Raw genomic sequence first — 113,583 nt, 5'->3', positions numbered from 1 at the left:
TGGTTCCCGCCCCCGACGGCAGCGCGGTCGTGCTGCCCGTGGTCGCGTTGCGGCACGTCCACGCCTGCGAGTAACTCGCCAGCGAACTGCCCGGGCTCGCGGCCTCGCTCAGGGTGTACCGACTGCCGTTCGCGCGTGGCAGCACGGTGAGTGTGCCGGTCGTCGCCGTCGCGGCGGTACCGATTCTGGCCGAGCCCGACAAGGTCATCACCGCGAACGCCACCGCTTCGCCGCCCCCGGTGCTTTGCAGCGTCTGGGAGAACGAGGTGGCCCCGACCGACTTGACCAGCACCGTGCCCCACGAGCCGTTGGTGCTGTTGGCGCCCGCGCAACTGACGGTCGTGGTGCCGAGACCGGTCACGCTGTTCTGACAGCCGCCCGCGCCCGCGCCGGGGGTGAGCCTGGTGGGCCCCCCGGGTTCGCCAGATGTCACTGCTCAGACCGGGTAGTGCGGGAAAACCTCACGGCGCTCATCCGAGCGGGGAAAGCGGCCTGTCCACCGTGGACAAACCGGATGACAGCGCAGGCAGGCCGGGCCTAAGCTCCGGGCATGGCCGAGATCACTCCCGCGCTCCAGGTGGCCCACACAGCCGATCTCGGCGCACCGGCCCTCGCCGCGGCCCGTGAGCTCTTGTACGACGTGTTCGAAGGCGACCTGACCGAGCACGACTGGGAGCACGCCCTCGGCGGTGTGCACGCCCTGCTGTGGGAGGGCCCGGAACTGGTGGCCCACGCGTCCGTGGTGCAGCGCAGGATGGTCCACAACGGGCGGGCCTGGCGCACCGGGTACGTGGAGGCCGTGGGAGTGCGCGCGGACCGCCGGCGGCGCGGCTACGGCGGCGTGGTGATGGAGCCCCTGGAGCGTGTGATTCGCGAGGCCTACGAGGCGGGTGCGCTCAGCGCGTCGGACGAGGCGATCCCGTTCTACCGCTCCCGCGGCTGGACGTGCTGGCGCGGGCCGCTGTCCGCGCTCACGCCGTCCGGGATCACGACGACGCCCGAAGAAGCGGGCGGGGTCTTCGTGCTCGGCACGTCGCTCGACCCGGACGGGGAGCTGACGTGCGACTGGCGCGACGGGGACGTCTGGTGAGCCGGTGGCGCCGCGGGTGCGGCGCCACCGGGGTCACGCCAGGTTCGCGTAGACGACGATGTTGTCGGTGTAGCTGTGCTCGGCGTGGTCGAACACACCGCCGCACGTGATGAGCCGCAGCTGCGGCCCGTCGGTGTTGCCGTAGACCGCGTCCTGCGGGAACTGGTCCTTGGGCACCTGCGTGGTGTGGTCGACCACGAACCGCAGCTGCTGCCCGTCGCTGCGGTCGACGAAGATCTCGTCGCCCGGCCGGACGTCCTTCAGCTTGTAGAAGACGCCCGGCTGGTGGTTGCCGTCCACGTGACCCAGGATGATCGCCGGGCCGACGTCGCCGGGCACGGGGGACAGGCGGTACCAGGCGGCCTGCATCGGCTTGTCGACCGACGGCACCGCGATCTCGCCGTCCTTGTTCACCGCGACCGAGATGAGCGAGGACTCCGCGCCGATCTTCGGAATCCGCACCTGGGTCGGGCGCAGCTTGTCGTAGGGCTTGGTCACCGGGACCGACGTGGTGGGCGCCGCGGCCTGCGTGGGCTGCGGATCGGAGCCGCAGCCGGTCAGGACGAGAGCGAGCAGAACCGCCGGGGCGGCCGCGAGAACGCGACCGCCCCGGCCGGTGAACGGGTTGCGCATGGCGGTCAGAACCGGGCGGTGCCGCCGGCCCCGGTCTCCACGCCCGCCTTGGGCGCGAACGAGACCTGGGCGTCGCCGCCGTTGCTCTGCTGCCACTCGCCGGACTCGCCCGAGCCCGGGACCGGAGCCACGCCGCCGCCGGACGCGCCGCCGCCCTGCGGGGCGCCCGCGCAGGTCCAGTCGGCCGTGACGGTGCCGGAGTCGAAGGACTTGCCCTCGTGCAGCTGCACCAGGTAGTCCCAGTACCGGCCGTCCTGTTCCTCCTGGTACGGGCCGTCGAGGATGTCGAAGTCCGGCGACCACACGCCGGTCGGCTGGCCCGCGGCGCAGGCGATGATCAGCACGCCGGTGCCGTCGCCCAGGTCGATGCCGTAGGCGGTGTCGTCCTCGTACGGCGGCTCCTCCGGGGCGCTGCTGGAGGTCGACGTCGGCTCGCTCGACCCGGTGGTCGTCGTGACGGGCGTCGTCGTGGTGCCCGGGCTGCTGGTGAGGCTCGGCCGGCTGGTGGTCGTGGTGGCCGAGGACGTCTCGCTCGTCGTCTCGGCGGACGAGCTCGGCGCGGACGTCTCCGTGCTCTCCGGCGCGGCCGACGTCGTGGTGGTGACCTCCGGGGTCGTGCTCTCCTCGGCGAGCGCTGCCGGGGCGGTGGTGAGGGTGATCAGCGCACCGCTGATCACGGCTGCCGCGAGGCGGCCCAAGGGCTTACGCAAAGTGACTCCACTGGTGTTGCTCGGAACGCGCGGTGACCCCGACCGCCCTCGGCGCGCGCGTCATCACTCTTCTGGCCGAGGGTCTCGCGTGATCCTCCCCGATTCCGGTCACGGGGAGAAACGAAAAGGCATGTGACAGAAATTGTCCGGGAAATGTGTAACGCGGACGCCCTAATCGGCGATCGCGAATCGACGCGTTACATCAAGGGACGATAACAGCAGTCCGCGACCGTGACCAGGCCGGTTCGGCGCGAAAATTTCCCACGGCTTGGCCGGTGGTCGCGGATCGCCAGGTGGAGGCGGTCACGGAGCGTGGCGCCCGGCCGGGCGGGAAAGCCCTTTCGGTCGATGTTGTGAACCGTTCACCGGTGCCAGCATGGAGAGATCCCGATCTTGAGCCGTTGTGAGGGGCGGCTCACAGCGGTCTTGGTCTCGTTTCAGTGCCAATTCGGGTACGGGCGAGGCACAGTGGGTATTGCGATTGTGCTTGCCGAGGTGGAGAGGAAGGGGGATTAGACCGTGACCGGACCAATCGGGCGTTTCTGGCGGCGCCTGCACATCGGTCGCAACCCGTTGGCCAGAACGTCCGACCGGGTCGAGGCTGCGCTTCTGTTGGTGGTGGTGCTGGGGCTGCTCGTCGCGGTTCCGCTGGCGTTGTTCACCGGGTCTCGGACGTACGGGGGTCAGCTGGCGGTTTCCGAAGATCAGCGCGCTTCGCGGCACCTCGTGACCGCGACGCTGCTCGAGGACGCGCCGGCGCCGGTGCCGGCGACCGAGGGCGCGTTCTCGACCAGCAGCACGGCCGGGGTGCACGCGACGTGGACCTACAACGGCGGGGAGCCGAAGACGGGCATCGTGGCGGCCGACCCCGGCGCGACGGCCGGGTCGACCGTGCCGGTGTGGATCAACGAAGCCGGTGACCCGGCGCCCGCGCCGATCAGCTCGACCGACGCGGCCACGACCGGCGTGCTGGCGGGGATCTTCGCCTGGCTCGTGGCGGCGCTCGTGCTGACCGCGACGTACTGGATCACGCGCTTCGTGCTGGACCGCAGGCGCGCCGCGCGCTGGGAAGCGGAATGGGCCACGCTCGGCGACCGCTGGGCGCGTTCCTGACTGTTCTTACTGGGGTCTGACACGCCGCTCGCGGGCATCCGACGAGGATGCCCCCTGCGGCGCTCCTCCGCTCCGGCGGACACCACTGGGGTGACGGCTGCTTTCTTCAGCGGACACCACCGGGGTTCAGCGCTGCCGCCGTTGCCTGTTCCTTAGGGCGAACCGTGCCGCCGCTCGGGTTGGCGGCTGCTGTTTTCAGCGCACGCCGCGGGGGCGGAACTGGATGCTGATCCTCGGCCCGACGGGGCGGTTCGTCTTCGGGATGGCGTGCTCCCACGTCCGCTGGCACGAACCGCCCATGACGATGAGGTCGCCGGGGCCCAGGAGTTGCCGCACGGTCGCCCCGCCGCCGCGTGGGCGCAACAGCATGCTCCGCGGCGCGCCGACCGACACGATCGCCACCATGGTGTCCTCGTGCGAACCCCGGCCGATCGTGTCGCCGTGCCACGCCACGCTGTCCCGGCCGTCGCGGTAGAAGCACAGCCCCGCCGTGCGGAACGGCTCGCCGAGCTCGTCCCCGTAGTGCCGGCTCAACGCGGCCCGCGCGTCGTCCAGCACCGGGTCCGGCAGGCGCTCGTCCTCGCCGTAGAAGCACAACAGCCGCGGCACGTCGACCACCCGGTCGTACATCCGGCGGCGCTCCGCGTGCCACGGCACGTCCGCCGCCAGGCGCTCGAACAACACGTCCGCGCCCGACAGCCACCCCGGCCGCAGATCGATCCACGCGCCGTCGCCCAGTTCCGTGCGCCGCGTCTCGGTCAGGGACCCGAGCGAACATTCCTCGGCCTGATCGAACAGCGAACCCTGCAGCCCTGCGGTCATGACCCGAGGCTACCCCAAATCGAACGTGTGTTCTACCCGCTGCCGTGTTGTACCCGGCGCCGTGTTCTACCCGGCGCCGGATCGCCGAACTCGTTGCCACCGGCCGGACCGGTCGGGAACTACAGCCGTTCCTGCAACGCCTCCGCCGCCGCGAGCAGATCCGCCGCCCAGCGCGCGCCCGGCTTGCGCCCTATCCGTTCCACCGGACCGGAAACCGACACGGCCGCGATCACGTTGCCCGCGGAATCCCGCACCGGCGCGGAAACACTCGCCACGCCCGGCTCCCGCTCGGCCACGCTCTGCGCCCACCCGCGACGGCGCACCTCGAGCAGCGTCCGTTCCCCGAACACCGCGTCCGCCAAGATGGTGCGTTGCGTGTGCGGATCGGACCACGCGGCAAGCACCTTCGCGCCCGAGCCCGCCGTCATCGACAGCCGCGTCCCGATCGGCACCGTGTCACGCAGCCCGCTCATCGGCTCCGCGGTCGCCACGCACACGCGCTGCACCCCGTCGCGCCGGTACAACTGGACGCTCTCCCCGGTGATGTCCCGCAGCTTCGGCAGCACCGAACTCGCCGCGTCCAGCAACGGATCCGCGGTGCCGCCCGCGAGTTCGGCGAGCGCGGATCCCGGGCGCCAGCGGCCGTCCGGCCCGCGCCGCAGCAGCCGGTGCACCTCGAGACCGACGGCGAGGCGGTGCGCGGTCGCGCGCGGCAACCCGGTCCGGGTGCACAGTTCCGCGAGCCCGCACGGATCTTCGGCGACGGCCTGCAGCACGGCGACGGCCTTGTCCAGAACGCCGATACCGCTCTGCTGGTCAGAAGAGCTATGCTGTCCCACGACGCGATACTAGCTTCCCGGGATTTGGGAAGTCCAGAATCTGGGAAAATCGAACCCGAGGTCGCTGACGTTCCCGCGACGGTCCTCAGGTTCCTTTGCTCCCAATCAACCTCGTGGGAGGAGCACAGATGACCACCACGCGGCCGCGGACACTGGCCGAGAAGGTGTGGGAGGCGCACACCGTGCGCCGCGGTGAAGGAGCGGAGCCCGACCTGCTCTACATCGACCTGCACCTGGTGCACGAAGTCACCAGCCCGCAGGCGTTCGACGGTCTCCGGCTGGCCGGCCGCAAGGTGCGGCGCCCGGACCTGACCATCGCGACCGAGGACCACAACGTCCCGACCGTCGACATCGAACTCCCGATCGCCGACCCGGTGTCCCGCACCCAGGTCGAGACGCTTCGGAAGAACTGCAAGGAGTTCGGCGTCCGGCTGCACCCGATGGGCGACGCCGAGCAGGGCATCGTGCACGTCATCGGCCCGCAGCTGGGCCTGACCCAGCCCGGGATGACGGTCGTGTGCGGTGACAGTCACACCTCCACCCACGGCGCGTTCGGCGCGATGGCCTTCGGTATCGGCACCTCCGAGGTCGAGCACGTGCTGGCCACCCAGACCCTGCCGCTGCGGCCGTTCAAGACGATGGCGATCAACGTCGACGGCAGGCTCCGGCCGGGTGTCACGGCGAAGGACGTCATCCTCGCCGTCATCGCCAAGATCGGCACCGGCGGCGGCCAGGGCTACGTCCTGGAGTACCGGGGCAGCGCGATCGAGGCACTGTCGATGGAAGCCCGCATGACGATCTGCAACATGTCGATCGAGGCGGGCGCGCGCGCCGGGATGATCGCCCCGGACGAGACCACCTTCGCCTACCTGAAGGGCCGCCCGCACGCCCCGCAGGGCGCCGACTGGGACGCCGCGGTGGAGAACTGGAAGTCGCTGCGCACCGACGAGGGCGCCGTGTTCGACGCCGAGGTCCACCTCGACGCCGACTCCCTGACCCCGTTCGTGACGTGGGGCACCAACCCCGGCCAGGGCCTGCCGCTGAGCGAGTCGGTGCCGGACCCGGAGCAGATCGCGGACGAGACCGAGCGGTTCGCCGCCGAGAAGGCCTTGTCCTATATGGACCTCAAGCCGGGCACCCCGCTGCGGGACATCAAGGTCGACACCGTCTTCCTCGGCTCGTGCACCAACGGCCGGATCGAGGACCTGCGGGCCGCCGCGGACGTGCTCCAGGGCCGCAAGGTGGCCGAGGGTGTCCGGATGCTCGTCGTCCCCGGCTCGATGCGGGTGCGCCAGGCCGCCGAGGCCGAGGGGCTGGACAAGGTCTTCCTCGACGCCGGCGCGGAGTGGCGCCAGGCGGGCTGCTCGATGTGCCTCGGCATGAACCCGGACCAGCTGGCCCCCGGCGAGCGCAGCGCGTCCACCTCCAACCGCAACTTCGAGGGCAGGCAGGGCAAGGGTGGCCGCACCCACCTCGTCTCGCCGCTCGTCGCGGCCGCCACGGCCGTCCGCGGCACGCTGTCCAGCCCCGAAGACCTGAACTGAAGGAGCCCCCACCACCATGGAGCCGTTCAAGACGCACACCGGCATCGGAGTGCCCCTGCGCAGGTCCAACGTGGACACTGACCAGATCATCCCGGCCGTCTACCTCAAGCGGGTCAGCCGCACCGGTTTCGAGGACGGCCTGTTCGCCGCCTGGCGGACCGACGAGTCGTTCATCCTGAACCAGGAGCCGTTCAAGGCCGGCAGCGTGCTCGTCGCCGGTCCGGACTTCGGCACCGGGTCCTCGCGCGAACACGCTGTCTGGGCATTGATGAACTACGGCTTCCGGGTCGTCATCTCCTCCCGCTTCGCCGACATCTTCCGGGGCAACTCCGGGAAGCAGGGTCTGGTGGCCGCCCAGTGCGAGCAGTCGGACGTCGAGCAGCTGTGGAAGATCCTCGAGAACGACCCCGGCACGGAGGTCACGGTCGACCTCGAGGCGAAGACCGTGCGGGCCAAGGACTTCCAGACGACCTTCGCGATCGACGACTACACCCGCTGGCGGCTGCTGGAGGGGCTGGATGACATCGCTCTCACCCTGCGACACGCCGACGAGATCGACCGGTTCGAGTCGCAGCGTCCCAGCTGGAAGCCGGTGACCACCCCGGTGGCGGCCGGATAACACGAATTCCCTGCTCAGCAAGGGATTCGCACCCGGTCCGAGGCCGGGAACACCACGCCGAACGGCGCGCGGAAGGGCCCGAGAGGGTCGCTCAGGAGGCGGAAACCACGCCCCGCCTGCAGAAAAATTCCGCGCGCCGTTTGGAATTTTGGGCGAGTTGGTAATACCGTGTGCGTGAAGTCGGCCGATGTGGCCGTGTGACACGTAGTTCTTCATGGAGGACTGGAATGGCCAACAAGGCCCAGCTGATCGAGGCGCTCTCCGAGCGTCTGGGCGACAAGAAGGTTGCTTCCCAGGCGGTCGACAACCTGGTGGACATCATCATTCGCACCGTGCAGAAGGGCGAGAAGGTCAACATCACCGGTTTCGGTGTGTTCGAGAAGCGTGCCCGCGCGGCCCGCACCGCTCGCAACCCGCGCACCGGTGAGACGGTCAAGGTGAAGAAGACCAACGTCCCGGCCTTCCGCGCCGGCACGACCTTCAAGGACGTCATCAGCGGTGCCAAGAAGCTGCCGAAGGCCACGGCGGCGAAGCGCACGACGACTTCGACCCGCAGCGCTGCCGCTTCGACCCGCAGCACCGGCACCACCGCGTCGCGCTCGACGACCTCGCGGGCCACCACCGCGAAGGCGACGACCACGCGTCCCACCGCGACCCGCAGCACCAGCACGCGCAGCCGCGCCGCGGCCGCCACCAAGACGGCGGCCCCGAAGGCCACGGCTTCGAAGACCACGGCGGCGAAGTCCACCGCGGCCAAGAAGACGACCGCCACCAAGGCGGCCCCGAAGGCCACCGCGGCGAAGACCACTGCCGCGAAGAAGACCACCACGACCCGGAAGAAGAAGTAAGCGCCGTAGCGATTGCTTCTCGGCAGGGCCCCCGCGTAACCCGCGGGGGCCCTGCCGCGTTTTGGGCCCAAAACGCGAGCTGGGTGGTCATCCCGTCGCCTGACACCGGCGCCATCACCTTGAGCCAGGGCCGCAACCTCTGTGCTCACCGCAGGCCGGGCATGCCAACCTTGCGGCCCTGGCTCAAGGTGATATGCACAAACCGGAAGGCGACGGGATGACCACCCAGCCACCCACCCAAGGTGACACGAGAGGCTCTTCTGTCATCCCGGAGCCTGCCCGTCCGGCGAGGACTATCTCTTGATCTTTAGAGCCGCGCCTTGGGTAGGCGGGGAGTCCGCCCTTCGGACGGTGCGCCTCACGGCGCGAGAAAGGTCGCCTTGGGTGCCGACCTCCCCCGCCCCCTCACCTCGATTGTGTATCGGTCGCCGAGCAGCGGCGTCAAGGCGGGAAAGAGTACCTTGACCCCGCTGATCGGCGACCAAAAGCAGGCTGTGGATCGGGGGCGGGGGAGGTCTGGTTGGGGTGGTCGGTCTGCTTGCGTTGTCGGCTTGCGTTCGCGGCGTGGGGGAGGGCCGGGGTGTGGTCGGTCCGCTGGCGTTGCCGGGCGGCGGTTGCGGAATGGGGGCGAGGCCTGGTGCGTTGGTCGGTCCGCTGCCGTTATCGGCTTGCGTTGGCGAGGTGGGCGGGGGGCGTCGGTGCGCTGCGACCACCGTCGCAGGCGGACTGAACTACACCTGGCTCGTGGCGGGGGTTGGCAGCGCTGTGGGCAGGTAGTCCGCCGCCACGAGCTGGGGTCCGCCGTTGCCGGGCGCGGCCCGGAACGAGAGCACCCACACCGAGCCCTTCTTGCTCGGCACCTTCTCACCTTCATCCACAGGCAGGCGCACGCCGTCTCGCGTGGCCAACCGTGTCACCAGGTCCGGGATCACCCCGCCCTGGCTGCACACCACGGGCGTCCCGCCGACGGACACCAGCGCCAGCAGCCTGGCGAGCCCGGCGTCCCGGTCGTCCCAGTAGTGTTCTTCCGCCATCAGGTCCTCGTGCTCCACCGGCACACCGAGGTCGTCCGCCACGCCGCGCACCGTCTGCTCGCACCGCAACCGGGGAGCGGCCACCACCCTGTCCGGTCCGAACAGCGGCAACAACGCCCGCAGCGCGGCTGCCTGCCGGATGCCGCTCGGGGACAGCGGGCGCAGGTCGTCGTCACCGCGCCACTCGTCCCGCTTTCCGGCCTTCGCGTGCCGCACGAGCAACAGCGTGGTCAACCCCGCAGGCAATGCTTCGAAATCCTCGAGCACCGACCGGTCACTGTCGTACGACAGCAACCCGGCCGCCTCCGCGGGCGCGAGCCACCTCAGCTCGTCGACCTCCTCGTTGGGCTCGAAAGCCCCCGAAACAGCCGCCGCGCTGTAGTAGTCCACCGACTTCGGCCCGGCCGCCACCGAGTACCGCACCGTCCGCAGGTGCCGCCCCAGATGAGCCCGGAAACCGGTCTCCTCCGCGATCTCCCGCACCGCCGCGGCGGGCAGGGTCTCCCCGCTGTCGAGCTTCCCCTTCGGCAGCGACCAGTCGTCGTAGCGGGGTCGGTGCGCGACGGCCACCTCGACCCCGCCGGAACCGGTCCGCCACAGCACCGCACCCGCGGCGCGGACACGAACAGAACTCACCCGTTGGCCCCGTGCTTCTTCAACAACTCGTTCTGGTGGTCGCGGACCTGGGTGGTGTCCGCGGGAGACGGCTGCCACTCCCCGCTGTCGGTCAGTACCCAGCACCGCGTCGCCGGGTCCAGCGCCGAATCGAGGATCTCGTCCAGCTGCCTGGTCAGCCGCACGTCCTTGACCTGCACCATCGCCTCGATCCGGCGGTCCAGGTTGCGGTGCATCATGTCCGCGCTGCCGATCCAGTAGGTGCGCCCGGCGAGGAAATGGAAGATGCGGGAATGCTCCAGGAACCGCCCGAGAATGGACCGGACGGAAATGTTCTCGGACAGTCCGGGCACGCCCGGTTTCAGGGCGCAAATACCCCGCACCACGATCTCCACCGGAACCCCTTCGGCGGAGGCCCGGTAGAGCGCGTCGATGATTTGCTCGTCGACGAGCGAGTTGCACTTGATGCGGATACCGGCTTCCGCGCCGGCGTGCTTGTGCTCGATCTCCTCGTCGATCAGCCGCAGGATGCCGCGCCGGATCCCGGCCGGTGAGGTGAGGATGTTGCGGTAGGTGTCCTGCCGCGAATACCCGGTCAGCACGTTGAACAGGTCCGTGATGTCCGCGCCGATGTCCGGGTCCGCAGTCAGCAGGCCGACGTCCTCGTAGAGCCGCGCCGTCTTCGGGTTGTAGTTGCCGGTGCCGATGTGGCAGTAGCGGCGGATGGTCGAGCCCTCCTGGCGCACCACCATCGCCACCTTGCAGTGCGTCTTCAGCCCGACGAGCCCGTACACCACGTGCACCCCGGCCCGCTCCAGCGTGCGGGCCCAGGTGATGTTGGCCTCCTCGTCGAACCGGGCTTTGATCTCCACCAGCGCCACGACCTGCTTGCCCGCCTCGGCGGCGTCGATGAGCGCGTTCACGATGGGGGAGTCACCGGACGTGCGGTACAGGGTCTGCTTGATGGCCAGCACCTTGCTGTCTCCGGCGGCCTGCTCGATGAACCGCTGCACGCTCGTGGAGAACGAGTCGTACGGGTGGTGCACGAGCACGTCGCCCTCGCGCAGGGTGGCGAAGACGCTCTTCGGCGTCTCGTGCTCACCGAACGCCGGGTGCGTGGCCGGGACGAAAGGGCGGTCCTTCAGTTCCTTGCGGTCCAAACTGGAAAGCTGCATCAGGCACGTCAGGTCCAGCAGCCCGGGCACCTCGACCACGTCGTGCGGATCGACCTCCAGCTCCCGCAGCAGCAGGTCGAGCACGTGCTCGCTCATGTCGTTGGCGACCTCGAGCCGCACCGGCGGGCCGAACCGGCGCTGCGCCAGCTCCCGCTCCAGTGCCTGCAACAGGTCCTCGTCGCGGTCCTCGTCCACATCCACGTCGGCGTTGCGGGTCACCCGGAAAACGTGGTGCTCGGTGACCTCCATGCCGGTGAACAGCTCACCGAGGTGCGCCGCGATCAGCTCCTCCAACGGCAGGAACGTCGCGACGCGGCTCTCCCGCTGCTGCTCGACGCGGATCAGGCGCGGCACGTTGTTCGGCACCTTGACCCTGGCGAACCGCTCGGTGCCCAGGTCCGGGTCCCGCACCGTGACGGCCAGGTTCAGCGACAGCCCGGAGATGTAGGGGAACGGGTGCGCCGGGTCGACCGCCAGCGGCGTCAGCACCGGGAAGATCTGCTCGGTGAAGTAGTCCGACAGCCGCGCCTGGTCGTCCGCCTCCAGATCGGCCCAGCACACGATCTGGATGTCGTGCTTGGCCAGCTCCGGGCGGACGTGCTCCTCGAACGCGGCGGTGTGCCGCTCAACCAGGTCCTGGTTGCGCTTGGCGATGTAGGCCAGCTGCTCGCGCGGGGTGAGCCCGTCGGCGCTGCGCACCGGCAGGCCGGTCTCGTCGCGGCGCTTCAGCCCGGCCACCCGCACCATGTAGAACTCGTCCAGATTGGACGCGAAGATGGCGAGGAACTTGGCCCGCTCCAGCAGCGGCTGGGACGCGTCCTCGGCCAGCGCCAGCACCCGGGCGTTGAAGTCCTGCCACGACAGCTCGCGGTTGAAGTACCGGTCGTCGGGCAGGGACGCGGGCGGCAGGTCCGACGACGGGGTCACCGCCGGGGGCGCGGACGGGATGGCGCGGAATCTCGTGGGCGCGGCGGTCTCGCCGGACGCCGGTTGGGTCGTTGCCGGGGGGTTGGTCTCGTCGCTGCTCACCCTCGCATTGTTCCCTACTTCGGGCCTGCCTGCCGATACTCCGAGTGAGAGATTGAGCAGTTCACCCGTGCTCCGCAGGACCACCCGGAGCAGTTCGCCGAGCGGCCGGGTGATGTTCACGCGACCTCCCGTGAGCAGAGCACCGCCCGTGTCCGGTCGCCGACACCCAGGCGGCAGGCCTCCGCGAGGTCCGCCGGGGTGTCCACGTCCCGGCGCAGGGTCGGCAGGTCCAGTTCCAGCGGCACCGCGCCGGACCCGGCGTGCGCCGCGGCCGAACCGGCGCCGAACCGCGGGTCGAGGGGCCCGCCCGGTTCGGACAGCAACAGCGTCGTGCCGGTGCCGTCGGCGTCCGCGACGAACACCCGCCTGCCCTCCGCCGCGGCGAGCGCTGCGGCCAGTTCCGCGGGACGCAAAGCGGGCAGATCGGCTTGAATCGCCCCGACCACGGCGTCCGGGTCCCGCTGCCGGAGCAGCGCCTCGCCCTGCCGCAGCGCGGAGTTCAGGTCGCCGTCGCCGCGCTCGCCGACGACCTCCACCCCAGGGCGTCGCAGGCCGGACACGGCTGCCGGATCCGCGGCGACCACCAGCAGGCGGACGCCGGCGTCGGTCGCCGCGGCCAGGGTGTCCCAGGCCAGGGCCAGTACGAGCGCGGCGTGGTCGCGCTCGTCCACCGCGCCACGCAGGCGGGACTTGCCTGCCCGCGGCGGCTTCAGCGGGACGATCAGGCCGGAGATTTCGACGGGTACGGGCACACCCCCATCTTTCCGCAATCGTGCACCTAGGATCAGCTACCGGCAGCACACACACAGCAGGAGGAGTCTTGGCCGGTCGTGAGAAGGGCGGGTTCTGGGTCGGAGCCGCCGCCGTGCTGTTCTACCCGGTGAGCTGGATCGGCAGGCGGGTCTACACCGGCGCCGAGCGCATCCCGCGGGAAGGTCCGGCGCTCGTGGTCATGAACCACGTCTCGCACATGGACCCCGCCGTCGACGCGGTGTTCATCCACCGCCAGAAGCGTGTGCCGCGGTTCCTGGCCAAGGACAGCCTCGCCCGCACGCCGATCTTCGGGAAGATCCTCGTCGGCGCGGGCAGCATCCCGGTCTACCGCGGGTCCGCGCAGGCCGGTGACAGCCTCCGCGCCGCGCACCAGGCGCTGCAGGAGGGCAAGGTCGTCGTCATCTACCCCGAGGGCACCATCACCAAGGACCCGAACGGCTGGCCGAAGCGGTCGCACACCGGGGTCGCGCGGCTGGCGCTCGACAACGACGTCCCGGTGATCCCCGTGGCGCGCTGGGGCACCCAGCAGATCCTGGACTTCTACCACAAGAAGGTGCGGCTGGTGCCGCGCACGACCGTGACGCACGCGGTCGGCGAACCGGTCGACCTGTCCGCCTACCGCGGCAAGCCGCAGACCGGTCCGCTGCTGCGGGAGGTGACGGAACTGCTCATGGAGCGGGTCACCGAGCTGCTGGCCGACGTCCGCGGTGAGCAGCCGCCCGCCCGCAAGCCCGAGGCGGCGGACTGACGATGGTGCAGCGCATCACCGTGCTCGGCGCGGGTTCGTGGGGCACCGCGTTCGCGAAGGTGCTCGCCGACGCGGGCCGGGACGTGACGATGTGGGCCCGGCGGGAGGAAGTCGCCGGCGAGATCCGCGAGCGGCACGCCAACAGCGGTTACCTCCCGGGCATCGAACTGCCCGCCAACCTGACCGCGACGCACGACCCGGCCGAGGCGCTGGCGGGCGCGGAGGCGGTCGTGCTGGCCGTGCCCAGCCAGAGCCTGCGCGCGAACCTCTCCGGCTGGCGGGAACTCCTGCCGCGCGGCGCGATCCTGGTCAGCCTCGCCAAGGGCGTCGAACTCGGCACGCTCAAGCGGATGAGCGAGGTGATCGCCGAGATCAGCGGCGTGTCCGGCGACGAGATCGTGGTGGTGTCCGGCCCGAACCTGGCGCGGGAGATCGCGCAGGGGCAGCCGGCGGGCGCGGTGCTCGCGTGCGCCGACCACGACCGCGCGGTCGCGATCCAGCAGGCCAGTTTCAACTCATACTTCCGGCCCTACACCAACACCGACGTGGTGGGCTGCGAGGTCGGTGGCGCGGCGAAGAACGTCATCGCGCTGAGCTGCGGCATGGCGGTCGGCATGGGGCTGGGGGCCAACACCACGGCCACGCTCATCACCCGCGGGCTGGCGGAGATGGCGCGGCTGGGCACGAAGCTGGGCGCCGACCCGCTGACGTTCGCCGGGCTCGCCGGGGTCGGCGACCTCGTGGCGACCTGTTCGTCCCCGCTGTCCCGCAACCGCACCTTCGGCGAGCGGCTCGGCCGCGGCGAGACGCTGGAGCAGGCGCAGGCCGCGGCGGGCGGGCAGGTCGCCGAGGGCGTGATGTCCTGCACGTCCATCCGCGAACTGGCCCACAAGCACGGTGTGGACATGCCGATCACGGACGCGATGCACCGCGTGTGCCACGAGGGGGCGGACCCCCGCCAGGTGGGCGCCGAGCTGCTCGGCCGCCGCCAGAAGCACGAGTGGTCCTAGCAAGTGGAACGGATTTGACGCCCGCCCGGCCTGCTGGTTGGGTGGGCGCCATGACGACGCGTGGCCTGATGACCCGGCGGGATCTCCGCTGCGGCGCCGCGCTGTGTCCTTGTTGTTGTCGCTGACCCAGCCCAGCCTGCCCGACAACCCCCTTTTTCCGAGGACACCTCTTTTCATGTTTGCCGTTCCGGACAACACCGTTGCCCTGACCGAGAAGCCCGTCCTGCGCCACCCGGTGCGGGTCGCGCTCGAGTTCGCCGCCGACCGCGACCGCTGGCGGCACCTGCTGCGCTACGACCCGGACGAGCGGTTCTCCGCGCTCGTCGAGGCGCGCGACGACGAGGAGATCTGGCTGATGGGCTGGCTGCCCGGCCAGCACACCGACCTGCACGACCACGGGCACTCGACGGGCGCGTTCACCGTCGTCAGCGGACGTCTCACCGAGACCGTCGCGCGGCGCGGGGTGACCGAGGTGCACGCGTTGTCGGCGGGGCAGTCGCGAGTCTTCGGGCCGGGGTACGTGCACCAGGTGCGCAACGACGGCCCGGACCCGGCGATCAGCATCCACGTCTACCGCAGCGGCGGGCGGGTCATGCGGTCCTACCACCTCGACCCGGTCACCGGACCGGTCCGCGACTGACCCTTTCGCCCGTTAGGGAAAGGTTCCCGGGGAGTTCGCCGCATCCGGGCGAAACCTCACGATCGCTGCGGTAGCCTGCGCCTTGATCATCGGACACGCGCGCAGGGGAGCAGGATGCAGCCGAATCTGAGGCCGGGGGAGGACTTCCAGCACCTGCTCGAACAGCAGGTGCGGGAGATGCAGCAGAAGGCCGCGGCGCTGCAGGACGCGCTCGGCGAGGCGTCGGCGACGGTGCGGTCGAAGGACGGTTCGGTGACCGTCACGATCGCGCCGAACGGTGCGCTGCAACGCCTCGAACTCGGCCACCGCGCCTGCGACCTCGGCCCGGCGCGCCTCACCGCCGCGATCATGGAGGCGGTGCGGGAAGGTCAGCGGCAGGCCGCGCGCGCCGTCTCGGACTCGTTCACCGCGATCGCGGGCGACGGCGAGTCCGCTGAGGTGATCAGGAGTTTCCTGCCGCCGGTCGAGGACGAGCCGGAGGACTTCGCCGAGCCCGAGGCGGAAGCGACACCGCCGCCTCCGCCGCCGGTTCCGCCGGTGTCTCCGGTGCAGCAGCAGCGTCCCGCGCCGCGGCGGCCGCGCCCGGCGTCCCCGGCGGATGACGACGACGAGATGAGGCCGTGGTGAGCGGTTCCGGTTTCGAGGTCGATTCGGCTCCGCTGGTCGCGTTCGGCCAGCACCTCGACCAGTTGACGGAGAACCTGAAGGGCACCGCCGGGGTGGTCGGCGGGTGCGTCGGCGACATCGGCATCTTCGGGATGGTCGGGCAGATCTTCGGCGCCGGCGTCACGTTGTGGTGCGGCAAGGCCGAAGACCAGCTCAACAAGTACTCGGGCACGATCACCGAGTTCGCCGACAACGTGCGCGAGGCCGCGAAGGCCTACGACGCGCACGACGCCGAAACCGCTGCCGGACTGCTGGGGTTCAAGGCATGAGCGAGTACAAGCCCGGGGACGTCGGCCTGCACATGGCCGAGAAGTGGCAGACCGGCGCCGGGTTCTTCGACGCCGCGGTCAGCTTGAACGAGGCCGTCAAGGAGAACGACAAGGTCGCGATCGGCATCGGCTCGGCCGGTCTCGCGCTGGAGACGCTGGGTCTCGCACTCGACCCGATCGGCAGCCTGCTGACCGCCGGGATCGGCTGGCTGATCGAGCACATCTCGGTGCTGCGGTGGCCGCTGGACATCATGTGGGGCGACCCCGAGGGCATCGCGGCGGCCGAGGAAGCGGTCAAGGCCGAGAAGGCGAAGCTCGAGCAGTGGGCGCAGGACCACCAGACCAAGCTCGCGACGCTGATGGAGAGCTGGACCGGTGAGGGCGCCGACCAGTTCCGCAAGAGCATGGAGGCGGTGACCGACCAGCTCAACGCGATCGGCGGTTACCTGGAGAACGCCGGGAAGTCGATGAAGGTCGCCGGCGGTCTGGTCGGCGCCTTCCGCGGCATCGCGCGCGACCTGATCGCCATGCTGCTCGCGACGATCATCAAGGGCGCGCTGATCGCGGCGGCGCTGGCGCCGGTGACGTTCGGCGCGTCGATCGCGATCTTCATCGGCACGACGATCGGCATGGTGGCCACCGCATTGGGCAAGATCGGCGCGAAGATCGCCGAGCTGACCAGGAAGCTGGTGGACCTGGGGGCGTCGCTGAGCAAGCTCGGCAAGGCCGGTGACGACCTCGCCGGAGCCAAGCCGCCGTCGGTGAAGCCCGGTTCGAGCGGCCCGCCGCCGGCGAACTCCGGTGCGCCGGTGTCGAGTGGCCCCAAGCTGAACGACCCGCCGCCGGCTCCGGTTGTGGGGCCGAAGCCTGCGGATGCGGCGCCGGTGTCGGGTGGGCCGAAGTTGAATGATCCGCCGCCGGCTCCGGTTGTGGGGCCGAAGCCTGCGGATGCGGCGCCCGTGTCGAGTGGGCCCAAGCTGGACGATGCGGTGACGACTTCGTCCGCCGCACCGAAGCCTGCCGACCCACCGCCGTCGCCGGTGTCCGGTGGGCCGAAGCTCAACGATCCCGCTCCGGCGCCCAAGCCGGCGGATGTGCAGCCGGTGCCCGTGCCGCCGAAGCTGGACACCTCCGCCACGGCTTCGCCGAAGCCAACTGACAACGCGCCCGGCTCGCCGAAGCCGACGGACAACGCGCCCGGCTCGCCGAAGCCCACGGATCAGTCCCAGACCGGCGGCAACAACCAGCCTGGCGGCTCGAATCAGGCGGGCAACAACCAGCCTGGCGGCTCGAACCAGCCCGGCAACAACCAGCCCGGCAACAACCAGGCGGGCAACAACCAGGCGGGCAACAACCAGGCGGGCAACAGCGCACCGGGCGGCAACCAGGCGACCCCGGATCCCACGCACCACCGGTTGTCCGAGCAGATGTCGCAGGCCATCAAGAACGAACTGGCCAAGATCGAGGGCGTCACGCCCGAGACGCTGGCCAAGTTCGACAAGATCAGCAACTTCTCGGTCGCCCAGCTGGGCAAGCTGTTCGGCGAGGAGGGCGCCGCGAAGTTCGAGCAGGCCATCAAGTACATGACGGACCCGTGGTTCGGCTACCGCGGCCTGGCAGGCAAGACGATCATCGACATGATCAAGGGCGTCCCGACGAGCGTCGGCAACGTCACCGGCGGCGACGACGAATGACCAGCGGCCCCGCGCTCCGCACCCGGCGGAGCGCGGGGCTCACCGCTTCGGCCAGTGCCAGGCGGGCCGGTCCAGCCTGCCCTGCCCGGCGAGGACCGTCGCGCCGAACTCCTTCTCCAGTTCCAGCACCGCGGCCTCCGGCGCGATCGCCGACAACGCGTGCACCAGCGGCCGCGCGTGCGACACCACGATGAGCTGCGCGCGGGCCTTGGCGATCAGCGCGGCCAGCGCAGGCAACAGGTCCGGGTGCAGGCTCGTCTCGGGTTCGTTCAGCACCAGCAGTTCCGGCGGCCGCGGGCTCAGCAACGCCGCCACCCACAACAGGTAACGCAACGTCCCGTCCGACAACTCCGCCGCCCCCAGCGGGCGCAGCAACCCGTGCTGGTGGAACCGCAACCGCAGCAACCCGTCGACCGCTTCGACCTCCACTCGAGACCGCGGGAACGCGTCGGACACCGCCTCGGCCAGTGCTTCGTCGTCACCGAACTCCTGGATCGTCCGCAATGCGGCGGCCAGGTCGCCGCCGTCGTGGTCCAGCACCGGGGTGCGGGTGCCGATCCGATCCTGCCGCGCGGGCGCGTCCGCGTCGGTGCGGAACTGGTCGTAGAACCGCCACGACCGCAACCGTTCCCGCACCACCAGCAGTTCGGGACAGGCCCGCGGGTCGGCCAGTTCGCTCAGCATGCTGTCGGTGAGCCCGATGCGCGAACTCCCCGCCCACGCGCCCGAATCGTCGCGCACGCGCACCGCCGGGCCCGCCCGGTCGGCGAGCAACGCCGCCGGCCGCAGCACGGGCCCGCGCCACAGACACTCCCGTTTGAACTCCGGGTCGAGGTTGAACAGGGTGGGCCGCAGCGGATCCGACGACGGCACGGGCAACCCGAAGTCGAGCGCGTAACCGAATTCGTCGCCGGAGAACCCGAGCCGCAGCCCCACCGCCTTCGTGCGCACCGTCCCCTGCACCGGCGCGCGGCCCTCGCGGACCGCGCGCCCGACCGACTCCGGCCCCGCCCACAGCGTCGACGGCAGCCCGCCTTCCCGGGCCAGTGCGGCGACCGCGCCGTTCCGCCCGGCGTCGGCGAGCAATCGCAGCGCCCGGTACAGGTTGGACTTCCCGGTGCCGTTGACGCCGGTGACGACCGTCAGCCGGGACAACGGCAGCACCAGGTCCCGCAACGAGCGGTAGTTCTCGACGGCGAGGGTGGTCAGCACACCCCGACGCTACCCACGCGCACGCACGTGCGGCGGGATCGGCGCACCCGCGGGCATGTACGCGGCCGGGATGGGCTCGCCGAAGGTGGTCTGGACCGGCACCACCCCGGCCCAGATCTCGTGGCTGTCCATGTCCTCCGGCTCGTCGATCGGCTCGCCGGCGCGGATCTTCACCGACGCCTCCGCGAGATCCAGCGCCAGCACCGAAACCGACGCCAGCTCCTTCGCGTTCACCGCCCGCGCGTGGTCCCACGAGCCCGGCGTGAGGTGCTCGGTCACGACGTGCAGCCCGTGCATCTTCTCCTCGCCAGTCACCAGGCGCGCGCTTCCGTGCACGACCGCGCTGCGGTAGTTCATGGAGTGGTTGTTTAGCGAGCGCGCGTAGACCAGACCGTCGAGCAGAGTGACCGTGACGCACACGTCGATGCCCGTGGCCGCCGCGCGCAGGTTCCCGGCGCCCGTCGAACCGTGGAAGTACAGGGTGTCGCTGTCGCGGCCGTAGCCGGTGGGCAGCACGACGGGGGAGCCATTCAGCACGAGCCCGAGGTGGCAGATCAGGCCGTCGTCGAGCACCTCGTACAGGCGCTCGCGATCGGTGGCCGCGCGGTCCTTCTTGCGGGTCAGGGTGCTGCGCGGGGTGGGCGAGAGCGTGGTCATGCCTTCAGTGTCGAAGGTATAGTGGACTCCTGGTAGATCCACTTTCGAGACAAAACGAAAGGCCACTTCTGGTGTCCCAGCCCGCGACCGCGCTGCCCGTCACCCTCGACCGCGAGGCCGCGACGCCGCTGGCCGTGCAGCTCGCCGACGCCCTGCGCGACGCGGCGGCGACCGGGCACCTGCGCGGCGGCGACCGCCTGCCGTCCACCCGGGCCCTCGCCGCCCGGCTCGGCGTCAGCCGCACCGTCACCTCCGCCGCCTACGAGCAACTGCACGCCGAAGGGTGGATCACCGGGCGGCACGGTTCCGGCACCTACGTCACCACTTCACCACCCAGTGACCGGCCCGTCCAACGGGTCGTCCCCGGAGAGGTCGCCGAGCCGGAAGAGCTGCTCGACCTCACCCCGGGCACGCCGTGGGCGGCGGGCATCGACCGGGCCGCCTGGCGCCGGGCCTGGCGCGCCGCCGCCGACACACCTCCGCTGACCAGCGCGCACCGGGCCGGGCTGCCGGAGTACCGGGCGGCGATCGCCGAGCACCTGCTGCGCCACCGCGGGCTGGCGGTCGGCACCGACTCGGTGCTGGCGACCGGCGGCACCACCGCCGCGGTGTTCGAGCTGGCCGGGGCCGTCTTCCACGCCGGGGACACGGTCGCCGTCGAGGAGCCCGGCTACCAGCGGGCGGTGGAGGCGTTCCTGAGCGCCGGGCTGAAGGTGGTCGGCGTGCCGGTCGACGGCGAGGGCCTGCGTACGGATGCGATCCCGGCCGGCGTGCGCGGGGTCTACTGCTCGCCCGCGCACCAGTACCCGATGGGGTCGCGGCTGAACGCGGCCCGCCGGGTGGAACTCGTCGAGCGGGCCCGCGCCGAGAACATGCTGATCATCGAGGACGACTACGACGGCGAGCTGCGGTTCGACGTCGCGCCGCTGCCGCTGCTCGCCGCGCTCGCGCCGGACGTCGTGGTGCATCTCGGCACCACCAGCAAGATCCTCACGCCCACCCTCGGCGCGGGGTGGATGGTCGCGCCGGGCGCGGTCACGTCGTCCGTGCTCGGGCACCGCGACCGCACGGGAACGCGCCCGTCACCGGCGGGCCAGCGGGTGCTGGTCGAACTCGCCCGGCACGGCGACCTGGGCCGTCACCTGCGGAAACTGCGGCGGGAGCTGTCCGAGCGGCGGGTGCTGCTGGTGTCGGCGCTGCGCGAGGCCGGGATCACGGTGCTGGGCGACGACGCGGGCGCGCACCTGGTGGTGCCGTTCCCGTCGCCGGAGGTGGAGCGGGAGCGGCTGGCGGCGGGCCGGGTGCGGGGGATCCGGCTGGACGGGCTGGCGCGGCACTTCGCCGGCACGCCGACGGCCTTCGGCGTGGCGATCGGCTACGCGGGCTGTTCGCGGGAGGCGCTCAGTGGCGCGCTGGACACGCTGGTGGGCTTACTGCGCTGATCGGATCGGGGCAAGAGCCCGGTAGGGTGACGGCCCATGAGGAAGACGCGGGTGGCCGTGGTGTTCGGCGGCCGGAGCACCGAGCACACCATCTCGTGCCTGTCGGCGGGCAGCGTGCTGGCGCACCTGGACCGCGACCGATTCGAGGTCGTGCCCATCGGGATCACCCGCGAGGGCGGCTGGGTGCTGGGCACAGCCGACCCGAAGACCCTCACCATCCAGGACCGGCAGCTGCCCTCGGTCGACGGCGGCCAGTCGCTGGTGCTGGCCGGTGACCCGACGCGGCGCGAGCTGGTCGTCACGGAGCCGGGCGCCGAGGCGCTCGGCGGGGTCGACGTCGTCTTCCCCGTGCTGCACGGCGCCTTCGGCGAGGACGGAACGCTGCAGGGGCTGCTGGAGATGGCCGGGATCCCGTACGTCGGGCCGGGCGTGCTCGCCAGCGCCGCGGCGATGGACAAGGGCTACGCGAAGAAGTTGCTCGCCGCGGAGGGGCTGCCGGTCGGGCGCTACGTCGAGCTGCGCCGTGGTCAGTCCACTCTGGACGCCGCCGACCGGGAGCGGCTGGGGTTGCCGGTGTTCGTGAAGCCGTCGCGGGCCGGGTCCTCGATCGGCATCAGCAAGGTGACCGACTGGGCCGACCTGGACGCGGCGATCGCCCTTGCGCGCGAAACCGACCCGAAGGTGCTGGTCGAGGCGGCCGTGCCCGGGCGCGAGGTCGAGTGCGGCGTGCTGGAGTTCCCGGACGGCCGGGTGGAGGCGTCGCTGCCCGCCGAGGTGCGCGTGCTCTCCGACGACGAGTCCGCCTGGTACGACTTCGAAACGAAGTACATCGGCGAGGACGCGGAGCTGGACATCCCCGCGAAGCTGGACGATTCGGTCACCGAGAAGCTGCGCGCCCAGGCGGTGAAGGCGTTCGAGGCGCTCGACTGCCAGGGCCTGGCGCGGGTGGACTTCTTCGTGGGCCCGAACGGCGAGCTGACGGTCAACGAGGTCAACACCATGCCCGGCTTCACGTCGACCTCGGCGTACCCGAAGATGTGGCAGGTCACCGGCGTCGACTACCGCACGCTGCTGACGACGCTGATCGACACCGCGCTGGCAAGGGGCACCGGGCTGCGCTGACCCGCGCTGCTGGTGGACCGGCTTACTCGGGTGCGGCCGGGTCTGGCGGGCCGGCCCCGCACTTGGGCGGCTGCGCCGGAAGCACAGGCCACTTTCCCGGCGCAGTCCAAGGCTCCGGCAGTCAGAACCGCAGCGGTACGGCGGGCAGCTGGCACGCGCGGCGGCGCCCTGGTCGTGGAGGACCGGTCGCCGGTCCGGAATGGTGGGGTCACCTTCGTATGGGAGCGCCGGCGCGGCAACCCGCCGCTCCCTAGGGTGCGCAGTCAGAAGCGCAGCGGTACGGCGGGCAGTGTGGTCGCCACGGTGTGCGAGTGTTGCTGCGGCGGCCGACCTCGGTCGAGTTCGGCAGGTCGGCGCGATGGGTGAGTGGCGCGTGAGGCCGGGTCACCTTCGGATGGGAGCGCCGGATGCGCGGCAACCGCGGCTCTCCAGGGCCGCGCGCAGTCAGAAGCACAGCGGTACGGCGGGCAGTGTGGTCGCCACGGTGTGCGAGTGTTGCTGCGGCGGCCGACCTCGGTCGAGTTCGGCAGGTCGGCGCGATGGGCGAGTGGCGCGTGAGGCCGGGTCACCTTCGGATGGGAGCGCTGGGCTGCGCGGCAACCGCCGCTCCCTAGGGCGCGCAGTCAGAAGCGCAGCGGTACGGCGGGCAGCGTGGCCGCCACGGTGTCCGAGATCTGCTGCAACGGGCCGGTCCCCGCGGAGTCCGGCACCGTCAGCGCGACGTACACCGGCCGGTCCACCACGTACCACGTCGACGAACCCGGCCCCTCGACCGGCAGCCACTGCACGCCGCTGACCACGCGCAACTGGCTGGTCGGCGTCAGCTCCGGCGGTTTGCCCAGCCCGCAGCGCAACACGATCGACTCCGGCGAACCCCACGCGACCGTCGCCTCCGGGGCGGGCTCCGCGATCGTCCGGCGCTGCAGCGCGGTGCCCTTCGAGTCCAGCTGCGCGGGCAGCGCCGGGATGAGCTGCGCGCACTCGGCCGATCCGGCCTGCGGCGCGTCCACCGGCACGAGCGCCAGCGGCCCGTCGCCGTCACCGGAATCACGCATCATCAGCCCGATGACCGCGACCCCGGCAGCCAGCACGACCACCAGCACGGCCGCGACCACGAGCCGTGCCCGCGGCGGCGCCCCGGTCTCGGTGTCCGGCATCGCTTACAGGTGCACCACGGGGCAGGTAAGCGTGCGGGTGATGCCCTCGACGCCCTGCACCTTCGCGACGACGAGCTGCCCGAGCTGGTCGACGTTGTCCGCCTCGGCGCGGACGATGACGTCGTAGGGACCGGTCACATCCTCGGAGCTGGTGACGCCGGGGATCCCGGCGATCTCCGCGGCGACCGCGGCGGCCTTGCCGACTTCGGTCTGGATGAGGATGTATGCGTGGACCACGGCGCGCCCCTTCGTCTCCGGCGTCTAACTCAAGGTAGGAACGTGGTCAGAACCTACCGCACGGACCACGAATCTAGGTCATCCGACTATCGAGCGACCGAGGTGACGCATGTCAACCCACCAGGCATCCGACTCCGGCACGGTCGCCGGAATGGGTGAGTTCGGCCTCATCCGCGCCGTCACCGAGAACCGGAGACAGCCCGCGGCAACCCTCCTCGGCCCCGGTGACGACGCCGCCGTCGTCGCCGCGCCGGACGGGCGGGTCGTCGCCACCACCGACGTCCTGGTGCAGGGCGTGCACTTCCGGCTGGACTGGTCCACTCCGGACCAGGTCGGGCGCAAGGCGGTGGCGGAGAACTTCGCCGACGTGGCCGCGATGGGCGCGGTGCCCACGGCCGTCCTCGTCGGGCTCGCCTGCCCGCCGGACACCCCGGCGAAGGTGGTCCGGGAACTCAGTGACGGCCTGTGGGCGGAAGCGCAACGCGCCGGGGCGGGGGTCGTCGGCGGCGACATGGTGCGGGCGGACCAGCTGGTGGTGAGCATCACGGCGCTGGGCGACCTGCAGGGACGTGAACCGGTGACGCGCTCCGGCGCGCGGCCGGGCGACATCGTCGCGGTGTCCGGGCGGCTGGGCTGGGCCGCGGCCGGCCTGGCCACACTCGGCCGCGGGTTCCGCTCGCCGGTCGCGGTCGTCAACGCCCAGCGCGCGCCGGAACCGGACTACGCCGCCGGGCCCGCGGCCGCGACCGCCGGCGCCACGTCGATGATCGACGTCTCGGACGGCCTGCTCGCCGACCTCGGGCACATCGCCGAGGCGTCGGGCGTGGGCATCGACGTCCGGACCGAGCACCTGGAGGTCGACCGGAAACTCGTCGACATCGGCACCGCGCTGGGCGCGGACCCGATGACCTGGGTGCTGACCGGCGGCGAGGACCACGCGCTGGTCGCGACGTTCCCGTCGTTCGCCGACCTGCCCGAGGGCTGGCGGCGGATCGGCGCGGTCACGATGGCGGACTCGGGCGTGACGGTCGACGGTGAGGAGTACCACGGCGAAACTGGCTGGGAGCACTGGCGCTGAGCCCGTTACGGTGACCCGTTGTGGACCTTCGCGTGGTTGCCTACGACGATCCGGACGCGGTCAAGCTGATCGACGCCGTGCAACAGGAGTACGTCGTGCGCTACGGCGAAACCGACGCCACCCCGGTCGATCCGGCCGAGTTCGCGCCGCCGCTGGGGTTGTTCGTCGTCGGCTACCTGGACGGGGAGCCGGTCGCGTGCGGCGGCTGGCGCGTTCGCGGTGACGCCGAGGCCGAGCTGAAGCGGATGTACGTCGTGGATGCCGCGCGGGGCAAGGGTTTCGCGCGTGCCGTGCTGGCGGAGCTGGAGCGGACGGCGCTCGCCGCCGGGCGCAGGCGGCTCGTGCTGGAGACCGGTCTGAAGCAACCGGAGGCGATCGCGTTGTACCGGTCGTCGGGCTACACGGACGTGCCCGCGTTCGGCCACTACCGGGACGATCCGCTCTCGGTGTACCTGGGCAAGGACTTGGAGGCTTCGCGTGGCGATCTACGCGCTCGGTGAACTGACCCCGTCGATCCACCCCACGGCGTTCGTGCACCCGGACGCCACGGTGATCGGCGACGTGCGGATCGGGCCGAACGCGTCGGTGTGGCCGCAGACCGTGCTGCGCGGCGACAACGGCTACATCGAGATCGGCGAGCGGTCCAACGTGCAGGACGGGTGCGTGCTGCACTGCACCGCCCAGGACCCGACGGTCCTCGGCCCGTCGTCGGCGATCGGGCACGCGGTGCACGTCGAGGGCGCCCGGATCGGCAGCGGGTGCCTCATCGCGTCGGGTTCGGTGGTGCTCAACGGAAGCGTCATCGAGGACGGCGCGATGGTCGGCGCCGGGGCGGTGCTGTCGTACTCGTCGCACGTGCCGTCCGGGCACATCGCGCTCGGCGTCCCCGCCAAGGTGCGGGAGAACAAGTCCTTCGGGCCGGAGAAGATCCGGCGAGTGGTGGACGGGTACGTCGAGCGGGCGCAGTGGTTCCGCGGCGCGCTGCGCAGGATCGACTAGGAAGTTCCGCAGGGCAGCGCGGGGGCGGCGGCTGCCAGGCATAGGCCGTCTGCGGTTAGGGCAGCTTCCAGTCGACCGGCTCGGCGCCCTGCCGCTGGAGCAGTTCGTTCGCACGGCTGAACGGCTTCGAGCCGAAGAAGCCGTTGCGCGCGGACAGCGGGCTCGGGTGCACCGACTCGATGCACGGCACGCCGCCGAGCAGCGGCTTCAGGCTGCGCGCGTTGCTGCCCCACAGGATCGCCACCATCGGCTTGCCGCGGGCGGCCAGCGCCTTGATCGCCTGCTCGGTGACCTCTTCCCAGCCCTTGCCCTTGTGCGAGTTGGGCGAACCGGGCCGCACGGTCAGCGACCTGTTGAGCAGCAGCACGCCCTGCTCGGTCCACGGCGTCAGGTCACCGTTGGACGGCGTGGGGTAGCCCAGGTCGTCGCAGTACTCCTGGTAGATGTTGATCAGGCTCTTCGGCAGCGGCCGCACGTCCGGCGCCACCGCGAAGCACAGGCCGATCGGGTGGCCGGGCGTCGGGTACGGGTCCTGGCCGACGATCAGCACCTTGACGTCGTCGAAGGGCTGCTGGAAGGCCCGCAGCACGTGCTCGCCTGCCGGCAGGTACCGGCGGCCGGCGGCGATCTCCGCACGCAGGAACTCGCCCATCGCGGCGATGCGGTCCGCCACCGGGTCCAGCGCCTTGGCCCATCCCGCTTCGACGATCTCGTGCAAGGGTTTCGCTGCCACGGCGGCGTACTTTAGCGGCACCCCGGGGGTCCAGGGTGCTTGCCCCCGGCGGGGGTGCGGGGGTTCGACCCCCGAAAGACATCGAGGCGCGAAAAAACGGCGAGCGCTCTCCGCGAGCACTCGCCGTCCCGGGCTTCGCGCCTCAGCCGCGAACGACCTTGCCGGCCTTCAGGCACGAGGTGCAGACGTTCAGCCGCTTGCGCTGGGACACGCCGATCTTGGCGTGCACAGTCTGGATGTTCGGGTTCCAGCGGCGGTTGGTACGCCGGTGGGAGTGCGAGACGGACTTGCCGAAGCCCGGTCCCTTGCCACAGACGTCGCACACGGCAGCCACGTCGAACTCCTTTGACGATCAGGGAAGACAAAACACGCCCGGCGCGGGCCGGACACTCGGACCATAGTAAACGACGGCTGTTCGCCGTCCCGCGACCGGGTCGCTACCCTGGCCTGACCAGGGAGGAGGTCGGCGGTGCGGGCTCTGGACGAGCATGCCATCACAGCGTGGGCGGCGGCCTGCGTGCACAGCCTGGAAGTGCTGTGCCCGGCCATCAACGGCATCAACGTCTACCCGGTCGCCGACTCCGACACCGGCTCCAACCTGCTGCACACGATGTCCGGCGCGCACGCCCGCCTGGCCGCCGAACCGGATACGGACAGTGCGGCGAAGGCACTGTCCGTGCTCGCCCGTGGCGCCGTCCTCGCCGCGCGCGGCAACTCCGGCGTCATCCTCTCCCAGGTCCTCCGCGGGCTCGCCGAAACCGCGGGCACCGTCCCCGAGCTGGACGGGCCGTCACTGGCGAAGGCCCTCGCGAACGCGCATCGCACGGCCACCGACGCGGTCGCGCGCCCGGTGCAGGGCACGATGCTCAGCGTCCTGCAGGCGGTCGCCGCCGCGGTCGCCACCCAGCCCGGGGAGCTGCCGGACGTCGTCGCCGTCGCCGCGAAGGCCGCCTCCGAGGCCCTCGAGCAGACCCCGCACCAGCTGCCGGTCCTGGCCGCGGCCGGGGTCGTGGACGCCGGCGCGCGCGGGCTGGTCGCGGTCTTCGACGCCCTGGCCGGCGTGGTCACCGGCACCGAGACCCAGATCTCGCACTCCTGCGAGGCGCACCCGCACACCGAACCGGACGCGGAGCAGGCCCCGTACGCGTGGGAGGTCATGTACCTGCTGGAAGGCGTCGCCGACGCGGACGTCCCGGTCCTGCGCCGCACGCTCTCCGACCTCGGTGACAGCGTCACCGTGGCCGGGGACGGCAGCGGGGGACACGCCGTCCACGTGCACTGCGCGGACATCGGCGCCGCCATCGAGGCCGGTCTCCGCGCCGGCCGCCCCAGCGGCATCCGCGTCGAACCGCTCATCACGCCGACCCCGATCGAACCGCCGTCCGGGCCGGACCGCGCGGTGGTCGCGGTCGTGCACGGCGAGGAGCTGGCGGAGCTGCTGCGTGAGGAGGGCTTCGCGGTGCTCGCGGTGCCGGACCACGCCACGCCGAGCGTCGAGGAGATGCTCGGCCTGATCACCGAGCGCGCGGCCGGTCACATCACCGTCCTCGCCGGTGGGGAGAGCCTGACCAGGGCCGCCGACGACGCCGCGGGCCACCCGATGATCGGCGACCGCGACGTGGTGGTCATCCCGTGCGCGTCCCCGGTCCAGGTGCTGTCCGCGCTGGCCGTGCACGACGCCGGGCGGCGCGCGAACGACGACGTGGTGGCCATGGCGGAGGCCGCCGCCGCGACCCGGCGTGGCGAGCTCGTGGTCGCCGCCGAGGAGTCGATAACCTGGGTGGGACGGGCCCACGCCGGTGACCTGATCGGCTTCGTCGACGGCGAGGTCGTGCTCGTCGAACCGGCAGGCGCCGAGCCTGCCGAGGCCGCGATGGGTGTGCTGAACCGGATGCTGGCCGTCGGCGGCGAGCTGGTCACCGTGCTGACCGGCACCGCGGCGCCGTCGGGCCTGACGGACGAGCTGCGGGAGCGGTTGCGGGCCGAGCGACCGGAGGTGGAGTTCGTGGATTACCCCGGCGGCCAGGCCGACGCCGTGCTGCTGATCGGTGTGGAGTGAACGCGTGACCGGACTGCGTGACAAGCTGCCCCCGCTGCTGGGCGCCAAGACCGCGAAGGCGCTCGCCGAGTCGCTGGACATCCACACCGTCGCCGACCTGCTGCGGCACTACCCGCGCCGCTACGCCGAACGCGGCGAGCTGACGAACATCGCGGGACTGGAGATCGGCGAGCACGCGACCGTGATGGCGCGCGTCGAGAAGGTCAACCTGCGCCGCATGCGCAACAAGCCGGGGCACATCCTGGAGCTGGTCATCACGGACGGCCAGCGGCGGCTCTCGTGCGCCTTCTTCGGCCGCCCGCACCAGCACGAGCGGCAGCTGCGGCTGGGCCGCACCGGGTTGTTCGCGGGCAAGGTCACCGCGTTCCGCAACACGCTGCAGCTGGCCAACCCCGAGTACCAGATGCTCGACGGCGACGACGACAGCGCGATGGACGACTTCGTCGGCGCGATCATCCCGGTCTACCCGGCGGCGGCCGGGATGCCGTCGTGGTCGATCGCGCGGTGCGTCCGCCAGGTGCTCGACACGCTGGAGCGCGAAGAGGACCCGATGCCACGCGAGTTGCTCGACGACTACCAGCTCATGGACCTGTTCGACGCGCTGCACAACATCCACCGCCCCAAGGACCACGACGCGCTGGAGGCCGCGCGGGATCGGCTGAAGTGGGACGAGGCCATGGCGGTGCAGCTGATCTTCGCGCAGCGCCGGTTCTCCGCGGTGTCGCGGCCGGCGCCCGCCTGCGCGCGCACGAAGGACGGCCTGCTCGACGCGTTCGACCAGCGGTTGCCGTTCGAGCTGACCGAGGGCCAGCGCGCGGTGGGCGAGGACATCGCCGCCGACCTGTCCGGCGAGCACCCGATGAACCGGTTGCTGCAGGGCGAGGTCGGCAGCGGCAAGACGGTGGTGGCGCTGCGGGCGATGCTGCAGGTGGTCGACTCCGGCCGCCAGGCCGCGATGCTCGCGCCCACCGAGGTGCTCGCCGCGCAGCACGCCCGGTCGCTGCGCGAGATGCTCGGCGACCTCGGCCAGGCGGGGGAGCTGGGCGCCGCGGAGAACGCGACGAAGGTGACGTTGCTGACCGGGTCGATGTCGACGAAGGAACGCAAGCAGGCGCTGCTGGACACCGCGAGCGGCGCGGCGGGGATCGTCGTCGGCACGCACGCGCTGATCCAGGACACCGTGTCGTTCGCCGACCTCGGGCTCGTCGTGGTGGACGAGCAGCACCGGTTCGGCGTCGAGCAGCGGGACGCGCTGCGGTCCCGCGCGGCCAACGGCGGCAGCCCGCACGTGCTGGTCATGACCGCGACGCCGATCCCGCGCACGGTCGCGATGACGGTGTACGGCGACCTGGAGACCTCCGCGCTGCGGCACATGCCGGTCGGGCGGTCGCCGATCAAGACGAGCGTCGTGCCGGTGGCGGAGAAGCCGGCGTGGCTGGACCGCGCGTGGCAGCGGCTGGTCGAGGAGGTCCGCAAGGGGCACCAGGCCTACGTGGTGTGCCCGCGGATCGGCGACGAGCCCGCGTCGAACAACAGCGACCGCCGCCCGCCGCTGGCGGTGCTCGACGTCGCCGCCGAACTGGAGAACGGGCCACTGTCCGAGCTGCGGCTCGGGATCCTGCACGGCCGGATGCCGCCCGACGAGAAGGACGCCGTGATGCGCGCGTTCGCCGCGGGCAAGCTGGACGTGCTGGTCGCGACCACCGTGATCGAGGTCGGCGTGAACGTCCCGAACGCGACGATGATGGTGATCATGGACGCCGACCGGTTCGGGGTGAGCCAGCTGCACCAGCTGCGCGGCCGGGTGGGCCGGGGCAGCGTGCCCGGGTTGTGCCTGCTGGTCACCGAGACGCTGGACGGCACGGCGACGCGGGAGCGGCTGGCCGCGGTCGAGTCCACAACGGACGGCTTCGAACTGTCCCGGTTGGACCTGGAGCTGCGGCGCGAGGGCGACATCCTGGGCGCGGCCCAGTCCGGCAAGCGGTCCGGGCTGAAGCTGCTGTCGCTGCTGCGGGACGAGGACGTGATCGCGGCCGCGCGGGAGCGGGCGCAGGAGATCGTGAGCGGCGACCCGGCGCTGGAGCGGCATCCCGGCCTGGCGCACATGGTGTCCGACCTGGTCGACGAGGATCGCGCGGAGTACCTGGAGAAGTCCTGACGCACGATCGGGCGACGGCCCGAGTTGTGCCTGATCCACAGCGGAGCAACGCTGAGGCGTGCTCAAGACTGGATTACGCGCGGTCATCGGTTCGGCACTGCTCGTCCTCGGCGCCGTGGCGCCGGCTTCGGCCGCGCCTGGCGCGCAGCAGAACCCGCCGAGCTGGGCCCTGGACCGGATCGACCAGCGCGACAAGGCCGTTGACCAGACGTACCACTACGAAAGCACCGGCGAGGGCGTCACGGTGTACGTGATCGACACCGGTGTCGACGCGGCGCTGCCCGATCTCGCCGGGCGGGTCGACCCGGGCAAGGACTTCGTGGGCGGCACCGACAACCCGGCCGACGGCAACGGTGACGGGACGCGGATGGCCGGCATCGTGGCTGGCAAGGAGTTCGGCGTCGCGAAGGCCGCGCGGATCGTGCCGGTCAAGGTGCTCGACGACAAGGGCAACGGGCGGCTCAACAACATCATCTCGGGCATCGACTGGGTTACCCAGAACGCGAAGCAGCCGGCGGTCGCGGTGATCGGTTTCGGCGGCCCGGCGTCCGACGGCCTGGACAACGCGGTGCGGCGGTTGATCGGCGTGATGCCGGTGGTCGCGGCGGCGGGCTGGTCGGGAGTGGACTCGTCGTTCTCGTCGCCGGCGCGGATCCCGGAGCTGCTGACCGTCGGCGCGGTCGACCGGACGGACGCCTTCGCGCCGAAGTCCAACTTCGGGCTGGGTGTCGACCTGCTCGCGCCCGGTGTGGACGTGCCCTCGACGGCGCCCGGCAGCACTGCCGCGACGCCGTTCTCGGGCACCTCGATGGCCGCGGCGTTCGTCGCCGGCGCGGCCGCGCTCTACCGGGAACAACACCCCGACGACACGCCTGAGCAGGTCGTGAACGCGCTGATCAACAACTCCACGCCGGACGTGCTGACGGGCCTGCCACAGGGCACCCCGAACCGGCTGCTGTACACGCTGTTCGAGGAGTCCGCCCCGGAAAGCTGAGTCACAGGAGCCCGTGGCGTCGGCTGAAGGCGCCGAAGTCACGCCCGGTGCAGGGCAACCTCATCCCGGTTTCGCGGAGGCGTTCGATGAGGTTGCCCGCACTGACTTCGGTGACCTTCCCGGCACCGCAAGCCCGGGCGAGGAGCTAGAGCGACCCGTGTACGGACAGGTCGTAGGCACGGCCGACCCGCACCGCGTCGCGATCGTCGGTGATCGCCACACCGCCATGTCGTTCCACTTCGGCGAACACACTGGACTCGCCGCGGTTACGGGGCTCACCGCCGATGCGCCGACACCATTTCGCGAAGCACTGCAACTCCTCGATCGTGTCCAGTCGCGCAGGCACGAGCCAGTCCGTTCCGCGAGTGCGAAGTGGCTCAGACACGTGGCGTCGAAGACGAGCATTGTTCAGGGTGCCAACTCGGCGTCATCGCGCGGAGGCAGATCGTCGATGGTGATCCGGCCGTGCAGCAGCTCGACGGCACGATCCGACGTGATCTGGTCGGACCTCCAGGCTTCCATGACCGCGTGCGCGAACGAGGGCGGGACTGTCACGGAGGTGAGATCCGGTTGCGGGGCCCATCCGAGAGCTTCCACCTGCGGCCAGCTCTCACTGACGACCGAGACCGGCAGCAGCAGTTCGGCGGCGAACGCGTCGATCGCGCGTTCCCGGTCCTCCCGGGAGGCTGCAACACCAAGGTCCGTCGAGTACTCGTCACCGAGAACGAGGTGGCCGAGTTCGTGGGCGGCAGTGGCCCGGCGGCGGCCGGGATCCGCGGCGCTGTTCACGACCGCCACTGCCAGCCCGTCATCCGTCAGCGACGCGCCATCACCGGTGAGCTCGGCGACGAGTAGGAATTGCCCGGCGCGCTCGCACACGGACATCATCGTGTCGATCGGGCCGACGCCCAGGCCCAGGTGCTCGCGCACCCACCGTGCGGCTTCCCGCGCTGCGGAAGGCCCGTCCACCTTGCCCGGGAAGGTCAGCGGTTCGAGAGCCGGTAGCCATCCGAGGTCGATCAGTTGGCGAACTTCCCCTAGCCACTCGAACAACGCCGCTTGAGACCTGCACGTTCGATTACCCCGCACTTCTGTGCGGCATGCGCACGTCCCGGATGATGTCCATCACCCGGGACAGAACTCCCGACGAGCGGGATCGGCAAGGTAACGTCACAGCACTACCGATCCGTGAACAGGGAAGGACCGGGCATGTTTCGCAAGGTGCTGGTCGCCAACCGCGGGGAGATCGCCATCCGGGCGTTCCGCGCGGGCTACGAGCTGGGCGCGGGCACAGTGGCGGTGTTCCCCCACGAGGACCGCAACTCGCTGCACCGTCTGAAGGCCGACGAAGCCTACGAGATCGGCGAGCCGGGACACCCGGTCCGCGCCTACCTCGACGTCGAGGAGATCGTCGGGGCCGCGCGGAAAGCCGGCGCGGACGCGGTCTACCCCGGTTACGGATTCCTGTCCGAGAACCCCGATCTCGCGCGCGCGTGCGAGGACGCCGGCATCACCTTCGTCGGCCCGAGCGCGGAAATCCTGGAACTGACGGGTAACAAGGCGCGTGCGGTCGCGGCCGCCCGCGACGCCGGCGTGCCGGTGCTCGGCTCGTCCCAGCCGTCGACGGACATCGACGAGCTGACCGCGGCCGCCGAGGAGATCGGGTTCCCCGTGTTCGTGAAGGCCGTCGCCGGTGGTGGCGGCCGCGGGATGCGCCGGGTCAACGACCCCGCCCACCTGCGCGAGTCGGTCGAGGCCGCGATGCGCGAGGCCGAATCGGCCTTCGGCGACCCCACCGTGTTCCTCGAAAAGGCCGTCGTCGACCCGCGGCACATCGAGGTCCAGATCCTCGCCGACGGCGCGGGCAACGTCATCCACCTCTTCGAGCGCGACTGCTCGGTGCAGCGGCGGCACCAGAAGGTCATCGAGCTGGCGCCGGCGCCGAACCTCGACCCCGAGCTGCGCGACCGCATCTGCAACGACGCCGTCGCGTTCGCCCGCAAGATCGGCTACCGCAACGCGGGCACCGTCGAGTTCCTGCTCGACCGGGACGGCAACCACGTCTTCATCGAGATGAACCCGCGCATCCAGGTCGAGCACACGGTGACCGAGGAGGTCACCGACGTAGACCTGGTGCAGTCGCAGCTGCGCATCGCCGCCGGCGAGACGCTGGCGGACCTCGGCCTGTCGCAGGAGAAGGTCTACCTGCGCGGCGCGGCGATGCAGTGCCGCATCACCACCGAGGACCCGGCCAACGGGTTCCGCCCGGACACCGGCATGATCAGCGCCTACCGCTCGCCCGGCGGCTCCGGCATCCGCCTCGACGGCGGCACCGCGTTCGCGGGCACCGAGATCAGCGCGCACTTCGACTCGATGCTGGTGAAGCTCACCTGCCGCGGCCGCGACTTCAAGACCGCGGTGGGCCGTGCCCGCCGTGCCCTCGCCGAGTTCCGCATCCGCGGGGTCTCCACGAACATCCCGTTCCTGCAGGCCGTGCTCGACGACCCGGACTTCGCGGCCGGGCGCGTCACCACCTCGTTCATCGAGGAGCGCCCGCACCTGCTCACCGCGCGGCACTCGGCCGACCGCGGCACGCGCCTGCTGACCTACCTCGCCGACGTCACGGTCAACAAGCCGCACGGCGAGCGTCCGCGGCTGATCGACCCGACCACGAAACTGCCGTCGCTGCCCTCGGGCGAGCCTGCCGCCGGGTCGAAGCAGAAGCTCACCGAGCTGGGCCCGGAGGGTTTCGCCCGCTGGCTACGTGAGTCGCCGACGCTGGGTGTCACGGACACGACGTTCCGCGACGCGCACCAGTCGCTGCTCGCGACCCGCGTGCGCACCAAGGACCTGCTGGCCGTCGCGCCGGTCGTGGCGCACACCCTGCCGCAGCTGCTGTCGCTGGAGTGCTGGGGCGGCGCGACCTACGACGTCGCGCTGCGGTTCCTCGCCGAGGACCCGTGGGAGCGGCTGGCGCAGCTGCGTGAAGCGGTGCCGAACATCTGCCTGCAGATGCTGCTGCGCGGCCGCAACACCGTCGGCTACACGCCGTACCCGACCGAGGTGACCAACGCCTTCGTCGAGGAGGCCACCAACACCGGCATCGACATCTTCCGCATCTTCGACGCCCTCAACGACGTCGAGCAGATGCGCCCGGCCATCGAGGCCGTGCGGGAGACCGGGAAGGCCGTCGCCGAGGTCGCGCTCTGCTACACCTCGGACCTGTCCGACCCCGGCGAGAAGCTGTACACGCTGGACTACTACCTCAAGCTGGCCGAGCAGATCGTCGGCGCCGGGGCGCACGTGCTGGCGATCAAGGACATGGCCGGCCTGCTGCGCGCGCCTGCCGCGGAGAAGCTGGTTTCCGCGCTGCGCAAGGAGTTCGACCTCCCGGTGCACATCCACACCCACGACACCGCGGGCGGTCAGCTGGGCACCTACCTGGCGGCGATCGCCGCGGGTGCCGACGCGGTCGACGGCGCGGTCGCGTCGATGGCCGGAACGACCTCGCAGCCGTCGCTGTCGGCGATCGTCGCGGCCACCGACCACTCGGCACGGCCGTCCGGGCTGAGCCTGCGCGCGGTCGGCGATCTGGAGCCGTACTGGGAGATCGTGCGCAAGATCTACGCGCCGTTCGAGGCGGGCCTGGCCTCGCCGACCGGTCGCGTGTACGACCACGAGATTCCCGGCGGCCAGCTGTCCAACCTGCGCACGCAGGCCAAGGCGCTGGGCCTGGGCGACCGCTTCGAGGAGATCGAGGCGATGTACGCGGCGGCCGACAAGATCCTGGGCCACCTGGTCAAGGTCACGCCGTCGTCCAAGGTGGTCGGCGACCTCGCGCTGCACCTGGTCGGCGCGGGTGTGGAGCCGGAGAAGTTCGAGGCCGAGCCGAACCGCTACGACATCCCGGACTCGGTGATCGGGTTCCTGCGCGGCGAGCTGGGCGACCCGCCCGGCGGCTGGCCGGAGCCGTTCCGCACCAAGGCGCTGGAGGGCCGCGCCGAGCCGAAGCCGGTCGCGGAGCTGTCCGCCGAGGACCGCGAGGGGCTGGCGAAGGACCGCCGCGCGACGCTGAACCGCCTGCTGTTCCCCGGGCCCACCAAGGAGTTCGAGGAGCACCGCCGCGCCTACGGCGACACCAGCGTGCTGCCCAGCAAGGACTTCTTCTACGGTCTGCGCCCGGGCGAGGAGTACGCCGTCGACCTGGAGCCGGGCGTGCGGCTGCTGTTCGAGCTGGAGGCGGTCGGCGAGGCCGACGAGCGTGGCATGCGGACCGTGATGGCCACGCTGAACGGCCAGCTGCGCCCGATCCAGGTGCGCGACCGATCGGTGGCCGCGGACCTGCCCGCCGCGGAGAAGGCCGACAAGTCCGACCCGAAGCAGGTCGCCGCGCCGTTCGCGGGCGTGGTCACGCTGTCGGTGGCCGAGGGCGACGAGGTCGCCGCGGGCGCCACGGTGGCGACCATCGAGGCGATGAAGATGGAGGCCGCGATCACCGCGTCCGAGTCCGGGAAGGTCGCCCGGCTGGCGATCAACTCGGTCCAGCAGGTCGAGGGCGGCGACCTGCTGATCGTGCTGGAGTAAAACCGCGTGCGGCGGCATCCGTGCCGTCGTTAGGGTCGGCGCCGTGCTGATCCAAGCGGTGCCGCAGTGGCAAGGGGCCCGGACACCCCGGGCGGGCGATCTGCCCGCGGGGTGCCGGGCCCTTTCCGCGTTCGCGGCGGAGGTGCTCGACGTGCCGGTGCGCGAGGTCCCGCTGGCGGCGGGCGGAGCGCCCGTCGCGGACGGGATCGCGAACCGGGAAGCGTTGCTGGACAACAAGAAGCGGCACGCCGAGGCGCTGGCGGACGGCCCGGTGCTCACCGTCGGCGGGGACTGCGCGGCCGACCTGGTGCCGGTCGCCGCCGCCCGCGCCCGGCACGGTGAGCGGTTCGGCGTGCTGTGGTTCGACGCGCACGCCGACCTCAACACCCCGGCGAGTTCACCGTCGGGCGCCTTCCATGGCATGGTTCTGCGGTCTCTGCTGGGCGACGGCGACCCGGCGTTCGCGGCCGCGCCCGCGGTGGAGCCGGGCCGTGCGGTGCTCGTCGGCGCCCGGGCTTTCGATCCGGCGGAACGGGACGAAATCGAGGCGGGCCGGGTCCGGCTGGTTCCGGGAGAACCGTCGCGGATTGTCGCCGAAGTCCGCGATGCCGGTATCGAACGGCTGTACGTGCATGTTGATCTCGACGTGCTGGACCCGTCCGAGTTCGCCGGAATGGACTACCCGGAGCCCGATGGGATGAGCGTGATGCAGCTCGTCGACGGGCTGCGTGCGCTCGCGGAGTTCGAGGTCGTGGGCGCGGGCGTCACCGAATGCGTTTCCGGCAAACGGGAGGAACTGGCGATTCTGGCACCCGTGCTGCACACCATTGGTGAATTACTTCGCTAATACAAGCGATTTCGCGCGGCGCGTGCTTGAATGAGGTTCGTGGGTAGCGCAGGCGGAGTCGCCGGCGCCGTTGGTGAACTCCTGCACACGGCGCTCGGCCAGGTTGTCCCCATCCGGATTCGTTGCTGGGACGGCAGTGAAACCGGCCCGCCGGACGCGCCGGTCCTGCACATCAGGCACCGCCGGGCGCTGCGCCGGCTGCTGTGGGCGCCCAACGAGCTGGGCGTCGCACGGGCGCACGTCGCGGGTGAGCTCGACGTCGAGGGGCCGTTCGTGGCAGCCCTGGAACGGCTGCACGACCTGGTCTACGACGTCGACTTCGACGTGGACCTGACGTGGTCGCTGCGGCGCGATCTGGCGAAGGCGGCGCTGAAGCTGGGCATCGTCGGGTTCCCGCCGAAGCCGCCGCCCGAGGAGATCAAGCTCGCCGGGCGCATGCACTCCCGCCGTCGCGACGCGGCCGCCATCTCGCACCACTACGACGTGGGCAACGACTTCTACGCACTGGTGCTCGGGCCGTCGATGACGTACTCGTGCGCGGTGTGGGCGAAGCCGGAGACCACACTGGAGGAGGCGCAGACAGCGAAGGTCGACCTGGTCGCGCGCAAGCTCGGGCTGCGCGAAGGCATGCGGGTGCTCGACGTCGGCTGCGGCTGGGGCACGTTCGTGATCCACGCGGCCAAGGAGTACGGCGCGCACGCGGTCGGCGTCACGCTGTCGCAGGCGCAGGCCGATTTCGCGCGCAAGCGGGTCGCCGAGGAGGGCCTGTCGGACCTGGTGGAGATCCGGGTGCAGGACTACCGCGAGGTGTCCGACGGGCCGTTCGACGCGATCTCCAGCATCGGAATGGCCGAGCACGTGGGCGCGTCGATGCTGCCGGTGTACGCGAGGTCGCTGTTCGAGTTGCTGCGTCCGGAGGGGCGGCTGCTCAACCATGCCATCTCGCGGCACCCGGCGGTGCCGCCGCGCAACCAGAAGACGTCGTTCATCGACCGGTACGTCTTCCCGGACGGCGAGCTGGAGCCGGTCAGCGTGATGGCGGGCGCGCTCGAAGAGGCCGGGTTCGAGGTGCGTGACGTCGAGGCGCTGCGCGAGCACTACGGGCGCACGTTGCGCGCGTGGGTCGCCAACCTGGAGGCGAACTGGGACGAAGCCGTTCGCCTGAGCGGCGCCGGACGGGCCCGCGTGTGGCGGCTGTACATGGCCGCGTGCGCGCTGAGCTTCGAAAGCGGCGCGATCGGGGTGAACCAGGTCCTCGCCGTGAAGCCGACGGCACGCGGCGGCAGCGGGATGCCGCCGGTGCGCACCGCCTGGCTGTCCTAGTCGCGGGCGAGGCCGGCCACCAGCTCGTAGGAGCGCAGGCGGTCGGCCTCGCCGTGGACCATCGTCGTGATCATGATCTCGTCGGCTCCGGTGTCGGCGACCAGCGTCTCCAGGCCCTTCCGGACGGTCGACGGCGAGCCGTGGATCGTCGTGCCGAGGCGCTCGTCCACGAAGTGCCGGTCGATGTCCGAGTACGGGTACTCGGCGGCCTCCTCGGGTGAGGGCAGCGGGATCGGGTTGCCGCGGCGCAGCTGCAGGAACTGCAGGCCGCTCGGCCCGGCCAGCCACCGCGCCTGCTCGTCGGTGTCGGCGCAGATCACCGCCGCGCCGAGCATCACGTACGGCTCGGACAGCGCCTCCGACGGCCGGAACGACTCGCGGTACAGCTCGACCGCCGGGATCGTGTTGCGGGCGCTGAAGTGGTGGGCGAACGCGAACGGCAAGCCGAGCGAGCCGGCCAGCCGCGCGCTGAACCCGCTCGACCCGAGCAGCCACACCGGCGGCTTGTACCTCGGCACCGCGCGCACCGCGCCCTCGCCGTCGAAGTAGCCCATCAGCTCGGTCAGCTGTTGCGGGAAGTCGTCCGCGCCCAGCGCCTGCGGGGACCGGCGCAGCGCGAGCGCCGTGCGCTGGTCGGTGCCGGGCGCGCGGCCGATGCCGAGGTCGATGCGGCCGGGGTGGAAGGCCTCCAGCATCCCGAACTGCTCGGCCACCACGAGCGGCGCGTGGTTGGGCAGCATGATGCCGCCGGAACCGACGCGGATGGTCTCGGTGGCCGCCGCGACGTGGCTCATCAGGACGGTCGTGGCCGAGCTCGCCACGCCCGGCATGTTGTGGTGCTCGGCCACCCAGAACCGGCGGTAGCCGAGCCGCTCGGCGTGCCGGGCCAGCTCGACGGATCCGCGGAGCGCGGTGCGCGCGTCCGCGCCGCTCGGGATGGGGGACAGGTCCAGCACGGACAACGCGACATCGGACAGAGGCTTCACGGCAACGTCCAACGCGGCCCCGGCCGCGGCTCTTCCCGGTTTTGTCGTACCCCTCGGCGATGGTCAGCAGACACCACCCGGCGCGGCAGGGAGCCGCTGCATCGTCCTCGCCGTTGAGGCGGCGAGGACGGCGATGGGAACAAAGACCCCAGGGGCACGCGATTACAACGGCGGGCTTCGCCTCCGCACGCTACATCGGATCGCACGTTTCGGCTCGCACGCGCTGTTCTCTGCACCCCAGGGTCTCGGCCCCGCCGGCTGGTCGCGGGTCCGGTGGCGGGTCCCACCCTGCGTCGCGGGAGGACGCGTTGCCGATCTTCACCGGTGTGCGCATGTGGACCGAAGGTGACGTGCTGACCCTGCTGGCCACCGACCGCTACCGGATGGCGCTGGCCACCCTGGACTGGACCGGCGGGCGGCTGGACGCCCTGGCGCCCGCGGCCGCGTTGTCCGCTCTGGCGCGCGGGCTCGGGGCGGCGCCGTCGGTCGGGCTCGGCGCCGATTCCGACCGGCTGGGCCTCACCTGGGGGCCGGACTCGTTCGCCACCGCGCTCCTGGCGGTGCCGTTCCCGGACGAGCGGGCGCGCGAGCTCGTCCGGGCCCAGCCGTCCGGCGCGGTCGAGCTGGACGCCGAGGCGCTCGTCGCGGCCCTGCGCCGCGCCTCGCCCTACGCCGGGCCGCGCGGCACCGTGACCCTCGCCGGCTGGGACGGCGAGCTGCGGGTGATCAGCAGCGATCCGCACAGCGGGGAATCGGAGCAGGTGGTCAAGGCGAGCGTCTCCGGCGGCCGGCTGGGCGCCACCTACCAGGCACGCTACCTGCTCGACGCGCTGCGGCCGTTCGCCGGGCGGACGGTGCGGATCGAGCACCAGGATGGGCTGCGCCCGACGGTGTTCACCGCCCCGCCGGACGGGGGCGCGGCGGTGACCTGCGTGGTGGTTCCGATGCGGGTGTGACGGCTACGAGCCGGGGACCGAGCCGATCGCGGGCGGGGACGGCACGCCCCCGGTCACGACCGTGCCCAGCGTCTCCTGCCAGGCCCGCTGCCACAGCCCGGCCGCCTCGATCTTGCGCAGCCACTCGTTGACGAACCGCTTGAACGAGTCGTCGTCGAGCTTCAGGCCGATGCCGTACGGCTCGCTGGTGAACGGCTGCCCGCTGATCTGCAGCTTCGAGTCCAGTTGCGCCTCGCCGGCCAGCACGGTCAGGTCGTGCACGTACGCATCGCCCTTGCCCTGCTCCAGCGCCTGCACGCACTCCTCGGCGGTGCCGAACGTGGTGATCTTCGCGCCGGGCGCGCGCTGCTGGATCGCGGCGACGCTGGTCGTCCCGGCGACCGCGAGGACGGTCTTGCCGTTGAGGTCACCGGGGTCGTCGATGCCGGTGGTGCCCTTGAGGGTGGCGATCGCCTGCCCGGACAGCAGGTACGGCCCGGCGAACGCGACCCGCTGCGCCCGCTCCGCGGTGATCGTGTAGATCCGGATCACCGCGTCCACCGTGCCCGTTTTCAACATCGCTTCCCGGGTTTCCGGTGTGGTCGTCACGATGTTGACGTTCGGCCGACCGATGATGTATTTCGCGAGCATTTTTCCAAGTGTCGCGTCGAATCCGTCGGTGCTCCCGGTGATCGGATTCCGCTGCGACAGCAGGGGCAGGTTCTCGTCGCCGCCGATGACCAGCGTGCCGCGGGCCTTGATGGCCTGCGCCGTCGGGCTGGCTGCCAGATCGGCGTCGCCGGCCACCGGTGCTTCACCGATGACGCCCTGACCAGCCGAAACCTCGCCGCCGGTGCTCGCGTTGTCGTCGCCCGTACAGGCGACGGCCGTTGTGAGCAACGCCGCGGCGAGGCCGATCGAGGCCGCCGTACGGCGCGCAGCGCGCACCCAACCCGCCATTTGGTGCTCCATCCACAGTCCCGTGACACCACGAAGAGACGATCGGTCTCGCCGTGCATGGTAATTGCCCGGGAAATGGCGGTGGCCAACCGCGGCGCCGCTTTTTTCGTGATTTATTCCGCAGGCAGCCAGTCGTCGTCGGACGCCACGACCGTCAGCTGCTGCGTCGCCCGGGTCAGTGCGACGTAGAGCACGCGCCGCCCGGTGAGCGACTCGGTGATCAGCTCGGTCGGCTCGACCAGCACGACGGCGTCGTACTCCAGGCCCTTGGCGTCCAGGCTGCCGACGACCTTGAGCCGCTCGTCCGCCTGCCCCCGCACCCACGCGCCGACCTCGGCGACCCGGTCCATGGCGCACACCACGCCGACCGTGCCCTCGACCGCGTCCAGCAGCTCCTTCGCCGCCGCCTGCACCGCGCTCTCCACGTTGCCGCGCTCGACCAGCCGCACGTCCGGCTCGATCCCGGTGGTCCGGACCGCGCGCGGCAGCTCGCCCTCGGCGGCGTGCCCGGCGACCACGCGGGCGGCCAGGTCGAAGATCTCCGCCGAGTTCCGGTAGTTGGTGCGCAGCGTGTAGCGGCGGACCGGGGTGCGCGCGCCGAACACCTGCGTCCGGGCCTGCGCCGCCTCCTCCGGATCCGGCCACGAGCTCTGCACCGGGTCGCCGACCACCGTCCAGCTGGCGTACTTGCCGCGCCTGCCGACCATCCGCCACTGCATCGGCGAGAGGTCCTGCGACTCGTCGACCACGATGTGCGAGTACTCGTCGTAGTGCTCCGGCCGGTGCGGCTTGCCCTGCGACCCGCGCTCCGGCGGCGCCGCGTCCAGCTCGATCTGCTGCGCCCGGCGGCGGCGCTTCGGCGGCGGGCCGACCAGCACGCGCAGCTCGTCCAGCAACGCCACGTCGGCGACCGTCCACTCGCGCTCGCCGTCGGCGAACGAGGCGGCCAGCAGGTCGACCTCGGCCGGGGTCAGCACGCCCCGCGCGGCCTTCGTCAGGCGCCGCGGATCGCCCAGCCACCGCAGGATCTCGGCCGGGTACAGCACCGGCCACCACACCACCAGGAAGCGGTGGAAGTCGATCCGCTCGCCGAGGTCGTGGATCAGCTCGGCGCGCTCGATCGTGCGGCCGTCGGCGCGCGCGTTCTCCTCGGCGCGGTCGGCCAGCGCCTCCAGCAGCGCCTCGGCCGCCCGCACGCGCGAGCGGTTCGGCGGCCCGCCGTGGCCGTGCACCTTGCGGCGGACCTTCTCCAGCTCCTTGCGGTTGAGCTTGAGGACCTCGCCCTTGTAGACGATCCGCATCTCGTCCGGCACGTCCGGCGGGGTGTCGCGCATCGCCTTCGTGAGAACCTTACGCATCCGCAGCGAGCCCTTGATCGCGGCGAGCGGCGCCGGGTCCTGCCGGTCGGTGCTGATGCCGTCGAGCACGGCGCCCAGCGCGCGCAGCTCGACGTTCGTCTCGCCCATCGACGGCAGCACGCGCGAGATGTAGTTCGTGAAGACCCCGGACGGGCCGACCACCAGCACCCCGGCTCCGCCGAGCTGGCGGCGGTACCGGTACAGCAGGTAGGCGGCGCGGTGCAGCGCCACGGCGGTCTTGCCGGTGCCGGGGCCGCCGGTGATCTCCGTGACACCGCGCCACGGCGCCCGGATGACCTCGTCCTGTTCCTTCTGGATGGTCGCGACGATGTCGCGCATCTTGTCGCCGCGCGACCGGCCGAGCGCGGCCATCAGCGCGCCCTCGCCGACCACCTGCATGTCGTCGCCGACCGCGTCCGGGATCAGCACGTCGTCGTCCACGTCGAGCACGGTCTGCCCGGAGCAGCGGATGACGCGGCGGCGCACCACGTCCATCGGCTCCTCGGCGGTGGCCTGGTAGAACGCGGCGGCCGCCGGGGCGCGCCAGTCGGTCACGAGGTTGTCGAACTCGGCGTCGCGGATGCCGAGCCGGCCGACGTAGATCTTCTCCCCGGTGGTGTGGTCGAGCCGTCCGAAGACCAGGCCCTCGTACTCGGCGTCCAGAGTCTGCAGCGTCTGGGTCGCGTGGTGGACCATCATGTCCCGCTCGAACAGCATCGAGGCCTGCTCGAAAACGGCTTCGCGCTGGGCGCCGTGGCCGATCTCGTAGCCCTTGGCACGCATCGCCTCCGCCTGCGCCCGGAGTTCGGCGAGCCGGGTGTAGACGCGGTCCACGTGATGTTGTTCGATGGCGATCTCGGCCCGTCTGACCCGAGGTTCCGACACGCAGCGCTCCTACAGCTCACTCGCCGGCAACAGGAAGATTGACTCTACGCGTGCCCCGCGGGCCGTTCACCGGGTCCTGGGCAAAACACCGCGCAGAACACAGCGCGATGATGGGGCTGTGACGAGGATCGTGGCCGGGGCGGCGAGCGGGCGGCGGCTCAAGGTGCCGGCGCAGGGCACGCGGCCGACGTCCGAGCGCGTGCGGGAGGCGTTGTTCAACGCGCTGGAGGCGGCGGGTGAGCTGACCGACGCGCGGGTGCTGGACCTCTACGCCGGTTCCGGCGCGCTGGGGCTCGAGGCGCTCTCGCGGGGCGCGGCGGACGCGGTGTTCGTCGAATCCGACCGTCGCGCAGTGCAGGTCCTCAAGGCCAACGTGAGCGCGCTCGGGCTGGGCGGTTCGGTGCGCTCGGGTCCGGTCGAGACGGTGCTGGCGCAGCCCGCCGACGAGCCGTTCCACCTCGTGCTGGCCGATCCGCCCTATTCGGTGGGCGCCGAGAAGATCGGCACGGTGCTGGCCGCGCTGGCCGCCGGCGGGTGGATCGCCGAGGACGGGCTGGTGATCGTCGAGCGGGCGCTGCGTGACGGCGAACCGGACTGGCCCGCCGGGTTCGCGCCGGTGCGCACCTCGCGCTACGGCGACACGGCCTTGTACTGGGCGGAGTACGTCACTTCACCGCGCCACGGCGGGTAGAGCTTGATAGCGTCCGCGACATGCGGCGTGCGGTGTGTCCAGGCTCCTACGACCCGGTGACCAACGGCCACCTCGACATCATCGAGCGGGCGGCGAAGCTGTTCGACGAGGTCGTGGTCGCGGTCATGATCAACAAGTCCAAGAAGGGCATGTTCACCATCGACGAGCGGCTGGACATGCTGCGGGAGATCACCGCGCACCTGCCCAACGTCCGCGTCGATTCGTGGCACGGGCTGCTCGTGGACTACTGCAGGCAGCACGACATCGCGGCGATCGCCAAGGGGCTGCGCTCGGTCAGCGACTTCGACTACGAGCTGCAGATGGCGCAGATGAACCGCGAGCTCTCCGGCGTCGAGACCCTGCTGATGTCGAACAACCCGGCCTACGGCTTCGTGTCCAGCTCGCTGGTCAAGGAGGTCGCCACCTACGGCGGCGACGTGAAGAACCTGGTGCCGGACGTAGTCTTCGAACGGCTCACCGCGAAACTCGCCGAACGCGCCTGATCGGGCGACGACTTTCGTCGGGACTTCGGGCGCGTTCACCTGACGGCCCCCTTCAGGTAACGCGTCCGGGCTACGGTCCGAAAATGACCAACATCACGAAATCCCGGGTGGCTGGTGCGCTGCTCGCGGTCGTCCTCACGTTGTTCACCGGGTTCGGGCCGGCCGCTCCCGCCTCGGCCGCGCCGCTGTCCGCCGCGCAGGCCGAGTGCGGCGACACCTCCGGCTTCACGGTGGTCGCGCTGTCGTCGCTGCCCGCCGAGGCCGCCGACACCTACGAGCTGATCCAGCAGGGCGGCCCGTACCCGTACGAGCAGGACGGGACGGTCTTCCAGAACCGCGAAGGGCTGCTGCCCGCCTGCGCGAGCGGCTACTACCACGAGTACACCGTGGAGACGCCCGGCAGCGACGACCGCGGCGCCCGCCGCATCGTCACCGGCTCGGCGGGGGAGTACTTCTACACCGGCGACCACTACGCGAGCTTCGACCTGGTGGATGTGCGGTAGGCGCGTCCTCGACGTGCCGCGGCGCTGCTCAGGGGAGTCGCATGGTCCGGAGCTGACGGCGGGAGGTGATGCCGAGCTTGCGGAAGATGTTGCGGAGATGGGCGTCGATCGTGCGCGGGCTGAGGAACAGCTGGGCGCCGATCTCCTTGGAGGTGGCTCCCGCGGCGACGAGGCGGGCGATGTGCAGCTCGCGGGCGGTGAGCGCGTCGGCGGGCCGGGCGGCCCGCTTGCGTGGCCGTTCGCCGGTGGCGGTCAGCTCGCGGGCGGCCCGCGCGGCGAAGGCCTCCGCGCCCATGCCCGACAGCAGCTCGTGCGCGGTGCGTAGCTGGGCACGCGCGTCCTGGCGACGGCCTTCGCGGCGCAGCCACTCGCCGTAGACCAGATGTGCGCGGGCGAGGTCGGTGACGATCCGGCAGGCCCCGAGCTGCTGGATCGCCTCGCGGTAGAGCTCCTCGGCGGTCGGACCTGTGCTCATCAGCGCGCGCGAGCGGGCCTCGACCCCCAGCGCCCACCGGGTGCCGCTGGCCCGAGCGCGCGAGCTGAGCCGATCCAGCGCGTCGGCCGCACGGGCTGGTTCACGGGCGCGGACGGACGCCTCGACCAGCTCGGGCAGGGTCAGACTGCTGTGCACCAGCTCGTCGGACTCGCACGGACCCGCGGCGGCGGCGATCGCGGCGCGGTAGTCACCCAGGCCGTTGTTCAGCACCGACAGCGCGTACTGGGCCAGGGTCACCACCATGCCGTCGCCCCGCCCGGTCGCCTCCTGGACCGCGGCCGCGCACAGCTCGACGGCCTCGGCCCGCCGGCCGCGCCAGGCGGCGAGCATGAGCTCGGCATGGGGCAGCGGTGCGGCCCCGGTCGCCTCCGTGATCGCGGCGGACTCCGCGACCAGCTCGGCGGCCCCGGTGAGCTCGCCGGCGAGCACGAGCACGGAGGCCTGGAAGTTGATCGCCGTGGAGAGCATGGCAAGTGCGCCGGCTTCGCGAGCAAGGCGGACGCGGCGGCTGGTCAACACGTGGACCACCTCGTCGTCCCACAGCATCGTCCCGATGCGGCAGGCCAACCACAGCCAGCGGCGGCTGGCGCTCACCGCGTGGTGATCGTCGCGGAGCGCCTCCAGCGCATGACGCAGGCCGGGCACGCTCGCCTCGTACCCGTGCGTGTACCTGGTCACCAGCCCGTCGAGCAGGAGATCCACCAGCCCTGGCGGTGTCGGTGGTGCGGGCGCGGCCAGCGCGGAGTCGGCCGCCTCCAGCAGCCCGCGGCCCTGACCGAGTGAGCCGGCGATGAGCGCCGCCTCGAGTGCCTGGAGATGGGTCTCGCGGGCCAGCCCGGCGTCCAGCGGGGCGAGCGTCTTGGCGGCGTCCACCAGCATCCCGGGCACCTCGTTGCCGCGGGTCAGGACGAACGCGATCTGCACGCGCAACAGCTCGGCCCGGGCGCGTTGCAGCGCGTCCAACGGGCCGGCGGCCGCGACCGCCAGCAGCTCCGAGGCGGCCTCGGGCGCCCCGGCCTCGTGCCTGGCGTGCGCGGCGGCCAGCGCCCGGCGAGCACGGTCGGGGGGCTCGGGGGTCAGCGCGGTGGCTCGTTCCAGGAACGCGGCCGCGGCGGCGAACCCGCCGCGGGCCCGTGCCCGGTCCGCCGAGCGCTCCAGCTCCACCGCGACCGTCTCGTCCGTGCCCGGCACGGCCTGCGCACTGTGCCAGGCACGGCGGTCGGGGTCGGTCCGCGCGTCGGTCGCCGCGGCCAACGCGTAGTGCGCGCGACGGCGCTGAGGTGCCGTGGCAGCCCGGTACACGGCAGAGCGGACCAGCGGATGGGCGAACCGCACCCGGGTGCCGATCTCCAGCAGTTCCGCCGCCTCCGCCGGTGCGGCCGCCTCGACGCTGATTCCCAGCGACTCGGCCGCGCGCCACAGCAGCGCCGGATCGCCGAGTGGCTCGGCCGCCGCGACCAGCAGCAGCACCTGCGTGTCGGCGGGCAGACTGCCCGAGCGGCGCCGGAAGCTCTCCTCGACCCGGCGCGGCACGCTCAGCGCATCCGGCAGCGCGAACCCGCCCGCCAGCTCCGCCGGCTCCGCGCCGCGCAGCAGCTCGAGCAGGGCCAGCGGGTTGCCGCGCGCTTCGGCGATGATCCGGTCGCGGACCCCCTCGTCCAGCGGCGCGTGGACGGCACGGGCCAGCAGCGTCCGCGCGTCCGTCTCGTCGAGTCCGCTCAAGCGCAGCTCGGGTAGCCCGGTGAAGGGCTCGGAACCGTTCGGGCCGCGCACCGCGAACAACAGTGCCACCCGTTCGGCGTCGAGTCGTCGTGCGACGAAAGCGAGGGTTTGGGCGGAGACCTTGTCGAGCCACTGCGCGTCGTCGACCAGGCACAGCAGCGGTCGTTCTTCGGCGGTCTCGGCGAGGAGGCTGAGGGTGGCCAATCCGACCAGGAAGCGGTCCGGGGGGTCGCCGGTGTGGAGGCCGAATGCGACGCCGAGCGCGGTCCGTTGCGGATCGGGTAGTGCGGGGAGCCAGTCGAGCAGCGGTGCGCACACCTGGTGCAGGCCCGCGTAGGCGAACTCGATCTCGGACTCCACGCCCAGAGCGCGTTCGACCCGGAACCCGGTCGCGGCGTCGCGTGCGTGCTCCAGCAGTGCGGTCTTGCCGATGCCGGCTTCGCCGCGGATCACCAGTGCGCCGCTGCGCCCGTTCCGGGCCTGGGCTAGCAACCGCTCGACCGCCTCGCGCTCGGCGCCCCGGCCGAGGAGTGTCGCGTGATTCTCCGGTGAGCGCCAACCACTGTCCGCCAGATTCGCTCCTGTCCGAGTCCACCGAGCCCCCGATCACCATAGGCGATCACGGACACACGGCATAGGCGACTTCCACCGACGCGAACGTGCTGCCATGACCTTGAGGATGGGTCGGTGAGACGCCGTCGGGCGGTCCGCACTGATCAACGAGGAGTTCAAACATGACCGGACAGATGAAGGCCGTCGTCGTCTCAGAGGTGAAGGGCAAGTGGGAACTGCAGGACCGGGATATGCCGCAGGTGGGACCCGACGACGTTCTGGTGCGGATCCGGGCGTGCGGGATCTGCGGAACCGACCAATGGATCACCCAGGGGGTGTTGGCGTTTCGGGACTTTCCCCTCGTGCTGGGACACGAGGCTGCCGGTGAGGTCGTCGCCGTGGGTGAGGGTGTCACGAAGCGCAAGGTCGGTGACCGGGTCGGCGTCTTCATGTCGCAGAAGATGTGCGGGGTGTGCGACTTCTGCCACGAGGAGCACCCGAACAGCTTCGTCACCTCGGCGAACTGCGCCAACCCGAGACTGACCGGCGTCACCGTGGATGGTGCCCACGCCGAGTACGTCGCGGTCGACGCAGGCGGGACGGTGCTCATTCCCGACGGGGTGTCCTACGAGCAGGCCGCGCCGATCATCTGCGCCGGCTACACGGTGTGGGCCGGCCTGCGCCGGGCCGAGCCCAAGCCCGGTGCGCGGGTGGCAGTGTCGGGCATCGGCGGGCTGGGGCACCTGGCGATCCAGTACGCGAAGGCCGCGGGCTTCCACGTCACCGCGCTGACCCACAGCGCGGACAAGGAGGACCTCGCGCGGCAGCTCGGCGCGGACGAGGTCGTGGCCGACGGTGCCGCGCTCAAGTCGGCCGGTGGAGCGGACGTGCTGCTGCACACCAACAGCTCGCACGGGGCCGTCGCCAAGGCGATGGAGGGCCTGCGGCCGTGGGGGAAGGTGGTCCTCATGGGCATCGCGACGGACGAGCTGCACCTGCCCGCGCTCGCGCTGACCTCGAACAGCTACCAGGTGATCGGCTCGGCCCACAACACCATCGAGCACCTGGTCGAGGCCCTCGACTTCGTCGCCCGCGGCAAGGTCTCGACCATGATCGAGACGTTCCCCAAGGAGCGCGCGGAGGAGGCCCGCGCGAAGGCAGCCGCCGGCGAGGTCCGCTTCAAGGCCGTCATCACCTACTGACCAGGTGGTGGGGAGCGGCGTGCCCTGGTAGCCCCGCACATCCACGTCTGGTCGCGGGGGGGGGGGGGGGGGGGGGGGGGGCCGGTGGTCTGCCCGAGTGCCACGCCGAGCCGCGCGGACGCTCAACGGAGACGCTTCGCGTCGCTGACACGCCCGCCCGTCGCCCACCGCCACCCTCAACGGAGACGCTTCGCGTCGCTGACACGCCCGTAACGCAGCGTTCCCGCCGTTTCACGCGAGAAGCGGGCAGACTTGTGGTCAAGCCGGATGGGGAAAGGCCACCTAGGGAGTCGCTGTGTACCGGGTGTTCGAGGCGCTGGACGAGCTCGTCACGATCGTGGAAGAGGCACGCGGGGTGCCGATGACGTCCAGCTGCGTGGTTCCCCGCGGGGACGTCCTCGAACTGCTCGACGACGTGCGCGACGCGCTGCCCCGCGAGGTCGACGACGCGCAGGACGTGCTCGACCAGCGCGACGAGCTGATCAACAAGGCGCGCCACCAGGCCGAGACGACGGTCGGCGACGCCAACGCCGAGGCCGAGCGGGTCACCTCCGAGGCCGCCGCCGAGGCCGAGCGCATGATCGCCGACGCGCAGGCGCGCGCCGAGCAGGTCATGGCCGACGCGCGTGCCGAGGCCGAGCGGATGATCGCCGCGGGCCAGGCCGAGTACCACAACCTCACCGAGCGGGCCCGCGCCGAGGCCGAGCGCATGATGCAGGCCGGCCGCGACGCCTACGAGCGCGCCGTCGAAGACGGCCGCCACGAGCAGTCCCGGCTGGTGTCCCAGACCGAGGTCGTGCAGGCCGCGCACGCCGAATCCGCGCGCATCGTGGACGAGGCCCACGCCGAGGCCGACCGTCAGCGCGCCGACTGCGACGCCTACGTCGACGGCAAGCTCGCCGAGTTCTCCGAGCTGCTGTCCACCACGCTGCGCACGGTCGACTCCGGCCGCAACCACCTGCGCGCCCCGTCCAGCCTCGGCCAGCGCCCCACACCCCTGTACGACTTCCAGGCCTGATCGGGTGGAGGCGTAGAGTGGTGGGGTTGCCTTCCGCCCCTCTACTCAACGGACCGATGTCTCAGCAGAATGACACCCCCGACGTCCGCAACCCGTGGATCGTCGACACCCGTGAGCTGGGTCGGCGTGCCGGCCTGAGCCGGACCATCCAGCGCACGGCGCCCACCGCCGTCGAGTGGGGCGTGCCCGATGTGATCGTGGTGCCGAAGGGCGCCGAGGTCGAGCTGGACCTGCTGCTCGAGTCGGTGGTCGAGGGCGTGCTGGTCACCGGCTCCGCCGCGGTGCGGACCACCGGCGCCTGCTCCCGCTGCCTCGACCCGATCGACGACGAGGTCGAGGTCGAGCTCACCGAGCTGTTCGCCTACCCCGACTCGACCACGGACGAGACGACCGACGAGGACGAGGTCATGCGCCTCGTCGACGACCGGATCGACCTCGAACCGCTGGTCCGCGACGCCGTCGTGCTGGCGCTGCCGCAGGTCCCGCTGTGCCGCGAGGACTGCCAGGGCCTGTGCCCCGATTGCGGCGGGAAGTGGGCCGATCTCGAGCCCGGACACGGGCATGAGACGATAGACCCTCGGTGGGCCGCGCTGGTCGAGCGTTTCGACGACTCGTCCTCCGGCGGGCCCGGCCGGCAAGCCTGACGGGCATCAGCTCGTAAGCACCTGAGTAAGCACGCTCGCGCCCGCGTGAGCGAACCGTGGATGAGGAGATTCAGTCGTGGCCGTCCCGAAGCGGAAGATGTCGCGCTCCAACACGCGCCACCGTCGTGCGCAGTGGAAGGCGACGCCCGTGCAGCTGGTGCCCTGCCAGAACCGGGCCTGCCGTCAGCCGAAGCCGCAGCACGTGGCCTGCCCGACCTGCGGCCAGTACGACGGTCGTCAGGTCGTCGAGCCCGCCTGAGGTCGCTGACCAGTATGGGGGGCAGGTCGAGATCGGGAGGGCCGGCCGCCGACCCGAAACCGTTGCTCGAAGCGCTCGGCGTCGAACTCGACGCCGAGCTGCTCACGCTGGCGCTCACCCACCGCTCGTACGCGTACGAGAACGGTGGGTTGCCGCCGAACGAGCGGCTCGAGTTCCTCGGTGACGCCGTGCTCGGTCTGGTCGTCACCGACCACCTGTACCGCACGCACCCCGAGCTGCCGGAGGGGCAGCTCGCGAAGCTGCGGGCCAGTGTGGTCAACATGCACGCCCTGGCCGGGGTCGCGCGGGGGCTGGGCCCCGGCGGGCTCGGCGCGCACCTGCTCCTCGGCAAGGGCGAGGAGCTCACCGGTGGCCGTGACAAGGCGAGCATCCTCGCCGACGGTCTGGAGGCCGTGATCGGTGCGGCGTACCTCGCGCACGGCATCGATGCGGCCCGCGCGCTGGTGCACCGGCTGTTCGACGCGCTGCTGGCGGAGGCGCCGCTGCGCGGGGCCGGGCTGGACTGGAAGACGAGCCTGCAGGAGCTGACGGCGTCGGCCGGGCTGGGTGTGCCGGAGTACAAGGTGGAGGACACCGGGCCGGACCACCGCAAGGAGTTCAGCGCCACGGTGCTGGTCGCCGGCCGTGACTTCGGCAACGGCAACGGCACCACGAAGAAGGAAGCCGAGCAGAAGGCCGCCGAGACCGCTTGGCGTGCCCTCTCGGAGGAGCTGAAGCCCGAGGGCTCCGAGTAGTTCTCGCAACGGGAGCCGGGTCGCCGCCATGGTGCGGTGGCCCGGCTTTCGTCATTTCCGGGCACCTGCCGCCTGGCGCGCCACGCCCTGGGGCAGCCGCTTCGGCAGGCTAGCCGCGCGGGCGGCTGATTTGCTGCCCGGAGCTGAAAACTGGCCGCCGGGGTGGCGAAGTCGCCGCCGGGAGTGGCCATCTCGCTGCCGGAAGTAGCCACCCGCGACCGGGAGCGGGCGACTGGCCGCGCGGGGATGGGCATAGAAGTGCCGGCCGGTGTGTTTGCCCTTCCGGGCGTCGAGTGGCTGACGCGCCGGAAGTCACTGTCCGTCGCCGGAGTGCGACCCGGACGGACGTCGGGAATTGTCGGGGGTCGTGGATAGGGTGGTGTGGTGCCGGAGCTTCCCGAAGTAGAAGTGGTGCGCCGCGGGCTGCAGGCCCACGTGGCGGGCCGCGGGATCGCCCGCGTCGAGGTGCTGCACCCCCGCGCGATCCGCCGTCACGAGCTGGGCCCCGAGGACTTCACCGGCCGGCTCGCCGGGGCGCGCGTCGAAGCCGCGCGGCGTCGCGGCAAGTACCTGTGGCTGGAGCTGTCGGACAAGGAAGCGATCCTCGCCCACCTGGGCATGAGCGGCCAGATGCTCGTGCAGCCCGAGGGCGCCCCCGACGAGAAGCACCTGCGCGTCCGCATCCGGTTCGACGACGGTGGCCCCGAGCTGCGGTTCGTCGACCAGCGCACCTTCGGCGGCCTCGCTCTGGCCGACCTCGTCACCTCCGACGGCACGCTCCTGCCCGCCCCGATCGCGCACATCGCCCGCGACCCGATGGACCCGGCGTTCGACCCGGCCGAGGCGGTCAAGGCCCTGCGCTCCCGCCGCACTGAGATCAAGCGCGCGCTGCTCGACCAGACGCTCGTGTCCGGGGTCGGCAACATCTACGCCGACGAGTCCCTCTGGCGCGCCCGGCTGCACTGGGCCCGCCCCACCGAGAAGCTCACCCGCGCCCAGGGCGCGGCCGTCCTCGAAGCGGCCACCGAGGTGATGAACGAGGCCCTCCAGGCCGGTGGCACGTCGTTCGACGCGCTGTACGTCAACGTCAACGGCCAGTCCGGCTACTTCGACCGCTCACTGAACGTCTACGGCCAGGGCGACCGCCCCTGCCGCCGCTGCGGCACGCCCATCCGCCGCGAGCCGTTCATGAACCGGTCGTCCTACTTCTGCCCGCGCTGCCAGCCCCGGCCGCGCCGCTCCTCCTGACACCGGAAGGCAGGTCACGTGGCCCAGGAAGAACTCGTGGTGCTGCTCGACGAGCGCTTCGACCCCGTCGGCACAGCGCCGAAGCGCACGGTGCACGACGCGCACACCCCGCTGCACCTGGCGTTCTCCTGTTACGTCTTCGACCGCGCCGGCCGTGTGCTGCTGACCCGGCGCGCCATCGGCAAGAAGACGTGGCCGGGTGTCTGGACCAACTCGTTCTGCGGCCACCCGGGCCCTGGCGAGGACATGGCGGAGGCCATCGCGCGGCGCGCGAAGCAGGAGCTGGGCCTGGAGGTCACCGGCCTGCGGAAGGTGCTGCCGGACTTCCGCTACACGGCGACAGACGCGGGCGGCGTGGTGGAGAACGAGTTCTGTCCGGTGTGGGTGGCTGAAGCCGACGCCGACCCGCTGCCCGAGCCGGACGAGGTGTGCGAGTGGCGCTGGTCGGCCTGGACCGACCTGGTGGAGAGCATGACTCGCACGCCGTTCGTGTTCAGCCCGTGGTCGCAGTTGCAGGTCCCGCGGCTCGCGGAAACTCTTTCGGTGGGGGCAACACAGCGGTAACAGCCGACTGGTGGGCTTGCCGGGTGCGTTCCCCGGACACCGCGCTCACCGGGATCGGCCCGGACACGTTCGACCTGCGCCACCGCACCATCCACGGCTACCGGCGCGCCTACCGCATGGCGGGCAGCGGCCCCGCGTTGCTGTTCGTCCACGGCATCGGTGACGACTCGTCCACCTGGCTGGACGTGCTCGCGTCGCTGACCAGGGACTACACCGTGATCGCGCCGGACCTGCTCGGCCACGGCGGTTCGGACAAGCCGCGCGCCGACTACTCGGTGGCCGCCTACGCGTGCGGGATGCGGGACCTGCTGGCGACGCTCGACGTCGACCGGGTGACCGTGATCGGCCACTCGCTCGGCGGTGGCGTGGCGATGCAGTTCGCCTACCAGTTCCCGGAACGCTGCGAGCGTCTGGTGCTGGTCAGCTCCGGCGGCATCGGCGTGGGTGTGCACCCGCTGCTGCGGCTCGCGGCCGCGCCGGGCGCCGAGCTGGTGCTGCCCCTCGTCGGCACCCTGCCGGTGGGGGAAGCGTTGCGGCGCTTCCAGAGCGTGCTCAAGGCCGGCGGCGGGTTCGGGCTGGGGGAGGACCTCGACTACGTCGTCGGCAAGTACGTGCGGCTCGCGGAATCGACCAGCAGGCAGGCGTTCCTGCGCACACTGCGCGCGGTCGTGGACTGGCGCGGGCAGGTGGTGAACATGCTCGACCGCTGCTACCTGACCGAGGGCATCCCGACGATGCTCGTGTGGGGGACGCGGGACCACGTCGTGCCGAGCGCGCACGCGCTGGTCGCCCACGCCGCGATGCCGGGCAGCAGGCTGGAGATCTTCGAGGGCGCCGGGCACTTCCCGCACCACACGGAGCCGCAGCGTTTCCTGGCCGTCCTGCGCGACTTCCTCACCACGACCGCGCCGGCCCGGCACGACGTGCACCGGTGGCGGCACCTGCTGCGCACGGGCCGGAGGACACACCCCGGCCCGGAACTGGGCGTGTCGAGCGGCACCTGAACAGGGAAGAGCCCCGAACCCAGGGGGTGGGGCTCGGGGCTCTTGTCAGGGGTGGCTCAGTTGAACACGTGCGTCCGCGCGGCGAGGTTCGCCAGCAGCTCGCGGCCCTTCTCGGCGTTGCGCGGCTGGCTCAGCACGTCGTAGCGGCGCGCGACCAGCTGCGTCTGCGACACGAAGTCACGCTTGCCGCGGGTGGCGCCGTAGCTGATGGCCGCGAACACCATGCTGAACGCGACACCGGCGACCAGACCGAACAGGATCGGCAACAGCCCGGCGCCCGGCGTGAACAGCGTCAGCAACAGGCCGACGAAGACACCGAACCAGGCGCCCGACATCGCGGCGCCGCCGAGCACGCGGCCCCAGCTGAGCTTGCCGGCGACCCGCTCGACCAGCATCGGCTCGACCCCGACGATCGTGACGTCCGCCACGGGGAAGTCGTTGTCGGCGAGGTGGTCGACCGCCCGCTGGGCCTCTTCGTAGGACTCGTAGGACCCGATCGGCCAGCCGGTGGGCAGGGTCGGGAGCTGCGGGCTCGTCCGGGCGTTGGTGAAAGCGGTCTGCGTGAATGCTTGGGTCATCTTCCTCACCTCTCCTGACCTGTTCAACGCTCCCGCATACCCACTTGTGCCCCATGTCCGAACCTCACAGGGAATCCTCAGACTCGCAGCTCCGGCCGGTAGATGTCGAACCAGTGGTGCAGGTCGAGCAGCCGGTCCAGGCCGTGGCGTGTCTGGGACGTCATCGTGGCCGGGTCCTGGTCCACTGCGTCCGTCACCCACTCGCGGGAGGCCAGTTCGAACACCGGGTCGCCGGGCGTGGCGAGCACCTCCTTCGCCTGCTGCTGCAACGCCGCCGCGTACCCGGGGTCCTGCGTGGACGGGTACGGGCTCTTCACCCGGTCCACAACGGACTGCGGCAGCACGTGCTTGGTCGCGTGCCGCAACAGGCTCTTTTCCCTGCCGTCGAACGTTTTCAGGGACCAGGGCGTGTTGTAGACGTACTCGACGAGCCGGTGGTCGCAGAACGGCACCCGCACCTCCAGGCCCACCGCCATCGACGCGCGGTCCTTGCGGTCCAGCAGCGCTCGCACCATCCGCGTCAGGTGCATGTGGCACACCTCACGCATCCGGCGCTCCTCCGCGGAAACGCCGTCCAGGTGCTCGACCTGCGCCAGCGCGGTGCGGTACTGGTCCGCGATGTAGCCGTCCAGGTCCAGCTTCCGCGACACGTCCGACCGCAGCAGGTTGCCGCCGTCCTGGACGCCGGTGCGGAACGCCAGCCACGGGAACGTGTCGGCGTTGCGGGCGGTCTCGTCGTGGAACCACCGGTAGCCGCCGAACACCTCGTCGGCCGACTCGCCGGACAGCGCCACCGTCGACTCCGTCCGGATGGCCTTGAACAGCAGGTACAGCGACGTGTCCATGTCGCCCAAGCCGGCCGGGATGTCCCGCGCGGTCAGCACCGCCCGCCGCACCGCCGGGTCGGTCAGCGCCGCCGGGTCGAGCACGACGTCCTGGTGCGCCGACCCGACCAGCTTCGCCACGTCCCGGATGAACGGCGAGTCCGGGGTGTCGCGCATCTCGTCGGGCTTGAAGTTCTCCTCCTGCCCCACGAAGTCGACCGAGAAGGTGCGCAGCTGCTCACCCTCCTCGCGCAGCCGCGCGGCGGCAAGGCCGGTGATCGCGCTGGAGTCCAGGCCGCCGGACAGCAGCACGCAGCGTGGCACGTCGGCGACCAGCTGCCGGTGCACGATGTCGGTCATCAGCTCGCGCACACGCGCGACCGTGGTCTCCTGGCCGTCGGTGTGCTCGCGCGCCTCCAGCTTCCAGTAGGTGCGGGTGTGCACGCCGTCCCGATCCACCCGGACGATCGTGCCGGGCTCCACTTCGGACATCCCGTGCCACAGCGACCAGCCGGGCTGCTTGGTGAACGAGAACAGCTCCCGCAACCCGTCCGCGTCCACGATCCGCTTCGCCGCGGGGTTGGCCAGAATCGCCTTCGGCTCGGACCCGAACAGCACGCCGTCGCGGGTCGGGTAGTAGTAGAACGGCTTGATGCCCATCCGGTCGCGGATCATGACGAGCTTCTCGTCGCGCGCGTCCCAGATGGCGAAGGCGTACATGCCGTTGAGGTGGTCGGCGACGGACTCGCCCCACTCCAGGTACCCGTGCAGCACGACCTCGGTGTCGCTGTCGGTGCGGAAGGTGTGGCCCTTGCCCTCCAGTTCGCGGCGCAGCTCGGTGAAGTTGTAGGCCTCACCGCTGTAGACCATGGCCACCTCGCCGGCCGGCGTGGTCACCGACATCGGCTGCCGCCCGCCGGGCAGGTCGATGATCGCGAGCCGGCGGTGGCCGAGGGCGGCGTGCGGGGCGATCCACGTCCCGGAGTCGTCCGGACCACGGCAGGCCATGGTCCCGGTCATGGCGTCGAGCACCTCGCGCCGCTGGGTGAGGTCGGTCTCGAAGGAGACCCAGCCGGTGATGCCGCACATGCGTACTACCCTCCCGATGCTTAGCAAGTACAACTATGCGTAACACCGTGGTAACACAACTCACCGGTAACTGTCTGCTCGATTCGTCCGCTCTGACGGGATGGATTTCACGCAGTGTGGCCGGTTGCACACGCACCTCAAGAACGCGTAAATCCGCGCCGAAGCGGCGTCAAGGCGCCGTCATCCGGACGAGGAGACGGGACATCCGAGCGCAGGCTGTCACCGGAGCGGTCACCGATCGGGTGACCCGTGCTGGAAGGTGTGAAGTGGCGGATCTGCTGTACGCCGTGCTGCTGATCGCGGTGTTCGCGGTGCTGGCGCTGACGTTGCGCGGGCTGGAGAAGCTGTGAGCGGCGCCGGGGTGGTGGCCAACGTCGTCGGCGGGGTGCTGGCGCTGGGCCTGGTCGTCTACCTGTTCATCGCGTTGATCAAGCCGGATCGAAACAGCGGCGCGAAGCGCCACCGCCAGGGGTGGCGGTCGGGCGACAGGAGGGCCTGATGTCGGACCTCGCCTCCGGCCTGGTCACGGTCGGCATCCTCGTCGCCGCGCTCGCCCTGGTCCACAAACCGCTGGGCGACTACATGGCGCGCGTGTTCACCAGCGAGAAGCACCTCAAGCTGGAGCGCGGCCTGTACCGCGCGTTCCGGGTGGACCCGTCCTCCGAACAGCGCTGGCCCACCTACGCGCTGGGCGTGCTCGGGTTCTCGCTGGTGTCCATCGTCTTCCTGTACCTGCTGCAGCGCCTGCAGTCCGTCCTGCCGCTGAGTCTCGGCCGCGGCGCGGTCGATCCGGGCGTCGCGTTCAACACGGCGGTCAGTTTCGTGACCAACACGAACTGGCAGTCCTACGTGCCCGAGACGACCATGGGCCACCTCGTCCAGATGGCCGGGCTGACGGTGCAGAACTTCCTGTCCGCGGCGGTCGGCCTGTCGGTCGCGATGGCGCTGGTCCGCGGGTTCACGAGGTCCAGGACCGACCGGCTCGGCAACTTCTGGGTCGATCTCACCCGCGGCACCGTGCGGATCCTGCTGCCGCTGTCGGTCGTGTTCGCGATCGTGCTGATCGCGCTGGGCGTCACGCAGAGCCTCCGCGCCGGCGTCACGGTGACCGGCCTGGACGGCACGCAGAGCACCATCTCGATGGCGCCCACGGCGAGCCAGGAGGTCATCAAGGAACTCGGCACCAACGGCGGCGGCATCTTCAACGCCAACTCCGCGCACCCGTTCGAGAACCCGAACGTCTGGACCGACCTGATCGAGATCTTCCTGATCCTGGTGATCCCGGTGTCGCTGACCCGGACGTTCGGCAGGCTCGTCGGCAATCCCAAGCAGGGGTACGTCCTGCTGTCGGTGGTGGGTCTGCTGTGGACGTTCGTGCTCGCGGTGACCTGGTGGGCCGAATCGCACCCCAACGGCCCCGCGGCGTTGCTGGCGGGCGCGAACCTGGAGGGCAAGGAGCAGCGGTTCGGCATCGGCGCGTCGTCGCTGTTCGCCACCAGCACCACCGGCACCTCGACGGGCGCGGTGAACTCGTTGCACGACAGCTACAGCGGCCTCGGCGGCGGCATGACCCTGCTGCACATGCTGTTCGGCGAGGTCTCGCCGGGCGGTGTCGGCACCGGTCTGTACGGCATCCTGGTGATGGCGATCATCGCGATGTTCCTGGCCGGCCTGATGGTCGGCCGCACCCCGGAATACCTGGGCAAGAAGCTCGGCAAGCGCGAGGTCACCGCCGCCGCGATCGCGATGCTGGCGATGCCCGCGGTCGTCCTGCTCGGCGCCGGCGCGGCCCTGCTCATGCCGGGCACCGCGGGCGCGCTGGGCAACAGCGGGGCGCACGGACTGTCCGAAGTGCTCTACGCGTACGCCTCCACCGGCAACAACAACGGCAGCGCCTTCGCCGGCATCACAGTGACGGACGGCTGGTTCCAGTCCTCGCTGTCGGTGGCGATGCTGATCGGCCGGTTCGTGCCGATCATCGCGGTCCTGTGCCTGGCCGGTTCGCTGGCCGCGCAGAAGAAGGTGCCGGAGACCGCGGGCACCCTGCCGACGACCGGGCCGCTGTTCGGCTCCGTGCTCGCCGGAACCATCCTGCTCGTCGCGGCGCTGACGTTCGTCCCGGCGCTCGCGCTCGGTCCCATCGCGGAGGCCATGGCATGACCATCACCCAAGACCGGCCCGTCGAAACGCCGGCTCGCGTCGGCGCGGGCGTGTTCAACGGACGGCAGCTGCTGACCTCGCTGCCCGACGCGCTGCGCAAGCTCCACCCGCGGCACCAGGTCCGCAACCCGGTCATGTTCGTGGTGTGGGTGGGCTCGGTGCTCACCACGGTCTTCGCGGTCACCGACCCGAGCGTGTTCACGATCCTGATCGCGGTGTGGCTGTGGTTCACGGTCGTGTTCGCGAACCTGGCCGAGGCCGTCGCCGAGGGGCGCGGCAAGGCGCAGGCGGAGTCGTTGCGCCGCACCAAGAAGGAGACCGTCGCGCGGCGGCTCACCCCGGACGGCGAGGAACGCGTGCCGGGCGTCGAACTGCGGGTGGGCGACCTGGTGGTCGTCGAGGCTGGCGAGACCATCCCCGGCGACGGCGACGTGGTCGAGGGCATCGCGACGGTCGACGAATCGGCCATCACCGGGGAATCCGCGCCGGTGATCCGCGAATCCGGCGGCGACCGCTCGGCCGTCACCGGCGGCACGACGGTGCTGAGCGACCGGATCGTCGTCCGGATCACCACCAAACCCGGCGAGTCCTTCGTGGACCGGATGATCGCGCTGGTGGAGGGCGCGTCACGGCAGAAGACCCCGAACGAGGTCGCCCTGACGATCCTGCTGTCCACGCTGACGATCATCTTCCTGCTCGCCGTCGTGGCGCTGCAGCCGATGGCCGCCTACTCCGGCAGCGAGCAGTCGGTGATCGTGCTGACCGCGCTGCTGGTGTGCCTCATCCCGACGACGATCGGCGCGCTGCTGTCGGCGATCGGCATCGCCGGGATGGACCGGCTGGTTCAGCGCAACGTGCTCGCCACGTCCGGCCGCGCGGTCGAGGCCGCCGGTGACGTGTCGACGCTGCTGCTGGACAAGACCGGCACGATCACCTTCGGCAACCGGCGGGCGACCGAGCTGATCCCGGTCGGCTCGACGGACCGGCACCAGCTGGCCGAGGCCGCCCGGCTGTCCAGCCTCGCGGACGGCACCCCGGAGGGCCGCAGCGTCGTCGAGCTGACCGAGGGCACCACGGTTCCCGGCGGCGGCGAGTTCGTCCCGTTCACCGCGCAGACCCGGATGAGCGGCGTCGACCTGCCGGGCCGTCAGGTCCGCAAGGGCGCGGCGAGCGCCGTCCGCGAGTGGGTGCGGGAGCACGGCGGCGACTTCCCGGACGAGACCGAGCGGATCGTCGACGAGATCAGCGAACAGGGCGGCACCCCGCTGGTGGTCGCCGAGCTGACCGGCGGGCGCGCGTTCGTTCGTGGCGTGATCCGGCTGTCCGACGTCGTCAAGCCGGGCATGCGGGAACGGTTCGCCGAGCTGCGCCGGATGGGCATCAAGACGGTGATGATCACCGGCGACAACCCGCGCACCGCGAAGGCCATCGCCGAGGACGCCGGCGTCGACGACTACCTCGCCGAGGCCAAGCCCGAGGACAAGATGGCGCTCATCCACCGCGAGCAGGAGGGCGGCCGCCTGGTCGCGATGACCGGCGACGGCACCAACGACGCACCCGCGCTGGCCGCGTCCGACGTCGGGGTCGCGATGAACACCGGCACGTCGGCCGCGAAGGAGGCCGGCAACATGGTCGACCTCGACTCGGACCCGACGAAGCTGATCGAGATCGTGGAGATCGGCAAGCAGCTGCTGATCACCCGCGGCGCGCTGACGACGTTCAGCATCGCCAACGACCTCGCGAAGTACTTCGCGATCCTGCCCGCCATGTTCGTGGCGATCTTCCCGCAGCTGGCCGCGCTGAACATCCTGCACCTGGCGACCCCGCGGTCGGCGATCCTGTCCGCGGTGATCTTCAACGCGCTGATCATCGTGGTGCTGATCCCGCTCGCGCTGCGGGGCGTGCGGTACCAGCCGTCCAGCGCGTCCGCGCTGCTGCGGCGCAACCTGCTGGTCTACGGGGTCGGCGGCATCGCGACGCCGTTCCTCGGCATCTGGCTCATCGACCTCGTCGTCCGTTTCATCCCAGGAATCGGGTAGTCATGATCAAGAATCTGCTGAAGCAGACCGGCGCCGGCCTGCGGGTGCTGCTGGTGTTCACGGTGCTGCTCGGGGTGGTCTACCCGCTGGGCGTGTGGGCGGTGTCCCGGATCCCGGGGCTGCACGACAACGCCGAGGGGTCGCTCGTGACGGCGAACGGGCAGGTCGTGGGCTCGTCGCTGATCGGGATCGACCCGGTCCCGGCCGACCCGGCGCACGACCCGTACTTCCACACCCGGCCGTCCGCGACCGGTGACCCGTCGGTGTCCGGCGGGTCGAACAAGGGCGGGTTCAACTCCGACCTGGTCGCGGCCGTCGAGGAGCGCAGGGCGGCCATCGCACAGCGCGAGGGCGTCTCGCCGGACGCGGTGCCCGCGGACGCGGTCACGGCCTCGGGGTCGGGCCTCGACCCGACCATCAGCGTCGCCTACGCCGACCTGCAGGTGCCGCGGGTGGCGCGCAACACGGGGCTGACCGAGGACCGCGTCCGCCGGCTGGTCGAGGCGAACACGACCGGTCACGGCATCGGCGTCCCCGGGGTGAACGTGCTCGAACTCAACCTCGCCGTCCAGTCGGCAGGAGCACACTGAAAGCGTGGACGTGGAGAAGGAACCGCCGCGCCGGGGAGAGCTGCGCATCTACCTCGGCGCGGCGCCCGGCGTCGGCAAGACCTACGCCATGCTGGGCGAGGCGCGGCGCCGCCTCGACCGCGGCACCGACGTGGTCGCCGGGCTGGTCGAGACCCACGGCCGGGCGAAGACAGCGGCGCTGCTGGAGGGCATCGAGGCGGTGCCGCGGCGGCGGATGACCTACCGCGGCCGCGACTTCGAGGAGCTGGACGTGGACGCGGTGCTCGCCCGCGCCCCCGAGGTGGCCATTGTGGACGAGCTGGCGCACACCAACGTGCCCGGCTCGCGCAACGAGAAGCGCTGGCAGGACATCGAGGAGCTGCTCGCCGCCGGGATCGACGTGCTGTCGACCGTGAACGTGCAGCACCTGGAGAGCCTGAGCGACGTCGTGGAGCGCATCACCGGCGTCGCGCAGCAGGAGACCGTGCCCGACGACGTCGTGCGCCGGGCCGAGCAGGTGGAGCTGGTCGACATCACGCCGGAGGCGCTGCGGCGGCGGCTCGCGCACGGCAACGTCTACCCGGCGGAGCGGATCGACGCCGCGCTGGGCAACTACTTCCGCACCGGCAACCTCACCGCCCTGCGCGAGCTGGCGCTGCTGTGGGTGGCCGACCAGGTGGACGTGGCGTTGCAGCGCTACCGCGCCGAGCAGCGCATCACCGACACGTGGGAGACGCGGGAGCGGGTGGTCGTCGCGATCACCGGCGGCCCGGAGAGCGAGACGCTGATCCGGCGCGGCAGCCGCATCGCCACCAGGGCCGGAGCGGAGCTGCTGGTGCTGCACGTCCTGCGCGGCGACGGGCTGTCCGCGCTCGGGCACGTCGAGACCGGCCGGTACCGCAAGCTCACCGACCAGCTGGGCGGCACGTTCCACACCGTCGTCGGCGACGACGTGCCGACCGCGCTGCTGGACTTCGCGCGCGGCGTCAACGCGACGCAGCTCGTGCTGGGCACGTCCCGGCGGTCGCGTGTCGCGCGGCTGTTCGACGAGGGCATCGGCGCGACGGTGGTGCAGCGGTCCGGGCAGATCGACGTGCACATGGTGACCCACGACGAGGCGGGCGGACGGCTGCGGTCGTGGCTGGGCAGGCGCAGCCCGCTGGCGCCGTCGCGGCTGCTGGCCGGCTGGGTGCTGGCGTTCCTCGCGCCCGCCCTGGCCACGCTGACCGGGGTGCTGCTGCGCCGGGAGCTGGACTTCTCCACCGACGTGGTCGACTACTTCCTCGCCACGGTGGTGGTCGCGCTGGTCGGCGGGCTGGGACCGGCGCTGGTGGCGGCGCTGCTGTCGGCCGGGTTGCTGAACTTCTTCTTCACCGAACCGCTCTACACGCTGACCGTGCACGCGCAGAGCAACGTGATCACCCTGGTCGCGATGGTCCTGGTCGGGGTGCTGGTCGCGCTGGTCGTGGACCGGGCGGCGCGGCGGGCCACCCAGGCGGCGCAGGCGCGCACGGAGGCGGCGTTGCTGGCGTCCTACGCGCGCACGGTGCTGACCAACGCCGAGCCATTGCCGCGGCTGCTGGAGAAGGTGCGCGAGAACTTCGGCATGGAATGCGTGGTGCTGCTGGAAAAGCGCGACGGGAACTGGCAGGTGGCCGAGCACGCCGGCGTCAACCCGTGCGGCAAGCCGGACGAAGCCGATGTGGACATCCCGGTCACCGCGGACGTGCACCTGACGTTGCGGGGCCGGGCGTTGCCCGCGGCGGACCGGCGCGCGCTGGAGGCGGCGGCCGGGCAGGCGCTGCTCGCGTTGCGGCAGCAGCGGATGGCGGCCGCACAGGCGGAAGCCGAGCGCCAGGCCGAGGCGACCCAGCTGCGCACGGCGTTGCTGTCCGCGCTGGGCCACGACCTGCGCACGCCGTTGACCTCGATCAAGGCCGCGATCGGGAGCCTGCGGGCGCAGGACATCGACCTGTCGCCGGAGGACACCGAGGAGCTGCTGGAGGCGGCGGAGGAGTCGACCGACCGGCTCGCCCGGCTGGTGAACAACCTGCTCGACTCGTCGCGGCTGGCGGCCGGGGCGGTGCGGACGCACCTGCGGCCGGTGGGGTACGACGAGGTGGTGGCGCACGCGCTGTCGAATGTGGACGGTTCGGAGTCGGTCGCGGTCGAGGTGGACGAGCGGCTGCCCGCGGTGATGGCCGATCCCGGGCTGCTGGAGCGGGTGATCGCGAACGTGCTGGACAACGCGTTGCGGCACGGCGGCGGTCCGGTGGCGGTGCGGGGTTCGGCGTACGCGGAGTGGGTCGAGCTGCGGATCGTGGACCACGGGCGCGGCTTGAAGAAGGGGATGGCGGAGGCGGCGTTCGCGCCATTTCAAAGGCTCGGGGACCGGGACGCGACGCCCGGGGTCGGGCTCGGGTTGTCCGTCGCGAAAGGATTCACCGAGGCCATGGGCGGCACGATCCGGGCGGAGGACACGCCCGGTGGCGGGCTCACAGTGGTGGTGGCGCTCAAGGCGTGCCAGGCTCCCGACGTGGTGCCGGTGGTGCTGAAGGAGGTGGCTCCGTGACCGAGCAGACCGGCACGGTACTGGTGGTCGACGACGAGCCGCAGATCGTGCGCGCGCTGCGGATCAACCTGACCGCGCGCGGGTACAAGGTGGTGACGGCGCACGACGGGGCGGCGGCGCTGCGGGCGGTGGCCGACACGAAGCCGGACGTCGTGGTGCTGGACCTGGGGTTGCCGGACATCGACGGCACGGACGTGATCACCGGGCTACGCGGGTGGACCACGGTGCCGATCATCGTGTTGTCCGCGCGCGGCGAGTCGCCCGACAAGGTCAAGGCGCTCGACCTGGGCGCGGATGATTACGTGACGAAGCCGTTCGGGATGGACGAGCTGCTCGCCAGGCTGCGCGCGGCCATGCGGCGCTCCGCGGTGCCGCCCGCGGAGGGCGAGGCGCTGATCGAGACCGAGTCGTTCACGCTGGACCTGCTGGCGAAGAAGGTGCACCGCGACGGGGTCGAGGTGCACCTGACGAAGACCGAGTGGGGGGTGCTGGAGCTGCTGGTGCGCAACCGCGGCCGGTTGGTGGCGCAGAAGCAGCTGCTGCGGGAGGTGTGGGGTCCGGGGTACGAGAACGAGTCCCACTACCTGCGGGTCTACCTGGCGCAGCTGCGGCGGAAACTGGAGCGGGAGCCGTCCCGGCCGAGGCACCTGATCACCGAGCCCGGGATGGGGTACCGCTTCGAGGCCTGATCCCGGCGCCGCTCCGCGGGGCCTGCCGCCCGGCAGCGCCCGCCGGCGTGTGACCCCCGCCGGCGGCGCGGCCCCGCCGCCCTGGGGTGGCCAAGTCGCCGCCCGGAGTGGCTGACTTGTCGCCCGGAGCGGTCGCCCGAGGGTGATCCGCCCTGTCAACATCCGGCGACTTCCGTACCAGGGCAGAGATCCGGGCGTCGCCCGATGTGGGCGGCTTTCCCGGGCGGCAGCCTCGGAAGCATGCTCAAGAGTTGGCGGCACGCGGCCGTCTGGTTGCACATCATCACGTCCGTCGGCTGGATGGCCGAGGCGCTCACGTTGTTCGTGCTCATGCTGATCGGCTCGGGCGGGGATCCCGGCCGCCGGGCGAGCGCGATGTCCATGGCCCACGCCATCGACCTGCACCTGCTCGCCCCGCTGGCCAACGCGTCCGCGTTCACCGGGTTCCTGCTCGCGGCCGCGACGCCGTGGGGGTTCTTCCGGCACTGGTGGGTGTTCGGCAAGTTCACGATCACCGTGGTGCAGTTCAACGTCGCCATCATCGTGCTGTCCCCGGCCCTGGCGGACGCCGAACAGGCGGCCCTGGCAGGGGATCCGTCACCCGCGCCGTGGGGTCTCGTCGCCGGCACCGTGCTCATGGTGAGCGCGATCGCGTTCCAGGCCTGGCTGTCGGTAGCGAAACCGTGGAAGCGCACGCCCTGGGCCGGTGCCGCGAAACCGCAGACCGGTCCGGTGTGGGTGTTCGCCGCCGCGGTGTGCGCCCCGCTCGCCGACGCCGGGATCGGCCTGGTGCTGGGCTTTCCGATCCCGCTGCTGTCGGTGATCGCGCTGGTGACGCGGCTGGTCAGCCGACGGCGATCAGGCCTGCCCGCTCGGAGTCGTGCTGTCGTTGGTGGTTGAGTCCGACGGTGGTTGCGTCGGGCTTTCGGTCGGCGTGCTGGTCGATGTCTCGCTGCTCGAGGACGACGACGGCGTGCTCGTTGACGTGCTGGTGGGCGGCTGCGTAGGCGTGGTTCGCGTCGCGGTGGTGTCGCTGCGCGGGGGAGTGGTCGTGGTGCCCGGCGGGAGCGTGGTGCCGGGCGGGATGACCGTGCCGGGCGGCAGCGGCGTGCCGGGCGGCAGCACTATCGGCGCCTCGCCGGAGCCCTCGGCCGGCACCAGCGTCACGACCTGCGTCCCGTCCGGGTTGGTGGTCACCACGGCCGTGCGGGTGCCCGCGGGGATCGCCACACCGTCGACGGTCACCGGCGTCTGGCCGGGCGCCGCGTCGCCGGGGATGAGCTGCGCCCCCGACGTCGAGTTGGTGCCCCCCGGCACCGCGACCTTCGGCGAGCCGCCCGGTGCGATGATCGTGGCCAGTCCGCCGAACGCGGTGGCGAGCACGACGCCGCTGACCGCGAGCAGCACGTAGCCGCTGCGCTGGCTGCGCGAGGCGGAGTCGCGTGGCGGGGACACCTCGGTCCGACGACCCATGTGGGCCATTTGACGCTCCTTGACTGGCGGGGAAACCGGCTTGAGCACATCCGGACGGGTGAGCCCGAATGGTGGCGCCTGCCGGGGAGATTAGCACTGGGAGTGAATACCGATCTGTCCAGGAGCACCGGCATGATCACCCTCCGCATTCGGAAAGCTTCCGGCAGGATAGGGGACGTGACGGGTGAAAAGGACGCCGTCCGGCTCACGGCGTGGGTCGGCGGACGGGTTCAGGGAGTGGGTTTCCGCTGGTGGACCAGGTGCAGGGCGCTGGAGCTCGGCCTGGTCGGCAGTGCGCGCAACCTCGACGACGGGCGTGTTCGGGTATTGGCGGAGGGTAGTCGGGACAACTGTCAGCAGCTACTTGACACCCTTCGCTCAACATCATCACCCGGTCGTGTGGATCAAGTCGTCGAGCACTGGTCGCCGGCGCAGGGCGGGCTGGACGGCTTCGTCGAGGAGTGACACCTGGGGCGGCTGAGCACAGTGGGACTCCCGGGGACAACACGCCCACGGGCATGACCGGGACGCCCACCCGCCCCCGATAGACTCCGTGGATCACCCAGGCGTTGAAGGGTCCCGCCACGTGCATCTCAAGAGCTTGACGCTGAAGGGCTTCAAGTCCTTCGCCTCGGCTACCACCTTGCGGTTCGAACCGGGCATCACCTGCGTCGTCGGCCCGAACGGGTCGGGGAAGTCGAACGTGCTCGACGCGCTGCGGTGGGTGATGGGCACGCAGGGCGCGAAGGACCTGCGCGGCGGCAAGATGGAGGACGTCATCTTCGCCGGCACCTCCGGCCGCGCCCCGCTGGGCCGCGCCGAGGTCACGCTGACCATCGACAACGCCGACGGCGCACTGCCGATCGAGTACAGCGAGGTCTCGATCACGCGCCGGATGTTCCGCGACGGCGCCAGCGAGTACGAGATCAACGGCAGCTCGTGCCGCCTGCTGGACATCCAGGAGCTGCTGTCGGACTCCGGCATCGGCCGCGAGATGCACGTCATCGTCGGCCAGGGGCAGCTGGCGCAGATCCTGGAGTCGAAGCCGGAGGAGCGCCGCGCCTTCATCGAGGAGGCCGCGGGTGTGCTCAAGCACCGCAAGCGCAAGGAAAAGGCGCTGCGCAAGCTCACCGCGATGCAGGCGAACCTGGACCGCCTCAACGACCTGACCGCCGAGCTGCGCCGCCAGCTCAAGCCGCTGGGCAAGCAGGCCGAGATCGCCCGCAAGGCGCAGGCCGTGCAGGCCGAACTGCGGGACTCGCGGCTGCGGCTGCTGGCCGACGACCTGGTGACCCAGCGCGAGGCGATCGCGCGCGAGGAGGCGGACGAGAACGCCGCGCGCGCCCGCCGCGCCGAGGTGGAGCAGGCGCTCGAACTCGCCGGCGCCGAAGAGGCCCAGCTGGAGGCGATGGTCGCGGAGGACGCGCCGCGCCTCAACGCCGCGCAGGACACCTGGTTCAAGCTGTCCGCGCTCGGCGAGCGGCTGCGCGGCACGGTGCGGCTGGCGGTGGAGCGGCAGCGGCATCTGTCCGCCGACGTCGAGACCTCGACGGGCGGCCGCGACCCGGAGGAGCTGCTGGCCGAGGCCGAGCAGGTCGCCGAGCGCGAGGCCGAGCTGAACGAAGCGGTGATGATCGCCCGCGAGACGCTCGCCGAGGCCGTGCTGCGCCGCGAGGAGCTGGAGCACGAGGTCCAGGCCGCGGAGAAGGCCCACATGGCCGCGGTGCGCGCGATCGCCGACCGGCGCGAAGGCCTGGCGAAGCTCACCGGCCAGGTCGAGGCGCTGCGCAGCAAGAACAGCGCGACCTCGGACGAGATCGACCGCCTCACCGCGGCCATCGACGAGGCCGCGGCGCGTGCCGAGCTGGCGGTCGAGGAGCTGGAGGAGGCCAGGGCCGAGGGCGGGGTCGAGGAGTCCGACGACGCCGACCTGCAGGACCGGCACGACCGCGCGGTGCAGGCCAACCAGGCCGCCAAGGCCCGGGTCGAGGAGCTGGTCAAGGCCGAGCGGCAGGCCGAGCGCGAGATCGCGTCGGAGAAGGCGCGCGTGGACGCACTGTCGATGGGGCTGCGGCGCAAGGACGGCGCCGGTGAGCTGCTCGGCGCGAGCGACCAGCTGCCCGGGCTGCTCGGCTCGGTCGCCGCGCTGCTGTCGGTCGAGACCGGCTACGAGGTCGCGCTCGCCGCGGCGCTCGGCCCGGTCGCCGACGCGGTCGCGGTGCAGGGTGGCGACGAGGCGATCGCGGCGCTGAAGTTCTTGAAGGACAACGACTCCGGCCGCGCCGGGGTGCTGCTCGGCGGCGCTCCGTACACAGTGGACACCTCGGCTTGGCCGTCGCTGCCGGACGGCGCGCGCTGGGCCCGGGACGTCGTCACCGCGCCGGAGCCGCTGCGTCCCGCGGTGGAGCGCGCGCTGGACCGGATCGCGGTCGTGGACACCCTGGAGACGGCGCGGCAGCTGGTCGCGGCGCACCCGGAGGTCAGCGCCGTGACCGCCGAGGGCGACGTGTTCGGTTCGCACTGGGCCGTCGGCGGTTCCGGCCGCAGCGAGAGCGTCATCGAGGTGCAGGCCGCGGTCGACGAGGCGCGCGACCGGCTGATGGCCGCGGAACGCCGCCTGGAGCAGACGGCCGCCGAGCTGGAGGGCGCCCGCGCCGAGCAGCAGGCCCGGCGCGAAGAGGTGGCCCAGGCGAAGGAAGCGCTGTCCGAGGCGAAGGTCCGCAAGGCCAGGTCGTCGGAGCGGCTGAACCGGCTGCAGCAGGCCGCGCGGTCCGCCGAGGCCGAGGTGACGCGGCTGCGGGACCAGCGCGCGAAGGTCGAGGCCAGCCGTGAGCAGGCGCTGGCCAGCCTGGCGGAGCTGGAGGAGCGGCTGGCCGCGGTCGCCGAGCAGCCGGTGGACGAGGACCCCGACACGAGCGCCCGCGACGAGGCCGCGGAGCGGCTGGCGGCGGTGCGCCAGGAGGAGGTCGAGTCGCGGCTGGCGCTGCGGACCTCCGAGGAGCGGGCACGCAGCATCGCCGGCCGCGCGGACTCGCTGCGCCGGGCCGCGCACGCGGAGCGCGCGGCGCGGGAGCGGGCCGAGAAGGCGCGGGCGGCGCGGGCCCGTGGCGCGGAAATCGCCGCGGCCGTGGTCGACGCGGGTGAGCTGGCGCTGGAGCGGATCGAGCTGTCGGTGCAGCGGGCCGCCGCCGAGCGCGACGAAGCCCAGGCCGTGCGCCAGCAGCGCGAGGCCGCGCTCACCCAGGTGCGCAACAAGGTTCGCGAGCTGACCCACGAGCTGGAGAAGCTGACCGACGCGGTGCACCGGGACGAGGTGTTGCGCGCCGAGCAGCGACTGCGGCTGGAGCAGCTGGAGACGAAGATCGCCGAGGACTTCGGCATCGGCCTGGAGGACCTGGTCGCCGAGTACGGCCCGGACGTGCCCGTGCCGCCGAGCGCGCAGGAGATGGCCGAGTACGAGGAGGCCAAGGCGAACGGCGAGCAGGTCAGCGCCCCGCCGTCGATCCCGTACGACCGCAGCACCCAGGAGCGGCGCGCGAAGCGGGCCGAACGGGACCTCGCGACGCTGGGCAAGGTCAACCCGCTGGCGCTGGAGGAGTTCGCCGCGCTGGAGGAACGGTACAAGTTCCTGTCCACCCAGCTGGAAGACCTGAAGGCCACGCGCAAGGACCTGCTCACGGTCATCAAGGAGGTGGACGACAAGATCCTCGAGGTCTTCACGTCCGCCTACCACGACGTCGCCCGCGAGTTCGAGACGGTGTTCTCGGTGCTCTTCCCCGGCGGCGACGGCCGGATGGTGCTGACCGAGCCGGACGACATGCTCGCGACCGGCGTGGACGTCGAGGCGCGCCCGCCGGGCAAGAAGGTCAAGCGCCTGTCGCTGCTGTCCGGTGGCGAGAAGTCGCTGGTCGCGGTCGCGATGCTGGTCGCGATCTTCCGCGCGCGCCCCTCGCCGTTCTACGTGATGGACGAGGTCGAGGCCGCGCTGGACGACACCAACATGCGGCGCCTGATCGGCCTGCTGGAGCAGCTGCGGGAGTCCTCGCAGCTGATCATCATCACGCACCAGAAGCCGACGATGGAGATCGCGGACGCCCTCTACGGGGTCAGCATGCAGGGCGACGGCATCACGAAGGTGATCAGCCAGCGCCTCCGCCAGGAGGCCTAGCAAACCACCGCGGGTCGGGCGCACGGCAACGCAACGACGCCGACCAACGCCCCAGACCTCCCCCGCGCCCGGGTTTTGACACCCACTTCCCTCGAAAGTGTCCGTTTCGATCACTCCTGCCCGGCAATAACCCTCAGTGTCTGATCCGTAACCACCCATGTGGCGCTAGACACACTGAAGCCACCAGGCGCTAAGTTCAGAAAACGATTACTCGCGCTCCGGCGCGGCGGTCCGTCCAGGCTGGGGGTCCCCACTGTGCCCGAAAGTTCCTTCGTCGCGCCCAAAAACCGCTCCGTGATCGTCGTGCTCGGGCTGGTTCTCGCGCTCGTCGTCGGTGTTCCCGCCGGTGCGGCGCCTGCTCCCGGGGCGAGCGACAAGGGACCCGTTGGCTGGGACGTCTACCGATCGATCGACGGGCTCGCCCGGATGCGGCCCGGTGAGCAGGTCAAGCAGTTCTCCAGTTTCGACCGGGCGGGCAACAACGACGACGGCTTCGTCGGCACCTACTCGTGCCTGCGCGAGGAGGCCAACGGGGACTGCCTGCTCGCCGACGCGCGCGGGCCGGGCGAGGTGTCCTCGATCTGGTTCACCTACGAGTCGACGTCGGTCGCCGCGATCGGGCGGATCAAGATCGAACTGGACGGCAAGGTCGTGCTGCAGGGTTCGTTGCAGGACATCGTGAACGGCGCGCAGGGCGCGCCGTTCGTGTGGCCGCTGGTGGGGAACTCGGCCGACACCATGGGCGGCGCGGCGATCAAGGTGCCGATGCCGTACACGACCTCGATGCGGATCACCACCCAGAACAACCCGCACTTCTACCACGTCACCTACCGGCAGTTCGCCGACGCGGCGGGGGTGCGCACGTTCAACCCGGCCGACAAGGCCACGGACGTCATCCAGCGCCTGCGCGGGTTCGGCGTGCGCGACCCGAAACCGGCGGCGCCAGGGGCGCGGGTCCAGTCGGCCGCGGTCGACGTGCCTGCCGGGTCCGCGGCCTCGATTCCGTTGCCGTCCGGCGCGCGGCGCATCACACAGCTCAACCTCCGGTTGCCGCAGGTCATCGCGGCCCCCGGGCTGTCCGACGACGGCCGCGCGTACGGCGCGGGCGGCAGCTCGTTCACCGCGACCGTGGCCCCGGAGAACGACGGCGTGCGGATCACCCGCCGCGTCGACGCCGGCATCGGCGAACAACGCGCGGACCTGCTGGTCGGCGGGCGTCCGGCCGGCCAGTTCTACAGCGGTCCGGCCCGCGCCGGGGGCGGCTGGCTGGACCAGGTCGTCGAGGTGCCCGCGGACCTGACCCGCAACCGGTCGCAGGTGCAGGTCGCGACCAGGTTCGTGTCCTCAGCCGAGGACGTCAACGAGTTCCGCTACGAGGTGCACAGCAAGGTCGGCGGGCAGTGGGTGCGCACCGACGTGCTCGACCTCGGCCACAACCACCCCAACGAAGAGGCCGTGCACGGGTACCGGGTGGACGGTGAGCGGTGGGCAGGGCTGCGGCGTTTCCGCTACCCGGCCGACCCCGGGCAGGCCACGGCGTCCGAGGCGGTGCTGGAGGGCCTGCGGCTGCGGCTGACCTTCGACGGGCAGACCACGGTCGACGCCCCGGTCGGGGAGTTCTTCGGCTCCGGGCTCGGCAAGTACGCGTCGCGGACGCTGCTGCACGCCATCGACACCACGGAGAACGGCGCGTTCACGGCGTGGTGGCCGATGCCGTACGCCCGCAGCGCGGTGGCGGAACTGGTCAACACCTCGGGCGTGCCGGTCACCGGGGGCAGCCTGGAGGTGACATCGGCGCCGGACTCGGGCGTGGCCGCGGGCCTGCGGGACGGCACCCTCGGCTACTTCCACGCGACCCACCACCGGGCCGCGACGGTGTCCGGTCAGGACTGGAACTTCCTCACCGCGCAAGGGCGGGGCGTGTTCTACGGGGTCACCTCCAGCATGCGCGGCGGCATCCCGCCGGGGCAGAACCAGCTGAACTACCTCGAAGGCGACGAGCGGATGTACCCGAACGGCTCGGCCAGCCCGGCGATCCACGGCACCGGGTCCGAGGACTTCTACGAGTCCGGCTGGTACTTCCAGGACGGCCGCGACGGCGGGGTCGAGGGCGTGCCGTACGCGATGCCGCAGGCGGGGCTGGTCAGCCGGGAGGACGCGAGCGACGGCTGCCAGTACGTGTGCCTCAACGCCTACCGGCTGATGATCGGCGACGGGGTGCCGTTCGGCAACGGCATCGAGTTCGACATCGAGCACGGCGACCGGTCGTCGATGCCTGCCGACTACAGCTCGACCGCGTACTGGTACGGGCAGAGCACGCCGTCGATGAGCCAGAGCGACGTGGTCGAGGTCGGCGACGACGCAAGCCGGTCGCAGCACGGGTATTCGGCGCCGGGCGAAACGCGCGAGTCGCTGACGTCGACGTTCGAGGGCAAGCGGGACCGCACGCCGGTCACCGGGACCACGACGGCCACCACCCAGCCGGTCACGTTCACCGCGCGGGTGGACCAGTCCAACGGCGGCTTGCGGTTGCACCGGGTTTCCGACCAGGCCCAGGCGTTCCAGCACGCGCGGGTGTTCGTGAACGACCGGCTCGTCGGCGAGTGGTACCAGCCGCTGGGCAACACGCATTCGCGGTGGCTGGAGGACAGTTTCGACATCCCGGCCTCGGCGACGGCAGGCCAGACCTCGGTGCGGGTGCGGCTGGAACCGGTCGCGGGGGCGCCGGCCTGGTCGGCGTCGCGCTACACGGTCTTCTCGCAGGGCGCGCCGACCCAGCCCGCGCAGGACTAGGCCGCGGCCAGCGCTGCTGCGGTGCGCGGAGCCGGTTTGGGGCTGCGTGGGTGTCGGTGTGCGTCGGCCGGGGGCGTTGTGGTGGTTATTCGTGTGCTGTGGGTGCTCGGGCTGAGCGCGGTTGGTGGTCGGGCGGGTGGCGGGGTGTCGCTGCTGTGGTGCGGCGGGCCCGGGCGTGCGGCCGCGCGGCTGGATGGTGGTCCAGCCGGTGCGCCGGGGCGGCCGGCCGCATCGCGAGGCCGCTCGGCACGGTGGCTGGCCGCCCGCCAGTGCCGCGTCGGCGCTCTGGCCGCTGCCGCCCCGCCGCGCCGGTGATACGCCCACCCAGCGGCCGCACGTCCTAGCTGATCGGCGCCGAACCGTCCCATTCGGACAGTGGCGCGCAGTGCCACCGCCACTTCGTCAGTCTCGGGTGGCCCGGCAGGGACGCCCGCCCGTTGGCCCACAGCAACGTGGGCCACGGGTCGGTGTCCATCGGCGTCCACGGGAACAGCCGGTACAGCGCGGCGGCCGCCAGGCGGGGCGTCGGCGAGAACTCCACGCCCAGTCCGCGCGCCGCGTCGGAGGTGTGCACCAGCAGCTCGTCGCACGCCATGGCCGCGAAACCGGACGCGTCGGCGACGCCCCACGGGTGCCAGCCGCGGGCGTCGGGCGAGCTGGTCGCGACCACCGCCGCCAGCACCTTCGCCGTCGTGCCCAGCGTGACCACCAGCTCGGCCGGCTCGGACTCCGGCCGCACCTTCGTCTCCATCGTCGACAACTCGACCGGCCCGGCCGCGAGGTCGTAGGAGTACCAGTGCACGCAGTCCGCGATGTGGGCGACGACCTGCGCGACCGTCATGTCCATCTCCGGAATCGCGGCCGACCAGTCGCGGTGCAGTTGCCCCGACAGGAACTCCGCGCACTCCTGCGCGGTGGACAGCAGGGCGTTCGCATCCATCTAGACCGGCTCCGGTTCCTTCGCGGCCGTGGTGTCCGGAGTGCGGTGCCGCAGGGACAGCGCGCCGCCCACGACGAGCGTGATCAGTACGCCGAGCAGCGTATACCACGGGAATGCCAGCACGACCGGCCTCGCTCCGGGCGCGGGCGGGATCTTCACCCCCAGCACCACGACCGCCATCACCGCGACTGTCACCACGAACGCGATGATCGCGTCCAGCTGCCGCGCGCGCTTGACCCACATGCCGAGGAAGAACGCGCCCAGCATCGCGCCGTAGGTGTAGCCGGTGATCGACAGGCCCTGCTCGATCACCGGGTTGTTCCGGTTGCTGAACAGCGAACCGAACACCGCGAACACCACCGCCCACACCAGCGTCCAGATCCGGCCGTGCCGCAGCAGTTTCGAATCCTCCGGCTGCCGCTTGGTGAACCGCTGGTAGAGGTCGGCGACCGTCGAGTTGGACAACGCATTGAGCGCCGAGGCGAGCGCGCCCATCGTGGACGCCAGGATCGCGGCGATCAGCAGTCCCGCGACGCCGACCGGCAGTTCGCTGGTGATGAAGTTGGTGAACACGTCGTCGCCCTTCACGCCCAGCTCGGGCAGGGTGCGGAACCCGTTGTGCGCCCACAGCATCGCGCCGACGAACAGGAACAACGCGAACTGGACGGTCACCGCGACGCCGCTGCCGATCAGCGCCTTGCGGCCGTCGGCGACGCTGCGGCAGGCCAGGAACCGCTGCACGATCAGCTGGTCCGTGCCGTGCGAGGCCATGGTGAAGATCGCGCCGCCGACCACGGCCGTGACGAACGCGTACTGGCTGGTCAGCAGGTGCAGGACGTCGAAGTTGAAGTCGAACAGCCGGAAGATCCCGGCGTCCGCGGCGCGCGAGGTCCACCCGTCGGGAAGTTTCCCGGCCAGCACGATCATCGCGATGATCGCGCCGCCGATGTAGACCGACAGCTGGATCACGTCCACCCACACGACGGCCTTGATGCCGCCCACCAGCGCGTAGATCACGGTGAGCGCGGTCAGCACCACCACGATCTGCCAGTACGACGTGTTCAGCCCGAAGTGCTTGAGGATGACCTGGATCGGGATCGCGCCGGCGAACAGCCGCACGCCCTCGGCCAGCAGCCGCGTCACGATGAACGCCACCGACGACACACCCTGCATGGCCGAGCCGAACCGCTCGCCGAGGAACGCGTACGCGGTGGTCTGCTGTCCCTTGAAGTAGCGCGGCAGCAGGACGAACGACACGAGCGTGCGCCCGATGATGTAGCCGAACGGCAGCTGCAGGTAGGTCAGGCCGTTGTAGTTGCCGGACGCCGCCCAGATCAGGCCCGGCGTGCTGATCACGGTGAGCGTGGAGGTCTCGGTGGCGACGATCGAGAAGCACACCGCCCACCACGGCAGGCTGCGTTCGCCGATGAAGTAGTCCGCCGCCGAGCGCTGGCGCCGCCCCACGAGCACGCCGATCGCGGGCATCGCGGCCAGGTAGACCACGATGATCGCCAGGTCAACTGGGTGCATCAGGCACTCCTATCGGTTGGTCCGGGTGGGCCGCTACCCGCAGACGGGTGACGGTCACCGGATGTGGAGCGGGCATCGACAGCGGGTGCGCGCCCGGGGTGATGCTGCCGAGCAGCCGGGGTCCGCGTGCGCCGGTCGCCTCCGGCAGGTTCGCCGGGACACCGTGCCAGGTGAGCCAGCCGAGCAACGCGGTCAGGTACGCCTCCTTCGCGTCGCGGGGCAGCCCGAACTCGTCGCTCGTCGCCAGCCGGGCGGCGGGCAGGTGCCGCGCCAGCGCGCGCATCAGCGACGGGTTGTCGGCGCCGCCGCCGGAGACGATCACGGTGGTCGCGTCCGCGCAGGCGCGGGCGATGGTGACGGCGGTCAGCTCGGTGAGGGTGGCGAGCAGGTCCTCGTCGCGGACGTCGAGCCCGTCGGTCGCGGCACGCAGGTAGCCGGCGTGGAACAGCTCCTTGCCGGTCGACTTCGGTGGCGGGGCCGCGTAGAAGGGCTCGTCGAGGAGGCGGCGGAGCAGTTCCTCGTGAATCTGCCCGCGGGCGGCGATGGCGCCGTCCAGGTCGCTGCTCTGGGCGCCGCCGGTCACCTGGTGCGCGGCGAGGTCGAGCAGGGCATTGCCCGGGCCGGTGTCGAAGGCCTGCACGCCGTCCGCCCGCACGACGGTCACGTTGGCGATGCCGCCGATGTTCAGCGCGACGGCCGGGGCCAGGTCGCGCAGCCACAACGCGTCGAGCGTGCTGGCCAGGGGAGCGCCGTGCCCGCCCGCCGCGATGTCCCGGACACGCAGGTCGGCGACCACCGGCAGCCCGGTCCGTTCCGCGATCCAGGCCGGCTGTCCCAGCTGCAGGGAGCCGCGGGCGCGACCGCCGTCGACCCAGTGGAAGACGGTCTGGCCGAGGGAGGCGACCAGGTCCGCGGTGCCGGACAAGGTGCTCGCGGCTTCGGCGAAGGCCTGCCCCACCCTGGTGTCCAGGCGCGTGACCTGCTCGACGGTGGTTCCGGACGGCGGGAGCGCCGCGAGCAGCTCCCGCCGCAGGTCGCCGGGGTAGGGGACCGACGAGTGCCCGAGCGGGACGAGCACGACCTCGTCGCCGGACGCGGTCAACTCGGCCAGTGCCACGTCGATCCCGTCGACCGACGTGCCGGAGATGAGCCCGACGACGCGCATGACCGAGTGGTCTAGTCCTTTTTTGACCGGAGCGCAAGGCATCCGGTGAGTTTTTGTCCGCGAGGGGTGTCCTGCCCGGTCAACCAGCAGATGCGAGGATGGCCACGTGGCGGAAAACCTCTGGTTCTGGATCATCCTGGTGGTCGTCGTCCTGCTGGCGATCCTCCTCATCACCGGTCTGGTCTTCGCCCGCAGGCGGCGGATCAGCCTGACCGAGGCGGAGCCGGAGCGGGAGACCAAGCCCCCGAGAGGCGGGAACTACCAGGCCGGCGGCGGCATCGCCCTGGCGCCTGGTGGTCAGAAGACGGAGACGGCCGAACCGCCCGAGCACCCCGCGGGTGAGCGCACCGAGGTGGACGGGCAGCCGGGTGTCGGCGACGACGCCTCCGTGCCCCGCGACTCGCCCCGCCGGGGCATCGTCGACGTGGGCCTCCCGGAGGCCGAGGCGCCCGCGCCGCCGGCGCAGGTCCCGGCCACACCCGAGGTGCCTGCGACGCCCGAGGTACCTGCCGCGCGTGAGCCGGAGAAGGTCGCGGTCGCGGTCGAGGAGCCGGAGCCGGTCTCCGGGCGGATCGAGCGGCTGCGCGGGCGGCTGTCGAAGTCCCGGTCGATGTTCGGGCAGAGCCTGCTCGGCCTGCTCGGCGCCGGTGACCTGGACGAGGACTCGTGGCAGGACGTCGAGGACACCCTGCTGATGGCGGACCTCGGAGCGGCCACGACGACGGAGATCGTGGAGACGCTGCGGACCGAGTTGACCGCGCGGGCGGTGCGGACGTCCGCGGAGGCGCGCACGGTGCTCAAGACCGTGCTGACCAACGCGCTGCACCCGGACTGGGACCGCTCGGTGCGGGCGCTCGCGCACACCGTGGACGGGACGAAGCAGCCGGCCGTCGTGCTGGTCGCGGGTGTCAACGGCACCGGCAAGACCACGACGACGGGCAAGCTCGCGCGGGTGCTGGTCGCGCAGGGCAGCGAGGTGCTGCTGGGCGCCGCGGACACCTTCCGCGCGGCGGCGGCCGAGCAGCTGCAGACCTGGTCGGAGCGGGTCGGGGCCGAGGTCGTGCGCGGCAAGGAGGGCGCCGACCCGGCGTCCGTGGCGTTCGACGCGGTCAAGCGGGGCGTGGACGCCGGGGTCGACGCGGTGCTGATCGACACGGCGGGCCGCCTGCACACGAAGACCGGCTTGATGGACGAGCTCGGCAAGGTCAAGCGGGTCGTCGAGAAGCAGGCCAAGGTCGACGAGGTGCTGCTGGTCCTCGACGCCACGACCGGCCAGAACGGGCTGATGCAGGCCCGCGTGTTCCGGGAGGTCGTGAACGTCACCGGGATCGTGCTGACCAAGCTCGACGGCACCGCCAAGGGCGGCATCGTGTTCCAGGTCCAGCGGGAACTCGGGGTGCCCGTGAAGCTCGTCGGACTGGGCGAAGGGCCGGACGACCTGGCGCCCTTCGAGCCGGCCGCCTTCGTGGACGCCCTGCTCGGATGAGCCGTCACCCGTCCGGGTGAGATGATCATAAACGCCGTACAAGGTCGGCTGGATTTCGCCAGTCTGTGAAGGCGCGCCGCGGGGAGCGGCGCGCCTTTTCCTTGACTGGGGGTGGGCGATGACCGGCTTCGGCGCGGTCCCGGACGAACTGCGGCAGACGGCGAGCACCATCGGGGACGTCGTGTCCGGCGTCGCCGGCGTGGCCTTCCGCGCACCGGCCGGCGACTACGGGCACGCCGGCGTGCAGGCGGGCTGGACCGATTTCCTCCGCGAGATGGAGGCGCAGCTGAAGAAGCTGCGCGCCAAGGCCGAGGAGCACGGCGAGAGCCTGCGTGTCGCGGCAGGCGTGTACCTGGAGTCGGACGACGACGCCGGCCGGTCCCTGGCCGGCATCGGCGAGCTGATCGGCGAGACCGGTGACCCGCTCGGCGGCATGGTCGGCGGCGGCTTCGCCGGTGCTCGCGTGACGGGCAGCGCGCCCGCGAGCGCCGCCGGTCTCCAGGGCGCCGCCAGTGGTCCGGTCGAGCAGGCCGGGATCATGAGCCCGGAACGCGCGCGCGAGCTGTTCCCGGACGGCGGCAGCATCTCCAGCCGGCTGAACCCCGCCGAGTTCGACGCCGACGAGCGGACCTACTGATGGCCGCCGGACTCGGTGAGACGACCAACCCCAGGGAGCTGATCCCGGGCGAGCCGGAGCTGATCGCAGGCGACCTGCGCGACCTGGTCGCCGGCATCCAGCAGATCGGCACCACCGGCGACGGGCTCGCCGGGATCGCCCCCGCGCAGTGGAGCGGTGCGGCCGCCGATGCCTTCCGGGAGGCGTTCGGCGCGGAGCCGCCCAAGTGGATCGAGACCGCGGCGCTCCTCGGCCAGGGCGGTCAGGCGCTCGCGGACTTCGGCGACGCGCTGACCTGGGCGCAGTCCGAAGCGCAGCGCGCCATCGAGATGTACACCGAGGCGCAGGCCGCCTCCCGCGCGGCAGCCACCCAGTACGACGCCCAGGCCGCGCAGGCTCAGGCCGTCGGTCAGGCTCTCGCCCCGTTCCAGGACCCCGGCGAGGCCCTGGCGAGGGAAGCCCAGTCGGTGCTCGACTTCGCCCGCGCCCACGTGAGCCAGATCGGCGATTCCGTCGCGGCGGCCTTCGGTTTCGAGCCCGACGGCGACGGCGGGTACCGCAAGGAGCTCGGCGAGAAGAGCCACGAACCCGGGAGGCAGAAGGGGTTCGAGTGGGGCTCCCAGTCCGACGGGATGCTCAGCGACCGGATCGACGAGACCCTCGAAGCGCTCGGCTTCGACCTCTCGGACGAGACCTTCAGCGCCTCCGCGAGCGGGGAGCTGGTGGGCGGGAGCCTGGACGGCTCTTTCGGCGCCGGTGCGCTGTCGGGATCGGGGAAGCTCGAGGGCTCGCTCTTCGGCGCCAGCGCCGGCGTGTCCGGAAGCGTCAACGCCCTCGGTGTGACCGCGGCGGCGAACGCCGAGGCGTGGCTGGCCAAGGGGTCGGCAGAGGGACAGGTCAAGCTCGGGGAGCACGCCGGCGCTTCCGGGCACGCGGAAGCCTCCGTTGGAGTGCGGGCCGAGGCCGAGGGAAGCGCGAGCCTGACCGGTGTCCGGGGCAGCCTGGGAGGCTCTGCCGGCGTCCGGGCCGGTGTCGCGGCGAGCGCCGAGGGGGCTGGCCTCAGCGCGGGCGTTCACGGCGGGCTCTCGGCCGGGGTCGGTGCGCACGCGGACGGCCAGATCGGGATGGGCGACGACGGCAAGTTCCACCTGAGCGCGTCGCTCGGCCTGACCTTGGGCATCGGCGCGGACGTCGGGTTCGACATCGCGATCGACCCGCAGGAGGTCGTGGACACTGTGACGGACGTGGCCGACGACGTTGCCGACATCGCGACGGACGTCGGGCACGGGCTGGCCAACGCCGCGGACGCGGTCGCGGACTTCCTGTTCTAGGACGGAGACGGAGACATCGTGGTAGCCACCATTCCGGTGCCGATCCAGTTCTCGCTGCCCGAGGGCTGGCAGTCGGTGCGACCGGCCGAGGTCAAGGCCGACGAGGCCGCGTTCGTGGCCCTGCGCCCGCCCGCGGTCAAGGGGTTCACCCCGAACATCACGATCAGCGGCGAGCTGCACCCCCGCGACGTGTCGCTGACCGAACTCGCCGACGCGGCGCTGGACCGGCTGCGCCGCGGCGCGCCGGACGCCCAGCTCGGCAGGCGCAAGGAGGCCGGGTCCGCGGGCGGCCCCGGCCTGACACAGGCCGTGCGCCTGTCCCTGATGCTGAACGGCAAGCCCGAGCAGGTGGTGCAGCTCCAGGTGTTCCTCGGCATCCGCGACACCCGTGAGCCGAGCCGGTACGCCGTGCTGCAGATCGTGCTGAGCTCGCTCGCCGAGCAGTTCGACCAGGTCGTCGGCGACTTCCACGAATTCCTGTCGACCATCCGCCCGGAGGAGACGCGGTGAGCGAGTTCGCCCAGCAGTTGCTGCGCCGGATCGAGGCCATCGACACCGCGGCGGCCGACAACCGCCGCCGCGCCCAGGCCTACGAGCAGATGGCCGGGGAACTGAAGGACGTGACCGCGGAGGCGGTCTCGCCGGACGGCGCCGTCCGGGTCGTCGCGGGCGCGGGCGGCGAGGTCAAGGCGGTGACCTTCGGCGAACGCGTCCGCGACCTGCCGCCGGCCGCGCTGTCCGCGGCGGTGATGCACACCCTCGCGGTCGCGCGGGCCGCCGCGGCCAGGCAGCAGGCCGAGGTCGTGCGCCGGGGCCTCGGCGACACCGAGCTGCTGGACCGCGTGCTCGACGCGGACGAGAACACGTTCGGCGACCAGCGGCCGAAACACCCCGGTCCGGCTCCCGTGTTCGTCCCACCTCGCGAAGAGGAACCGCTGGAGACCGCCGACCAGCTCTTCGAGGAGCGCCCGGCTGTTCCGCCGCCACCGCCTCCCGCCCCGACGCCGGTGCCGCCTCGTGCGCCCGCGGCGCACCGGCGGCCGCCCGCGCAGGACGACGAGCCGTTCGAGGAGACCGACCTGTTCGCGGACGGTTCGAGCCGGTGAGCGCGGGAGCGGTCGTCGCGATCGCGGTCGGCGGGTCGGTGCTCTTCATGGGGCTGATCACCTGGCTGATCGTGTGGTTCAACCGCAGGCAGGGCGCCGCCGCGGCGGTCACGCTCGCCAAGTTGCGGGAGGAGTTGCCGCGGCGGGGGTGGACGTACGTCGAGCGCGACGATTCGTTGGCCGAGGCCTACAACCGGCAGTACGAGCAGTTCTGGAGCCCGGAGCAGAGCCAGTTCTGGCGGCCGAACCAGCCGGTATGGCGGTCCGGCTTCCAGGCCAAGGCGCCGGGGCCGCTGGAACAGCACTTCATCCGGCCCCCGCACGCGCGAAGCGCTCACGACATCATCACCGGCACCCACCGCGGCCGCCCGTTCGTCGCCGCGACGCTCGAAATCTTCTACATGCACCAGATCACCACCGAACTCTGCATCTGGGTGCGCACGCCCGCGCCGTGCCCGCCGGTGTACGTGCGGCAGACGGTGGGAATGGTCAGCAAGATCAACGCGGCCGTCGGGCAGGGCGACTTCCGCACCGGCCACCCGGCCTTCGACGACCGGTTCGACGTCAACGGGCCGGACGAGCGGTTCCTCGCCCACGTGATCACTCCGGCGCTGGCGGAGTTCCTGCTCACCGATGCGCGCCGGTTCCGCGGGTTCACGCTGTTCGCCGACCGCGTCGACGCCCTCGACCGGATCCGCGACCACCGCGATCCCGCCGAACTGGTCGCGGCGCTCGACCTCCGCTGCGACATCCTCGACCGCATCCCCCTGATCGGGTGAGAAGATCGGGAACGCTGTGCAAGCCAGGTCAGAGCAGTGCAGGATGTGAGGGCGCGTCGCTGGGGAGGCGGCGCGCTCTTTCACTTCCTGGGGGTTCTCGCAATGTTCCGCGCCGCGCTCGTCGTCTGCTCCGCCCTGCTGCTCGCCGGCTGCACAGTCACCGTCGGGACGACCCGTTCGCTCAGTCAGGAGACCGTCGAGCAGGGGATTTCCGACACGGTCCTCAGCATGGTCGGGCACCGGCCCGAGGCGGTCGATTGCCCGGATCCGCTGACCGCGCAGCCGGGTAAGACCGCTCGCTGCGTGCTCACCGTCGGGGGCAAGCGCTACGGGGTCACCGCGACGGTCACCGCAGTCGCGAACGGCGGCGCCGACTACCACATCCAGGTCGACGACCAGCCCCTCGAAAACCCCTGGTTCGGCTGATCAGGCGCTCTCCGCGAGGTGCGTCGACAACGTCGCCGCGGTCGCCTGGACCAGCGGGGCGATCCGCGAGACCGCCTCGCGTGTCAGCCGGCCGGAGGGGCCGGACACCGAGACCGCCGCGGGAGCCGGTGTCCCGGTGAGCGGGACCGCGATGCACCGCACTCCCAATTCCTGCTCGCTCTCGTCGACGGCGTAGCCCTGCGCCGCCACCTGGGCGAGGTGCGCCAGCAGCTCGTCGGGGTCCGTGAAGGTGTGGTCGGTGTACGCGGGCATGCCCGTGCGGTCCAGCAACGCGCGGACGTCCTCGGCGGGCAGCTGCGACAGGATGGCCTTCCCGACGCCCGTCCCGTGGGGCAGCACCCGCCGCCCGACCTCGGTGAACATCCGCATCGAGTGCTTCGACGGCACCTGCGACACGTACACCACCTCGTCGCGCTCCAGCACCGCCAGGTTCGCCGTCTCGCCGGTCGCCTCCACCAGTTCCGCCAGCAGCGGACGCGCCCACGCGCCGAACTGCATGCTCGCGTTCTCGCCGAGCCGGATCAGCCGCGCCCCCAGCGCGTACTTCCGGTTCGTGTTCTGCCTCACGTAGCCGAGCTGCACGAGCGTGCGGATCAGGCGGTGGATCGTCGGCATCGGCAGGCCGGACGTGGCCGCCAGCTCGGACAGGCTGGCCTCGCCACCGGTGTCAGCCAGCCGCTCGAGCAGCTCGAACGCGCGACGCAGCGACTGGACCCCGCCGTCTCGTCCTGCCTTCTCCTCGGCCACCGCGACTCCTCACATTGAGCTTCCGCTATGTAGAAACTATAGTCCGGGATGTAAAAAACCGAACCGCAAGTCTTCTTGGGAGTGTTCCGCATGGCTGACGTCCAGGTGCTCGGTGGCTCCGTCGAGCGAGGCGACGAGATCCTGACCCGGGAAGCGCTGGACTTCCTGGCCGGGCTGCACGAGAACTTCGCGGCTCGCCGTGACGAGCTGCTCGCCGCCCGCGCGAAGCGGCGCGAGGAGGCCAAGCGCACCGGGCGCCTGGACTTCCTCCCCGAGACCAAGGAGATCCGCGAGGGCGACTGGCGAGTGGCCGAGGCGCCGCCCGCCCTGCGCGACCGCCGCGTGGAGATCACCGGCCCGACCGACCGCAAGATGACGATCAACGCCCTCAATTCGGGCGCCAAGGTGTGGCTGGCCGACTTCGAGGACGCCAACACCCCGCACTGGCACAACGTCGTCGGCGGCCAGGTCAACCTGTACGACGCGATCCGCGGCACCATCGAGCTCGACTCCAACGGCAAGCACTACGAGCTGCGCAAGGACATCGAGCTGGCGACCATCGTGGTCCGCCCGCGCGGCTGGCACCTCGACGAGCACAACCTGACCTTCGGCGGCCGCAAGGGTGTCGGCGCGCTGGTCGACTTCGGGCTCTACTTCTTCCACAACGCGAAGGAGCTGCTCGAGCGCGGCAAGGGCCCGTACTTCTACCTGCCGAAGATGGAGAGCCACCTCGAGGCCCGGCTGTGGAACGACGTCTTCACCCACGCGGAGAAGACCCTGGGCATCGAGCACGGCACCGTCCGCGCCACCGTCCTGATCGAGACCATCCCGGCCGCGTTCGAGATGGAGGAGATCCTCTACGAGCTGCGCGAGCACGCCTCCGGCCTCAACGCGGGCCGCTGGGACTACCTGTTCAGCGTCATCAAGTACTTCCGCGACGCGGGCGAGAAGTTCGTGCTGCCGGACCGCAACAGCGTCACCATGACCGCGCCGTTCATGCGCGCCTACACCGAGCTGCTGGTGCGCACCTGCCACAAGCGCGGCGCGTTCGCGATCGGCGGCATGGCCGCGTTCATCCCGAGCAAGGACCCCGAGGTCAACGAGAACGCCTCGAAGAAGGTCCACGCCGACAAGGCCCGCGAGGCCAATGACGGCTTCGACGGCTCGTGGGTCGCGCACCCGGGCATGGTCGAGCTGTGCAAGGAGGAGTTCGACAAGGTCCTCGGCGACAAGCCGAACCAGCTCGACCGGCTGCGTGAGGACGTGTCGGTGACCGCCGACCAGCTCCTCGACGTCGCGAGCACCGAGGGCGGCGCGACCGAGGCCGGCCTGCGTGGCGCGGTCGACGTCGGCGTCCGCTACATCGCGTCGTGGCTGGGCGGCAACGGCGCGGCGGGCATCCACAACCTGATGGAGGACGCCGCGACCGCGGAGATCTCGCGCTCGCAGATCTGGCAGTGGGTGCAGAACGGCACCCAGCTCGACAACGGCCAGAAGGTCACCCGCGACCTGGTCAAGTCGGTGCTGGACGACGTGCGCAAGGAGCTCGACGGCCAGGTCCCGGCCGACCTGCTCGCCCCGGCGGTCGAGATCTTCGAGGAGGTCGCGCTCGCCGACGAGTTCGTCGACTTCCTGACCCTGCCCGCCTACGAGCGGATCAAGTAACCGTGGCCGGACGGCTCACCGGGGACGTGTACGCGGGCATCGACGCCCGGCTGTCCGAAGTGGACGCACGGGTCGAGGCGCGCTACCCCGGTGAGCCGTCCGGGCGGCAACCGGTGCACACGGTCTACGTGCCCGCGCACCGGTACTCCGCCGATCTGGTCGCGCGCTGGGGCGAGCAGGCGCGGGCCGTGTTCGACGCGTGCGGCGACGCGCTCGGGCTCGACCCGGCCGTGGCCGAGCGGGTGCGGCGCAAGCTGGTCACCGAACCGATCGAGGACCTGCGCATCGACTTCGAGGACGGCTACGGCCGCCCCGGCGACGACGCCGAGGACGAGGCCGCGGTCACGGCGGGCCGTGTGCTGGCGGCGAACCCGGTCACGCCGTTCTGCGGGATCCGGTTCAAGAGCTTCGAACGGGCGACCCGCCGTCGCGGCATCCGGACGCTCGACCTGTTCCTGTCCGGGCTGCTGGAGCACGGCGAGCTGCCTGCCGGGTTCGTGGTGACGTTGCCGAAGGTGACGGCGGTCGAGCAGGTCGGCGCCGCCGCCGAGGTGCTCGGCCACCTGGAGACGGCCTACGGTCTCCCGGACGGCGCGCTGCGGTTCGAGGTGCAGATCGAAACCGCGCAGTCCATCGTGGACGGTGAAGGCCGCGTCGCGGTGGCCCGGATCGTGCAGGCCGCCGAGGGCCGGTGCAGTGGGCTGCACTACGGCACCTACGACTACAGCGCCGGCCTGGGCATCGCCGCGGAGCACCAGAGCATGGACCACCCGGCGGCGGACTTCGCGAAGGCGTTCATGCAGGTCAGCGCCGCGGGGACGGGTGTGCGCCTGTCTGACGGGTCGACGAACAAACTTCCGGTGGGCGACGCGCTGGTGCCGGCCTGGCGCGAGCATCTGCGGCTGGTGCGACGCTCCCTGGAGCGCGGCTTCTACCAGGGGTGGGACCTGCACCCGCATCAGTTGCCCACCCGCTTCGCCGCGACGTACGCCTTCTTCCGCGAGGGCCTGCCCGCGGCGGCGGCGAGGTTGCGGGACTACGCCGCACAAGTGGACAGCGGCGTGCTCGACGAGCCGGCCACGGCACGGGCGTTGTCCGGTTTCCTGTTGCGCGGCTTGGATTGCGGCGCCATCGACACCGCCGAGGCCGAGAACTTGACCGGCCTCACCCGCGCGCGTTTGGAGAGCTACGCGACCTTCCGCGGCTGACCGAGGAATTCCAGCAGGGTGGCGGTGAGCGCGGCCGGCGCGTCCTCCTGCACCAGGTGCCCGGTGCCGGGGAACAGGCGCAGCCGCGCGCCCGGGATGCGCGACGCCAGTTCCTTGCCCTGCTCGACCGGGATCCACTCGTCGGCCTCGCCCCAGCCGACCAGCACCGGCAGGTCCAGCGAGCCCAGCAGCGGCTCGATCTCGTCGGTGAACCGCTGGTCCGCCTGCGCGATCTGCCGGTAGTACGCGGCCTGCCCCGCGGCGCCGAGCCACGGCGCGACCAACTCGTCCAGCACGCCGTCGCGCAGACCGGCAGCGGACGCGGTCGCGGTCTGGGTGCGCACGATCGCTTCGTGCAGGTGTGACGGCAGCTGCTCGAAGACCCACGGGTTGTCCCGCACCAGGTGGAAGAACGGCGTCCCCCACGGCGCGATCGCCACGACGTCGACCAGGGCGAGCCGGTCGTAACGTGCGCCATGGAGCAGGTGCGCCCGCAGCGAGACGACGCCGCCGAAGTCGTGCGCCACGACCGACGGGGACTCCAGCCCCCAGTGCTCCAGCAGCGACGCGAAGATCTCCGCCTGCGTCCCCAGCGACACGTCCTGGCCGTCCCGCTTCTCGGACCGCCCGTAACCCAGCATGTCCCAGACGAACACCTGGTGCCGCTCGCTCAACGCGGACGCGATGTCCCGCCACACGGACGACGAGAACGGCGTGCCGTGCAGCAACACGACCGGCGGGCCGGAACCCGAAGAAGCCCAGCGCACGGTCCCGCCCGGTGTCTCGAATTCCTCCATGCACCGGACGTTACCAGTTAACCCGCTTAGACGGTAACCAGAAGCGCGAGATACACGTCCACCTGGGTGACGAAGTCGTTGAGGTCCACGCCGAGCAGCTCCGACGCCCGCGCGATGCGGTACCGCAGCGTGTTGACGTGGACGTGCAGCGCCCGCGCCGCCGCGGTCGGCGAGCTGGAGCACTCCAGGTACACCCGCACGGTGTGCACCAGATCCGTGCCCTGCGCCGCGTCGTAGGCGAGCAACGGCCCGAGCACGCGCTCCCGCACCGACCGGCGCAGCTCGTCCGGCGCGCCGGCAGCCAGCAACTGGTGCACGGCGATGTCCTCGCCCGCCACCAGCTCGATCCGCCCGCCGCGGCGGGCCGCCAGTTCGACCGCGTGCCGCGCCTCCTGCGTCGCCCCGTGCAGGCCGTCCACCGACGCCGGGCCGCCGGAACCCAGGTGGAACCGCGACAACGACATCAGCCGGTCCAGCCGCGTCAGCGCCTCGGCCGCCGCGCGCATCCAGTTGCCCGGTCCGGCGACCAGCGCGTAGGCGTCCTCGCCGACGACGCCGACCAGCGGCCGCGCCTCGGCGAGCAGTTCGGCCAGCACCTCCGCCGCCAGTGCCGGGCTCTCGTCCGGCGCCCGCGCGAGCAGCACGCGGAGCTCCGTGTCCGCGGGCAGTCCGGACGCGGCGAAGGCGTCCCCGACCGGCCCGCCGTCGGCCAGGGCTTGGAGCAACGGCTCGGCCGCCCGGCCCGACATGCGCCGCACCTGGTCGGCCCGCGCCCGCGCCAGCCGCACCAGCTCGGCCAGCTCCGCGGCCAGCTCACCCGGCTCCGGCTGCGCGACCGCCAGCAGCCACGGCACCGCGAAGCTCCCGCCGACCGGCATCAGCGCGTACCCGTCGTGGACCGTGACCTCCCGGCCCGGCACGAAATGCGCGACGAGATCCTCGGGCGGCACGGCCGTGCCCGCGACGACCCGCCCCGTCCCGGACAGCACCCAGCACGGCGCGCCCAGCTCGATCGCACCCTGCCGCAGCAACGCGGGCAGCGAGATGTCCTCGGTCGCCGCGGCCAGCAAGCGTTTGCGGGCGCCGCTCGGTTCCCGGCCCCGCGCCGCGGCCAGCTCCAGCACCACGCGCTCGGTGATCACCGCGAACGACAGGTCGGCGGGCACCTCCAGCAGCGGGATGCGGTGCTGCGCGCACGCCTGCACGACGTCCGGCGGGATCCCGCCGGTGTCCGCGCCGGACGCGGCCAGCGCGGCGACCCCGGCGCGGGCCAGCGCGGCGACGAACGGCCCGGCGTCGCCCGGCTCGCGCCACCACAGCAGCCCGCTGAGGACGACCTCGCCCGCCGAGACGTACCGGCTCGGGTCGGGCAGCTCGGTGACGTAGATCCGGCTGACCGCGCGGCCGAGCTGCCCGGCGCCGGTGCGCAACCGCAGGCGCAGTTCCGGGATCTCCAGCAGAGTTTTCACGGTCGTCATCAGGGTTGTAGGAAAGCACAAACGCGGGCCCGTACGCTGCTGTCGGTTCGTACTGAGCCGCCGTTGCCGGTGCCCGTGCCCCGGGCGTCTACTTCTTTCCATGGAATTCCTGCGACCGGCGAACCTGGCCGAGGCGCTCGCCGCGAAGGCCGAGCACCCGGACGCCGTGCCACTGGCGGGCGGCACGGATGTCATGGTCGAGCTGAACTTCGACCACCGCCGTCCGGACGCGCTGCTCGACCTGACCCGCGTCGCGGAACTCGCCGGGTGGACCGTCGAGGACGGCGTGGTCCGGCTCGGCGCGGGCGTTTCCTACACGCGGCTCATCACTGAGCTGGGTGAACAGCTGCCCGCGCTGGCGATGGCTTCGCGCACGGTCGGCTCGCCGCAGATCCGCAACCGCGGCACGGTCGGCGGCAACCTCGGCGCTGCCTCGCCCGCGGGGGACACGCACCCGGTGCTGCTGGCGACGGGCGCGCGGGTCGAGGTCGCCTCCACGCGAGGCACCCGGATGATCGATGCGGACGACTTCTACGTCGGCGTCAAGAAGCACAGCCTCGCGCCGGACGAGCTGATCGTGGCCGTGCACCTGCCGGTCGCGACCGCGCCCCAGCAGTTCGCGAAGGTCGGCACGCGCAACGCCATGGTCATCGCGGTGTGCTCGTTCGCCGTCGCGCTCGATCCGGAGCACCGGCGCGCGGGTGCGGCGATCGGTTCCGCGGCGCCCACCCCCCGCCGAGCCGCCGAAGCCGAGGAGTTCCTGGCCGCCGAGCTGCCGTGGGACGCGCCCGCGCCGCTGCGCGACTCGGTCAAGCGGCGCTTCGGCGAGCTGGTCGCGTCGGCGGCCGCGCCGATCGACGACGTGCGCGGCACCGCGGAGTACCGCAGGCACGCGCTGGCGGTGCTCGCCCGCCGGACACTCGGCTGGGCCTGGCAGGACTACCTGGGAAGTGAGCGGACATGCGCGTGAACGTGACGGTCAACGGTGAAGCCCGGCAGGCCGACGACGTGTGGGAGGGCGAGAGCCTGCTCTACCTGCTGCGCGAGCGGCTCGGCCTGCCCGGCTCGAAGAACGCCTGCGAGCAGGGCGAATGCGGTTCCTGCACGGTCTACCTGGACGGCACGCCGGTCTGCGCGTGCCTGGTCGCCGCGGGGCAGGCCGAGGGACGTGAGGTGCGCACCGTCGAAGGACTGGCCGACGGCGACCGGCTCGATCCGGTGCAGCAGTCCTTTGTGGACGCGGGCGCCGTGCAGTGCGGCTTCTGCACGCCCGGCCTGGTGGTCGCCGCGCACGACCTGCTGAACCGGGTGCCGAACCCGAGCGACGAGGAGATCCGCGAGGCCCTCGCCGGGAACCTCTGCCGCTGCACGGGCTACGAGAAGATCCTCGACGCGGTGCGGGCGGCGGCGAAATGACCCTGATCCTGGAGAACGCCGCCATCGCGACGGTCGACGCCGACGGCGCCGAGCACCGCAGCGGGCACGTCGTCATCGACGGCGACACGATCACCGCCGTCGGCCCCGGCCCGGCGGCCGTGCCGGGGGAGCGAATCGACGCCGCAGGCTGCCTGGTCACCCCCGGCCTGGTCAACACCCACCACCACCTGTACCAGTGGGCCACCCGCGGGCTCGCGGCCGACGCCACGTTGTTCGAGTGGCTGGTCCACCTGTACCCGGTCTGGAAGCGGCTGGACGCCGGCATCACGCATGCCGCCGCGACCGCCGGGATGGCACACCTGGCGATGACCGGCTGCACCACGGTCGCCGACCACCACTACGTCTTCCCACAGGACAGCGGCGACCAGATCGAGGCGCTCGTCGCGGCGACGAACCGGATCGGCGTGCGCGCGCACCTCGTGCGCGGGTCGATGGACCGCGGCGAGTCCGACGGCGGCCTGCCGCCGGACAACCTGGTGGAAACCACCGAAGCCGCGTTGCTGGGCACCGAAGCCGCGATCGACGCCCACCACGACCCGGCGCGCGACGCCCGCATCCGGATCGCCGCCGGGCCGTGCTCGCCGTTCTCGGTCAGCGAGGATCTGATGCGCCAGGCCGCGGACCTGGCGCGGCGCACGGGAGTCCGGCTGCACACCCACCTCGCCGAGACGCTGGACGAGGAAGAGCAGTGCGTCGCCGAGAACGGCTGCACACCCGCCGAGTACGCCGACAAGCTGGGCTGGCTCGGCGACGACGTGTGGCTCGCACACACCGTCCACCTCGATGGCCCGGCGATCCGCCGCATGGGCGCCACCCGCACCGGTTCGGCGCACTGCCCGACGTCGAACGGCCGCCTCGGCACCGGGATCGCCCCGGTGCGGGACCTGCTCGACGCCGGCGCCCCGGTCGGCCTCGGGGTCGACGGCGCCGCGTCCAACGAGTCCGGCGGGCTCGGCGAGGAGCTGCACCAGGCGTTGCTGCAGGCGCGGCAACGCGGCGGCCCGACCGCGCTGGCCGTCCGCGAGGCGCTGTGGATGGGCACCATGGGCGGCGCACGCTGCCTCGGCCGGGACGGCGAACTCGGCTCCATCGAGCCCGGCAAGCTCGCCGACCTCGCCGTGTGGAACCTGAACGGCCTGCGCTACGCGGGGATCGACGACCCGCTGGCCGCGCTCGTGCTCGGTGCGACCCCGCCGCTGAAGCTGCTGCTCGTCAGCGGCCGGACGGTGGTCGCCGACGGCGAGCTGCGCACGGACGACGAGACCGCGATCGCGGGCGAGCTGGCGGCCGCGAGCAGGAGGTTGCGATGACCACGTCAGTCGAGCGCACCGGCACAGCCGGCGGGATCGGCGCCAGCCCGCGCCGCCCGGACGGGATCGTGAAGGTGCGCGGCGAGTTCGCGTACTCCTCGGACCTGTGGCACGAGGACATGGTGTGGGGCGTGACCCTGCGCAGCCCGCACCCGTCCGCCCGCATCACCGGCATCGACATCACCGAGGCGCTGAAGGTGCCGGGCGTGGAGGCCGTGCTCACCCACGAGGACGTGCCGGGCGTGAACCGGTACGGCCTGGAGCACCCGGACCAGCCGGTGCTGGCCGTCGACGTGGTGCGCTACCAGGGCGAACCGGTCGCGCTCGTGGCGGCCGACCACCCGGAGACCGCACGCCGGGCGATGAAACGAATCCGGGTGAACTACGAGGTGCTGGAACCGGTCACCGACGCCGAGCGCGCGGTGCGCGGCGACGCGCCGAAGGTCCACCCGAACGGCAACGTCGTGCGGCACGTGCCGATCCGCCGCGGTGACCCGGCCGCGACCGCCGACGTGGTGGTGTCGGGCGTGTACGAGGTGGGCATGCAGGACCAGGCGTTCCTCGGCCCGGAGTCCGGGCTCGCGGTCCCGGCCGAGGACGGCGGCGTCGACCTGTACGTCGCGACGCAGTGGCTGCACGTCGACCAGCGGCAGATCGTCGCCGCACTCGGGTTGCCCGAGGACAAGGTGCGGCTGACGCTCGGCGGGGTCGGCGGCGCGTTCGGCGGGCGCGAGGACCTGTCCATCCAGATCCACGCGTGCCTGCTCGCGCTGCGCACCGGCAAGCCGGTGAAGATGGTCTACAACCGCGAGGAATCGTTCTACGGCCACGTGCACCGGCACCCCGCGAAGATGTACTACGAGCACGGCGCCGACCGGGACGGGAAGCTCGTCTACGTCAAGGCGCGGCTGTTCCTCGACGGCGGCGCGTACGCCTCGTCCACCGGCGCGGTCGTCGCCAACGCCGCGACCCTCGGCGTGGGGCCGTACGACGTGGACAACGTCGCGGTCGACTGCTGGGGCGCGTACACGAACAACCCGCCCTGCGGGGCGATGCGCGGCTTCGGTGCGGTGCAGGCGGCCTTCGCGTACGAGTCCCAAATGGACAAGCTCGCGCAGGCGTGCGGGCTGGACCCGGTCGAGGTGCGGGTCCGCAACGCGATGAGCGAGGGCTCCCGCATGCCGACCGGGCAGGTCGTGGACTCGGCCGCGCCGGTCGCCGAGCTGCTGCGACGGGTGGCCGCGAAACCGCTGCCGCCCGCGCCATCCGGCGAGCGGGACCTGCGGACGTTGCCCGGCGGCGTCTCGAACACCACCCACGGCGAGGGGGTCGTGCGTGGCGTCGGGTACGCCGTCGGGATCAAGAACATCTGCTTCTCCGAGGGCTTCGACGACTACTCGACCGCGCGCGTGCAACTGCGGGTCGTGGGCGGCGAGGCGGCCGCGACGGTGCAGACCGCGGCGTGCGAGGTCGGGCAGGGCCTGGTCACGGTGCTGCAGCAGATCGTGCGGACCGAGCTGGGCGTGGAGCAGGTGACGATCCTGCCGATGGACACCTCGATCGGCAACGCCGGTTCGACGTCGGCGTCCCGGCAGACGTACGTGACCGGGGGAGCGGTGCGGGCCGCGTGCGTGGCGGTGCGGACGGCGCTGGCCAAGCGGATCGGATCGCCCGACCTGGAACTGGTGGGCGGCAAGCTGGTGTCCACCCGGGACGGTGTGGTCGCGGACCTGGCCGACGCGCTCGGCGACGACGTCTACGACGAGACCGTGGAGTGGCGGCACCGGCCGACCGAGGTGCTCGACCCGGAGACCGGCGCGGGGAACGCGCACGTGCAGTACGGGTTCGCCGCGCACCGGGCGGTGGTGGACGTGGACACCGAGCTGGGGCTGGTGAAGGTGGTCGCGCTGGACTGCGCGCAGGACGTCGGGCGGGCGCTGAACCCGCAGGCCGTGCTGGGCCAGATCCAGGGCGGTTCGGCGCAGGGGCTCGGGCTGGCGGTGATGGAGGAGATCCAGACGCGGGACGGGAAGATCCGCAACCCGTCGTTCACGGACTACCTGATCCCGACGGTGCTCGACATGCCGCCGATGGATATCGACGTGCTGGAACGGGCCGACCCGAACGCCCCCTACGGCCTGCGCGGAGTCGGCGAGCCCCCGACGATCTCCTCCACCCCGGCGATCGTGGCAGCCATCCGCGCCGCGACGGGCAAGGAGCTGCCACGGGTCCCGGTGCGCCCGGAGCACATCGTCGGCTGAGGCGTTCGTGGGGCGCCGGGCTCGGCGGGTTCCCGGCGCACACCACCGGCCGCGCCGGGAACCCGCGGCGGTGGATCAGGCGCGTTCCAGCACCACGACGGGGATCTCCCGTGAGGTCTTCTTCTGGTACTCGTCGTAGTCCGGCCACACCTCGGCCATCTTCGCCCACATCGCGGGCTTCTCGTCGGGCGTGGCGACCCTCGCGACCGCCTTGAAGCGCTCGCCCTTGATCTGGACCTCGACGTTCGGGTCGGCCTGCAGGTTGACGAACCACGCCGGCGGCGCGTCGGTGCCGCCCTTGGACGCCACCACCAGGTAGGCGCCTTCGTGCTCGCGGAAGATCAGGGCGTGCCTGCGTTCCTGCCCGGACTTGCGGCCCTTCGTGAACAGGATCAGGATCGTCGTCCCGTTGCGCCAGTGGTAGCCGTCCTCGCCGTCGGTCTCCAGATAGCGGTCGACGTGCGGCTGGCCGTGCAGATCGATGGCAGAACTCATGAACCCGACACTACCCGCGGCCCCTCCCGGTGAGCATTTCACGAGCGGTCGCCACGGCGGCCTCCCCGGCGACGGCCAGCGGCTCCACGTCCCGCAGCGAACGGCTGAGCACGAAGGCCCCTTCCAGCGCGCTGATCACCGCGATCGTCAGCCGCCGGGCGTCGTCTTCGCGCAGGCCGAAGCGCGTGAAAACACCCGTCCCGGTGAGGATCCACGCCTGGAACACCTCCGCGGTCGCCCGGCGCAGCGTCTCGTTCGTGCTCGCCACCTCCAGCGCCACGGTGGCGATCGGGCAGGCGTCGGCGTAGTCGGTCTCCCGCAGCGTCACCGCGGCGGCGGCGAAGGCCTGCTCCAGCCCGGTGACCAGGTCCGGCGCCGGCGCGATCAGCAGGTCGAACAGCTTCCCGTACTCCATGCCGGAGCTGCGGATCACCTCCTCGGCCAGCTGTTCCTTGCCGCCGGGGAAGAAGTGGTAGATCGAGCCGAACGGCGCGCTCGCCTCGGCGACGATCTGTTTCAGGCCCGTCCCGGTGTAACCGTTACGCCGGAACAGCTCCGCGCTCGCGGCCAGGATCCGTTCTTTGGTGTTGCCCACGTCACTGATCCTAGCTACTCTCTCACTAGAGCGATCTATCAAATCCGAGGGGGCGGAGATGCCCGAGGTGGAGCTGTCCGCGGGGACGATCGAGTACGACGACACCGGCGGTGGGGGGCCGGTGATCGTCTTCCTGCACGGCCTGACCATCGACAACACCGTGTGGCGCAAGGTCCTGCCGGGCCTCGGCGAGTACCGGTGCGTGCTGCCGAACTGGCCGCTGGGCTCGCACCGGAAGCCGATGAAACCGGACGCCGACCTGTCGCTGCGCGGTCACGTCCGGCTGCTGGCCGAATTCCTGGAGGCGCTCGACCTGAGGGACGTCACGCTGGTCCTCAACGACTGGGGCGGCGGCCAGTTCCTGATCTCCGAAGGGCTCGCCGGCCGCGTCGGCAGGCTGGCGCTCGTGGCGTGCGAGGCGTTCGACAACTTCCCGCCCGGCCTGTCCGGGCGCATGCTCGTCCGCGTCGCGCGGATCCCCGGCGGCCTGAAGGCGATGCTGCACCTGCTGAAGTTCCGGTTCGTCCAGCGCGCGCCGGGGTCGTGGGGGTGGATGAGCAAGACGCCGGTGCCCGCGGAGGTCATGGACAGCTGGTTCCGGCCGGCCCGCGAGAACCCGGCGATCATGCGGGACCTGCTGAAGTACGGCCTGCACACGCCGCCGAAGGAGACGCTGCTGGAGTGGTCCGGCAGGCTGGGGGAGTTCACCGGGCCCGTGCTCGTGGTATGGGCGAAGGAGGACAAGCTCATACCCCGCGAACACGGGCCGCGGCTGGCGGCGCTGTTCCCGCACGCGCGGCTGGCCGAGGTGCCGGACAGCTACACGCTCGTGCCGGAGGACCAGCCGGAACTGCTCACGAACCTGTTGCGGGAGTTCGTTCCCGTCGCGTCCCGAAAACGAGGTTGAGCACCACGGCGACCACGCAGCCGGCGCTGATCCCGGAGTCCAGCACGGTCCGCACGGCCGACGGGAAGTGTGCGTAGAACTCGGGCGCGGCGATCGGGATGATCCCGACGCCCAGCGCGGCCGCCACGATCGTCACGTTCGCCGGGCGGTCGAACGCCGCCGTGGCCAGGGTGCGGATGCCGGAGACCGCGACGCTGCCGAACAACACCAGCCCGGCGCCGCCGAGCACCGGTTGCGGCACCAGCGCGACCACGCCGCCGGCGACCGGGAACAGGCCCAGCAGCACCAGGATCGCGCCGCAGGCGGCCACCACGTACCGGCTGAACACGCGCGTCAACGCGACCAGCCCGACGTTCTGCGCGAAGGCGGTGCAGGCGAACCCGCCGAACACCGTGGACACCGCGGTCGCCACGCCGTCCGCACGCAGGCCGTCGGCGAGCGTGCGCTGTCCGGTCGGCCGGCCGACCACCTCGCCGAGTGCGAGCATGTCCGCGGTGCTCTCCGCCATGATCACGATCATCACGATCGCCATGGAGACGATGGCCGCGATGTCGAACGCGGGGCTGCCGAAGTGGAACGGGCTCGCGACACCGAACGCAGGCGCCTCGCGGAACGTCGACGTGTCGACCTCGCCGAGCGGCCACGCGATCAGCGTGCCCACCACCAAACCCAGCAGCAACGCGATCCGGCTCCAGAAGCCGGGCAGGAACCGGTTGAACGCCAGCACCGCGAGCAGCGTGATCGCGGCGAGCAGGATGCCGTGCGGTTCGGCGGAGTCCTGCTGGCCGGAGATCCAGTTGACCGCCACCGGCAGCAGCGAGACCCCGATGAGCGTGATGACCGTGCCGGTCACCAGCGGCGGGAAGAACCGCGTCAGCCGGGAGAAGAACGGCGCGGCGAGCACCATCAGCGCGGCGCCGACGAGCGTGGCGCCGTAGACGACGCCGAGCGCGTTCTGCGGCCCGTGCTGCTGCACGATCGCCATCACCGGGGCCACGTTCGCGAACGTGACGCCGTTGACCAGCGGCAGCCGGGCGCCGAACCGCCACACGCCGAGGGTCTGCAGCAGGGTCGCCAGCCCCGCGGTGAACAGGCTCGCACTGATCAGCAGGCTCAGCTGCCCGCCGGACAGGCCGACGGCGCTGCCGATGATCAGCGGCGGGGCGACCACCCCGGCGTACATCGCGGCGACGTGCTGGACGCCGCCGACGACGAGTTGCAGCGCCGGTGGTTTGCGGTCGACGGGATGAATGGCCGCTGCGGGCGCGGCGGTCGTGGTCACGCGGGTTCTCCCAACTCGCCCGGCGCTACTGCCAGGCGGGGCCCGGGTCCTCCGCGTCGTCGCGCAGGACGGTTCCTTCGATCAGGCCGTACGGACGGTCCGCGGCGTGGAAGACCTCGTTGTCGTTGGTGAGCCCGAACGGGCTGAGGTCCACCACGAAGTGGTGCTTGTTCGGCATCGACAGCCGGATCTCGGCCACCTCGCCGCGTGCTTCGAGAACCGCCTCGCCCATCGCGTACAGGGTCTGCTGCAGCGAAAGGCTGTGTTTCGTCGCGAACGTCTCCAGCAGGATCCGCCGGATCTCCGCGAAGCTCTTGCGCCAGTCGATGTCGCTGCCCTGGTACCGCCACTGCGCGGTGACGGCGGTGGCCAGGATGCGGTCGTCGGTCTCGGCCAGCGTCGTGTACTCGTCGCGCGGGAAGCCGTGGAACTCCGAGCCGGTGGACTTCAGCACGACCAGGTCGCGCAGGCCGGACACCACCCAGGCGCGGTCGTCCTCGACCGTCACCACGGTGGTCCGCTTCTCGTCGCTCGACCGGGAGAAGGCGTGGTCGTGCGGGCGGCCGCCGACGGTGATGCGGTCCCAGGCGTGCTCGTCGATCGTGATCCGCGCGCCGGTGATCTGGCCGAACCGGCCGACGAAGTGCCTGGCCAGCCGCAGCCCGAAGTCCTCGATCTCGCCGACCGGGCTCTCCTTGGCGAACGCGTAGACGGTGTTCTTCTGCGTGTCGGTGGCGACCACGTCGGAGTTGTCGCCGGTGAGGTGGGTCTTCGCGAGGTCGCCGCGCAGCGCGGTGGAGACCGTGAGGTCCTTGAGGTGGTGCACGTCCCCGGCCCGGGTCACCGTGACGAGGCGGACCTCGGCCTTGCCGTACTGGTTCGGCCCCAGCTTGATCGCCATCGTCAGCTCCCTCGGTAGGTGGAGTAGGAGAACGGGCTCAGCAGCACGGGCACGTGGTGGTGCTGCGTGCCATCGGTGATCCGGAAGGCCACGGTGATCTCGGGGAAGAACGCGCCCGGGCCGAGGTAGGCGCCGGTGTCGAACACCAGCCGGTAGACGCCGGGGTCCAGTTCTGCGGGGCCGAGGTCGCGGACGCGGCCGTCGTCGTCGGTGCGGCCCTGTGCGATCACCGTGCCGTCGCTCGCTTCCAGCCGCACGGCGACGTCCGCCGCCGGGCGTCCGGCGGCGGTGTCCAGCACGTGGGTGGTCACCAGGCTCATGCCGTCACCGCCTTTCCCAGTCGCAGCACCGCGATGTCGACCAGCTCCCGTCCGGCGACGGCCAGTTCGGTGTCCGGGTCGTTGTGCATGCGCTCCCGCAGGTTCGCCAGCAGTTCGTCGCCGCTGCGGCCGGCCGCGCAGACCAGGAACACGTGCCCGAACCGTTCTTCGTACTCGGCGTTGGCGGCGCGGAACTCCCTGGCCGCGGCATCGTCCACACCGGACTGCTCGTCCCGGGACCAGCCGCCGGACGGTTTCTCGCCGATCCGCGGGTGCGCCGCGATGGCCCGCCGGGTCTCGTCCCCGGTCAGGGTGAGGCGGGCGGCGCCGGTCAGCGCGGCGAGGTCGGGGTAGGGCCGTCCGGCCAGCACCGCGTCCACCCAGCGCGGCACGTCCAGGCACGCGGTGAGCAGTTCCCCGGCCTTCTCGGGGGGCGCGGTGTTGAACTCGGCGAGCGTGACAGTCAAGTGTTCCTCCGGATCACGGTGCTGCCGATTCTGGGAAATGGACGTTACGGTCGTGTTCGACGAGCGTCAACAATTTGTTGAAATCATGGCTCGCGGTTGAGATAGTTGTAGACCGTGAACCGGGTGACGCCGAGTGCTTCGGCGACGGTGGGTGCGGCCCTGCGCATGGCGAACGCACCGCGCTCCTCCAGCAGGCGCACGGCGCGTTGCTTGCCGGGCCGGTCCAGGTCGGCCAGCCTGCAGCCGAGCTCCCGCTCGACGTCGGCGATCAGCCGCTCCAGCGTGGTGGGCGGCGCACCGGCCGGTTCGCTCGCGGCGGTCGGCGTGGACAGCTGCAGGGTCAGGCGGTTCGCGCCGCCGTCCAACGCGGCCCGCGCGATGGCCGGGAGCGCGCCGAGCAGGGCGTCCGCGTCGCCGCGGGCGGTGGTGCCGAGCGGGCCGAAGTCCACGGACAGGCCGGCCTCCTCGGCGGCGGTGCGCGCCCGGACGGCGTGCTCGGGCGGCTCGCCCTCGCCGCGGAACGGTTCGGTGGTGAACTCGGCTTGCAGTTCCACGCCCGCACGGTAACCGTACGGGCGGGGGAACTGGAAGCGGACGAAAGGAGTGCCGGGTGGAACTGGTCTTCCGGGCGCGGCGCGCGATCACGGCCGCGGGCGACGGGCCGTGCTCGGTCGGTGTCGACAGAGGACGGATCACGGCCGTCGAACCTGGCCGCGCGTTGTCCGGTGACCGGGTCGTCGAGCTGGGGGAGGACGTCGTCCTGATGCCCGGGCTCGTCGACACGCACGTGCACGTCAACGACCCCGGCCGCGCCGAGTGGGAGGGCTTCGAGACGGCCACCCGCGCGGCCGCGGCGGGCGGGGTCACCACGATCGTGGACATGCCGCTGAACAGCCTGCCACCGACCGTCGACCCGGACGCGCTGGACGTGAAGCGGAAGACCGCGGCCGGGCGGGTGCACGTCGACGTCGGGTTCTGGGGCGGCGCGATCCCCGGCAACGGCGGGCAATTGGCGGCCCTGCACGAGGCCGGGGTGTTCGGGTTCAAGTGCTTCCTGCTGCACTCGGGCGTCGACGAGTTCCCGCCGCTCGACGACGCCGAACTGGAGGCCGACCTGCGGATCCTCGCCGCGCTCGGCGCGCTGATGATCGTGCACGCCGAGGACGCGCCGACGATCGACGCGGCGCCGCGACCGCACGGCCCGCGGTATGCGGGGTTCCTGGCGTCGCGGCCGCCCGAGGCGGAGAACCGGGCGATCGCGCGGGTCATCGAGCTGGCGCGGCGCACCGGGGCGCGGGCGCACATCCTGCACCTGTCCTCTTCGGACGCCCTGCCGATGATCGCGACGGCCCGCGCCGAGGGGGTCGCGCTGACGGTCGAGACGTGCCCGCACTACCTCAGCTTCACCGCGGAGGAGATCCGCGACGGCGCGACGCAGTTCAAGTGCTGCCCGCCGATCCGCGAGGCAGGTAACCGCGATCGGCTGTGGCAGGGGCTGGCCGACGGCGTGATCGACTGCGTGGTGAGCGACCACTCGCCGTGCACGCCGGAGCTGAAGCGGTTCGACAGCGGCGACTTCGGCGAGGCGTGGGGCGGGATCTCCGGGCTGCAGGTCGGGTTGTCCGCGGTGTGGAGCGGGGCCGCGCGGCGCGGGCACACGCTGGCGGACGTGGTGCGCTGGATGGCGACGCGGCCGGCGGAACTGGCGGGGATGACGCGCAAGGGTCGCATCGCGGTCGGGTACGACGCGGATTTCTGCGTGTTCGCGCCGGACGAGGAGTTCGTCGTGGACGTCGCGAAGCTGCGCCACCGGAACCCGGTGAGCGCCTACGACGGCAGCCCGCTGCGCGGTGTGGTGCGGCAGACGTGGTTGCGGGGCCAGGAAGTCACCGGGGACAGTCCGCGGGGCGAGTTGCTGAATCGAGGGCAGTGTTGACCGAACGTCCGGAGTGGACTCATGAGCCGGATCTGGCGTCGCGCCGGGTCGGCGGCAGCGTGGTGTGGGCCAACGACGAGGCCTTCGCCGAGCGGGAGAACCTGATCAAGCCGGAGCCCGCGGAGTTCCGCCCGTGGAACTTCGGGCACAAGGGGCAGATCTACGACGGCTGGGAGACGCGGCGACGCCGGGAGCCGGGCGTGGACCAGGCGGTCGTGCGGCTCGGGTTGCCCGGCGTGGTGACCGGGGTGGTCGTGGACACCGCGTTCTTCACCGGCAACTACCCGCCGTTCGCGTCGGTGGAGGCGGTCGCCGTCGACGGCTACCCGAGCCCGGCGGAGCTGGCCGAGCTGGAGTGGACGCCGCTGGTGCCGAAGTCGCCGCTGGCGGGGGACTCGGAGAACTTCTTCGCCGTGTCGTCGCCGCGGCGCTGGACCCACGTGCGGCTGTCGATCCACCCGGACGGCGGAGTCGCGCGGTTCCGGGTGCACGGCGCGCCGGTGGCGGACCCGCGGCTGGTCGACCCGGCGGCCCTGGACCTGGCGGCGCTGGAGAACGGCGCGCGCGTGGTGGGCTGCTCGAACATGTTCTACTCGTCGCCGTCGAACCTGATCTCGCCCGGGTTCGCCGCGGTGATGGGGGAGGGCTGGGAGACGGCCCGCCGCCGCGACGACGGCAACGACTGGGTGTCGGTCGCACTGGCCGGCGCGGGCGTGCCGCGGCTGGCCGAGCTGGACACGACGCACTTCAAGGGCAACGCGCCGGGCTGGGCGTCGTTGAGCGGACGGTTGGACGGTTCGTGGTTCGAGGTGCTGCCGAGGACCCGCCTCCAGCCGGACACGCGGCACCGGTTCCTGGTGCCGGAGCCACGCGAGCTGAGCGAGGTGCGCCTGGACATCTACCCGGACGGCGGCATGGCGCGGCTGCGCCTGTGGGGCGCGCTGACCGAGCGGGGCCGGGCGGACTTCGAACGGCGGTTCACCGACAGCGCGGGCTGAGCGCGCCTGGCGCGCGGTCATCCCGGCGGCGGGACGCGTCCGCCTGCTCAGCGATCGGGCGGCATCGCCGCCCGTGCAGTCGGAGCACGACGCGAGGGGGCGCCTGGTCCGGACTGGGCCGTCGTTGGGGCATGTCCGCGGGTTGGCTGTCGCCTGCGGGCACGTGCCCGCGCGGTGTGGCGGGCCGGCAGTACCGATGACCGAGAAACGCAAGTGGTGCTGAGCGGCCCGCACTCTGTCGCCCAGCACCAGCGAACCGCCGCTTCCACCGAGGCGTGTTGCGCGCTCGGTCGCCGGCGTCCGGCAGTGTCGCGACCTCCGCGAGGTCCGGCGCCGGCGAGACCGCGGCTTCCGCCGCGGGCTTTCCGTGCGCCCGCTCGGCGCCGTCCGGCGGTGCCGCGACCCGCCCAGGTTCCGCACCAGCGGAACCGCCACGGACCGCGTGCGCTCACCCGCCGCCCTCCACAAGTGCCGCCGCCGTGGGCGGTGATGCGGCTGATCACCGCACTGTGCCGCCCGCGTTGCCGGTCAGCAGAACAGCCAAGCCGGTGGTACCGCACGCATCAGCTGATGTGCGTGCTTTCGCCCGGTTCCAGTACGTGCAGTCGGTCGCTCAGCCCCGCCCCGGCGAACGCCTTCCGCACCTCGTCGGGGCCCTCGCTGAAGTGGGCCCACCCGCGGGTGTGCACGGGCACGATGTTGCGCGCCCGCAGCGCGTGGGCGGCCTCGGCGGCGTCCTCGCTGGTCAGGGTCAGCGGGGCGCCGTCGAACAGGGACGTGCGCGCGGCGCCGGCGAACAGCACCGCCAGGTCCAGGCGCCGCAGGCGGCGGGAGATGTCCCGCACCACGTCGAGCGACGCGTTGTCCCCGCTGACGTACACCGTCGGCAGGTCCTGGCCGGTCAGCACGAAACCGATGACCTCACCGGTCAGCTCCTCGCTGCCCTTCGGCCCGTGCTGGGCAGGCACGGCGGTCACCGCGACCGGTCCGATGTGCAGCTGGTGCCACGGCGCGAGCCCCTGCGCGGTGCCGCCCAGCCGGCGCGCGCCGCTCGGCGTGGTCAGCGTCAGCAGGGCTTCCTCGACGTACCGGCGACCGTCCGGGTCGAGGTTGTCCGCGTGCTGGTCGTGCGACAGCAGCACCGCGTCGACCGGGCCGATCTCCGCCGCGGACAGGCCGGGGCCCTCCGTCTTCGTCAGCGGCCGCCCCGGCGTCGTCTCGTGCACGCCGGTCGGGCTGAACGTCGGGTCGGTCAGGAACCGCTTGCCACCCACCTCCAGCAGCAGCGTCGGGCCGCCGACGTAGGTCACCTGCACACCGTTCGCCATCACCAGCACCCACCTCCACACGGGGAACTTCCCGCCACACCACCGAGTCTGACACGAACGGCCGTTCCCGGAGGAGCCGCAGTGGAGGGTGAGTTGCGCCGGATCGCTTCCGTGGGCAAGGGATCAGGCCTTCAACCGCCGCCGCGACGAGATCACCCCGGTGTTGAAACCGGCCAGGTGCAACCCGCCCGCGAAGCGCGCGTGCTCGATCTTCACGCACCGGTTCATCACCACGTCCAGGCCGGCCTCGCTCGCCCGCTGCGCCACCGGCTCGTGCCACAGGCCCAGCTGCAGCCACAGCGTCCGAGCGCCCGCCTTGATCACTTCCTCGGCCACTTCGGGCAGGTCGGAGTGCTTGCGGAACACGCTGACCAGGTCCGGCTCGCCCGGCACGTCGGCCAGCGACGGGTACACCGGACGGCCCAGCAGCGACGACAGCCGGGGGTTGACGAAGTGCACCTCGTACTCGCTGGAGGACAGCAGGTAGGTCGCGACGAAGTAGCTCGGCCGCGCCGGGTTGTCCGACGCGCCCACGATCGTCACCGATTTCGTCCGCGACAGCAGCGCGAGCCGCTCCCGCGCGGTCGGCGGGGACCAGGACAGGGGCGATTCCGACCGGACGGCTCCGGCGGGCACGGTCGTCTCCAGGCTCATGCGGCCTTCACCGCCGCGGTGAGGGCCTGGTCGATGTCCCACAGGATGTCCTCGGCGTCCTCCAGCCCCACCGACAGCCGGATCAGGTCCGGGCCGACGCCGCCCGCCTTCAGCTGCTCGTCGGAGAGCTGCTGGTGCGTCGTGGACGCGGGGTGGATGACCAGCGTGCGGGCGTCGCCGACGTTCGCCAGGTGCGACAGCAGCTCGACGGACTCGACGAACTTCTCCCCGGCCGCGCGCCCGCCCTTGACACCGAACGAGAACACCGCGCCCGGCCCGAGCGGCAGGTACTTCTTCGCCAGCTCGTGGTGCTTGTGCCCGGGCAGCCCGGCGTAGCTCACCCACGCCACGCGGTCGTCGGCGTCCAGGAACTCCGCGACCGCCTTGGCGTTGGCCAGGTGCGCGTCCATCCGCTGCGGCAGCGTCTCGACGCCCTGGAGCAGCAGGAACGCCGAATGCGGCGACAGCACCGCGCCGATGTCGCGCAGCTGCTCGGCGCGCAGCCGGGTGCAGAACGCGTACTCGCCGAAGTTTTCCCAGTACTTGAGGCCGCCGTAGCTGGGCACGACCTCGGTCATGCGCGGGAACTTCCCGTTGCCCCAGTCGAAGGTGCCCGATTCGACGACGATCCCGCCGAGCGTGGTGCCGTGCCCGCCGAGGAACTTCGTCGCCGAGTGCAGCACGATGTCCGCGCCGTGCTCGATCGGGCGGCACAGGTACGGCGTCGCCAGCGTCGCGTCGACCACCAGCGGGATGTCGTGACTGTGCGCGAGGTCGGCGAGCCCGGCGAGGTCCGCGATGCCGCCACTCGGGTTGCCGATGACCTCGGTGAAGATCAACCGGGTGCGGTCGGTGATCGCGGCCGCGTAGTCGTCGAGGCTGTCGCCGGCCACGAAGGTCGTGTCCACGCCGAAGCGGCGCAGCGTCCCGTCCAGCTGCGTGACGGTGCCGCCGTAGAGCCCGCTCGCCGACACGACGTGGTCGCCGGCCTCGGTGAGCGCCGCGAACGTGAGGAACTCCGCGGCCTGCCCGCTGCTGGTCGCGACGCCGCCGATGCCGCCCTCCAGGCTGGCGAGGCGTTCTTCGAAGGCCGCCACGGTCGGGTTGCCGATCCGGCTGTAGATGTTGCCGTACTTCTGCAACGCGAACAGGTTCGCCGCGTCGGCCGCGTCCTCGAAGACGAAACTCGTGGTCTGGTAGATCGGCACCGCCCGCGCCCCGGTCACCGGATCGGGAGACCCGCCGGCGTGCAGGGCGCGGGTGCGGAAGCCCCAGCTGCGCTCACTCACCCGGCCGACGCTACCTCCCGTTCCACGGACCGGGCCAGCGATCCCAGATGCTGTCCGACCCGGTAGGCCCGCACGACCGCCGAGCCCAGCGTCGCGCCGCCGCCCGGGTAGGCGTCGTGGAACAGGGTCGCCGCGCAGTTACCCGCCGCGTACAGCCCCGGGATCGGCGCGCCGTCGTGGTCGACCACCTGACCGTTCCCGTCGGTCGCCAGGCCACCCGCGGTGCCGAGCACTCCGGCGTGCACCGGCACCGCGAAGAACGGCGCGGTCTCGACCGGAGCGAGGCACGGGTTCGGGGTGACCGCCGGGTCGCCGAGGTGGCGGTCCTGCGGGCTCTGACCGCGGCCGAACTCCGGGTCCTCGCCGCGACGCGCGGCCGCGTTGAACGCCTCGACCGTCTCGACGAGAGCCGGATCGATTCCCGCGGCCGCCGCGAGCCCGGCCACGGTGTCTGCCTGAACCATCCACGGTTGCGGACCAGAGCAGCCGGCGACGGGGTAGCGGTCCAGGTAGGCGCGGTCGAACACGAGGAACGCGCGCGAGCCGATCGGGCCGAACGCGCGGTTGAGGTCGTGGTAGTTGGTGGCCTCGTTGACGAACCGGCGCCCGGCGGCGGTCACGGTGAGCGAACCGGGCAGCGTCATCTCGACGTTGCCCATCCGGCCGGACTGCTGCCCGTCGTAGCGCGCGGTGGGCGGGGTGAGCACCGGCACGCCCCACACCGCGGTCATGTCGCCGACCGCCGCGCCCGCCCGCAACCCGAGGACCAGGCCGTCCCCGGTGTTGCTCGGCGCGCTGATCGGGGTGACCGGGAAGGGCAGGAACGCCTCCCGCAGCGTGGGATTCCACTCGAACCCGCCGGAGGCGAGGACCACGGCCGACGTGCGGATCTCGCGGCCCGCCCGGACGGTCCAGCCGGGTTCGAGCCCGGTCACCGGGGTGCCGGCCACGATGTCGACCTCGCGTTCGAGCGCGGCCACGAGCAGCCGGCCGACGAGCGCGCCGCCCATGGTCCGGACGCCGTCGGCGGCCCGCTGGGCGAGCAGGCCCGGGTCGGCGGCCCCGCCGGCCAGCGCGTCCCGCTCGGCCATCGTGATCAGCGGGAAGTAGGTCGGCGGGCGGATCGCCTCGGCGAGTCCCGGCCACGGGCGCGGGTCGAACGGCTCCTGGTCGAGTCCGCGGCCGCGCGCCGCGCCGGGCCACTCCGGGTGGTAGTCGGGCCGGGCGAGCGGGCGCATCCGCACCCCGGCACGGGTGAGGAACCGGATCGCCGCCGGCGCGTCCGCGACGTAGGCGTCGATCTCCGCGGCGCTCATCCGGCCGGTGCCGAGGTAGGCGCGCGCGGCGGCCGGGGAGTCGGGGAACCCGGCCTCGGCCATCAGGTCGTTGCCCGGCGCCCAGATGACCCCGCCGCCGACCGCGGACGTGCCGCCCAGCTGTGCGGCTTTTTCCAGCACGACAACGGACATTCCGGCATCAGCCGCAGCCACGGCGGCCGTCAGCCCCGCGGCACCGCTGCCGACGACCACCACGTCGTAACGGTCCCGCGGTCGTGAGGTCAGCATGAGAACACCTCCACGGCGACCTTCCCGACGAGCTCGTCCCGCGACCGCAGCAGCGGGAACGCGTCCGCGACCCGCGCGAACGGCACGCGGTGCGTGACCAGCGCTTCGGCCGCTTCGCGGTGCGCGTCGAGGAGTTCGAGCGCCTCGCCGATGCGGCGCTGGCTGTTCCGGCTGCCGAGCAGGTCGAGGTCCTTGACCGGCAACGTCCGCATCGACAGCGTCACCGGCCGGTCCGAGATGCCGACGAGCACGACCCGGCCCGCGGTGGCGACGACGTCCACGGCCGTGGTCAGCGCGGCGGGCGCCCCGGTCGCTTCGATCACCAGCGACGGCTCCCCGGGCACCTCCGACGGGTCGATGCCCGCGACCGCCCCGAACCGGCGGGCGAAGGCGGCCCGCTCCGGCGCGGTGTCCGCCGCGACCACCTCGACCCCGAGCGACGTCAGGTGCAGGGTCGCCAGCAGCCCGATCGGACCGCAGCCCAGCACCAGCGCCTGCTCGCCCTTCTCCGGGCGGCCACGCAGCACCGCCTGCATCGCGATGCTCGTGGGTTCGGCCAGCGCGGCGAGCCCGGTCGGCATCCCGTCCGGGATCCGGTGCAGATCGGTCACCGGGACGGCGATCAGCTCGGCCAGCGCACCGTCCTCGTAACAGCCGAGGCAGGACGAGGACCGGCACGCGTTGACCCGCCCGATGCCGCAGGCGTAGCACTCGCCGCAGTACCGCATCGGCGACGCGGCGACCGGGTCGCCCGGCGCGAAACCCGGTGCGCTTTCCACGATCCCGGCGATCTCGTGGCCCTGCACGATCGGCAGCTCGGTGGCATAGTCGTCCTCCCAGATGTGCAGGTCTGTGCCGCACAGGGTGACCGTGTGGACGCGGACCAGCGCCTCGCCCGCACCCGGCCGCGGGTCCGGGACCTCCTGGATTTCGATGCGCTCGCGCGCGAGCGTGCGCGCGACCTTCACTTGAGGCCCCCGAAGAAGATCGTCCACTCGCGCACGGTGCGCTCGGCGATCAGCCCCTCGCGGCGGAACGGATCGTCGTCGAGGAGCGCGGCGACCTCGTCGGCCGACGCTCCCTCGAAGATCAGCAGCGCCCCGCCGTCCACCGGACCGGACACGCGCAGACGGCCGGACTCGTACAGGCCGGCGAGGAAGTCCTTGTGCTCCGGGCGAAAACGGTCACGGGCGGCGTCGGTGTTCGCGCCGTAGGTGTACTGCACTGCGAAGGTAGCCATGCCAGCAGCGTGCGCCGCCACGACTGTGCGAGTCCAATACATGGTTCGGCAGACATTGTGTGCGAATCGCACTTTATCCCGGCGTGGGCAGTACTTCGGCCGCGACGTCGAGCAGCGCGCGGACGGCGTCGGTGAGCCGGTCCGGGTGCCAGAGCAGCGCACTGCGCAGCAGGGGCGGCGAGCCGGCCAGCGGCACCCACACCGCGCCCGCTGGCATGATCGGCCGCAGGCATGTCGGCGCCAGCGACACGCCCAGACCGGCCGCGACCAGGGACATCACGACGTAGGGGTCCTTGACCTCCTGCGCGAGCCGCGGCCGGAACCCCGCGGTGTGGCACGCGGTGAGGATGACCGTGCGCAGCGCGGACTGCCCGGGCATCAGCACCCAGTCCTCGGCGCCCAGATCGGCCAGCGACACCTCGTCGTGGCCGGCCAGCCGGTGGTCCGAGGGCAGCGCGGCGCCCAGCTCCTCGACCGTGACGACCCGGCTCGGCAGTGATCCGGGCGCGGGCAGGCCGACGAAGGCGATGTCGAGCGTGCCGTGCTCGATCAGCCCGACGGCGTCCTCCGTGGTGACCCGATCGACCAGCTGCAGCGCGATGTGCGGGTGCCGGGTGCGCAGCGTGCGGGTCAGCGGCGGCAGTGTGAGGTGGTTGAGCGCGCCGGAGAACCCGAGCCGCACCCGGCCGTACACCTCGCCCGGGCCCGCGCTCGTCGCCCGCAGCGCGAGGTCGGTCTCGGCGACGATCCGCCGGGCGTGCGGGAGGAACCCGTGCCCGGCGGAGGTCAGCGTGACCGCGCGGGTGGTGCGGTCGAACAGCGGGGCCCCGACGTGCTTTTCCAGCTTCTTGATCGTCTGGGACAGCGGGGACTGCGCCATGTGCAGCCGCTCCGCGGCGCGTCCGAAGTGGAGCTCCTCGGCGACGGCGAGGAACGCCTCGATCCACCGCATCTCCACGTCAGTAGCTCGCCCGCCCGCCACTGGCGTCGTAGACCGCGCCGGTGGAGAAGCTGACCCGCGCCGAGCACAGCCACGCCACCAGCTCGGCGATTTCCTCCGGTTTCCCGAACCGGCCCATCGGCGTCAGCGACTGGGACCGGGCCAGCACGGCCGGGTCGGTGTGCGCGTTCATCGGCGTCTCGACAGCGGCCGGGGCGACGGCGTTGACCAGCACCCCGGTCGTGGCCAGCTCCTTGCCGAGCGACTTGGTGAACCCGACGACCGCGGCCTTCGACGCCGAGTACGCGCTCTGCGCCGGGTTGCCGTCCTTGGCCGCGATGCTCGCCATGGTGACGATCCGGCCCCAGCCCGCGCGGACCATGCCGGGGACGACCGCGCGGCACATCAGGAACGTGCCGTCCACGTTGACGCGGAACGTGGTCCGCCACTCCTCGAACCCGATTTCGGCCACCGGTTTCGACGGCCCGACGATCCCCGCGCTGTGCACGAGGATCCCGACCGGGCCCAGTGCGGCCACGAGCGCGTCGACGGCTTCCGGGTCGGTGACGTCGAGCTTTTCGTCGGCGCCGGGGGCGAGGTCGGCGGTGACCACCCGGACACCCTCGGCGCGCAACCGGGTCGCGACCGCCGCACCGATGCCGCTCGCGCCACCGGTCACCAGAGCCGTCACATCGGGGTAGCTCACGCCCGCCCTCCCGGGTTCAAGGTCTCGATCAGGAAACCGAGCTGGGGCACGGTGTCGTAGTAGGCGTATCGGACTCCGCCGCCGCGCATCGACTCGCCCTCCTGGTATGTCTCCACACCGCGGGAGTGCAGGTCGTCGCGCGCGGCGGTGTGGCTGTCGACGGCGAAGCGGATGTGGTGCAGCCCTTCGCCGCGTTCGTCGAGGAAGTCCTGCCACACGTTGCCGGAACTGCGGGGGGCCAGGAATTCCAGCTCGATCCCGCCGAGGTCGTAGAGCATCACCCCGACGATCGCGTCGATCTCGTCGCCGCGGTAGGTCGTGCGGCGGTAGGTGTTCTCCTGGCGGGTGTGCGGTTCGGCGCCGAACACGCGGCGCATCCCGTCCGCCGCGGCGTCGAGGTCGCGCACGACGATGCCGACCTGGTCGATCCTGCCCGGCGGGTTCATGCTGTCACCTCCGAGTCGATGCCGGCCAGATCGCGGGCCGCGATCCAGCCGAACGTCATGGCGGGGCCGAGGTTGATCCCGCCCGCCGGGTAGTGGCCGCCCATCACGCTCGCCTGGTCGTTGCCCACCGCGTAGAGCCCCGGGATCGGCTGGTCGTGCTCACCCAGGACCCGGGCGCGGGCATCGGTCGCCAGGCCGGCGAAGGTGCCGAAACTGCCGGGCACGATCCGCACCGCGTAGAACGGGCCCTTCTCCAGCGGCGCGAGGGACGGGTTCGGTGTCACCGACTGGTCGCCGCCGTAGCGGTTGAACGGCGACGAGCCGCGCCCGAACGCCGGGTCCTCACCGCGACGAGCGCCCTTGTTGAACTCCTCGACGGTCGCGACCAGCCCGGCCGGGTCGATGCCGCACTTGCGGGCCAGCTCCTCCAGCGTGCGGCCGCGTTTGAGGTAACCGCTGCGCAGGTACGGGAACAGCGGCACCGGCAACGGTTTCGCCATGCCCAGCGGGTACCGGCGCACGAACCGGGCGTCCGCGATCTGCCACGCCTCCGCCGTTTCGCCGGGCGGGGTCGCGGCGAGCAGCGCGGAGACGTAGTCGTAGTAGCCGTTGGCCTCGTTGACGAACCGGCGCCCGTCCCGCAGCACACCGATGCTGCCGGGTTTCGCGCGGTCCATGATGTGCGGGAACACGCCGGTGCGGCCGTTGCGATACGGCACCAGCGACACCGGGCACCACGCGGCGGGTGAGGCGAGATCCGTGCGCAGCCGCCCGCCGGCCTGCTCGCCCAGGCCGATCCCGGCGCCGTCGGCCGTGACAGGGGCGAGGGTCCAGTGCGTGTCACCGTGCGGGAACAGCTCCATGCGGCGCTTCGGGTCGCGCGGGAACCCGCCCGCGGCGAGCACCACACCCCGCGCGGCCACCAGCCGCAGCGGTCCGTCCGAAGTGGACGCGACGACCCCGGTGACCCGCCCGTCCTCGTGGACCAGCTCGGTGACCGGCGCGGACACGCGGATGTCGACGCCGAGGTCCAGCGCCGACCGCAACAGCCTGCCGACCAGCGCGGTGCCGTTGACCAGCTGCATGCCCCGGCGTTTCGTGGCCAGGTCGAGCAGGTGCCGGGTGACCCGGCGCGACGCGTGCGCCAGACCGCGGAGGTTCCCGCGCGAGGCGGCGAGGAACGCGGCCAGATCGGGCCCGGCCATCACACCCAGGCCGAGGAACGACGTCTCGTACAGCTGGCGGCGCAGGATCCGTGCGACGTCGTCGCCGAGCTCGCGCAGGTCCGCGGGCTCGGGCGCGACCGAGCGGTGCCCGGTCCCCGCGCCCGGCAGGTCGCCGTAGATGTCGCAGATCTTCGTGCCCGGCACGAACTTCAGCGCCGTGCGCTCGTGGAAGAACCGCACCATCTCCGGGGCGGCGGCGAGGAACGCGTCGACGCGCTCGGGCTCGTAGTCGCCGCCGAGTGCCGCGCGCAGGTAGCGGCGGAACTCCCCGGTGTCCTCGCGAACGCCGTCGGCGCGGGCGAGGGGGTTGCCCGGCGCCCACATCCAGCCGCCGGACCACGCCGTCGCGCCACCGCAGACGTCGGCGCGTTCGAGGACGGCGACCTTCAGGCCGTGGTGGGCGGCGGTCACCGCGGTGGCGAGCCCGCCCGCTCCGGAGCCGACGACGACCACGTCGTACTCCTGCTGTGCTCGGGTGGTCACGACGCTGTTCCTCCCTGACGTCCCGGGCGGACTGTGTGCACCGCGCTCCAGGACTATGTAAGATTTGCGATAAAATTGCTGGTCAACTGTGTTGCCAGACGACTATAAGTGGAACCCGGGCCGGCGCAAGCCCCCGAGTTCGGGAGGACGTCATGGAGATCCGGTGGCTCGAGGCGTTCGTCGCCGTCGCCGAGGAACTGCACTTCGGCCGCGCCGCCGCGCGCCTGCGGCTGGCCCAGTCGCCGCTGAGCCAGACCATTCGCAAGCTGGAAAAAGAGCTGGGTACGACGCTGTTCGACCGCAGCACGCGCAGTGTCACGCTCACCCCGGCGGGGCATGCGTTCCTGCCGCACGCGCACCGCGTGTTCGAGGAGCTGGAGCTGGGCCGCCAGGCGACGCGCGCGACCTCCGGAGTGGTGTACGGCACGGTGTCGATCGGGTTCTCCGGTGCGCTCAACCACCTCACGCTGCCGCCGCTGACCCGCGCCGTCCGGCAGCGCTACCCAGAGGTCCAGCTGTCCCTGACCGGCCGCGTGATGACCCGCGACGGGGTCGAGCAGCTCGAACAGGGCGGCCTCGACATCGCGTTCGTCGGGCTGCCGATCGACCCGTCCCCGGTACGCACCCGGCTCATCGGGCGGGAACCGCTGGGCGCCGCGCTGCCGATCGACCACCCGCTCGCCAGGGAACGCGAGATCGACCTCGCCGATCTCGCCGACGAGGGGTTCATCACCACCCCCGCCGCCACCGGTTCGGCGCTGCAGGAGCTGGCGATGCAGGCGTGCGTCAAGGCCGGCTTCCGGCCGCGCGTGATCCAGGAGATCACCGACCCGTACATGATCCTGACCCTGGTCTCGGCCGGCGTCGGCGTCGCGCTGATGTCGTCCGGCGTCGCCGGGATCATGCCGTCGGCGGCGGTGTTCGTGCCCCTGCGCGGCGAGCCCACGTACATGGACCACGCGCTGGCGTGGCTGGACGACAACCCCTCGCCCGTGCTCAAGGCCGTACTCGATCTCGCCGAGGAGGTCCTCCCGACGCCAGAGCACTGATTATGCTTCTCGCGCACATTGTGTAAGCAAAACCAAGTATTGGACGCGACATAGTTCCGCCTGCGATCCTCGTCGGCAACCCCACCGTCGACGACGCCGGATCGAAAGGAGGCGCCATGTCTCGCGCCCCACACTCGAGCGGTACCCGCAACGATCCCCGGAAAGCCGCGCTCTCCGGGTTCCTCGGGAGCACCCTCGAGTACTACGACTTCTTCATCTACGGTTCGGCCGCGGCACTCGTGTTCGGCAAGGTCTTCTTCCCGGACGCGGGCGCCACCGGTGCCCTGCTCTCGATCGCCACGCTGGGCGTCGCCTACGTCGCCCGCCCGCTCGGCGCTGTCCTCTTCGGACACTTCGGCGACCGGCTCGGCCGCCGCAACGCGCTGATGGCCACACTGCTGATGATGGGCGCGTCGACCTTCCTGATCGGCTGCCTGCCCTCCTACTCCTCGATCGGCATCGCCGCGCCGATCCTGCTGGTCGCGCTGCGGTTGCTGCAGGGCCTGTCCGCTGGCGGCGAGTCACCCGGCGCCAGCTCACTGACCGTCGAGCACGCCCCCGACCGGCGTCGCGCGTTCTTCACCAGCTTCACGATGAGCGGGATCATGTTCGGCATCGTCGTGTCCAGCATCGTGTTCATCCCGGTCGCGGCGCTGCCCGACGACCAGCTGTACTCGTGGGGCTGGCGGATCCCGTTCTGGCTGTCCATCGCCGTCACCGCGATCGCCTACTTCCTGCGC

General features: G+C 71.7%; 107 protein-coding genes and 1 pseudogene (2 of these 108 only partly in view). 63 read left to right on the top strand and 45 right to left on the bottom strand.

Translation table 11 applies throughout. The features are described 5' to 3' along the window. Positions 1 to 361: the beginning of a DUF11 domain-containing protein gene (locus AMYTH_RS0120545; RefSeq protein WP_228684883.1), read on the bottom strand. Its footprint begins 512 nt before the window's first position; 361 of the gene's 873 nt are visible here — the first part of the coding sequence; the start codon lies at positions 359 to 361; its stop codon lies off the left edge, out of view. A gap of 189 nt (positions 362 to 550) precedes the next feature. On the opposite strand from AMYTH_RS0120545, the gene AMYTH_RS0120535 reads away from it, so the two are divergent. Next, on the top strand, positions 551 to 1,090 hold the full coding sequence (locus AMYTH_RS0120535; RefSeq protein ID WP_027931895.1) for a GNAT family N-acetyltransferase: 540 nt from the start codon (positions 551 to 553) through the stop codon (positions 1,088 to 1,090). A 33-nt stretch (positions 1,091 to 1,123) separates the two neighbouring features. On the opposite strand, the gene AMYTH_RS0120530 is transcribed toward AMYTH_RS0120535, so the two are convergent. Both AMYTH_RS0120530 and AMYTH_RS45365 read right to left on the bottom strand, forming a co-directional pair. After that, entirely contained in the window at positions 1,124 to 1,723 is a 600-nt protein-coding gene (locus tag AMYTH_RS0120530; RefSeq protein WP_027931894.1) for a class F sortase, read from the bottom strand. 5 nt (positions 1,724 to 1,728) lie between these two features. Continuing rightward, on the bottom strand, positions 1,729 to 2,433 hold the full coding sequence (locus AMYTH_RS45365; RefSeq protein WP_148085697.1) for a hypothetical protein: 705 nt from the start codon (positions 2,431 to 2,433) through the stop codon (positions 1,729 to 1,731). Positions 2,434 to 2,952: 519 nt separating this feature from the next. On the opposite strand from AMYTH_RS45365, the gene AMYTH_RS0120520 reads away from it, so the two are divergent. Further along, positions 2,953 to 3,546 (top strand): Rv1733c family protein, encoded by a 594-nt coding sequence (locus AMYTH_RS0120520; RefSeq protein WP_027931893.1) that lies wholly within the window; start codon positions 2,953 to 2,955, stop codon positions 3,544 to 3,546. A 195-nt stretch (positions 3,547 to 3,741) separates the two neighbouring features. On the opposite strand, the gene AMYTH_RS0120515 is transcribed toward AMYTH_RS0120520, so the two are convergent. Further along, positions 3,742 to 4,368, bottom strand: a complete 627-nt coding sequence (locus AMYTH_RS0120515; RefSeq protein WP_027931892.1) for an alpha-ketoglutarate-dependent dioxygenase AlkB — start codon at positions 4,366 to 4,368, stop codon at positions 3,742 to 3,744. A gap of 119 nt (positions 4,369 to 4,487) precedes the next feature. Further along, on the bottom strand, positions 4,488 to 5,207 hold the full coding sequence (locus AMYTH_RS0120510) for an IclR family transcriptional regulator (protein ID WP_027931891.1): 720 nt from the start codon (positions 5,205 to 5,207) through the stop codon (positions 4,488 to 4,490). Positions 5,208 to 5,335: 128 nt separating this feature from the next. On the opposite strand from AMYTH_RS0120510, the gene leuC reads away from it, so the two are divergent. The 3 genes from leuC to AMYTH_RS0120495 all read left to right on the top strand — a co-directional run bounded on the left by leuC (position 5,336) and on the right by AMYTH_RS0120495 (position 8,218). Continuing rightward, entirely contained in the window at positions 5,336 to 6,751 is a 1,416-nt protein-coding gene (leuC, locus tag AMYTH_RS0120505; RefSeq protein ID WP_017987478.1) for a 3-isopropylmalate dehydratase large subunit, read from the top strand. 16 nt (positions 6,752 to 6,767) lie between these two features. Beyond that, complete coding sequence (gene leuD, locus AMYTH_RS0120500) at positions 6,768 to 7,370, top strand: 3-isopropylmalate dehydratase small subunit (protein WP_017987479.1); 603 nt, start codon at positions 6,768 to 6,770, stop codon at positions 7,368 to 7,370. 227 nt (positions 7,371 to 7,597) lie between these two features. Further along, positions 7,598 to 8,218: an HU family DNA-binding protein gene (locus AMYTH_RS0120495; RefSeq protein ID WP_027931890.1), complete on the top strand. Its 621-nt coding sequence runs from the start codon at positions 7,598 to 7,600 to the stop codon at positions 8,216 to 8,218. 731 nt (positions 8,219 to 8,949) lie between these two features. Here the strand turns inward: AMYTH_RS0120495 and AMYTH_RS0120490 are convergent. The 3 genes from AMYTH_RS0120490 to cofC form a co-directional block, all read right to left on the bottom strand. Next, positions 8,950 to 9,888 carry an NUDIX hydrolase gene (locus tag AMYTH_RS0120490; protein WP_084022639.1) on the bottom strand — a complete coding sequence of 313 codons (939 nt, stop codon included), beginning with the start codon at positions 9,886 to 9,888 and terminating at the stop codon, positions 8,950 to 8,952. Beyond that, entirely contained in the window at positions 9,885 to 12,071 is a 2,187-nt protein-coding gene (locus tag AMYTH_RS0120485) for an RNA degradosome polyphosphate kinase (protein WP_017987482.1), read from the bottom strand. Before AMYTH_RS0120485 ends, AMYTH_RS0120490 begins: the two co-directional genes overlap by 4 nt. A 116-nt stretch (positions 12,072 to 12,187) precedes the next feature. After that, positions 12,188 to 12,823 (bottom strand): 2-phospho-L-lactate guanylyltransferase, encoded by a 636-nt coding sequence (gene cofC, locus AMYTH_RS0120480; RefSeq protein ID WP_020421983.1) that lies wholly within the window; start codon positions 12,821 to 12,823, stop codon positions 12,188 to 12,190. Positions 12,824 to 12,891: 68 nt separating this feature from the next. Between cofC and AMYTH_RS0120475 the strand changes: the two genes are divergently transcribed. The 6 genes from AMYTH_RS0120475 to AMYTH_RS47110 all read left to right on the top strand — a co-directional run bounded on the left by AMYTH_RS0120475 (position 12,892) and on the right by AMYTH_RS47110 (position 17,872). Further along, a complete protein-coding gene (locus tag AMYTH_RS0120475; protein ID WP_027931888.1) occupies positions 12,892 to 13,593 on the top strand; it encodes a lysophospholipid acyltransferase family protein in 702 nt (233 codons plus the stop codon). Positions 13,594 to 13,595: 2 nt separating this feature from the next. Next, positions 13,596 to 14,603, top strand: coding sequence for an NAD(P)H-dependent glycerol-3-phosphate dehydrogenase (locus tag AMYTH_RS0120470; RefSeq protein WP_027931887.1), 1,008 nt, complete (start codon positions 13,596 to 13,598; stop codon positions 14,601 to 14,603). Between the two features lie 175 nt (positions 14,604 to 14,778). After that, positions 14,779 to 15,243 carry a cysteine dioxygenase gene (locus tag AMYTH_RS0120465; RefSeq protein ID WP_017987486.1) on the top strand — a complete coding sequence of 155 codons (465 nt, stop codon included), beginning with the start codon at positions 14,779 to 14,781 and terminating at the stop codon, positions 15,241 to 15,243. Positions 15,244 to 15,357: 114 nt separating this feature from the next. Continuing rightward, on the top strand, positions 15,358 to 15,870 hold the full coding sequence (locus tag AMYTH_RS0120460) for a YbaB/EbfC family nucleoid-associated protein (RefSeq protein WP_027931886.1): 513 nt from the start codon (positions 15,358 to 15,360) through the stop codon (positions 15,868 to 15,870). Further along, positions 15,867 to 16,178, top strand: a complete 312-nt coding sequence (locus tag AMYTH_RS0120455) for a type VII secretion target (RefSeq protein WP_378366231.1) — start codon at positions 15,867 to 15,869, stop codon at positions 16,176 to 16,178. The genes AMYTH_RS0120460 and AMYTH_RS0120455 overlap by 4 nt, the downstream gene beginning before the upstream one ends. After that, positions 16,175 to 17,872: a WXG100 family type VII secretion target gene (locus tag AMYTH_RS47110; protein ID WP_051362764.1), complete on the top strand. Its 1,698-nt coding sequence runs from the start codon at positions 16,175 to 16,177 to the stop codon at positions 17,870 to 17,872. Before AMYTH_RS0120455 ends, AMYTH_RS47110 begins: the two co-directional genes overlap by 4 nt. A 39-nt stretch (positions 17,873 to 17,911) precedes the next feature. Here the strand turns inward: AMYTH_RS47110 and AMYTH_RS0120440 are convergent, their stop codons facing one another. Together AMYTH_RS0120440 and AMYTH_RS0120435 are read right to left on the bottom strand one after the other, a co-directional pair. Then, a complete protein-coding gene (locus AMYTH_RS0120440) occupies positions 17,912 to 19,084 on the bottom strand; it encodes an AAA family ATPase (protein WP_027931884.1) in 1,173 nt (390 codons plus the stop codon). A 9-nt stretch (positions 19,085 to 19,093) separates the two neighbouring features. Continuing rightward, positions 19,094 to 19,741, bottom strand: coding sequence for a pyridoxamine 5'-phosphate oxidase family protein (locus AMYTH_RS0120435; RefSeq protein ID WP_027931883.1), 648 nt, complete (start codon positions 19,739 to 19,741; stop codon positions 19,094 to 19,096). Between the two features lie 71 nt (positions 19,742 to 19,812). On the opposite strand from AMYTH_RS0120435, the gene pdxR reads away from it, so the two are divergent. Beyond that, positions 19,813 to 21,183 carry a MocR-like pyridoxine biosynthesis transcription factor PdxR gene (gene pdxR / locus AMYTH_RS0120430; RefSeq protein ID WP_027931882.1) on the top strand — a complete coding sequence of 457 codons (1,371 nt, stop codon included), beginning with the start codon at positions 19,813 to 19,815 and terminating at the stop codon, positions 21,181 to 21,183. Positions 21,184 to 21,219: 36 nt separating this feature from the next. Then, a complete protein-coding gene (locus AMYTH_RS0120425) occupies positions 21,220 to 22,305 on the top strand; it encodes a D-alanine--D-alanine ligase family protein (RefSeq protein WP_037322622.1) in 1,086 nt (361 codons plus the stop codon). A gap of 623 nt (positions 22,306 to 22,928) precedes the next feature. Here AMYTH_RS0120425 and AMYTH_RS0120420 read toward each other — a convergent pair. Both AMYTH_RS0120420 and AMYTH_RS0120415 read right to left on the bottom strand, forming a co-directional pair. Further along, entirely contained in the window at positions 22,929 to 23,462 is a 534-nt protein-coding gene (locus tag AMYTH_RS0120420; RefSeq protein WP_027931880.1) for a DUF3515 domain-containing protein, read from the bottom strand. A 3-nt stretch (positions 23,463 to 23,465) separates the two neighbouring features. Further along, complete coding sequence (locus tag AMYTH_RS0120415) at positions 23,466 to 23,699, bottom strand: Lrp/AsnC ligand binding domain-containing protein (protein ID WP_017987495.1); 234 nt, start codon at positions 23,697 to 23,699, stop codon at positions 23,466 to 23,468. Between the two features lie 109 nt (positions 23,700 to 23,808). On the opposite strand from AMYTH_RS0120415, the gene AMYTH_RS0120410 reads away from it, so the two are divergent. From AMYTH_RS0120410 to AMYTH_RS0120400, 3 genes are read left to right on the top strand one after another with little or no spacing between them, the layout of a single operon-like run. After that, a complete protein-coding gene (locus tag AMYTH_RS0120410) occupies positions 23,809 to 24,777 on the top strand; it encodes a thiamine-phosphate kinase (RefSeq protein ID WP_027931879.1) in 969 nt (322 codons plus the stop codon). A 20-nt stretch (positions 24,778 to 24,797) separates the two neighbouring features. Further along, positions 24,798 to 25,277 (top strand): GNAT family N-acetyltransferase, encoded by a 480-nt coding sequence (locus tag AMYTH_RS0120405; protein WP_027931878.1) that lies wholly within the window; start codon positions 24,798 to 24,800, stop codon positions 25,275 to 25,277. After that, complete coding sequence (locus AMYTH_RS0120400; protein WP_027931877.1) at positions 25,255 to 25,776, top strand: gamma carbonic anhydrase family protein; 522 nt, start codon at positions 25,255 to 25,257, stop codon at positions 25,774 to 25,776. Before AMYTH_RS0120405 ends, AMYTH_RS0120400 begins: the two co-directional genes overlap by 23 nt. Positions 25,777 to 25,831: 55 nt before the next feature. Here AMYTH_RS0120400 and AMYTH_RS0120395 read toward each other — a convergent pair whose 3' ends face one another. Both AMYTH_RS0120395 and rpmB read right to left on the bottom strand, forming a co-directional pair. Continuing rightward, positions 25,832 to 26,509, bottom strand: coding sequence for a uracil-DNA glycosylase (locus tag AMYTH_RS0120395; protein ID WP_027931876.1), 678 nt, complete (start codon positions 26,507 to 26,509; stop codon positions 25,832 to 25,834). 142 nt (positions 26,510 to 26,651) lie between these two features. Then, a complete protein-coding gene (gene rpmB, locus AMYTH_RS0120390; protein WP_017987500.1) occupies positions 26,652 to 26,843 on the bottom strand; it encodes a 50S ribosomal protein L28 in 192 nt (63 codons plus the stop codon). A gap of 135 nt (positions 26,844 to 26,978) precedes the next feature. Between rpmB and AMYTH_RS0120385 the strand changes: the two genes are divergently transcribed. The 3 genes from AMYTH_RS0120385 to AMYTH_RS0120375 are packed head-to-tail and all read left to right on the top strand — an operon-like array spanning position 26,979 to position 31,720. Next, positions 26,979 to 28,568: a DAK2 domain-containing protein gene (locus AMYTH_RS0120385; protein WP_027931875.1), complete on the top strand. Its 1,590-nt coding sequence runs from the start codon at positions 26,979 to 26,981 to the stop codon at positions 28,566 to 28,568. Between the two features lie 4 nt (positions 28,569 to 28,572). Continuing rightward, a complete protein-coding gene (recG, locus tag AMYTH_RS0120380; protein ID WP_027931874.1) occupies positions 28,573 to 30,726 on the top strand; it encodes an ATP-dependent DNA helicase RecG in 2,154 nt (717 codons plus the stop codon). A gap of 58 nt (positions 30,727 to 30,784) precedes the next feature. Continuing rightward, positions 30,785 to 31,720: a S8 family peptidase gene (locus AMYTH_RS0120375; RefSeq protein ID WP_027931873.1), complete on the top strand. Its 936-nt coding sequence runs from the start codon at positions 30,785 to 30,787 to the stop codon at positions 31,718 to 31,720. Between the two features lie 145 nt (positions 31,721 to 31,865). Here AMYTH_RS0120375 and AMYTH_RS0120370 read toward each other — a convergent pair whose 3' ends face one another. Further along, positions 31,866 to 32,066 carry a hypothetical protein gene (locus tag AMYTH_RS0120370; protein WP_027931872.1) on the bottom strand — a complete coding sequence of 67 codons (201 nt, stop codon included), beginning with the start codon at positions 32,064 to 32,066 and terminating at the stop codon, positions 31,866 to 31,868. A 62-nt stretch (positions 32,067 to 32,128) separates the two neighbouring features. Beyond that, positions 32,129 to 32,650, bottom strand: a complete 522-nt coding sequence (locus tag AMYTH_RS47105; RefSeq protein ID WP_051362763.1) for an ImmA/IrrE family metallo-endopeptidase — start codon at positions 32,648 to 32,650, stop codon at positions 32,129 to 32,131. A gap of 279 nt (positions 32,651 to 32,929) precedes the next feature. On the opposite strand from AMYTH_RS47105, the gene AMYTH_RS0120360 reads away from it, so the two are divergent. The 3 genes from AMYTH_RS0120360 to AMYTH_RS0120350 are packed head-to-tail and all read left to right on the top strand — an operon-like array spanning position 32,930 to position 38,474. Beyond that, positions 32,930 to 36,304, top strand: coding sequence for a pyruvate carboxylase (locus tag AMYTH_RS0120360; protein WP_027931871.1), 3,375 nt, complete (start codon positions 32,930 to 32,932; stop codon positions 36,302 to 36,304). Positions 36,305 to 36,347: 43 nt separating this feature from the next. Continuing rightward, positions 36,348 to 37,151 carry an arginase family protein gene (locus AMYTH_RS0120355; RefSeq protein ID WP_027931870.1) on the top strand — a complete coding sequence of 268 codons (804 nt, stop codon included), beginning with the start codon at positions 36,348 to 36,350 and terminating at the stop codon, positions 37,149 to 37,151. A 39-nt stretch (positions 37,152 to 37,190) separates the two neighbouring features. Then, entirely contained in the window at positions 37,191 to 38,474 is a 1,284-nt protein-coding gene (locus AMYTH_RS0120350; protein ID WP_027931869.1) for an SAM-dependent methyltransferase, read from the top strand. Here AMYTH_RS0120350 and AMYTH_RS0120345 read toward each other — a convergent pair. Then, complete coding sequence (locus tag AMYTH_RS0120345; RefSeq protein WP_027931868.1) at positions 38,471 to 39,460, bottom strand: LLM class flavin-dependent oxidoreductase; 990 nt, start codon at positions 39,458 to 39,460, stop codon at positions 38,471 to 38,473. The two genes, AMYTH_RS0120350 and AMYTH_RS0120345, sit on opposite strands and share 4 nt — an antisense overlap. A 59-nt stretch (positions 39,461 to 39,519) precedes the next feature. Between AMYTH_RS0120345 and AMYTH_RS45350 the strand changes: the two genes are divergently transcribed. Then, on the top strand, positions 39,520 to 40,416 hold the full coding sequence (locus AMYTH_RS45350) for a DNA polymerase III subunit beta (protein ID WP_084022637.1): 897 nt from the start codon (positions 39,520 to 39,522) through the stop codon (positions 40,414 to 40,416). Positions 40,417 to 40,419: 3 nt separating this feature from the next. On the opposite strand, the gene AMYTH_RS0120335 is transcribed toward AMYTH_RS45350, so the two are convergent. After that, positions 40,420 to 41,355, bottom strand: a complete 936-nt coding sequence (locus tag AMYTH_RS0120335; protein ID WP_037322620.1) for a glutamate ABC transporter substrate-binding protein — start codon at positions 41,353 to 41,355, stop codon at positions 40,420 to 40,422. A 113-nt stretch (positions 41,356 to 41,468) separates the two neighbouring features. Continuing rightward, positions 41,469 to 43,598, bottom strand: a complete 2,130-nt coding sequence (locus tag AMYTH_RS0120330) for a HelD family protein (protein ID WP_027931866.1) — start codon at positions 43,596 to 43,598, stop codon at positions 41,469 to 41,471. Positions 43,599 to 43,716: 118 nt separating this feature from the next. Here AMYTH_RS0120330 and rsmD point away from each other — a divergent pair, with 118 nt between their 5' ends. The 3 genes from rsmD (at position 43,717) to AMYTH_RS0120315 (ending at position 45,295) form a co-directional block, all read left to right on the top strand. Then, positions 43,717 to 44,289: a 16S rRNA (guanine(966)-N(2))-methyltransferase RsmD gene (rsmD, locus tag AMYTH_RS0120325; RefSeq protein ID WP_027931865.1), complete on the top strand. Its 573-nt coding sequence runs from the start codon at positions 43,717 to 43,719 to the stop codon at positions 44,287 to 44,289. A 20-nt stretch (positions 44,290 to 44,309) separates the two neighbouring features. Then, the gene (coaD, locus tag AMYTH_RS0120320; protein ID WP_027931864.1) at positions 44,310 to 44,792 is read left to right on the top strand and encodes a pantetheine-phosphate adenylyltransferase; all 483 of its coding nucleotides are present in this window, start codon (positions 44,310 to 44,312) and stop codon (positions 44,790 to 44,792) included. A gap of 83 nt (positions 44,793 to 44,875) precedes the next feature. Continuing rightward, positions 44,876 to 45,295 carry a guanyl-specific ribonuclease gene (locus AMYTH_RS0120315; protein ID WP_027931863.1) on the top strand — a complete coding sequence of 140 codons (420 nt, stop codon included), beginning with the start codon at positions 44,876 to 44,878 and terminating at the stop codon, positions 45,293 to 45,295. Positions 45,296 to 45,323: 28 nt separating this feature from the next. Here the strand turns inward: AMYTH_RS0120315 and AMYTH_RS0120310 are convergent, their stop codons facing one another. Then, a complete protein-coding gene (locus AMYTH_RS0120310; protein WP_027931862.1) occupies positions 45,324 to 48,086 on the bottom strand; it encodes a helix-turn-helix transcriptional regulator in 2,763 nt (920 codons plus the stop codon). Positions 48,087 to 48,247: 161 nt separating this feature from the next. Here AMYTH_RS0120310 and AMYTH_RS0120305 point away from each other — a divergent pair, with 161 nt between their 5' ends. From AMYTH_RS0120305 to AMYTH_RS0120270, 8 genes are all read left to right on the top strand, one after another. Then, entirely contained in the window at positions 48,248 to 49,267 is a 1,020-nt protein-coding gene (locus tag AMYTH_RS0120305) for an alcohol dehydrogenase catalytic domain-containing protein (RefSeq protein ID WP_209440779.1), read from the top strand. A gap of 295 nt (positions 49,268 to 49,562) precedes the next feature. Further along, positions 49,563 to 50,285 carry an SPFH domain-containing protein gene (locus AMYTH_RS0120300; protein ID WP_027931860.1) on the top strand — a complete coding sequence of 241 codons (723 nt, stop codon included), beginning with the start codon at positions 49,563 to 49,565 and terminating at the stop codon, positions 50,283 to 50,285. A gap of 56 nt (positions 50,286 to 50,341) precedes the next feature. Further along, a complete protein-coding gene (locus tag AMYTH_RS0120295; RefSeq protein ID WP_027931859.1) occupies positions 50,342 to 50,929 on the top strand; it encodes a YceD family protein in 588 nt (195 codons plus the stop codon). 76 nt (positions 50,930 to 51,005) lie between these two features. Further along, positions 51,006 to 51,188: a 50S ribosomal protein L32 gene (rpmF, locus tag AMYTH_RS0120290; RefSeq protein WP_017987516.1), complete on the top strand. Its 183-nt coding sequence runs from the start codon at positions 51,006 to 51,008 to the stop codon at positions 51,186 to 51,188. A gap of 14 nt (positions 51,189 to 51,202) precedes the next feature. Then, positions 51,203 to 51,943 (top strand): ribonuclease III, encoded by a 741-nt coding sequence (rnc, locus tag AMYTH_RS0120285; RefSeq protein ID WP_084022636.1) that lies wholly within the window; start codon positions 51,203 to 51,205, stop codon positions 51,941 to 51,943. A 384-nt stretch (positions 51,944 to 52,327) separates the two neighbouring features. Next, the gene (gene mutM / locus AMYTH_RS0120280; RefSeq protein WP_027931857.1) at positions 52,328 to 53,191 is read left to right on the top strand and encodes a bifunctional DNA-formamidopyrimidine glycosylase/DNA-(apurinic or apyrimidinic site) lyase; all 864 of its coding nucleotides are present in this window, start codon (positions 52,328 to 52,330) and stop codon (positions 53,189 to 53,191) included. 18 nt (positions 53,192 to 53,209) lie between these two features. Further along, complete coding sequence (gene idi, locus AMYTH_RS0120275) at positions 53,210 to 53,755, top strand: isopentenyl-diphosphate Delta-isomerase (protein WP_027931856.1); 546 nt, start codon at positions 53,210 to 53,212, stop codon at positions 53,753 to 53,755. Between the two features lie 23 nt (positions 53,756 to 53,778). Next, on the top strand, positions 53,779 to 54,759 hold the full coding sequence (locus tag AMYTH_RS0120270) for an alpha/beta fold hydrolase (RefSeq protein ID WP_027931855.1): 981 nt from the start codon (positions 53,779 to 53,781) through the stop codon (positions 54,757 to 54,759). A 56-nt stretch (positions 54,760 to 54,815) separates the two neighbouring features. On the opposite strand, the gene AMYTH_RS0120265 is transcribed toward AMYTH_RS0120270, so the two are convergent. Beyond that, entirely contained in the window at positions 54,816 to 55,337 is a 522-nt protein-coding gene (locus AMYTH_RS0120265) for a general stress protein (protein ID WP_027931854.1), read from the bottom strand. Between the two features lie 77 nt (positions 55,338 to 55,414). Further along, complete coding sequence (gene asnB, locus AMYTH_RS0120260; RefSeq protein ID WP_027931853.1) at positions 55,415 to 57,250, bottom strand: asparagine synthase (glutamine-hydrolyzing); 1,836 nt, start codon at positions 57,248 to 57,250, stop codon at positions 55,415 to 55,417. Between the two features lie 346 nt (positions 57,251 to 57,596). On the opposite strand from asnB, the pseudogene kdpF reads away from it, so the two are divergent. The 11 genes and pseudogenes from kdpF to AMYTH_RS0120200 all read left to right on the top strand — a co-directional run. Beyond that, a pseudogene (kdpF, locus tag AMYTH_RS50390) lies at positions 57,597 to 57,692 on the top strand (K(+)-transporting ATPase subunit F); the annotation flags it as partial. A 56-nt stretch (positions 57,693 to 57,748) separates the two neighbouring features. Beyond that, entirely contained in the window at positions 57,749 to 59,410 is a 1,662-nt protein-coding gene (gene kdpA / locus AMYTH_RS0120245; RefSeq protein ID WP_027931852.1) for a potassium-transporting ATPase subunit KdpA, read from the top strand. Beyond that, positions 59,407 to 61,449 (top strand): potassium-transporting ATPase subunit KdpB, encoded by a 2,043-nt coding sequence (gene kdpB / locus AMYTH_RS0120240; RefSeq protein WP_027931851.1) that lies wholly within the window; start codon positions 59,407 to 59,409, stop codon positions 61,447 to 61,449. The genes kdpA and kdpB overlap by 4 nt, the downstream gene beginning before the upstream one ends. A 2-nt stretch (positions 61,450 to 61,451) precedes the next feature. Continuing rightward, on the top strand, positions 61,452 to 62,039 hold the full coding sequence (locus tag AMYTH_RS0120235) for a potassium-transporting ATPase subunit C (RefSeq protein WP_027931850.1): 588 nt from the start codon (positions 61,452 to 61,454) through the stop codon (positions 62,037 to 62,039). 4 nt (positions 62,040 to 62,043) lie between these two features. Next, positions 62,044 to 64,590, top strand: coding sequence for a sensor histidine kinase (locus AMYTH_RS45340; protein ID WP_084022635.1), 2,547 nt, complete (start codon positions 62,044 to 62,046; stop codon positions 64,588 to 64,590). Next, positions 64,587 to 65,279, top strand: coding sequence for a response regulator (locus AMYTH_RS0120225; protein ID WP_027931849.1), 693 nt, complete (start codon positions 64,587 to 64,589; stop codon positions 65,277 to 65,279). The genes AMYTH_RS45340 and AMYTH_RS0120225 overlap by 4 nt, the downstream gene beginning before the upstream one ends. A 240-nt stretch (positions 65,280 to 65,519) precedes the next feature. Continuing rightward, positions 65,520 to 66,179, top strand: a complete 660-nt coding sequence (locus AMYTH_RS0120220) for a hypothetical protein (RefSeq protein WP_027931848.1) — start codon at positions 65,520 to 65,522, stop codon at positions 66,177 to 66,179. Further along, entirely contained in the window at positions 66,172 to 66,690 is a 519-nt protein-coding gene (locus tag AMYTH_RS0120215; protein ID WP_157360633.1) for a hypothetical protein, read from the top strand. The genes AMYTH_RS0120220 and AMYTH_RS0120215 overlap by 8 nt, the downstream gene beginning before the upstream one ends. Positions 66,691 to 66,884: 194 nt before the next feature. Beyond that, a complete protein-coding gene (locus AMYTH_RS0120210) occupies positions 66,885 to 67,217 on the top strand; it encodes an acylphosphatase (protein ID WP_051362761.1) in 333 nt (110 codons plus the stop codon). Positions 67,218 to 67,338: 121 nt separating this feature from the next. Then, on the top strand, positions 67,339 to 70,920 hold the full coding sequence (smc, locus tag AMYTH_RS0120205; RefSeq protein ID WP_027931845.1) for a chromosome segregation protein SMC: 3,582 nt from the start codon (positions 67,339 to 67,341) through the stop codon (positions 70,918 to 70,920). 294 nt (positions 70,921 to 71,214) lie between these two features. Continuing rightward, entirely contained in the window at positions 71,215 to 73,713 is a 2,499-nt protein-coding gene (locus tag AMYTH_RS0120200) for a glycoside hydrolase family 172 protein (protein ID WP_027931844.1), read from the top strand. 340 nt (positions 73,714 to 74,053) lie between these two features. Here AMYTH_RS0120200 and AMYTH_RS0120195 read toward each other — a convergent pair whose 3' ends face one another. Genes AMYTH_RS0120195 through AMYTH_RS0120185 form a run of 3 tightly spaced genes read right to left on the bottom strand, consistent with a single transcriptional unit; the run spans position 74,054 to position 77,348 of the window. Continuing rightward, positions 74,054 to 74,653, bottom strand: coding sequence for a maleylpyruvate isomerase N-terminal domain-containing protein (locus AMYTH_RS0120195; protein ID WP_027931843.1), 600 nt, complete (start codon positions 74,651 to 74,653; stop codon positions 74,054 to 74,056). Further along, positions 74,654 to 76,183, bottom strand: coding sequence for a sodium:solute symporter (locus AMYTH_RS0120190; protein ID WP_027931842.1), 1,530 nt, complete (start codon positions 76,181 to 76,183; stop codon positions 74,654 to 74,656). Continuing rightward, positions 76,170 to 77,348, bottom strand: a complete 1,179-nt coding sequence (locus tag AMYTH_RS0120185; RefSeq protein ID WP_027931841.1) for an anhydro-N-acetylmuramic acid kinase — start codon at positions 77,346 to 77,348, stop codon at positions 76,170 to 76,172. The genes AMYTH_RS0120190 and AMYTH_RS0120185 overlap by 14 nt, the downstream gene beginning before the upstream one ends. 106 nt (positions 77,349 to 77,454) lie before the next feature. Here AMYTH_RS0120185 and ftsY point away from each other — a divergent pair, with 106 nt between their 5' ends. The 7 genes from ftsY (at position 77,455) to AMYTH_RS0120150 (ending at position 83,092) form a co-directional block, all read left to right on the top strand. Further along, positions 77,455 to 78,834: a signal recognition particle-docking protein FtsY gene (ftsY, locus tag AMYTH_RS0120180; protein ID WP_027931840.1), complete on the top strand. Its 1,380-nt coding sequence runs from the start codon at positions 77,455 to 77,457 to the stop codon at positions 78,832 to 78,834. Between the two features lie 118 nt (positions 78,835 to 78,952). Continuing rightward, positions 78,953 to 79,471: a type VII secretion target gene (locus tag AMYTH_RS47100; RefSeq protein WP_051362760.1), complete on the top strand. Its 519-nt coding sequence runs from the start codon at positions 78,953 to 78,955 to the stop codon at positions 79,469 to 79,471. Continuing rightward, a complete protein-coding gene (locus AMYTH_RS48940) occupies positions 79,471 to 80,781 on the top strand; it encodes a putative T7SS-secreted protein (protein ID WP_027931839.1) in 1,311 nt (436 codons plus the stop codon). The genes AMYTH_RS47100 and AMYTH_RS48940 overlap by 1 nt, the downstream gene beginning before the upstream one ends. Positions 80,782 to 80,799: 18 nt before the next feature. Further along, on the top strand, positions 80,800 to 81,291 hold the full coding sequence (locus tag AMYTH_RS0120165; protein ID WP_027931838.1) for a hypothetical protein: 492 nt from the start codon (positions 80,800 to 80,802) through the stop codon (positions 81,289 to 81,291). Next, positions 81,288 to 81,887 carry a YbaB/EbfC family nucleoid-associated protein gene (locus tag AMYTH_RS0120160; protein ID WP_037322619.1) on the top strand — a complete coding sequence of 200 codons (600 nt, stop codon included), beginning with the start codon at positions 81,288 to 81,290 and terminating at the stop codon, positions 81,885 to 81,887. The genes AMYTH_RS0120165 and AMYTH_RS0120160 overlap by 4 nt, the downstream gene beginning before the upstream one ends. Further along, positions 81,884 to 82,666, top strand: coding sequence for a hypothetical protein (locus AMYTH_RS0120155; RefSeq protein WP_027931836.1), 783 nt, complete (start codon positions 81,884 to 81,886; stop codon positions 82,664 to 82,666). The genes AMYTH_RS0120160 and AMYTH_RS0120155 overlap by 4 nt, the downstream gene beginning before the upstream one ends. Before the next feature lie 102 nt (positions 82,667 to 82,768). Continuing rightward, complete coding sequence (locus AMYTH_RS0120150) at positions 82,769 to 83,092, top strand: DUF4333 domain-containing protein (protein WP_027931835.1); 324 nt, start codon at positions 82,769 to 82,771, stop codon at positions 83,090 to 83,092. Here AMYTH_RS0120150 and AMYTH_RS0120145 read toward each other — a convergent pair whose 3' ends face one another. After that, the gene (locus AMYTH_RS0120145) at positions 83,093 to 83,860 is read right to left on the bottom strand and encodes an IclR family transcriptional regulator (RefSeq protein ID WP_027931834.1); all 768 of its coding nucleotides are present in this window, start codon (positions 83,858 to 83,860) and stop codon (positions 83,093 to 83,095) included. Positions 83,861 to 83,950: 90 nt separating this feature from the next. Here AMYTH_RS0120145 and aceB point away from each other — a divergent pair, with 90 nt between their 5' ends. Further along, positions 83,951 to 85,525 carry a malate synthase A gene (gene aceB / locus AMYTH_RS0120140; protein ID WP_027931833.1) on the top strand — a complete coding sequence of 525 codons (1,575 nt, stop codon included), beginning with the start codon at positions 83,951 to 83,953 and terminating at the stop codon, positions 85,523 to 85,525. A gap of 2 nt (positions 85,526 to 85,527) precedes the next feature. Beyond that, complete coding sequence (locus AMYTH_RS0120135) at positions 85,528 to 86,733, top strand: DUF6986 family protein (protein WP_027931832.1); 1,206 nt, start codon at positions 85,528 to 85,530, stop codon at positions 86,731 to 86,733. On the opposite strand, the gene AMYTH_RS0120130 is transcribed toward AMYTH_RS0120135, so the two are convergent. Beyond that, positions 86,712 to 87,530: an alpha/beta fold hydrolase gene (locus AMYTH_RS0120130; protein ID WP_027931831.1), complete on the bottom strand. Its 819-nt coding sequence runs from the start codon at positions 87,528 to 87,530 to the stop codon at positions 86,712 to 86,714. The two genes, AMYTH_RS0120135 and AMYTH_RS0120130, sit on opposite strands and share 22 nt — an antisense overlap. A 26-nt stretch (positions 87,531 to 87,556) precedes the next feature. Further along, positions 87,557 to 89,008 carry a PucR family transcriptional regulator gene (locus tag AMYTH_RS0120125; RefSeq protein WP_027931830.1) on the bottom strand — a complete coding sequence of 484 codons (1,452 nt, stop codon included), beginning with the start codon at positions 89,006 to 89,008 and terminating at the stop codon, positions 87,557 to 87,559. A 100-nt stretch (positions 89,009 to 89,108) separates the two neighbouring features. Here AMYTH_RS0120125 and AMYTH_RS0120120 point away from each other — a divergent pair, with 100 nt between their 5' ends. The 4 genes from AMYTH_RS0120120 to pucD are packed head-to-tail and all read left to right on the top strand — an operon-like array spanning position 89,109 to position 94,016. Then, positions 89,109 to 89,978 (top strand): FAD binding domain-containing protein, encoded by an 870-nt coding sequence (locus tag AMYTH_RS0120120; RefSeq protein ID WP_027931829.1) that lies wholly within the window; start codon positions 89,109 to 89,111, stop codon positions 89,976 to 89,978. Beyond that, positions 89,969 to 90,424 (top strand): (2Fe-2S)-binding protein, encoded by a 456-nt coding sequence (locus AMYTH_RS0120115; protein ID WP_017987550.1) that lies wholly within the window; start codon positions 89,969 to 89,971, stop codon positions 90,422 to 90,424. Before AMYTH_RS0120120 ends, AMYTH_RS0120115 begins: the two co-directional genes overlap by 10 nt. Beyond that, positions 90,421 to 91,755 carry an 8-oxoguanine deaminase gene (locus tag AMYTH_RS0120110; RefSeq protein WP_027931828.1) on the top strand — a complete coding sequence of 445 codons (1,335 nt, stop codon included), beginning with the start codon at positions 90,421 to 90,423 and terminating at the stop codon, positions 91,753 to 91,755. Before AMYTH_RS0120115 ends, AMYTH_RS0120110 begins: the two co-directional genes overlap by 4 nt. Continuing rightward, complete coding sequence (pucD, locus tag AMYTH_RS0120105) at positions 91,752 to 94,016, top strand: xanthine dehydrogenase subunit D (RefSeq protein ID WP_027931827.1); 2,265 nt, start codon at positions 91,752 to 91,754, stop codon at positions 94,014 to 94,016. Before AMYTH_RS0120110 ends, pucD begins: the two co-directional genes overlap by 4 nt. 75 nt (positions 94,017 to 94,091) lie before the next feature. Here the strand turns inward: pucD and AMYTH_RS0120100 are convergent, their stop codons facing one another. Beyond that, positions 94,092 to 94,511 (bottom strand): nitroreductase family deazaflavin-dependent oxidoreductase, encoded by a 420-nt coding sequence (locus AMYTH_RS0120100; protein WP_027931826.1) that lies wholly within the window; start codon positions 94,509 to 94,511, stop codon positions 94,092 to 94,094. Positions 94,512 to 94,521: 10 nt separating this feature from the next. Continuing rightward, the gene (locus AMYTH_RS0120095; protein WP_037322618.1) at positions 94,522 to 95,106 is read right to left on the bottom strand and encodes a TetR/AcrR family transcriptional regulator; all 585 of its coding nucleotides are present in this window, start codon (positions 95,104 to 95,106) and stop codon (positions 94,522 to 94,524) included. Positions 95,107 to 95,164: 58 nt separating this feature from the next. Here AMYTH_RS0120095 and AMYTH_RS0120090 point away from each other — a divergent pair, with 58 nt between their 5' ends. Then, entirely contained in the window at positions 95,165 to 96,013 is an 849-nt protein-coding gene (locus AMYTH_RS0120090; protein WP_027931824.1) for an alpha/beta fold hydrolase, read from the top strand. On the opposite strand, the gene AMYTH_RS0120085 is transcribed toward AMYTH_RS0120090, so the two are convergent. From AMYTH_RS0120085 to AMYTH_RS0120065, 5 genes are all read right to left on the bottom strand, one after another. Continuing rightward, positions 95,961 to 97,295 (bottom strand): nucleobase:cation symporter-2 family protein, encoded by a 1,335-nt coding sequence (locus AMYTH_RS0120085; RefSeq protein ID WP_027931823.1) that lies wholly within the window; start codon positions 97,293 to 97,295, stop codon positions 95,961 to 95,963. The genes AMYTH_RS0120090 and AMYTH_RS0120085 overlap by 53 nt on opposite strands. A gap of 25 nt (positions 97,296 to 97,320) precedes the next feature. Next, the gene (gene pucL / locus AMYTH_RS0120080) at positions 97,321 to 98,196 is read right to left on the bottom strand and encodes a factor-independent urate hydroxylase (protein ID WP_027931822.1); all 876 of its coding nucleotides are present in this window, start codon (positions 98,194 to 98,196) and stop codon (positions 97,321 to 97,323) included. A gap of 2 nt (positions 98,197 to 98,198) precedes the next feature. After that, positions 98,199 to 98,516, bottom strand: coding sequence for a hydroxyisourate hydrolase (uraH, locus tag AMYTH_RS0120075; RefSeq protein ID WP_027931821.1), 318 nt, complete (start codon positions 98,514 to 98,516; stop codon positions 98,199 to 98,201). Beyond that, on the bottom strand, positions 98,513 to 98,983 hold the full coding sequence (gene uraD, locus AMYTH_RS0120070; protein WP_027931820.1) for a 2-oxo-4-hydroxy-4-carboxy-5-ureidoimidazoline decarboxylase: 471 nt from the start codon (positions 98,981 to 98,983) through the stop codon (positions 98,513 to 98,515). Before uraD ends, uraH begins: the two co-directional genes overlap by 4 nt. Positions 98,984 to 99,066: 83 nt before the next feature. Next, positions 99,067 to 99,537, bottom strand: a complete 471-nt coding sequence (locus tag AMYTH_RS0120065) for a helix-turn-helix domain-containing protein (protein ID WP_027931819.1) — start codon at positions 99,535 to 99,537, stop codon at positions 99,067 to 99,069. A gap of 56 nt (positions 99,538 to 99,593) precedes the next feature. On the opposite strand from AMYTH_RS0120065, the gene allB reads away from it, so the two are divergent. Both allB and alc read left to right on the top strand, forming a co-directional pair. Beyond that, entirely contained in the window at positions 99,594 to 100,919 is a 1,326-nt protein-coding gene (allB, locus tag AMYTH_RS0120060; protein ID WP_027931818.1) for an allantoinase AllB, read from the top strand. Next, positions 100,913 to 101,917 carry an allantoicase gene (gene alc, locus AMYTH_RS0120055; protein ID WP_027931817.1) on the top strand — a complete coding sequence of 335 codons (1,005 nt, stop codon included), beginning with the start codon at positions 100,913 to 100,915 and terminating at the stop codon, positions 101,915 to 101,917. Before allB ends, alc begins: the two co-directional genes overlap by 7 nt. 563 nt (positions 101,918 to 102,480) lie before the next feature. Here alc and AMYTH_RS0120050 read toward each other — a convergent pair. From AMYTH_RS0120050 to AMYTH_RS0120005, 10 genes are all read right to left on the bottom strand, one after another. After that, entirely contained in the window at positions 102,481 to 103,254 is a 774-nt protein-coding gene (locus tag AMYTH_RS0120050; protein WP_209440871.1) for an MBL fold metallo-hydrolase, read from the bottom strand. 114 nt (positions 103,255 to 103,368) lie between these two features. After that, positions 103,369 to 103,899, bottom strand: a complete 531-nt coding sequence (locus tag AMYTH_RS0120045) for a CoA-binding protein (RefSeq protein ID WP_037322617.1) — start codon at positions 103,897 to 103,899, stop codon at positions 103,369 to 103,371. Continuing rightward, a complete protein-coding gene (locus AMYTH_RS0120040; protein ID WP_027931814.1) occupies positions 103,896 to 105,188 on the bottom strand; it encodes an O-acetylhomoserine aminocarboxypropyltransferase/cysteine synthase family protein in 1,293 nt (430 codons plus the stop codon). The genes AMYTH_RS0120045 and AMYTH_RS0120040 overlap by 4 nt, the downstream gene beginning before the upstream one ends. Continuing rightward, on the bottom strand, positions 105,185 to 106,753 hold the full coding sequence (locus tag AMYTH_RS0120035; protein WP_027931813.1) for an FAD-dependent oxidoreductase: 1,569 nt from the start codon (positions 106,751 to 106,753) through the stop codon (positions 105,185 to 105,187). The genes AMYTH_RS0120040 and AMYTH_RS0120035 overlap by 4 nt, the downstream gene beginning before the upstream one ends. After that, positions 106,747 to 107,721: an alcohol dehydrogenase catalytic domain-containing protein gene (locus AMYTH_RS0120030; RefSeq protein WP_209440778.1), complete on the bottom strand. Its 975-nt coding sequence runs from the start codon at positions 107,719 to 107,721 to the stop codon at positions 106,747 to 106,749. The genes AMYTH_RS0120035 and AMYTH_RS0120030 overlap by 7 nt, the downstream gene beginning before the upstream one ends. Then, a complete protein-coding gene (locus tag AMYTH_RS0120025) occupies positions 107,718 to 107,993 on the bottom strand; it encodes a YciI family protein (protein ID WP_027931811.1) in 276 nt (91 codons plus the stop codon). Before AMYTH_RS0120025 ends, AMYTH_RS0120030 begins: the two co-directional genes overlap by 4 nt. 73 nt (positions 107,994 to 108,066) lie before the next feature. Beyond that, entirely contained in the window at positions 108,067 to 108,945 is an 879-nt protein-coding gene (locus AMYTH_RS0120020) for a LysR family transcriptional regulator (protein ID WP_209440777.1), read from the bottom strand. 7 nt (positions 108,946 to 108,952) lie between these two features. Next, positions 108,953 to 109,639 carry an SDR family NAD(P)-dependent oxidoreductase gene (locus AMYTH_RS0120015; protein WP_027931809.1) on the bottom strand — a complete coding sequence of 229 codons (687 nt, stop codon included), beginning with the start codon at positions 109,637 to 109,639 and terminating at the stop codon, positions 108,953 to 108,955. Further along, on the bottom strand, positions 109,636 to 110,085 hold the full coding sequence (locus AMYTH_RS0120010) for a VOC family protein (RefSeq protein ID WP_027931808.1): 450 nt from the start codon (positions 110,083 to 110,085) through the stop codon (positions 109,636 to 109,638). The genes AMYTH_RS0120015 and AMYTH_RS0120010 overlap by 4 nt, the downstream gene beginning before the upstream one ends. Further along, positions 110,082 to 111,794 carry an FAD-dependent oxidoreductase gene (locus AMYTH_RS0120005; RefSeq protein ID WP_027931807.1) on the bottom strand — a complete coding sequence of 571 codons (1,713 nt, stop codon included), beginning with the start codon at positions 111,792 to 111,794 and terminating at the stop codon, positions 110,082 to 110,084. Before AMYTH_RS0120005 ends, AMYTH_RS0120010 begins: the two co-directional genes overlap by 4 nt. 152 nt (positions 111,795 to 111,946) lie before the next feature. Between AMYTH_RS0120005 and AMYTH_RS0120000 the strand changes: the two genes are divergently transcribed. Together AMYTH_RS0120000 and AMYTH_RS0119995 are read left to right on the top strand one after the other, a co-directional pair. After that, on the top strand, positions 111,947 to 112,843 hold the full coding sequence (locus AMYTH_RS0120000; protein WP_027931806.1) for a LysR family transcriptional regulator: 897 nt from the start codon (positions 111,947 to 111,949) through the stop codon (positions 112,841 to 112,843). A 116-nt stretch (positions 112,844 to 112,959) separates the two neighbouring features. Further along, positions 112,960 to 113,583, top strand: partial view of an MFS transporter gene (locus AMYTH_RS0119995; RefSeq protein WP_027931805.1) — the start only. 723 nt of this gene lie beyond the right edge of the window; only the first 624 of its 1,347 coding nucleotides appear in the window; its start codon is at positions 112,960 to 112,962; the stop codon falls past the right edge of the window.

The organism is Amycolatopsis thermoflava N1165 (genome assembly GCF_000473265.1).
In the GTDB taxonomy this organism is placed as follows: domain Bacteria; phylum Actinomycetota; class Actinomycetes; order Mycobacteriales; family Pseudonocardiaceae; genus Amycolatopsis_E; species Amycolatopsis_E thermoflava.
The sequence above is the reverse complement of the archived record's forward strand: the minus strand, read 5'-3'. Positions and strand labels throughout refer to the sequence as shown.

Excerpts from the sequence above, each read along its gene's own strand:
- AMYTH_RS0120535 (WP_027931895.1), top strand. The coding sequence starts at position 551 with ATGGCCGAGATCACTCCCGCGCTCCAGGTGGCCCACACAGCCGATCTC.
- AMYTH_RS0120530 (WP_027931894.1), bottom strand. The coding sequence starts at position 1,723 with ATGCGCAACCCGTTCACCGGCCGGGGCGGTCGCGTTCTCGCGGCCGCC.
- AMYTH_RS0120515 (WP_027931892.1), bottom strand. The coding sequence starts at position 4,368 with ATGACCGCAGGGCTGCAGGGTTCGCTGTTCGATCAGGCCGAGGAATGT.
- leuC (WP_017987478.1), top strand. The coding sequence starts at position 5,336 with ATGACCACCACGCGGCCGCGGACACTGGCCGAGAAGGTGTGGGAGGCG.
- leuD (WP_017987479.1), top strand. The coding sequence starts at position 6,768 with ATGGAGCCGTTCAAGACGCACACCGGCATCGGAGTGCCCCTGCGCAGG.
- AMYTH_RS0120495 (WP_027931890.1), top strand. The coding sequence starts at position 7,598 with ATGGCCAACAAGGCCCAGCTGATCGAGGCGCTCTCCGAGCGTCTGGGC.
- AMYTH_RS0120470 (WP_027931887.1), top strand. The coding sequence starts at position 13,596 with ATGGTGCAGCGCATCACCGTGCTCGGCGCGGGTTCGTGGGGCACCGCG.
- AMYTH_RS0120465 (WP_017987486.1), top strand. The coding sequence starts at position 14,779 with ATGTTTGCCGTTCCGGACAACACCGTTGCCCTGACCGAGAAGCCCGTC.
- AMYTH_RS0120460 (WP_027931886.1), top strand. The coding sequence starts at position 15,358 with ATGCAGCCGAATCTGAGGCCGGGGGAGGACTTCCAGCACCTGCTCGAA.
- AMYTH_RS47110 (WP_051362764.1), top strand. The coding sequence starts at position 16,175 with ATGAGCGAGTACAAGCCCGGGGACGTCGGCCTGCACATGGCCGAGAAG.
- AMYTH_RS0120435 (WP_027931883.1), bottom strand. The coding sequence starts at position 19,741 with ATGACCACGCTCTCGCCCACCCCGCGCAGCACCCTGACCCGCAAGAAG.
- AMYTH_RS0120425 (WP_037322622.1), top strand. The coding sequence starts at position 21,220 with ATGAGGAAGACGCGGGTGGCCGTGGTGTTCGGCGGCCGGAGCACCGAG.
- AMYTH_RS0120420 (WP_027931880.1), bottom strand. The coding sequence starts at position 23,462 with ATGCCGGACACCGAGACCGGGGCGCCGCCGCGGGCACGGCTCGTGGTC.
- AMYTH_RS0120410 (WP_027931879.1), top strand. The coding sequence starts at position 23,809 with ATGTCAACCCACCAGGCATCCGACTCCGGCACGGTCGCCGGAATGGGT.
- AMYTH_RS0120360 (WP_027931871.1), top strand. The coding sequence starts at position 32,930 with ATGTTTCGCAAGGTGCTGGTCGCCAACCGCGGGGAGATCGCCATCCGG.
- AMYTH_RS45350 (WP_084022637.1), top strand. The coding sequence starts at position 39,520 with ATGGTCAGCAGACACCACCCGGCGCGGCAGGGAGCCGCTGCATCGTCC.
- AMYTH_RS0120335 (WP_037322620.1), bottom strand. The coding sequence starts at position 41,355 with ATGGCGGGTTGGGTGCGCGCTGCGCGCCGTACGGCGGCCTCGATCGGC.
- coaD (WP_027931864.1), top strand. The coding sequence starts at position 44,310 with ATGCGGCGTGCGGTGTGTCCAGGCTCCTACGACCCGGTGACCAACGGC.
- AMYTH_RS0120315 (WP_027931863.1), top strand. The coding sequence starts at position 44,876 with ATGACCAACATCACGAAATCCCGGGTGGCTGGTGCGCTGCTCGCGGTC.
- AMYTH_RS0120305 (WP_209440779.1), top strand. The coding sequence starts at position 48,248 with ATGACCGGACAGATGAAGGCCGTCGTCGTCTCAGAGGTGAAGGGCAAG.
- AMYTH_RS0120295 (WP_027931859.1), top strand. The coding sequence starts at position 50,342 with ATGTCTCAGCAGAATGACACCCCCGACGTCCGCAACCCGTGGATCGTC.
- rnc (WP_084022636.1), top strand. The coding sequence starts at position 51,203 with ATGGGGGGCAGGTCGAGATCGGGAGGGCCGGCCGCCGACCCGAAACCG.
- AMYTH_RS0120265 (WP_027931854.1), bottom strand. The coding sequence starts at position 55,337 with ATGACCCAAGCATTCACGCAGACCGCTTTCACCAACGCCCGGACGAGC.
- asnB (WP_027931853.1), bottom strand. The coding sequence starts at position 57,250 with ATGTGCGGCATCACCGGCTGGGTCTCCTTCGAGACCGACCTCACCCAG.
- kdpA (WP_027931852.1), top strand. The coding sequence starts at position 57,749 with ATGTCGGACCTCGCCTCCGGCCTGGTCACGGTCGGCATCCTCGTCGCC.
- kdpB (WP_027931851.1), top strand. The coding sequence starts at position 59,407 with ATGACCATCACCCAAGACCGGCCCGTCGAAACGCCGGCTCGCGTCGGC.
- AMYTH_RS0120235 (WP_027931850.1), top strand. The coding sequence starts at position 61,452 with ATGATCAAGAATCTGCTGAAGCAGACCGGCGCCGGCCTGCGGGTGCTG.
- AMYTH_RS0120220 (WP_027931848.1), top strand. The coding sequence starts at position 65,520 with ATGCTCAAGAGTTGGCGGCACGCGGCCGTCTGGTTGCACATCATCACG.
- AMYTH_RS0120210 (WP_051362761.1), top strand. The coding sequence starts at position 66,885 with ATGATCACCCTCCGCATTCGGAAAGCTTCCGGCAGGATAGGGGACGTG.
- AMYTH_RS0120195 (WP_027931843.1), bottom strand. The coding sequence starts at position 74,653 with ATGGATGCGAACGCCCTGCTGTCCACCGCGCAGGAGTGCGCGGAGTTC.
- AMYTH_RS0120190 (WP_027931842.1), bottom strand. The coding sequence starts at position 76,183 with ATGCACCCAGTTGACCTGGCGATCATCGTGGTCTACCTGGCCGCGATG.
- AMYTH_RS0120185 (WP_027931841.1), bottom strand. The coding sequence starts at position 77,348 with ATGCGCGTCGTCGGGCTCATCTCCGGCACGTCGGTCGACGGGATCGAC.
- AMYTH_RS47100 (WP_051362760.1), top strand. The coding sequence starts at position 78,953 with ATGACCGGCTTCGGCGCGGTCCCGGACGAACTGCGGCAGACGGCGAGC.
- AMYTH_RS48940 (WP_027931839.1), top strand. The coding sequence starts at position 79,471 with ATGGCCGCCGGACTCGGTGAGACGACCAACCCCAGGGAGCTGATCCCG.
- AMYTH_RS0120150 (WP_027931835.1), top strand. The coding sequence starts at position 82,769 with ATGTTCCGCGCCGCGCTCGTCGTCTGCTCCGCCCTGCTGCTCGCCGGC.
- aceB (WP_027931833.1), top strand. The coding sequence starts at position 83,951 with ATGGCTGACGTCCAGGTGCTCGGTGGCTCCGTCGAGCGAGGCGACGAG.
- AMYTH_RS0120130 (WP_027931831.1), bottom strand. The coding sequence starts at position 87,530 with ATGGAGGAATTCGAGACACCGGGCGGGACCGTGCGCTGGGCTTCTTCG.
- AMYTH_RS0120125 (WP_027931830.1), bottom strand. The coding sequence starts at position 89,008 with ATGACGACCGTGAAAACTCTGCTGGAGATCCCGGAACTGCGCCTGCGG.
- AMYTH_RS0120120 (WP_027931829.1), top strand. The coding sequence starts at position 89,109 with ATGGAATTCCTGCGACCGGCGAACCTGGCCGAGGCGCTCGCCGCGAAG.
- AMYTH_RS0120115 (WP_017987550.1), top strand. The coding sequence starts at position 89,969 with ATGCGCGTGAACGTGACGGTCAACGGTGAAGCCCGGCAGGCCGACGAC.
- AMYTH_RS0120110 (WP_027931828.1), top strand. The coding sequence starts at position 90,421 with ATGACCCTGATCCTGGAGAACGCCGCCATCGCGACGGTCGACGCCGAC.
- pucD (WP_027931827.1), top strand. The coding sequence starts at position 91,752 with ATGACCACGTCAGTCGAGCGCACCGGCACAGCCGGCGGGATCGGCGCC.
- AMYTH_RS0120100 (WP_027931826.1), bottom strand. The coding sequence starts at position 94,511 with ATGAGTTCTGCCATCGATCTGCACGGCCAGCCGCACGTCGACCGCTAT.
- AMYTH_RS0120090 (WP_027931824.1), top strand. The coding sequence starts at position 95,165 with ATGCCCGAGGTGGAGCTGTCCGCGGGGACGATCGAGTACGACGACACC.
- pucL (WP_027931822.1), bottom strand. The coding sequence starts at position 98,196 with ATGGCGATCAAGCTGGGGCCGAACCAGTACGGCAAGGCCGAGGTCCGC.
- uraH (WP_027931821.1), bottom strand. The coding sequence starts at position 98,516 with ATGAGCCTGGTGACCACCCACGTGCTGGACACCGCCGCCGGACGCCCG.
- AMYTH_RS0120045 (WP_037322617.1), bottom strand. The coding sequence starts at position 103,899 with ATGAGCCTGGAGACGACCGTGCCCGCCGGAGCCGTCCGGTCGGAATCG.
- AMYTH_RS0120035 (WP_027931813.1), bottom strand. The coding sequence starts at position 106,753 with ATGCTGACCTCACGACCGCGGGACCGTTACGACGTGGTGGTCGTCGGC.
- AMYTH_RS0120025 (WP_027931811.1), bottom strand. The coding sequence starts at position 107,993 with ATGGCTACCTTCGCAGTGCAGTACACCTACGGCGCGAACACCGACGCC.
- AMYTH_RS0120020 (WP_209440777.1), bottom strand. The coding sequence starts at position 108,945 with ATGCGGTGGATCGAGGCGTTCCTCGCCGTCGCCGAGGAGCTCCACTTC.
- AMYTH_RS0120010 (WP_027931808.1), bottom strand. The coding sequence starts at position 110,085 with ATGAACCCGCCGGGCAGGATCGACCAGGTCGGCATCGTCGTGCGCGAC.
- AMYTH_RS0120000 (WP_027931806.1), top strand. The coding sequence starts at position 111,947 with ATGGAGATCCGGTGGCTCGAGGCGTTCGTCGCCGTCGCCGAGGAACTG.